Consider the following 115343-nt stretch of genomic DNA (forward strand, 5'->3'; position numbering starts at 1 on the left):
CGTCCGGCGGGCGCAGCGCGGCGCGGAACGCGCGGGCGGTTGCGGGACGCCCGCGCGGCGGGTCCGGGAGGCGGCCGGATCGCACATTTATCGACGACGCATGTGCGCCGCCTCCACACGCCGGCGTCAGTCAGTCGAGCAGCGTCAGGATCTCGTCGTAAAGCGCCTGCGGAATCCGCACGCCGTTCGCGATGCTGCGCGCGCGGGCGTCGAAGCGCCGTTGCGACGGCAGCCGCGCGCCCTGCGCGACGATCGACCCGAACATCCGCTCGCCGCGCGCGAGCCCCGCGTCGAGATCGTCGCCGAGGAACACCTTCGGATCGAACGCGATCACGAGCTCGCCGTGGCACGGCGTCGCGCCGACGCCTTCGTCGAAGTCCATCGATTCCCGGCTCGTCATGTCGCCGATCAGCGCGCCGCCGAGCAGTTCGACCATCGCCGCGAGCGCCGAGCCCTTGTGGCCGCCGAACGTACGCATCGCGCCCTGCAGCGCGGCCTTCGGATCGGTGGTCGGCTGGCCGTCGGCGTCGATCGCCCAGTGCGGCGGAATCGCCTTGCCTTGCTTCGCGTGCAGTTCGATGTCGCCGCGCGCGATCGCGCTCGTCGCGAAATCGAACACGAACGGCTCGCCGCCCGGGCGCGGCCATGCGAACGCGATCGGGTTCGTGCCGAACACCGGTTCGCGGCCGCCTTCCGGCGCGACCCAGCTGTGGCTCGGATTCATCGCGATGCCGACCAGTCCCTCGGCCGCGATCGCCTCGACCTCGGGCCACAGCGCGGAGAAGTGGTAGCAGTGGTTGATCGCCATCGCGGCGATCCCGTGCTGCTTCGCCATCTCGACGAGCACGGGCAGCCCGGTTTCGAAGCTCAGCAGCGAGAAGCCGCGATGCGCGTCGACCGCGACGATCGACGACGACAGCCGGCGCAGCGTCGGCACGGCTTGCGGATCGACCTTGCCCTTCTTCAGCGAACGCACGCAGACGAGCAGCCGGTACACGCCGTGCGAATGGCATTCGTCGCGCTGGCCCTGCGTGATGACCTTGGCGATCGCCCGCGCATGCGCATCGGACATCCCGTTGTGCGTCAGCACGCGCAGCGCGAGCGCATGGACTTCGTCGAGCGACAGGACGACTTCGGCGGTTTGCTCAGACATGGTTCACCTCGCGCGGCGCGGGCACGCCGTCGATACGCTGCGGCACGTTCAGCGGATTGCCGTTGCGGATCGCTTCCGGCAACAGCGCGTCCGGCAGGTCCTGGTACGACACGGGGCGCAGGAAGCGCTCGATCGCGCGTGCGCCGACGGACGTCGTGCGCGTGTCGGACGTCGCCGGGAACGGGCCGCCGTGCACCATCGCATGGCCGACCTCGACGCCGGTGCCGAAGCCGTTGACGAGAATGCGGCCGGCCTTGCGCTCGAGCGTCGGGCGCAGCGCGGCGAACAGCGCTGCGTCGCCGTCGGCGAGATGCGCGGCGATCGTCAACTGGCCTTCGAGCGACTTCAGCACGCGATGCAGCATGTCGGCATCCGGGCAGCGCACGATCAGCGAAGCGGGGCCGAACACTTCCTCGCGCAGTTCGGTGTGCGCGATGAACGCGTCGGCCGACGTCGCGAACAGCGCCGCGCGGGCCTGATGGCGGCCGCCTTCGGCGCCTTCCGCCAGCAGCTCGACCGCATCGTGTCCGCGCAGCGCCGCGACGCCTTGCGCATAGCTTGCGTGAATGTGCGGTGTCAGCATCGTCTGCGCTGCCGCCGCGCGCACGGCATCGGCCGCAGCGGCTTCGAACGCGCGCAGCGCGGGGCCGTCGACAGCGAGCACGAGGCCCGGGTTAGTGCAGAACTGGCCGGCGCCGAGCGTGAGCGACGCGACGAACTGCGGCGCGATCGCATCGTGACGCGCATCGAGCGCGGCGGGAAACAGCAGCACCGGATTGATCGAGCTCATTTCCGCATAGACGGGAATCGGTTCGGGGCGCGCGGCCGCGATATGCATCAGCGCGACGCCGCCGCGGCGCGAGCCGGTGAAGCCGACGGCCTTGATGCGCGGATCGGCGACGAGCGCCTGGCCGATCTCGCGCGACGCGTCGAACAGCAGCGAGAACACGCCGGCCGGCATCCCGCATTCGCGCGCGGCCTGCTGGATCGCGCGGCCGACGAGTTCCGACGTGCCAGGATGCGCGGAATGCGCCTTGACGATCACCGGGCAGCCGGCCGCGAGCGCCGAGGCCGTATCGCCGCCGGCGACCGAGAACGCGAGCGGGAAATTCGATGCGCCGAACACGGCGACGGGCCCGACCGCGACGTTGCGCAGGCGCAGGTCGACGCGCGGCAGCGGCTTGCGCTCGGGGCGCGCCGGATCGATCCGCGCATCCAGAAAACCGCCGTCGCGCACGAGCGACGCGAACAGCGCGAGCTGGCCGACCGTGCGGCCGCGTTCGCCTTCGACGCGTGCGCGCGGCAGGCCCGTTTCGGCGACGCAGCGCTCGATCAGGTCGTCGCCGAGCGCCATGATGTGGCGGCCGATCGCGTCGAGAAACGCGGCGCGTGCGTCGAGCGTCGTTTCGCGATACGTGTCGAACGCGTCGTCGGCGAGCGCGCAGGCCGTCTCCAGGTCGTGCAGGCTCGCGCCGCCGAAAGCGGGTTCGAGTGGCTCGCCGGTCGCGGCGGCGATCGCGTGGAGGGTGCCGTTCTGTCCGGCGACGGCGGACTGGCCGATCAGGAGCTGACCTGTGAGTTGCATGGTTTTCCTCGAAAAAAACAGGGGCCGGGTGTGGTGCACCCGGCCGGAGTGATGGTGAGAAAGCGGGCGGGTGCGTCAATCCTCGTCGTCGTCGAGCTGCAGCTTGTCGGAACGGACGCCCGTATTCGCGCCCCAGTAGTAGATGACGAGCGCGACGGCCGCGACGACGACCGTGTCGTACGGATGCGCGAGCCGGCCCGTGCCGCCGAAGCTGCCGAGATACGACAGCACGATCATCGCGGCATAAAACGCGATCAGCCACGCGGACGAGCGCACCTGTTCGGCGAGGCTCAGGTGCGCGGTCGGCACCCAGCGGCGGCACGCGAGATAGATGACGAACATCGCGATCTGCAGGCCGAGCAGCCAGGACACCGTGCTCCAGCCCGACCAGTAGACGATCAGCGCGGCGATCACGAACGACGCGGGGCCGGTGATGCCGAACGCGCTCGCGCGGAACGGCCGCGGCAGGTCGGGCGCGGTGCGGCGCAGCGCGGCGACCGATACCGGCGCGACCGCGTAGCTCAGCACCAGCGCGGCCGACACGATGTTGATCAGCGCTTCCCACGACGGGAACGGCATCGTCCAGAAGATCGCGAGGCCGAACGTGAGCCACAGGCCCGCGCGCGGGATGCCCGACGCTTCGTCGACGCGCGTGAACACCTTGAAGAAGGTGCCCGTCTTCGCCCAGCCGTAGACCACGCGCGGCGTCGCGTTCATGTAGATGTTGCCGCAGCCGCTCGGCGAGATCATCGCGTCGGCGACGACCATCACCGCGAGCCAGCCGACGCCGAGCGCGAGCGCGATGTCGCGGTACGGCAGCGTGAACGCCTTGCTGACGTCGTGCCAGCCGCCGGCGAGCATCGCGGTCGGGATGCTGCCGATGAACGCGAGCTGCAGCAGCACGTAGATCAGCGTCGACAGCAGGATCGACAGGATCAGCGCGATCGGGATCGTGCGCTGCGGATTGCGCACCTCGCTCGCGACCGACACGATCGGCGTGAGCCCGAGGTACGCGAAGATGATGCCGCCCGCGGACACGGCCATCTCGATGCCCGGCATGCCGAACGGCGCGAAGCCGTGCACGGTCAGGTTCGCGGGCTTGAAGAACGTGAACAGCACGCCGATCACCGCGAGCGGCACGATGAACTTGAAGATGCTGATGATATTGTTCGCCTTCGCGAACGTCTTCACGCTCGAATAGTTCAGGTAAAAGAAGAAGCAGAGCAGCGCGGCCTGCACGAGCCAGCCGATCGTCGTCGGGTCGCTCGATCCTTCTACGGTCAGGCCAGGAAACCACGCGGCCGCGTACTGGCGCGCGGCGACGACTTCGATCGCGATCAGGCTCGAGAACGCGATCAGCGTGATGAAGCCCATCAGGTAGCCGAGCAGCGGGCCGTGCGAGAACACCGGGTAGCGGACCACGCCGCCCGCGCGCGGCAGCGCGGCGCCGAGTTCGCAGTAGACGATGCCGAGCAGCAGCACCGCGAAGCCGCCGAGCAGCCACGAGAAGATGCCGGCCGGGCCCGCGATCGTCGACACGTGACTCGCGGCGAACAGCCACCCCGAACCGAAAATGGCGCCGAGACCGATGAACGTGAGATCGGTCAGCGACAACTGTTTCTTGAACTTGCCGTGACCCGCGTCGGGGTGCACGGCACGGGAAAGCGGGACGGACGGGTGAGCGTTGCCTTGGCCTGGCATGGGCTTGTCTCCTGGGGGAATGGCGGTGCAGGCGTCGAGTGCGCCGCGCTCCGACGGAGCCGCGCGCACGCCTGCCGGCCGGCGTCGCCCGGTTCGAACGACCGGGGCGGGCCGCGGGCCGTTCACAAGCGGCGCACGCTGGCGCCGGGGCGAACGGGCCCGCAGGCCATGCCGGACCGGAGACGGGGGCGCGCCCGGCGGGAGGCCCGCGCGCCCCCCCCCGGGACGTCGCTCAGAGACCGACGTCGGGCAGCGCCGGGCGCGTGTCGAGCGCCTTCGCGACGATTGCCTTCACTTCCGCGAGCGTGTCGCCCTGCAGCGCGAGGCGCGGCGGACGCGTGACTGCGCTGCCGCGGCCGACCAGCTCTTCGCACAGCTTGATGCACTGCACGAGGTCGGGGCGCGCGTCGAGGTGCAGCAGCGGCATGAACCAGCGGTACAGCGCGAGGGCTTCGTCGAAGCGCTTTTGCTTCGCGAGGCGGAACAGCGTCTCGCCTTCCTTCGGGAACGCGTTCGACATGCCCGACACCCAGCCTTCGGCGCCGACCGCGATGCTCTCGACCACGACGTCGTCGAGGCCCGCGAACAGCACGAAGCGATCGCCGACCGCGTTGCGCAGGTCGATGAAGCGGCGCGTGTCGCCCGACGAATCCTTGAAGCAGACGATGTTCTCGCAGTCCTGCAGCGCGATCAGCACGTCGGGCGTCACGTCGTTCTTGTAGATCGGCGGGTTGTTGTAGACCATCACCGGCAGGTCGGTGCTCGTCGCGACCGCGCGGAAGTGCGCGGCGGTTTCATGCGGCTTCGCCGAGTAGACCAGCGCGGGCATCACCATCACGCCGTCGACGCCGACGCGCTGCGCTTCGCGCACCGTGTTGCGCGCGAATTCGGTCGTGAATTCGGCGATGCCGGCGATCACCGGAATCTTGCCGCCGGCCGCGTCGCGCGCGGCCTCGATCACCTGCAGCTTCTCGCTCGTCGACAGCGACGTGTTTTCGCCGACCGTGCCGCAGACCACGAGGCCCGACACGCCGTCGTTCACCAGGTTCTTCACCACGCGGTGCGTGGCGTCGATGTCGAGGGAAAAGTCCGGCTTGAACTGGGTGCTGACGGCCGGGAAAACCCCGGTCCACTGAATGGCTTTGCGGCTCACTGAAATCTCCTACGTTCGTATCGGTCGGCCGACAGGTGTGTCGGTGTGGCAACCAGTATCGCCGCGCAAATGCCCATCACGCTTGAGTCGTATCGCGGAGCAAAATGACGAAATCGGCACAGCGGCCGCCCGGCGCGCGAAGGGCGCCTCGCACTATGCCGATTTCGTCGTCGTCCTCATCGAAAAGCCACAAGCGGACGGACGCGCGACAGAGGAAGCTATGCTCCTTTCCCCACTTCGGACGGCTCATGATGAAGCGCATCCAGATCATCGATTCGCACACGGGCGGCGAACCCACTCGGCTCGTCGTGTCCGGTTTCCCTTCGCTCGGCAGCGGCACGATGGCCGAGCGCCGCGACGTGCTCGCGCGCGAGCACGATTGTTATCGCACCGCGTGCATCCTCGAACCGCGCGGCAGCGACGTGCTGGTCGGCGCGCTGCTGTGCGAGCCGGTATCGCCCGACGCGGCGGCCGGCGTGATCTTCTTCAACAATAGCGGCTATCTCGGGATGTGCGGGCACGGCACGATCGGCGTCGTGCGCACACTGCATCACATGGGGCGCATCCGGCCCGGCGTGCATCGGATCGAAACGCCGGTCGGCACCGTCGAGGCGACGTTGCACGACGACCTGTCGGTCAGCGTGCGCAACGTGCCCGCGTATCGTCACGCGAAGGGTGTCGCGGTCGACGTGCCGGGTTACGGCCCCGTGAAGGGCGACATCGCATGGGGCGGCAACTGGTTCTTCCTGATCAGCGACCACGGGCAGCGCGTCGCCGGCGACAACGTCGCGGCGCTCACCGCGTATGCGTCGGCCGTGCGCGAAGGGCTCGAACGCGCGGGCATCACCGGTGCGAACGGCGGCGAGATCGACCATATCGAGCTGTTCGCCGACGATTCCGAGCACGACAGCCGCAGCTTCGTGCTGTGCCCGGGCCTCGCATACGACCGTTCGCCGTGCGGCACCGGCACGAGCGCGAAGCTCGCGTGCCTCGCGGCCGACGGCAAGCTCGCGCCGGGCGCCGTGTGGCGGCAGGCGAGCGTGATCGGCAGCGTGTTCCAGGCCAGCTACGAGCAGGCCGACGGCGGCATCGTGCCGACGATTCGCGGCAGCGCGCACTTGAGCGCGGAAGCGACGCTGCTGATCGAGGAAGACGATCCGTTCGGCTGGGGCATCGTGTCGTGAGCGACGCAAGTACCGACGTCGTCGTGATCGGCGCCGGCATCGTCGGCGCGGCGTGCGCGCACGAACTCGCGCAGCGCGGGCTGCGCGTACTCGTCGTCGACGACGCGAGCGGCGGTGCGACCGGCGCGGGGATGGGCCACCTCGTCGCGATGGACGACAACGCGGCCGAGCTCGCGTTGAGCCATTACTCGATCGAGCTGTGGCGCGCGTTGAGCGGCGAGATGCCGGAAGGCTGCGCGTACCGCAACTGCGGCACGCTGTGGCTCGCGGCCGACGCGCACGAAATGGATCTCGCGCGCGCGAAGCAGGCGACGCTTGCCGCGCACGGCGTGGCCGGCGAGCTGATCGACGCGGCGACGCTCGCGCAGCTGGAGCCGATGCTGCGCGCGGGGCTTGGCGGCGCGCTGAAGATTCCGGGCGACGCGATCCTCTATGCGCCCGTTACCGCGAACTGGCTGCTGCAGCGTGTCCCGCGCATCACGTTGCGCCGCGACCGGGCCGTTGCGGTCGATGGGCCAAGCGTGACGCTCGCGAGCGGCGACACATTGCGCGCGGAACGCGTGGTCGTCGCGAACGGCGTCGCGGCGCGCACGCTGCTGCCCGAGTTGCCGCTGCGCCCGAAAAAGGGCCACCTGCTGATCACCGACCGCTATCCGGGCCACGTGTCGCACCAGCTCGTCGAGCTTGGCTATGCGGCGAGCGCACATGCGAGCGACGGCACGTCGGTCGCGTTCAACGTGCAGCCGAGGCCGACCGGCCAGTTGCTGATCGGCTCGTCGCGCCAGTTCGACACCGAGGACGCGCGCGTCGAGCCGCCGGTGCTCGCGCGGATGCTGCGCCGCGCGGTCGGCTACCTGCCGGATCTGGCCGACCTGAACGGGATCCGCTCATGGACAGGGTTCCGTTCCGCGAGCCCCGACGGCCTGCCGCTGCTCGGCGAGCACCCGGCGCGGCCCGGCGTGTGGCTCGCGGTCGGGCACGAAGGGCTCGGCGTGACGACCGCGCCGGGCAGCGCGCGGCTCGTCGCCGCGCAGATGGCCGGCGAACGGCCGCCCATCGATATCGAACCGTATTTGCCGGGACGCTTCCTGACCGCGTCCCCCGTAGCCGGAGCGCTGACATGATCATTCATTTGGACGGCCGCGCGCTGACGGTGGCCGACGGCGCGACCGTCGCGGCCGCCGTCGCGGCGAGCGGCGACGACACGACGCGCGTGTCGTGCACGGGTGCGGCGCGTGCGCCGTTTTGCGGAATGGGCATTTGCCAGGAGTGCCGGATGACGATCGACGGCCGCCGCCGGCTGGCTTGCCAGACGCTGTGCCGCGACGGGATGCAGGTGGAGCGCATCAGATGAAACAGGAACGACTGAGTGTCGACGTCGCGATCGTCGGGGCGGGCCCGGCCGGGCTGTCGGCCGCGCGGGCCGCCGCGCAAAGCGGTGCAACGGTTGCGATCGTCGACGACAACCCGCGGGCGGGCGGGCAGATCTGGCGGCAAGGCGCAGCGGCCACGCCGGTTTCGGCCGCCGTCGAACGCCTTGCCGTACTGAGGCAGCCGAACGTCACGCACCTCGCAGCGACGCGCATCGTCGCCGAAACGCAGCCGGGCACGCTGCTGCTCGAGGACGACGAGCGCGGGCTGCTGCTCGATTTCCGGACGCTGATTCTGTGCTGCGGCGCACGCGAGCTGCTGCTGCCGTTCCCGGGCTGGACGCTGCCGGGCGTAACGGGTGCGGGCGGCTTGCAGGCGCTGATCAAGTATGGCCTCGACGTGCGCGGGCAGCGCACGGTGATCGCGGGCAGCGGGCCGCTGCTGCTGGCGAGCGCGGCGACGGCACGTCAGGCCGGCGCGCGGGTGTCGCACGTGCTGGAACAGGCCGCGTGGGGCGACGTGGCAGGCTTCGGTGCGGGACTGTGGCGCTGGCCGTCGAAGCTTGCGCAGGCCGCGAAGCTCGTCACGGCCGCCTATCGGCCGGACGCGCACGTCGTCGAAGCGTTCGGCGACACGCGGCTCGAACGCGTGCGGATTCGCCACGGCGATCGCGAGTTCGACGTCGACTGCGACCGGCTCGCGTGCGGCTTCGGACTCGTGCCGAACACCGTGCTGCCGAGCCATCTCGGCTGCCGGATAGAGAACGGCGCGGTGGCGGTCGACACGCACCAGCGTACGAGCCGCGACGGGTACTTCGCGGCCGGCGAGTGTACGGGCGTCGGCGGCAGCGAGCTGGCGATGGTCGAAGGCGCAATCGCCGGTTATGCGGCGACCGGGCAGACGGCGCCATTGGCCGCGCTCGTCGCGCGGCGCGCGCACTGGCAGGCTTTCGCAGATGCCGTACGCGAGCGTTTCGCGATCCGCGAGCCGATCCGCCGGCTTGCGCGGCCCGATACGCTGCTGTGCCGCTGCGAGGATGTGCGCTTCGATGCGGTTGCGCAGGAGCCGGGCTGGACGGCTGCGAAGCTGCAGTCGCGTTGCGGGATGGGCGCATGCCAGGGCCGTGTTTGCGGCGCGGCCGCACAGGTGCTGTTCGGCTGGACGCCGCCGGTGCCGCGCACACCGCTCGTGCCCGCGCGGGTCGGCACGCTGATGCTCGACGGCACGGCGTCCTGCGACGGCGCGTGACGCGCTACGGCGAAGCGGCCCGGTTGGCGCCGGGCCGCGTCATTCAATCCACCTTCACTTTCTCCCATCCCTCCACCTGAGGCGCCGCACAGGCACTCGATCGTCGCGGCCACGGCCGCGTGATTCGCGTTGTCGAGGTGCCAGTACATCGAAACCGCGCCCTGGCTCTCGAGTTCCATCGGCACGAGGCCGGCGCGAGGCATGGTTCGCGTCGATGCGATGCGATGCGTGCGTCGGCCACGAGTGTGATTGCGGGCGAGCAAGCTCGAGCGAAGAGGGCGCAAGGTTGCCGATGGGTAAATAGCAGAAAGCGATATTATATGAATTGATATACTATTCATTCTTTAATTGTCTTCCCGCCTCGATGAACAACGATCTTCCCGCCGGGCTGCCCGAGCCCGACCAGATGCGCGCAGCCGCCGAATCGGCCTGCGCGCTCCTCAAGGTGCTGTCGAATCCCGACCGGCTGCTGCTGCTATGCGAACTGTCGCAGGGCGAGCGCTGCGTGAGCGATCTCGAGACGACGCTGGACATCCGCCAGCCGACGCTGTCGCAGCAACTCGGCGTATTGCGGGACAACGCGCTGGTCCGCACGCGCCGCGAAGGCAAGAACATCCACTATTCGCTCGACAGTCCGGCCGCGATCGCGGTAATGGGCGTGCTGTACGAACAGTTCTGCGGCCCGGCCGCGAAGGGGACACGCGATGCAGCTTGATGCGCTTCATTTCACGCCTTGGCTGTCGCTGGCCGGCGGCGTGCTGATCGGGCTCGCGGCCGCATGGCTCGTCGCGTTCAACGGCCGGATTGCCGGCATCAGCGGCATCGTCGGCGGCCTGTTCACGGCGGGTTCCGGAGAGCGCGACTGGCGCGTCGCATTCGTCGCCGGTCTGATCGCCGCACCGCTCGCGATGCGCGTCGCAGAAGCCGGCCTGACGCCGCAGATCGACGCAAGCTGGCCCGAGTTGATGGCGGCCGGCCTGCTGGTCGGGATCGGCACGCGATATGCGGGCGGCTGCACGAGCGGCCACGGCGTGTGCGGGATGTCGCGCGGCGCGCTGCGTTCGGTGGTCGCGACCGTGACTTTCATGATCGCGGGCTTCGTGACCGTATTCGTGCGGCGGCACGTGCTGGGAGGCTGACATGCAGGCAGGATTCGCGTTTCTGGCGGGGCTGCTGTTCGGCGTCGGCCTCATCGTGTCGGGCATGGCCAATCCGCAGAAAGTGCTCGGCTTTCTTGATCTGGCGGGCCGCTGGGATCCGTCGCTCGCGTTCGTGATGGCCGGTGCGACGGGCGTTGCCGTGTTCGCGTTCGCATGGGCGAAGCGCCGGACGCGGTCGTGGCTCGGCTTGCCGATGCAGTTGCCGGCCTTGCGGGCGATCACCGTGCGCCTGGTCGCCGGAAGCGCCGTGTTCGGCATCGGCTGGGGGATGGCCGGGTTCTGCCCGGGGCCCGCGATCGTGTCGATCGGCTTCGGGTCGGCCAAGGGGATCGGGTTCGTCGTCGCGATGCTGGCCGGGATGGCGATATTCGAGTGGGTCGAGCGTCGCAGGAACTTGCGGTGATTCGATGGCCGTCGCGTGCCGGGCAGGCTGCGGCGGACGACGCGGTTTCTTCGGATGAGGATGGCTGGAGCGCAGTGCGTTCGCTCGTTGCCGCGATGATGCGGTGGCTGCGTGGCCGTCTCCGCGAGTGGGTGAATCGGCAAGTCGGCAAGTTGCGACGTCAGGAATGCTCTCGCACATGATGGCCGCCGCGCACCCGCCCGGACAGCCGGCGCAGGATCGCGCGCCACGCCGCGAGCATGCCTCGGCGGCCGGCAGGCTCCACGACCGCCGTGCTGACCGCGCCGGCGCCGCCGGCCGACAACGCCACGTGACCGGCCGTCTCGAGCATCAGGCATTCGCCTTCGTCGAGCACGCGGCGAATGTACTGCGGCGCGTCGGGCAGCCAGTCGAGCCCGCCGTGACGCAGCGTGACCGCGAGCGCACCGTCCAGCACGATCACCTGGCTGCCCTTGTCGAACCACGCAAAGTGGCTTTGCCCGGCGTCGAGCCGGATATGTTGCGTCCGCATGGCGATCCCTTTTCCCGGTTGCGCGGCCTCGCGACGGCGAGGCGACAGCGTGCAGTCAGGTTAGGGAAACAGGCGCGGGCACGACAGATTCAGGGGACGGGAATCTGTTGCGGTGCAGGCGCCGATTTTGCGTCGCTGTATCGGTGGTTTTTCCCGGAATCTGTATCTGGCGTGCACCCGGACGCGCGGGCACGATGGCCCGCATGACGCCTTTCGCCGACGCATCCCGCACGCCTTTGCCGATGGACGGCGAGCCACTTTACGAACGGCTCGCCGAACATTACCGCCGCATCATCGCGGCCGGCACGCTGTCGCCCGGCGACCGGATGCCGTCGGTGCGCGCATTCATGGCGCAGCACGGCGTCAGCCTGTCGACCGCGATCCAGGCATTCCGGCGGCTCGAGGATACGGGCTGGTGCGAGGCGAAGCCGCGCTCGGGCTACTTCGTGCGGCGCCGCGCGTCGGCCGTGCTCGAAACGCTGCCGGAAAGCGACGGGCCGCCGCTAAGCGTCGAGCCGCCGTTCGCGGGCCTGCACGAACGTGTGTCGCGCGTGATCGACCGCGCGAATACGGCAACCGATGCGTTGAATCTCGGCGGCGCGTCCGCGCTGGCCGCGCTGTATCCGACCGAGCGCCTGCAGGCGCTGGCGATCCGGCTGCTGCGGCGCAAGCCGACGCTGCTGACCGACGCGGGGCCTGTCGGCGGTTCGCCCGAATTCCGGCAGACGATGGCCAAACGCGCGCTGTCGTACGGCGTGACCGTGTCGCCGGACGACGTGATGTCGACGAGCGGCGGCGTCGATGCGGTGAATCTCGCGCTGCGTGCGGTGGCGCGTCCAGGCGACACGATTGCGATCGAATCGCCGGCCTTCTTCGGCTTGATCCAGTTGCTCGAAAGTCTCGGTTTGCGCGCGCTCGAAATCCCGGCCAGCCCGACGACCGGCCTGTCGATCGAGGCGCTCGAAGTGGCGCTGACCGCGTATCCGGACATTCGGGCCGTGGTCGTCGTACCGAACCTGCAGAACCCGCTCGGCTGCGTGATGCCCGACGAACGCAAGGCCGCGCTCGTCGCGCTGTGCTCGCGCCACGGCGTGGCCGTGATCGAGGACGAGCCGTATCGCGAGCTCGTCGAGGCGCCGCAGGCGGTCAAGCCGGCCAAGGCATGGGACCGCGACGGCACGGTGATCTACTGCCCGTCGTTCAACAAGGTGCTGGCCCCCGGGATGCGGCTCGGCTGGATGAGTGCGGGGCGCTGGCATGCGCGCGTGAAGATGCTGAAGTTCGCGCACAGCCGGCACAATGCCGCGTTGCTGCAGGCCGTTGCCGCCGAATTCGTCGGCTCGGGTGCGTTCGATCGCCATCTGCGCCGGTTTCGCGAACAGTTGCGCGTGCAGCGCGATGCGACGATCGACGCGATTGCACGGCATTTTCCGGCCGGAACCCGGATGAACCAGCCGCCGGGCGGGATGCTGCTGTGGATCGCGTTGCCGGAAGGCGTGCGTTCCGACGCGCTGTTCGATGCCGCGCTGGCGCATGGAGTAAAGATCGCGCCCGGTTCGATCTTCTCGAATTCCGACCGCTTCGACGCTTATATCCGGCTTGCGTGCACGCGCGTGTTCGATGCGGCGCACGAGGCGGCTTTTGAAACGCTCGGCCGCCTGATACGCGATGCCGCGGCGGCCGCATAAGCACGGCGGCTGCCGGCCGTGCTCGCGCACGCGGGATCGCTCCGGCAGGCCGCTGCCGTGTCAGCGGCCTGCCGAATGCGAAGCGAGGTGCTGGCGGATCAACGACAGGTAACGATCGCCGACCGAGAAATCGCGTGCGACGCGCGGCCGTTCGGCCTGGCGCAGCGTGGCCGGCGCGCTCATGCCCAGATACCGGCAGACGGCCGACGGAAACGGCTTGCGCGTATGCCCGAGCTGGCGCGCCGCGCGCTCGACGCGGGCGTCGCCGACCTGGGCACGAAGCCATGCCAGCACTTGGCGATCGGTGTCGTTGACGATACGGACCAGATGTTCCATCGCGCACCTCACTGTTCATAAATACAGTACTGTAAATATAACCAGTGTTTGCGGCGGCCGCAAGCGGGCGCGCTTGCGGCTGGCCGTTCGGCCAGGGTCAGCGCGCCGGCGGGGTGGTTCGGCGGTACGGCGATCCGGAGATCCTGGCAGCGGGGGCGGCAGGGGGAGCAGCCGCGACGATGCCCGTATAGCGCGCGTCGGTCAGCGTGCCGAGGAACGCGACGATGTCGTCGATTTCCGCGTCGGTCAGCGCGGGCGGCGTGCCGGGCCGGCGGTTCATCGGCGTCGAGTTGACGTTGATGTTGCCGCGATAGGCGGCCGGCACGTCGTCGAACGTCCCGGCGCCGTGATACCAGAAGCCGGGGTCGGTCGAGCGCGTGTTGTAGAACGCGACCGCGTCGCGCAGCGTCGTGAACACGCCGTTGTGCATGAAGGTCTGCTTGACCGCGACGTTGCGCAGCCCCGGCGTGCGCAGGTAGCCGCACCATTGCGTCGGCTCGGGCCAGCGCAGCCGCCGTGCGGTGTCGCACAGCCCGTTGTCGAAATGGCGCGGATCGCGGTTCGCAGGCAGCGCGCGGTTGCGCGGCACGGCGATCGCGTCATAACCGAAATCGGTGAACAGCGAGCGCTCCGGGCGGCTCGACGTGTCCGACAGCGTATGGCAGGTCATGCAGTTGCCCTTGTCCGGATTCCGGAACAGCGCGAGGCCGCGCATCTCGGCCGGTGCGAGCGGTTTGCGCGTGCGCAGGAACGCGTCGAAGCGCGACGTGAACGGTGCCATCTCGTCGCTTTGCAGATAGGCTTCGACAGCCGAACCCAGCGCGCGCACGAGTTGCTCGGGATCGCGTCGCACCGGCGCGCCGAAGCGCGCGGCGAGATCGGGCGCGAGTTCGGTCGCATTGACCTTGCGCAGCAGCGCGGCCGGCGATCGGTTGTTCATCTCGTTCGGATCGAACAGCGGCCCGCGGATCTGCTCGGCGAGCGTATCCGCGCGGCCATCGCTGAAGAGTCCGCCGAACGGCGACGGCGCGGGCGCATCGTCGTCCTGGTAGAAGTGGCGGCGCGGCACGTAGCGAACATAAAGCAGCGACGGCGCATTGCGCCGGCTGAAGCGCCCGGGCCGGCTGCCTTCCGGCACGCCGGGCCCCGCGAGCGAAGCCGCCGACAGCGTCGGTGCGAACGCACGGCCCGGATCGTGGCAGCCCGCGCACGACATGCCGCGCGGCTCGGACAGCCGCGGGTCGAAGAAGATCCGGCGGCCGAGCGCGACGAGCGACGGATCGGGCGCGAAGCGTGCGGTGGCCGCGTCGATCTTGCCCGTCACCTGCGGCGTGCCGTTGCCGATCGTGTCGACGACGCGCGACGGCGGCGCGCCGGGGAGCAGGACCGTTTCGGACGGAGCGGCGTGCGCCGCCAGCGCCAGGCCGGCGAGCACGGCCGCGGCAAGCGTGTGCAGCGTTTGCCGGCCGCGCGCAACGCGGCCGACATCTCGAACCTCTTCACTCACGGCGCAATGAACCCCGTCTTGTCGCAGGCGAGCGTCGTGCCCGACTGGTTGCACGACGCGAGCAGCTTGCCTGCCGCCGAATACGCACGGAACACCCAGCCCGTCGCGGGTGCCGCACGGCGTTCCATGATCAGGAAGCCGAAGCTGTTGTTGTGCGACAGCCGCTCGATCACGGCGCCCGGTGCCGGCGTCAGGCCGGCCGGGAACGGGTCGGGCAGTGCGACGTCGAGGTTGTCGCCGCCGTTGCCGGACACGATCGTCGCCGGGTGCCCGGACGAAAAGTTGATCGCCTGGAAGTCGTGCACGTGACCGTGCAGCGCGACGTGTACGCCCGGCGGGTAGTACGCCTGCGCGTTGAGGCTCGCCATCACCGACTGCAGTGCGAGGTTGCCCGGCGCGGGCGTGCTGCCGGCGATCGGCGCGAATGCGAGGATCGGGTGATGGTTCGTGAAGATCGTCGTCGTCATGCCGGCCTTCGACGCGAGCGCGGCCACCGTCTGGAACTGCTTCTGGTAGATGCCGAATTGCGCGTCGGTCGTCTTGAGCGGCGTGCGGCCGACCTTCGCGGTGTCGAACACGATCACCTGCGAGCCGCCGCCGAGCGACACCGCATAGGGTTCCGAATAGTTCGCGTTGGTGTCGTTGGCCGGATCGTCGCACGAACGGGCGGCCGAATACGGGCGCGGATCGAGGAAGCGGTACCAGCCCTGGCCTGCGCGCGCGCATTCCTCGTGGTTGCCGCGCACGACGACCCACGGCGCCTTCGCGAGCAGCGGTGCGGCCGGGCGGAACAGGTCGGCCTGCCACGTATCCCAGCCATAGCCCCACGGGCTGTCCTTGCAGCCGGCGATGTCCGGCGGGCATGCGTTCTCGCGATAGTGGTAGTCGCCGACGTGCAGCACCAGGTCGGGCGACAGCTTCGCGACGCTGGCCGCGATTGTGTCGAACGGCCAGACCGTCGCGTCGTTGCACGCCTGCCATGCGTTGTCGGCCTTCTTCATTCGGCAGCCGGTGTCGGCGATGATCGCGATGCGCTGCGGCTGCGCCTTCGGCAGCGGCAGCGTGCGGCCCGCGACGCTCGCCGCCTGTGCATCGGCCGGCAACGTCGTTTCGCAGACGGAGACCGGGAAGCTCGACGGCTTCGAATCGGCCGGGTCGCTGGCGGTCGGCCGCTGGGCCGGGGTCGCGGCGCCGGCGCGCAGCGTCATGCGCGACAGCTTGCCGTCGACGGTCAGTTGCGGACACAGCGGATCGCCGGCCGACGCGGGAGTGTAGTTCGTGATGACGCGCGCGATCGCCTGGTTCGCGTCGCCGATCTCGACCCACGCGGCCTGGACGTTGACCGACGCACTGGCCGGATCGGCCGGCGAATCGATGTGATTCGAGCACGCGGACAGCGCGGCGAGGGCAACAAGGGGGGCGCAGCGCGCGAGCAGGGCGCGCGGGAGGAGTCGTCGCATGGGAGGCACCGTAGGAAAGTCGTCAACGATACGCAGCACGAATGTAAGAAATGTGAAAAACGGGGCGCGGCGGGGTGCTCGTCTACGCGCAGGGTTTCGCGGCCGGGGCCTTGACCTCAAGCCGGCTTGAAGCAGCACAGTGCGCTTTATGATCAATGAACCAGAAGGGGAATCGACGATGGAAACCAACCGGCCCAACGGCGAACAATCGGCGCTGTGGAATGGCCCGTCGGGGCGTGCATGGGTCGATGCGCAGGCGCCGATCGACCGGATGTTCGAGCCGTTCGAGGCGCTGCTTGCCGATGCGGCGGCCGCGTCGTCGGCGCGCAACGTGCTCGACGTCGGCTGCGGCACGGGCGCGGTCACGCTTGCGATCGCGCGCCGGCTCGGCACGGACGCGCAATGCATGGGTATCGACATCTCGGCCCGGATGATCGATGCCGCGCAGGCGCGCGCCGAACGCAGCGGCATTCATGCCCGCTTCGTGTGCGCGGACGTGCAGACTCATGCGTTCGAGCCCGCGAGTGTCGACCTGATCGTGTCGCGCCTCGGCGTGATGTTCTTCGCCGACCCGGTCCGGGCCTTCGCGAATCTGCGGCTCGCGGCGCGGCCGGATGCACAAATGCGGTTCGTCGCATGGCGCAGCGCGGCCGACAACCCGTTCATGACGACGGCCGAGCGGGCCGCCGCGCCGTTGCTGCCGAACCTGCCCGCGCGCCGGCCCGGCGCGCCGGGGCAGTTCGCGTTCGGCGACCGGCAGCGGATCGCGTCGGTGCTGTCGGACAGCGGCTGGGCCGACATTGCGATCGAGCCGGTCGACAGGGCGTGCGTGCTGCCCGAGCCCGCGCTGGACGACTACATCGCGCGGCTGGGCCCGGTCGGACTCGCGCTGCTGGAGACGGACGACGCGACGCGGCGGCGCGTGGTCGAGAAGGTGCGTGTCGCGTTCGAGCGTTACGTGCACGGCACAGAGGTGCGTTTCGACGCGGCGTGCTGGCTCGTGACGGCGCGCGCGCCGTCTGCGTAACGCGTTGCGATAAAGCGGATCAGGGCAGGCGCGTCGGCCGCCTGTTGGCCCCGCGTGTTGCCGTTCGCGCCTGACTGACGAAGCCGCGCCGCGCGACATGCACGCGTCAGCGTTTCCGCGCGCGCAGCATCAGCCACGCGCAACCTCCGGCAACCAGCGCGAGGCCGAGCAGGACGGCTTCGACGCCGAGCGCGAAGCCGGGCGGCATTTCACCGCTGTTCGGCACGGGCGACAGGTTGCCGCCCATCGCGATGGCGCCGCCGGCCAGCAGCGCCATGCAGACGATCCAGTAGGCCTTGCCGCGCGGCGCCGCGGCCCGGATCCGCCACAGCGCGATGCCGGCTCCGCCGAGATAAAGCACGGCGAGCGTGCCGAGCGCGACGAGGTCGGCGGCGCGGCTTTGCAGGAGCCCGCTCATCGTGCGGCTCCGCCGAACGCGCCCGGCCGGCGGGGCGCAGCGAGGGCTGCGGCGTACGTGCTCATTCGGCCTCCGTCGCGTGTCCCGGCGCGCGGCTCAGCAGATGCGTACGCTTGTCGGCCGCGAGCGACACGTAGCGTTCGTACTGGCGCAGCACGTCGGCGATCACTTCGTCGCCGCGCAGGTATTCGACGTCGTAGCCGAGCCGCCCGTCCTCGAAGAACGTGACGATCCCGTACACGTGCGCACGGGCCGCTTCCGGCTCGGCCGCCTCGCGCACCAGGTACGCGGCCGCGGATTTCACCGTCACGCGAACGCCGTACACGAAATCGCGGTGCTCGGCGGTCGGCACGGTGAGCCGCACGGCGTCGTCGCTGTCGCGCTGCACGTGCGCATCGACGCCGCTCGCGCGCAGTTCGTCGGCGACCTTGCGCAGCGCGGGCTCGACCATCTCGGCGACGAACTGGCGCGCCTCGGCCTCGGTCGTCTGCCGCAGGATGTGCGTCAGCCGGTGGCGCCAGTGCTGGCCGGTCCAGTAGCTCGCCGCAGGCGCGATCTCCTGCGAATAGTGCGCGCGGTCGGCCGCGAGCCCGCGCCACAGCCCGTAGCAGAGCGCGAGCATGATGATGGCGACAGGCAGCGCGGCGATCAGCGTCATCGCCTGCAATGCGCCGAGCCCGCCGGCGACCAGCAGCACCGCGGCCGTCACGCCGAGCAGCGCGGCCCAGAACAGCCGTTGCCAGACGGGCGAATGCGCGTTGCCGCGCGTCGCGATCTGGTCGATCACGAACGCGCCCGAATCGGCGGACGTGACGAAGAACACCGCGATCAGCACGATCGCGGCGATCGACAGCAGTTGCGACAGCGGCAGGAAATCGAAGAAGCGGAACAGCAGCGCATCGACGTTGGTGGCCGTTTGCGCGAGTGCGCCGGCCGCGCCGTGCGTGTCGAGCCAGATCGCGCTGTTGCCGAACACGGTCATCCACACGAGATTGAACGCGGTCGGCACGAGCAGCACGCCGATCACGAACTGGCGGATCGTGCGGCCGCGCGAGATGCGCGCGATGAACATGCCGACGAACGGCGACCACGAGATCCACCACGCCCAGTAGAGGATCGTCCAGCCGCCGAACCAGCCTTCCTCGCGCGGCGACGCATACGCATAGGTGCGAAACGACAGGTCGACGAGATTCGACAGGTACTGGCCGATGTTGTCGCCGAGCGCGCGGAACAGGAATGCCGTCGGGCCCGCGACGACCACGAACGCGAGCAGCAGGAACGCGAGCAGCAGGTTCAGCTCGGACAGCCGGCGCACGCCCTTGTCGAGGCCGCTGGCGGCCGACAGGCCCGCGAGCAGCACCACGATCGCGACGAGCCCGATGCGAAACAGATTGCTGCCGGTGTCCCAGCCGACGACCGTATGCAGGCCCGCGCTCATCTGCATCACGCCATAGCCGAGCGTGGTCGCGATGCCGGCGACCGTGCCGACCAGCGCGAATGCATCCACGGTATGGCCGATCCAGCCGTTCACGCGTTCGCGCAGCACCGGATACAGGCCCGAGCGCAGCGTCAGCGGCAAGTTGTAGCGGAACCCGAAATATGCGAGCACGAGCCCCATCAGCCCGTAGATCGCCCACGCATGGAAGCCCCAGTGGAAGAAGGTCATCAGCATCGCCTCGCGCGCGGCGGCGGGCGTGCCGGGGTCGACGGTCGGCGGTTTCAGGAAGTGCTGCATCGGCTCGCCGACGCCGAAATACATGAGGCCGATGCCCATGCCGGCCGCGAACAGCATGGCCGTCCACGACACGAAGCTGAACTCGGGTTCGGCGTCGTCGGGGCCGAGCCGGATGTTGCCGAAATCGCTCGCGGCGATCAGCACGAGAAACACGAGGAACGTGGTGACGGCCAGGACGTAGAACCAGTCGAAGCGCATGACGACCCATTGCTGGCCGGCGGAGAACAGCGTGCCGGCTTCGCTCGGGAGCAGCGCACAGACGGCCAGCAGTGCACCGATGACCGCGAGCGCGGGCAGGACGACCTGCGGCTTGAATGTCGTGCGCGGGGAGGGACGGGAATCTGGCATGTCGGGCATCCAGTTGTGGGCGCAACGAGGCGCGACGCCGTCCGGCGCGCACGTTGCGCGGCGGACCCTGTTACGGCGTGCGTCGAGTGTACCGTGGTGTCAGGACTGCAAGAAGGGGTATGCAGAAGGGAAAAGACTGACGAATTGTAAGGTATTGCGGCGATCGAGAACATCCGCGCGATTTGCGCGCCGGTCGAACGGGACGTGGAAAGCCGGTGGGCGCCGGGCCTCGGGCGCCCGGACGGCGCGTGCAATGTGCATCGTCCGGGGTGCGGGCAGCGCGCTGAAGGCGCTGCGGTGCGGGTTCAGAACGTGACGGCGATCCCGGCCATGCCGACGAACTGGCCGTGCGTCGTCGACGGCGTGAGCTGCTGCGAATCGCCGACGATCGGCGCCGCATCGATGACGTGGCCGGCACTTTGCGCGCCGAGCGTCTGCCCGCTCGAATGCGTGTACGCCTGCAGCGCATAGAGTGTCGTGCGCTTCGACAGGCTGTACGACTCCTTCAGCGAATACTGCTGGTAGCGGGCCGCGCTCGCGACGCCGTTCGCCTTCGATGCCAACGTGTACGCGAACGCTCCGGCCACCGAGAACGCCGGCGTGAAGCGGTACGCGGCAAGCGCGCCGTAGGTGTTGAACACGGCCGTGTCGGTGAACGCGGAACCGTTGCCGGGCAGGTACTTCACGTTCGAATAGTTGATGCCCATCGTCAGGTCGCCGAGCGTGTAGTTGCCTGCCGCCGCGACCTGCTCGACGGCCTTCGCGGTCAGGTAGCCCTGGTTCAGCACGGACACCGCGAAGCTGCCCGACGACGCGGTGGCCGGGTTCAGGAAGCCCGCCGACGAGCCCGAGCTGTTGATGCGCAGGTAGCCGGCCGCGATCCCGATCGGCCCGTTCGCATAGCGCAGCGCGGCACTGAACGTGTTGCCCTTGCCGGTCGCACCGGCAATGCCGCCGAATGCGTACATCGCGCTCGCGCTCAGCCCGGCGAAGGTCGGCGACGTATAGGTAACCGAATTGTTCACGCGGATCGTCGTATCGAGGCCGTCGATGTCACCCGGATGCGCACCCGTCGCGCCGGTCAGCCAACTGCTCGACGCGTACGGGCCGACGAACAGGAAGTAGGGCGTGTACTGGCGGCCGGCCGTCAGCGTGCCGTAGCGAGCGTTGCGCAGGCCGACGAACGCCTGGCGATTGAATATCGTGCCGGCGGCGGCCTGCGCGCCGTTGTTCAGGTTGAAGCCGGACTGCAGGTCGAAGATCGCGTGCGTGCCGCCGCCGAGATCCTCGTCGCCGCGCAGCCCGAACTTCGACGCATAAAGGTTGCCGTCGCGCATGTAGATGTTCGAGTGGCCCTGCTGGTTGTTCACGTACGCAATCGAGTCGTCGACGACGCCGTACAGCGTCACGCTGCTCTGCGCGCGGACGGCGGTCGTGCCGAGCGATGCGGCCGATAAAATCAGGATTGCATATCGATTGACGGGTGCTTTCATCGTTGATCTCCAGACTCTTTCTTCAAAGGGGGCGGGAGGTTCGGAGACCTCCTCTGTGGCGGGGGGCGGGCCGCGCGAACGGCCCGCCCGATCGGTGCGGCGTGCGCGGTCAGTGATCGAACGCGACGACGATGCGGCGCCATGCGCCGTCCTGCGCGTCCTGCTCGACGCGCGCGCCGCGGACGGCGAGCGGGCCTTGCAGCGATGCAGGCAGCAGGATCTCGACGCGGTCGGCCGGGCGGGCCGGGCGGCCGTCCCAGCGGACCGATACGCCGAGCGAGCCCGACGCCTCGCGGCCGGTCTCGATTCGCCACAGTCCGTATTCGCCGTCGCGCCACGCTTCCGTCTCGCCGTCGTCCTCGACGCATTCGCCGTACGCGACGCCGTCCTCGATGCGCGGCGCGACGAGGAAGCCGCGCGTGTCGGCGCGCGCGCCGAAATGCTGGTCCGCGACGTTCAGCGGCAGCACGCGGCCTTCACGCAGCAGCATCACCGGCGTATCGAGCGGCGCGGGCAGCGTCACGTTCGCGCCGCCGTCGAACGACTGCGCGCTCGCGCAGCACATCCAGCGCGCACCCGACGGCAGGTAGACCGAGCGTTCCGTGCGGCCGGGATCGACGACCGGCGCGACCAGCAGCCCATCGCCGAGCATCATGTCGTCGCACTCGTCGTAGCAGCGCGCATCGCCGGGGAAATCGGCGAAGGTCGGCCGCAGCACGGGCTCGTAGTGCGTCGTCGACAGCCACAGCAGGTGATAGAGGTACGGCAGCAGCCGGTAGCGCTGCTTGATCAGCGACGCGACCTGCGCGGCGATCTCCGGATACATCCACGGTTCGTTGACGGTGCCGTCGTCGTTCCACGAATGGATGCTGAAGCGCGGCATGAAGATGCCGAACTGCACCCAGCGCAGCAGGAGTTCGGGCGACGGCGCCGGCCCGGAGAAGCCGCCGATATCGTGACCGATGTTCGACACGCCCGACAGCGCGAGCCCGAGGCCCATCTTCAGGTTGTAGCGCAGCGTTTCCCACGACGTGGTGTTGTCGCCGGACCAGGTCTGCACATAGCGCTGCATGCCGGCGCCGCCGGAGCGCGACACGAGGAACGGCCGCTGCGCCGGCGCATGCGCGCGCTGCGCGTCGCGCGACGCGCGCATCATCAGCATCGTCTGCAGCACCTTCGCCTCGCGCGCGGGGAACGGCTGGCCGAAGCCGTGCGCGATCGCGTCGGGCGACCAGATCTCGTATTCGTTGTTGTCGTTCCAGGTCGACTCGATCCCGTATTCGAGCAGCGCCGACGTGACCTGCTCGCGCCACCAGCGGTACGCGTCCGGCTGCGTGAAGTCGAGATACGCGCCGACCTCGTCCCAGAACTGCACCCACGCAGGCTCGCCGGACGCCGAGCGGATCAGCAGCCCGCGTTTTGCGGCATCGTCGAACGCCGGATGGTCGCGCAGCAGGCACGGCTTGATGTTCGCGCACAGGCGGATGCCGTGGTCGCGGTAGTGCTTCACGAAACCCTTCGCGTCGGGAAACTTGTCGCGGTTCCAGTTGAACACGTAGCGCTTCGCGCCGATCGACGTATAGCCCGACGACAGGTGGAACGAATCGCACAGGATGTCGTGCGCGTCGCACTGCTCGACGAACTGGTTCATCTGCTGCTGTGCGTCCGGCGCATCGGTGTAGCTCATCGTCGAGCCCGAATAGCCGAGGCCCCATTTCGGCGTGCGCGCGGGGCGCCCGGTGAGCCACGTGAAGCGCCGCGCGGCTGCGAGCGGCGTATCGGGCGATGCGATGAAGTAGTAGTCGAGGTCGCCGTGCTCGGCGACGAAATAGCGGTACGGGCCGTGATAGTTGTCGAGCTCGCGGCCCATGTCGAACGAGCAATCCGACAGCGTGTCGTAGAAGAGGCCGAACCCCTGGCACGCAGCGGGCGACCACGTGATGTAGAACGGGATGTGCTTGTACAGCGGGTCGGTGTGCTTCGCGCTGTAGCCCATCGCGTCGATGTTGCGCATCTCGAAGCGCGCGCCCGTGCGGTCGAGGTCGCCCGCGCGTTCGCCGAGGCCGAACACCTTGTCGCCGCGCTCGCGGGCGACGTAGTGATACGCGCGGTCGTCCCACCAGCCGAAGTTGTACGCCTGCGTCGCGCGGTCGGCGAGCGCGACGCGCCACGCGCCGTCCGCGCCGCGCATCGACCACGTGCAATGGCCGCCTTGCCAGCGCACCGCGAGCCGGATCTGCGCGGTTTCGATGCGCAGGCCGTCGTCGTCTTCGGCGAGGCTCCAGGCAGGCAGCGCGAAGCCGTCCAGGTCGAGACGGTCGCGTCCGTCGAGCGGCACGTCGTCGAGGCCCGGCGCGATCGACCACGTGCGCGGATTGCGTGCCGTCGCGTCCGGCAGCACGCGCACCCGCACGATGTCGTCCTCGAGCACAAAGATCTCGAGGGTCGCGCCCGCGTCGGACGCGAGCAGCAGGCGGTTCGCGTGCCGGCCGGCGATGCGGAACACGGGCGGATGAAGAAGCGAAGTCATGAATGCGATTCCTGGTGAGAGCGAATGTCAGGCGTGCCGTGCGAGCAGGCGTTCCTGCTTCGACTGCCCGCGGATCAGCACCGCGAGCAGCGTGACGCCGATGAGGTCGAACAGGCCGAGGCACGCGAACAGCGGCGCATAGCCGATCTTGTCGGCGAGCGCGCCGACCAGCAGCGAGAAGCCGAGCCCGCCGATCCACGCGGCCATCCCGGCGAAGCCGCTCGCGGTGCCGACTTCCTCGGAATCGAACACGTCGGCCGACAGCGTGTTGACGAGCGCGGAGATCATCTGGTGCGCGAAGCCGCCGACGCAGAACAGCGCGATGGCCGTGTACGGCGACGATACAAGACCGATCATCGCGGGCCCGAGCATCAGCACCGCGCCGAGCGCGACGCCGGCGACGCGCGACCACACGAGCGGCAGTTTGAATCGGTTGGCGAGATAGGGCGACAGGTAGCCGCCCGCGATGCCGCCGGCGTCGGCCGCGAGAAACGGCATCCACGCGAAGATCGCGATCTGCGTGAGCGGCATGTGGCGCTCGGTCGCGAGGTACAGCGGAATCCAGAAGCTGAAGGTCTGCCACGCGGGTTCGGCGAAGAAGCGCGGCAGCGCGATGGCCCAGAAGCGCCGCGCGGTGACGACGTCGCGGATGCGGCGCTTCGACACCGGCGGCATCGTGGCCTGGCCGTCGCGGATCAGCGCGCGCTCCTGCGGCGTGATGCGCGGATGATCGGCGGGCGACCGGTACTGCGTGTACCAGAGCGCGGCCCACACGAAGCCGAGCGCGCCGGTGACCATGAACGCCGATTGCCAGCCGAACCGCATCGAGATGAACACGACGAGCGGCGGCGCGATCGCGGCGCCGAGCGACGTGCCCGCGTTGAAGTAGCCGACCGCGACGGATTTCTCGCGATTGGGAAACCATTCGGCGACGGCCTTCATCCCCGACGGAATCGCGGCGGCCTCGAACAGCCCGAGAAAGCCGCGCAGGATGCCGAGCGACAGCCAGCCCGACGCGAAGCCGTGCGCGACGCCGACCACCGACCACAGCATCGCGAACAGCGCGAACCCGAGCCGCAGCCCGATCAGGTCGACGATGAACCCGCACACGGGCTGCATGATCGTGTAGCCGATCTGGAACGCGCCGACGATGTACGAATACTGTTGCGTCGAGATCGCGAATACCTGCTTCAGCTCTGGGGCGAGCACCGCGAGGGAGTTCCGTGCGAGGTAGTTGAGGATCGTGCCGAGACACACGAGCACGATGATCCACCAGCGCAACGCCTTGACTGTTTTCACTGCTGTCTCCTGTTGGGCAGGGCGGGCATGCGGCACCTGCCTGATCCATGCAAGCCGTCCGGTCGGGAAGGCTTTTTCAGCTTATTTGTACGATGTCTGATCTTGATAGGCGCCGATTTTGCCGGTTTTCATCGAAATGACGCTGTTCGAGCGAACATTTTGTCGCCGCTGGATACGGATGTTATCTGACGACTGATCATTTTCGAACATCCTATGTTCGAATGCGAATCCGGTCAACGTGAATTTGCATTCGAATGAACTTGCTCGGGGTTTTCCCGATGAGAAGGGGGCGGCGTGAGAGGGAGAGCATGGCGATTGCGTGCCAAAGCCCGTGCGGCGGGGCTGTGCGATGGTCTGGCGATCGGCGGGCGCAGGACAGGGCGTGACAACCCTGATGAAAATTTATTTTTTTCTCGGCTGCGGATTGTGTAAATTGATTTTCACCTTCCTTGCAACAACCATTCGCATGACGCCTCTCGTTTCGCACGACGCCAGTCACGACGAACCCGCGATCGCCGAGCGGATCGCGTCGGCGATGCCGTTGATGACACCGATCCACCGGCGCATGGGCGAATTCGTGCTCGCGAATCCGTTTCGCGCGGCGACGATGCGGATCGACGAACTCGCACAGGCCGTGAATGCGTCGATCGCGACCGCGAACCGCTTCGCGAAGGCGCTCGGCTTCGACGGCTATCCGGCGATGCGCGCGGCCCTCGTGCGCGGCTTCGAAGCGACGCTCGGGCCGGTCGAGCGGTTGCGCTCGGCGCAGGAGCAGGAATCCGGCGTGCGCGGCGCGGCATGGATCGACGCGGTGTTCGACCAGGCCGTCGCGAACATCGAGAACACGCGTGCGCAACTGGACGCGGCCGATGTCGAGGCTGCGGTCGAGGCGATCGTCGGCGCGCGGCGCGTGCTGATCCTCGGCGCGGGGTCGAGCGCGTTTCTCACCGGGCTGATGGAGCACGGGCTGTCCGTGTGTCACGACAGCGTGCAGTCGCTCGCGCTGCTCGGCGGCCCGTCGCACGCGGCGCGGCGACTGTATACGGTCGACTCGCGCGATCTCGTGATCGCGCTCGCGTTTCCGCGCTACGTGAAGGACACGATCGAGCTGGCCCGCCGCGCGGCGGCGCGCGGCGCGCGCGTGCTGGGCATCTCCGACGGCCCGGAATCGCCGCTCGCGCCGATCGCGTCGCTGAACCTGTACGTCAAGGCCGAACGGCGCTTCGCGGCCACGTCGGAAGCGGCCGTGCTCACGATGATCGAGGCGCTGATCGACGCGGTCGCGCTGCGCACGCACCGGTCCGCGAAGTCCGCGGCCGAGATGACCGAATTCCTGCTGCCGTGGCTCGTGCAGCCGCAAGCGGCGCTGTCGGCCGCCAACCCTTCTTCCCCCCGTCCGAAAAAATCATGACTTCTCCCGCGATCGTCGCGATTCACGGTGGCGCAGGCACGATCCTGCGCGATGCGATGGATACCGAAACCGAACGCCGGTACCGTGCCGAACTGACCGCGATCCTGCAGGCCGCGCAGCAGGTGCTGGCCGACGGCGGCAGCGCGCTCGACGCCGTCACCGTCGCGGTGCGGATGCTCGAGGACTGCCCGCTGTTCAACGCCGGGCGCGGCGCCGTATATACGGCCGAAGGCAAGCACGAGCTCGACGCGGCGGTCATGGACGGCGCGACGCTCGGCGCCGGTGCGATCTGCTGCGCGACGCGCGTGCGCAATCCCGTGCTGGCCGCGCGGCGCGTGATGGAGGCGAGCGAGCATGTGCTGTTCGCCGGCGCGGGCGCCGATGCGTTCGCGGCCGCGCAGGGGCTCGAACTCGCGGAACCCGGCTATTTCGACACCGAAGCGCGGCACGCGCAGTGGCTCAAGGCGCGCGCGGCGGCCGGCATGATGCTCGATCACGACGCGGCGACGTTCGCGTTCGGCAAATCGCAATCGCAGCCGCAGCCGCAGCCGGCCGAACCGCTCGATCCGGACCGCAAGCACGGCACGGTCGGCGCGGTCGCGTGCGACCTGCACGGCCACATCGCGGCGGCGACGTCGACGGGCGGCATCACGAACAAGCAGCCGGGGCGTGTCGGCGATTCTCCGATCATCGGCGCGGGCTGCTATGCGGACGATGCAACCTGCGCGGTGTCGTCGACGGGCACCGGCGAGACGTTCATCCGGCTCGCGACCGCGCACGACGTTGCCGCGCAGATCGCGTATCGCGGCGCGTCGCTGGCCGACGCCGCGCACGACGTCGTGATGAACAAGCTGCCGCGCCTGGCGGGCCGCGGCGGGATCATCGCGGTCGACGCGCACGGCAACGTCGCGATGCCGTTCAACACCGAAGGGATGTATCGCGGCTACGCGCGCGTCGGCGAAGCGCCTGTCGTCGGCATCTACCGCGACGACGCAGCCTGATTCCGGATCGCACGAGGAGAGACGCATGACTTCGAGCCGTAACCCGTCCGGCCTGGTGCTGCCCGAGCAGCGCGTGGTTGCCGTGGACGACCTGTCGGTCACGTTCCGCCGCGAAAGCGCGACGTTCGACGCGGTGCGCAACGTGTCGTTTCACGTCGATCGCGGCGAGACGCTCGCGATCGTCGGCGAATCGGGTTCCGGCAAGTCGGTCACGTCGCTCGCGCTGATGCGGCTTGTCGAGCACGGCGGCGGCGAGATCACGAGCGGGCGCATCGCGTTCCGGCGCCGCGGCGGCGCGCTGGTCGATCTGGCGCAGGCGAGCGCCGCGACGATGCGCGGCATCCGCGGCTCGGACATCGCGATGATCTTCCAGGAGCCGATGACGTCGCTGAACCCGGTGTTTACGGTCGGCGACCAGATCAGCGAGGCGATCGCGCTGCACCAGTCGAAAAGCGCGGCCGAAGCGCGCGCGGAAGCGCTGCGGCTGCTCGATCTCGTGCGCATCCCGGAAGCGCGCCGGGTGTTCGTGCGTTATCCGCACCAGTTGTCGGGCGGGATGCGGCAGCGCGTGATGATCGCGATGGCGCTGTCGTGCCGGCCGGCGCTGCTGATCGCCGACGAGCCGACGACCGCGCTCGACGTGACGATCCAGGCGCAGATCCTGCAACTGATTCGCGGGCTGCAGGACGAGATGAACATGGGCGTGATCTTCATCACGCACGACATGGGCGTGGTGGCCGAAGTGGCCGACCGCGTGCTCGTGATGTATCGCGGCGAGAAGGTCGAGGAGGGCGAATCGGAGCGTATCTTCGCGACGCCCGCGCATCGCTACACGCGTGCGCTGCTCGCGGCCGTGCCGCGGCTCGGCTCGATGCAGGGCACCGACATACCCGAGAAATTCCCGCTGCTGAAGGTGGACGGCACAAGCGCCGCGCCTGCGGCGAACGACGATGTGCAGCCGCCCGTCGACCCGGCTTCGACGCCGATCCTGCGCGTACGCGATCTCGTCACGCGCTTTCCGGTGAAGAGCGGCGTGTTCGGCCGCGTGTCGCAGTACGTGCATGCGGTCGAGCGCGTGAGCTTCGAGCTGCGCGCGGGCGAGACGCTCGCGCTGGTCGGCGAGTCGGGCTGCGGCAAGTCGACCACCGGCCGCTCGCTGCTGCGCCTCGTCGAATCGCAGAGCGGCTCGATCGAATTCGACGGCCGCGACATCAGCGCGCTGAAGGGCCCGGACCTGCAGGCGCTGCGCCGGAACATCCAGTTCATCTTCCAGGATCCGTTCGCGTCGCTGAATCCGCGCCTCACGGTCGGTTTCTCGATCATGGAGCCGCTGCTCGTGCACGGCGTCGCGAGCGGCCGCGAAGCGCAGGCGCGCGTCGACTGGCTGCTCGACAAGGTCGGCCTGCCGCCCGAGGCCGCGCGTCGTTATCCGCACGAGTTCTCGGGCGGCCAGCGCCAGCGGATCGCGATCGCGCGTGCGCTCGCGCTGAACCCGAAGGTCGTGATCGCCGACGAATCGGTGTCGGCGCTCGACGTGTCGGTGCAGGCGCAGATCGTCAACCTGATGCTCGACCTGCAGCGCGAGCTCGGCGTCGCCTACCTGTTCATCTCGCACGACATGGCTGTCGTCGAGCGCGTCAGCCATCGCGTCGCGGTGATGTATCTCGGCCAGATCGTCGAGATCGGCCCGCGCCGCGCGGTGTTCGAAGCGCCGCAGCATCCGTACACGAAGAAGCTGATGAGTGCGGTGCCCGTGGCCGACCCCGCGCGCCGGCATGCGCCGCGCCAGCTCGCGGCGGACGAAATTCCGAGCCCGATCCGCGCGGTCGGCGACGAGCCGGTGGTTGCGCCGCTCGTCGCGGTCGGTCCCGATCATTACGTCGCGACGCATCGCGTCGGCGGCGCGTACTGAACGCGCGGCAGGCTGCATATGGACCGCAGCTGCGCACGAGCAAGGCAACGGCGTCTTTTTCCCGAGCGGGTGCAGTCACGCCGCGATTTCCACCACGCGTTACCGAATCATCCACAGGAGCCAAACAAGATGAACAAGCCGCATTCGTTCCCGATGTTCCGTCCGCGCGCGCTGATCGTCGCGGGCGCCAGCGCGTTCGCGCTGTCGGCCGCGCTGCCCGCATTCGCGCAGCAAACCGCGGTGATCGCGGTCGGCGAGACGTTCACGACGATGGATCCGTACGATTCGAACGACACGGTGTCGCAGGCCGCCGCGAAGTCGTTCTACGAGGGATTGTTCGGCTTCGACAAGGACATGAAGCTCGTCAACGTGCTCGCGACGAGTTATACGGCGTCGCCGGACGCGAAGGTCTATACCGTCAAGCTGCGCCAGGGCGTGAAGTTCCAGGACGGCACCGATTTCAACGCGGAGGCCGTGAAGGTGGTGTTCGACCGCGTGACCGATCCGGCGAACAAGCTCAAGCGCTACAACCTGTTCCGCGTGATCGAGAAGACCGAGGTCGTCGATCCCTATACGGTGCGGTTCACGCTGCGCGAGCCGTTCTCGGCGTTCGTCAACACGCTTGCGCATCCGTCCGCGGTGATGATCTCGCCGACGGCGCTGAAGAAATGGGGCCGCGAGATCGGCCTGCATCCGGTCGGCACCGGGCCCTTCGAGTTCGTCGAGTGGAAGCAGACCGACGACATGAAAGTGAAGAAATACGCCGGCTACTGGAAGAAGGGCTATCCGAAGATCGACATGATCGACTGGAAGCCCGTGATCGACAACAACACGCGCGCGGCGCTGATGAAGGCCGGCCAGGCGGACCTCGCGTTCCGGATTCCGTATGAGCAGGTCGCGGACCTGAGGAGCAATCCTAAGCTCGACGTGGTCGAGCGGCCGTCGATCGTCGTGCGCTACATCTCGCTGAACACGCTGCAGAAGCCGTTCGACAATCCGAAGGTGCGCCAGGCGCTCAACTACGCGATCAACAAGGATGCGCTCGCGAAGGTGGCGTTCTCGGGCTTCGCGACGCCGTCGCCCGGCGTCGTGCCGCCGGGCGTCGAGTATGCGACGAAGACCGGCCCCTGGCCGTACGACCCGGCGAAGGCGCGCACGCTGCTGAAGGAGGCCGGCTATCCGAACGGCTTCGAATCGACGCTCTGGTCCGGCTACAACAACACGACGTCGCAGAAGGTGATCCAGTTCGTCCAGCAGCAGCTCGCGCAGGTCGGCGTGAAGGTGCAGGTGCAGGCGCTCGAATCGGGCGAGCGCGTCGCGAAGGTCGAGAGCGCGCAGGACCCGGCGAGCGCACCGGTGCGGATGTTCTACATCGGCTGGTCGTCGTCGACCGGCGAGGCGAACTGGGCGCTGACGCCGCTGCTCGCGTCGGCGTCGAAGCCGCCGAAGCTGTTCAATACCGCGTACTACCAGAACGGCATCTTCGACGACGCGCTGGAGAAGGCGCTGGCAACCACCGACCGCGCGAAGAAGGCCGAGTACTACGCCACCGCGCAGAAGCAGATCTGGGCCGATGCGCCGTGGATCTTCCTCGTGCAGGAGAAGATCGTCTACGCGCGCAGCAAGCGCCTGCAGGGCATGTACGTGATGCCGGACGGTTCGTTCAACTTCGACGAAATCTCGCTGAAATAAGCGCGTTCGCGCGCGTCACGGCGCGCCGGCTCCGCGATGCCGGCGCGCCGCACTGGTTCGGTGCCCTATGCTGAATTTCATCATCAAACGCCTGTTCGGCCTGCTGCCCACGCTCGCGATCGTCGCGGTGCTGGTGTTCCTGTTCGTGCACCTGCTGCCGGGCGATCCCGCGCGGCTCGCGGCCGGCGCCGAAGCCGACGACGCGACGGTCGCGCTCGTGCGCGCCGATCTCGGGCTCGACAAGCCGATGCCCACCCAGTTCGCGAACTTCTTCGTGAAGATCGCGCACGGCGACTTCGGTGTGTCGACGCGCAGCAAGCGGCCGGTATCGACCGAGATCGGCGAGCGCTTCATGCCGACGCTGCTGCTGACGCTCGTCAGCATGGCGTGGGCGACGCTGTTCGGGATGGCGATCGGGATCGCGTCGGCGGTGTGGCGCAATCGCTGGCCCGACCGCATCGGCATGACGATCGCGGTGTCGGGCATCTCGTTTCCCGCGTTCGCGCTCGGCATGCTGCTGATGGAGATCTTCTCGGTGAAGCTCGGCTGGCTGCCGGTCGTGCCGGACGGCACGTGGAAGAGCTACGTGCTGCCGTCGCTGACGCTCGGCGCCGCGGTCGCGGCCGTGATGGCGCGCTTCACGCGCGCGTCGTTCGTCGAGGTGCTCAACGAGGATTTCGTGCGCACCGCGCGCGCGAAGGGCGTGCACGAGCCGATGGTCGTGCTCAAGCACTGCCTGCGCAACGCGATGATCCCGGTCGTCACGATGATGGGGCTGCAGTTCGGCTTCCTGCTCGGCGGCTCGATCGTCGTCGAGGCCGTGTTCAACTGGCCGGGGCTCGGGCGCCTGCTCGTCGATTCGGTGACGATGCGCGACTACCCGGTGATCCAGGCGATCGTGCTGCTGTTCTCGCTCGAATTCATTCTGATCAACCTGACCGTCGACGTGCTGTACGCGGTCATCAACCCGACCATCCGGTTCAAGTGAGGCGCACATGAACGCGACTGTCCAGACCGCGGCGCCGGCCGCATCGACCGCGATTCGCACGCCGTGGCGCGAATTCTGGCGCAAGTTTCGCAAGCAGACCGTCGCGCTCGTCGCGGGCGGCTTCGTGCTGGCGCTCGTCGTGCTGGCATTCGTCGGCCCGCACATCGTGCCGTTCGATCCGGAGAACTATTTCGACTACGATGCGCTGAACGCGGGGCCGTCGGCCGTGCACTGGTTCGGCGTCGATTCGCTCGGCCGCGACATCTTCAGCCGGATCGTCACCGGCACGCGCATCTCGCTCGCGGCCGGCTTCTTCTCGGTCGCGCTCGGCGCGCTGATCGGCACGGTCTTCGGGCTGCTCGCCGGTTACTACGAAGGCTGGTGGGATCGCATCACGATGCGCATCGCCGACGTGCTGTTCGCGTTCCCGGGCATCCTGCTCGCGATCGGCGTGGTCGCGATCCTCGGCAACGGGATGGTCAACGTGATCTGCGCGGTCGCGATCTTCAGCATTCCGGCGTTCGCGCGGCTCGTGCGCGGCAACACGCTGATGCTCAAGCACATGACCTACGTCGAAGCCGCGCGCAGCATCGGCGCGTCGGACTGGACGATCATCATGCGGCACATCCTGCCGGGCACCGTGTCGTCGGTCGTCGTCTACTTCACGATGCGGATCGGCACGTCGATCATCACGGCCGCGAGCCTGTCGTTCCTCGGGCTCGGCGCGCAGCCGCCGACGCCGGAGTGGGGCGCGATGCTCAATGAGGCGCGCGCGGACATGGTGACGGCGCCGCACGTCGCGATCTTCCCCAGCCTCGCGATCTTCCTGACCGTGCTCGCGTTCAACCTGCTCGGCGACGGGCTGCGCGACGCGCTCGATCCGAAGCTGGAGCGCCGCTGATGCGTGCTGCACCGATGTGGGCCGCGACGCTGCCGGCCGGGCCGCGCGGCACGATCGCCGACGTGCCGGGCGTGACGGTCGGCCATTGCACGCTCGATGCCGGCAACGTGCAGACCGGCGTGACCGTCGTGAAGCCGCATCCGGGCGACGTGTACCGCAGCAAGGTGCCGGCCGGCGCGGCCGTGATCAACGGTTTCGGCAAGAGCGTCGGGCTCGTGCAGGTCGACGAACTCGGTACGCTCGATACGCCGATCGCGCTGACCAACACGTTCGGCGTCGGCGCGGTCGCGCAGGCGCAGATCCGCGCGGCGATCGCCGCGAATCCGCAGATCGGCCGCGACTGGCCGACCGTCAATCCGCTCGTGTTCGAGTGCAATGACGGTTATCTGAACGATATCCAGGCGTTCGCGGTCACGGCCGCGCATTACGACGACGCATGCCGCGCCGCGTCGCGCGACGTCGCACGCGGCGCGGTGGGCGTCGGGCGCGGGATGTCGTGTTTCGACCTGAAGGGCGGGATCGGTTCGGCGTCGCGCGTCGCCGTCGCGGCCGGCCGGTCCTATACGGTCGGCGCGCTCGTGCTCGCGAATTTCGGCAGGCTGCCGATGCTGACGCTCGGCGGCGTGCCGCTCGGGCGCATCGTCGCGCAACGGCGTGCGGCCGGGGCCGCGCACGCGGCGCCGCCCGAACAGGGCTCGATCATCCTGTTGCTCGCGACCGATGCGCCGCTCGACGCGCGGCAACTGTCGCGGCTTGCACGCCGCGCGGCCGCGGGGCTGGCCCGCACGGGTTCCGTCTACGGGCATGGCAGCGGCGACATCGCGCTCGCATTCTCGACCGCGTACACGATCGCGCACGACGCGTCGACCATCGCGCTGCCGGCCCTCGTGGCCGATGCGGCGCTCGATCCGCTGTTCATGGCCGCGGCCGAAAGCGTCGAGCATGCGATCGCCGACGCATTGCTGCAGGCCGTGACGGTCGCCGGGCGCGACGGCCACGTGCGGCAATCGCTGCGCGATGCGGTGCCCGATCTCGATCATCTGTTCAACGAACGCAACGAAGGGCGTCTTACCCAGTCATGAAGATCCTGATCTCGACCGACATCGAGGGCGTCGCCGGCGTATTCGCCACCGAGCAGACGCGCGCCGGCAATCCGGAATACGAACGCGCGCGCCGCTGGATGACCGCCGAGGCGAACGCCGCGATCGAAGGCGCGTTCGCGGGCGGTGCGCAGGCCGTCTGGGTCAACGATTCGCATGGCGGCTTTCGCAACCTTCTGCCGGACGGGCTCGATGCACGCTCACGCGTCGTGCTCGGCAAGCCGCGCACGCTCGGGATGATGGCGGGCCTCGAACAGCGGCCGGACCTCGTATTCATGATCGGCTATCACGCGAAATCGCAGACGCGCGGCGTGCTCGCGCACACGATCAACGGTTTCGCGTTCACGCAGGTGTGGCTGAACGGCGTCGAGCTCGGCGAAGCCGGGCTGTACGGCGCGCTGGCGCGCGAATATGGCGCGCACGTCGCACTGGCAACCGGCGACGACGTGTTCGCCGAGGAAACGCAGCCGCTGTTTCCGGACGCACGTTTCGAGACGGTCAAGACGGCCGGCGGCGCATCGAGCGGCGACACGCTCACGCCTGCCGCGTCGTGTGCGCGAATCGCGACCGCCGCGCGCGAAACGGTCGCGCACGCGCTGTCGGCGGGCTTGCGCGCCGGCGCCCATCGGCCCGCGCCGGCCGCTTGCACGCTGCGCGTGCAGACGGCCGCGCTTGCCGACCTGTTCTGCGTGCTGCCGTCGCTCGAGCGCGTCGATGCGGTGACGCTGCGCTTCGACGGGCCGTCGGTCGAGCACGTGGTGCGCACGCTGAACAGCCTGTCGGCGATGTCGTTCATGCTGCGGTGATGCGCGCCGCAACGATGCCGCTTGCGTGCGGCGGGTCAGTCGATGGCGGCGGGGCGTGCCGTCGCGGCCAGCAGGAACGCTTCCATCGCCGCGACCAGCGCGAGCGGCGTCTCGTTCATCGGATAGTGGCCCGCGTTGCGCAGCACGTCGACGGTGGCGCGCGGATAGCGCCGCAGGTAGGTGCGCGCCATCAGCGTCGCGTCGAACGCCGGGTCGTGCTCGCCGATCCGCACTTTCACCGGATGCACGCCCGCGATCCCGTCGCTGAAATCCGTATCGGCCCACGCGCGGAAGTACGCGCCGAATGCATGCGGCGACGAACAGGCTGCCGAATACGCGGCTTTCCACTCGACCCAGGCGGCGGGCAGCCGGCCGCCCGTGCTGCGATCGATGATGGTCCTGCGATCGGCAAGATTGTCGGCGGCGCGCTCGAATAGCGCGCGCCGCTCGGCGTCGAACGGCAGGCCGCCGCACGGCACGGGCGCGATCGGCACGGGCGCGATCGGCACCAGCGCGCGCACGCGGTCGGGCGCGACGGCGGCGACCTTCTCGATCGCCATGCCGCCCATCGAATGGCCGACGAGGCTGAAGGTCGGGAAGCCGAGCGCGTCGGCGAGCGCGAGGGCATCGGCGGCAATCTCGTCGATCGTGTAGTCGCCGCGTGCGGCGCGCATGCGGCCGTAGCCGCGGTAGTCCATGAACACATAGCTGAAGTGCTCGCGCGACAGCCACGCTTCGACGGGTTCGAACGCGCGGGCGTCGCCGAACCAGCCGTGCAGCACGAGAACAGGGTGGGGGCCGTCCCCCACGCGATGAAACGTATTCGGCATGTCCGCTCCGATGAGGTTGCAATCCGGCCGATCAGGCCGACGGGTCTTGCGGCCGTCAGGTCGCGCAAGCGTGGAGCGGATCGTAGATGGATCGAAGGAGACCCGCCTTCGATATCGGGTCATTGATGATGGAATTCGGGCCGTGAGAAATACGCTGCTAGATCCCTACGAACACATTCCCCGGAGCGTGGTCGTGACCGCCAACGACTATGCGGCGGGCACGACGTTTCCGGAACACGCGCACGGGCGCGGGCAATTCGCGTTCGCGTCGCGCGGCACGATCAGCGTGTCGACGCCGCACGGCCGCTGGCTGGTGCCGCTGCAGCGCGCGTGCTGGGTGCCGGCCGGCGTGCGGCACGAAATGACGATGACCGGGCCGGTCACGATGCTCAACGCGTTCGTGTCCGGCGACGCCGCGCAGGAGGCGGGCCTGCCCGGGCAGTGCGGCGTGTATGGCGTGTCCGCGCTGCTGCGGCAGCTGATCGACGATGCGATCGACCTGCCGGCCATGTACGACGTAGACGGCCGTGCGGGCAAGCTGATGGCGCTGCTGATCGCGGAAATCGCGACGATGCCGCGCCTGTCGCTGCATGCGCCGCTGCCGGCCGACGCACGGCTCGCGAAGGTGTGCCGGCACCTGTTCGCGTCGCCGTCGATCGCGGCCGATCTCGACCGGGTGGCCGCCGACGCGGGCGTGAGCCGGCGCACGTTCACGCGGCAGTTCCGCGCGCAGACGGGCGTGAGTTTTGCGGCATGGCGTCAGCAGGTGTGCATGCTCGCGGCGATTTCCCGCCTGAGCGATGGGCAGCCGGTGACGCGCGTCGCGCTCGATCTCGGGTATGCGAGCGCGAGCGCGTTCACGTCGGCGTTTCGCCGCATTCTGGGCGACACGCCGAGCCGGTATCTGGAGATTCGGCGCTAGGGGAAAGGAAGCGGCGACCGACGCGCGCCACGCCCCTACGCAGGTCGCAGCCGCAAAAAATACGCGCCTGCCCGATTCGGTCAGACGCGTTTAAAGGCACTCGGTCAGAAAAAAACGCGCACGGCCAGCAGGGCGGTGTCGCGCATTGCTTGCGGGATTATTTCCATTTTGGATTTAATCCTGCTGGCTCGTTGTGGATACCAAAGAATACGCCGCATAACGCGCAAACGATATCCTGTTGGCCCGACGATTCATGTGCTGTCGCAGCATGCGTTTCAATCGCGCGTTTGATGTGGGGGCAGAAGCCCCGACCAATGGACATCGGGAACCGCGGCCCGGCGCGTTGCGGCGCAGCATCGAAAGATTGCGACGAAACACGAAAAAGCGCCGCGTGGCGCGATCCCTGTCGGTATCGTGCCACGCGGCGGTGCGTCTGCATCCGAAAACCGGCCGGCGCCGGCGCGTGCGTCAAACGTCGAAAAACACCGTCTCGTCCGGCCCCTGCATGCGGATATCGAAGCGGTAGATGATCGGGCGGCCCGGCTGCGCGTCGCGTTTCGCGACGAGCGTTGCGCGGCGTTCGGCCGGCACCGCGTTCAGCACGGGGTCGGCCGCGTTCGCCGCGGCTTCGTCGTCGAAGTACACGCGCGTGAACGCATGGCTGAGGATCCCGCGCATCATCACGGTCACGTTGATGTGCGGCGCGTCATCGGCGGCGGTGCGGCCCGGCTTCACCGTCTCGACGACGAAGCGGTGCTGCGCATCGGTGCCCGTGCCGACTCGCGCGAAACCGGTGAAGCCGGATTTCGCGATGTCGTCGCGCGATGCGGGGTAGCGGCCCGCGCTGTCCACTTGCGTGAATTCGAGCACCGCGTCGCTGACGACGTTGCCGTCGCCGTCGAACACCTGGCCGACCAGCAGCACGTGCTCGCCGTCGGCGTGCGTCGCGGCGATCGTCGGCGTGAACAGGCTCTTCAGGTCGTAGTCGTATTGCTGCGGGCACAGGCCGTACGCGAAGTACGGGCCGACCGTCTGTGAAGGGGTTTGCTTCAGCGTCGTCATGGTTCAGCGCTCCATCGGGGTAGCGTCGCGGCCGCGCAGCACGATGTCGAATTCGTAGCCGAGCGCGTAGCCTTCTTCGGTGATGTCCATCGAGAAGCGCGAGATCAGGCGATCGCGCGCGGCCTCGGGCGTGCCCTGGAAGATCGGGTCGTACGCGAGCAGCGGGTCGCCGGGGAAGTACATCTGCGTGACGAGACGCGAGCCGAAGTAATCGCCGAACAGCGAGAAGTGGATGTGATTCGGACGCCATGCGTTCGGATGGTTGCCCCACGGATACGCGCCGGGCTTGATCGTCAGGAAGCGGTAGCGGCCTTCGTTGTCGGTCAGGCAGCGGCCCGCGCCGAGAAAGTTCGGGTCGAGCGGCGCATCGTGCTGGTCGACCTTGTGCACGTAGCGGCCGGCCGCGTTTGCCTGCCACACCTCGACGAGCGTGTTGCGCACGGGCTTGCCGCCTTCGTCGAGCACGCGGCCCGTGACGACCATGCGCTCGCCGAGCGGCTCGCCGTTCTTCACGGCGTTCTTCGTCAGGTCGTGGTCGAGTGCGCCGAGATCTTCGGCGCCGTAGACGGGCGCGTACTGGTCGCGCAGCTTGTCCTTCAGCGGGATCAGCGGGCGGGTCGGGCCGCGCTTCACCGACGAGCGGTATTCGGGGTGGACATAGGCCGGATGCGACGGCCAGTCGCGCGGCGTGAGGATCGTGGGGGAATCCATCGGGCGTCTCCTGATAGGTATTTCGCGAAGTGGATGGCAGGACTTTAGCCAATCCGGGAAGTTATGCAAAATGACCTTTTTTCGCGAGAAGCATAACCGTTCGTTATGTTCGATGCGCCAATGAAAAATCCGCCGGACAGGACGCCTGTCCGGCGGATGAAAGCGATCGGGCTTCGCGTCGTCGGTGACGACCCCGTGCACGGCCCTCCAGCCAGCCCGTCGCTATTTTTTGTCTTTTGTTCTTGTTGTTATCCGGCCTCCCCGAGCCTGCCCGTCGTTATTGGCGACCGGGATCGAACACGATCCCGTCGAATTCGAGCGACAGCGTGCCGCTGCGCAGCAGTGCGGCCGGCGTCGCGGTCCGGTCGGCGCCGAGCACATCGCTCACGTACTGCGCGCAGAACCCGCGCCGCACCCGCAGGTTGAAGCGGTTGCCGAGCAATGCGTCGATCCGCTGTTCGGCCGTCGCGTGCAACCGGCGCTGCTCGTCGGCGGTCGATGCCGCGACGCGGCGCGCCAGCGCGATGCGTCCGCCGTCGGCATGGGCGACGAAGCGCGACAGCGGTGTGAGCTTCGTCCACGCAAACGCGGGCTCGGCGATCACGGGTTCGTCGCCCGACGTATCGACGACGATGCCGAAACGATTGGCCCATGCGCCCGTCGTGCCTGCCGCGTTGCGCGGCGAGCCGGCCGGCACACGGATGAACACGAGATCGCCGACATGCGCGCCGGCGGCCAGCGTGCGGACGGTAGCGAGCGGCATCGTGCGATCCGTGTCGCGTGCATCGCGCGGTGCGGTGTGCTGCGGTTCGTAAGCGGCGGTTTCGGTTCGGGTGGCCATTTCGGCTCCGTCGTTGAGTGACAGGACGGAGCGGATTATGCAGACAAGTATCCAAAAGTGTTCGTCTGCATGCGCAGGTAGCCTAATATCCGACCTTGAGCATCGTTTTTCGATACCAAAATGACCGAAACCACCCAACTTATCGAAACGCTGAAGCGCCAGTTGAAGGCGCAGGGAATGACCTATCGCGACGTCGCGCGTGCGCTCGACGTTTCCGAGACGAGCGTGAAGCGGCTGTTCGCGAGCGGCCGCTTCACGCTGGAGCGCGTCGCGGAGATCGCGCAGTTGCTCGGCTATACGCTGGCCGAGCTCGTGCAGGAGGCATCGGCGTCGGCGCCGAGGCTGCACGTGCTGACCGAGCAGCAGGAGGCGCTGCTCGTGTCGGACGAGAAGCTGCTGCTCGTCGCCGTCTGCGCGATCAACTACTGGACCGTGCAGGACATCGTGACGGCCTATCGCGTGACGAAGGCCGAGTGCGTGAAATACCTGTTGATGCTCGACCGGATGAACGTCGTCGCGCTGCTGCCGGGCGACCGGATTCGCGTGCGCGTCGCGCGCGATTTCGACTGGCTGCCGGGCGGGCCGATCCGCCGGTATTTCCATGCGCACGCGCTCGGGGATTTCCTCGACAGCCGCTTCGACGGCGCGGGCGAGACGATGACGTTCTCGCAAGGGATGCTGACGGAAGCGGCCGCCGCGGAACTCGAACTGGAGTTGCGCCGGCTGCGCAGCAAGGCGGCCGCGCTGCATGCGGAATCGTCGTCCGCACCGCTCGGGCAGAAGCACGGGACGGGCTTGCTGATCGCGAAGCGGGTCTGGGAGCCGACCGGTTTCCACGCGCTGCGGCGTAGCGCGTGACGTTTCACCGAATGCTTGGGCTTATCCGGAAAGTTATGCAAAATGGCATTTCATCGTCATTCGCATAACCACTCGTTATGAATAACCGTATCGCCGACGGCCGCGTCAAGTTTCGGCACCTGCAGTGCTTTCTCGCGGTCGCGCAGCTGGGCGGCGTGCAGAAGGCGGCCGAAAGCCTGTCGATCACGCAGCCGGCAGTGTCGAAGACGATCGCCGAACTGGAGGCGATCCTCGGCGTGAAGCTGTTCGAGCGCGGCCGGCAGGGCGCGCAGCCGACCCGCGAAGCGCAGTTGTTCATGCCGCACGCGAACGCGTGCATGCTGGCGCTGCGGCAGGGCGTCGGGCTGCTCGCGCGCGAGGGCGGGGCCGCCGCCGCGACGCTGGAAATCGGCATGCTGCCGACTGTCGCGGCATCGCTCGCGCCCGCGTTGATGAAGGCGCTGGCCGAGCGCTGGCCGCGCGTCGTCGTGCGGATCGCGACGGCCGCGAACGCCGATCTGCTCGAGCGCCTGAAGTCCGGTGCGATCGAATGCGCGATCGGGCGACTGTCGGAGCCGGAGCGGATGATCGGGCTTGCGTTCGAGCAGTTGTACAACGAGCCGCTCGTCGCGGTCGTGCGCGCAGGGCACCCGCTGCTGTCGAGCACGGCGCCGGCCACCGAGCTCGCGCGCTATCCGGTCGTGCTGCCGCTGTACGGCACGCTGATCCGGCAGTCTGCCGAGCAACTGCTCGGCGCATGCGGCGCGCCGCCGCTGGATTCGTTCATCGAGGTGCTGTCGGTATCGGTCGCGCGCGCGCTGGCGCTCGAGAACGACGCGGTGTGGTTCGTGCCGCTCTATGCGGCCGAATACGATCTGTCGGCCGGTGCGCTCGCGCGCCTGCCGCTGCCGTCCGCGGGTACCGACGAGCCGGTCGGGCTCATTCTGCGCACCGATGCGCAGCCGTCGCCGGTCGCACGGACGCTGATCGATGCCGTGCGCGACATCGCGCGGTCGCGGTTCGGCGACAAGCGCCCGCACCGGACGCCGCGTGCCGCACGCAAGCCGGTTCGCGGCGATCGCTGATCCTTCGGGCCGCGCGACAAGCCCGGCTCAATCCCTTTCCCCGCTTCCGGATCGGCCATCCGGCCAGTAGCCGCCCTCGTGGTGCTTGGCATATCGTATCGTTTTTGGTACGATCGGTGACAAGACGATGGCGAGACAGCAAATCCAGGTCACGCTCGGCGTGCGGTTCTTTCGCGCGGCCCGGGGCAACGAGCCGGTGCGCGAATGGCTCAAGGCGCTCGGGCAAGTGGAGCGAAGGGTGATCGGCGAAGAGATCAAAACCGTTCAATTCGGCTGGCCGCTCGGCATGCCGCTGGTTCGGAAGATGGCAAAGGATCTCTGGGAGATCAGGATCGTGCTGCCCACGCGCAGCGCTCGCATCCTGTTCACGGTCGTCGGCGACACGATGGTCCTGCTGCACGGGTTCATCAAGAAGTCGCCGGCTACGCCGCCCGACGATCTCGACGTTACCGTCGCGCGCCTGAAAGCGCTGACGCACGCCATCTGAATTTCCCGGTTGCGCCGGAATGCACCGTCGTCGACGGTCGGGCAGCCGGCAACGCCATGCACTGGAGTACGACATGACGACCACGAACAACCCGCATATCGGCAGCGACTTCGATACCTTCCTCGAAGAGGACGGCCATCTCGAAGCGGCCACCGCCACCGCGATCAAGCGCGTGATCGCGTGGCAGATCGGGCAGGAAATGAAGGCGCAGCACATCACGAAAACCGCGATGGCCGCGCGGATGAAAACCAGCCGTGCCGCGCTCAACCGGCTGCTCGACGAAACCGACACCAGCCTCACGCTGGCGACGCTCGCGAGCGCGGCCGCCGCACTCGGCAAACGGCTCAGTTTCGAGCTGGTGCCGGCCTGACCGGCGTGACGAAACGGCGCGCGGTCGGTTTGCGGCGGCTGTTCGCGTGATGTGCGCAGCGAATTGGCCGGTGATCCGGCCTGCGATTCACCGGCGCGTCGCCGTGAGCTGGCAGGCGCATACGGCGGGTCATTTGCGCGGCCCGGTCACCTGCAGATAAAGCAGCGCGCCGCCCGCGAGCAGCAGCGGGCACAGCAAATACCAGCCCGTCGTCAGGAACAGCCCGGCAACCGCGACCAGCGAAATCCACGCGCAGCGGTAAGCGATGCCGCCGCGCGGCAGCAACTTCAGCGCGGCGGCCGCACCGAGCCCATACACCATCACGAAACACCCGGACGTCACGAGCACGAGCGGTTTCGGCCCGACGTCCGAGATCGTCGTCGCGGCCAGCGCGACGGCCGCGAGCACGGCGATCACGCCGAGGCTGCGGCGCGGCACGCCGCCGACCTGGCTGCCTTGCGCGAGCCACGCGGGCAATGCGCCGTCGCGCCCGAGCGCCGCGCCGAGCTTGGCCGCGCCCGCGAAATACGCGTTCATCGTGCCGAGCGTGAGCAGCAGCGCGGCCGCGGCCGCGAGCACCTGTGCGTGACCGCCGATGCCGCCCGCGATCAGTTCGGCGAGCGGAGCACCCGATGCGCCTGCAGACGGCCCGAGCACCGTCACGCTCGCGGCGGCGACCGACAGATACAGGAACCCGACGACCACGACCGCGATGCCGGCCGAGCGCGGCATGTCGTGTGCGGGCCGGCGGAATTCGGCCGCGAGATGCGTGATCGCTTCCCAGCCGGCGAAGCTCCACACGAGCAGCGCGGCAGCCTGGCCGACCGCGAGCCAGCCGTGCGGCGCGAACGGCTGCAGGTTCGCGGTACGCGCATGCGGCGCGGACGCCAGCACCGCGGCGAGCAGCAGCGTGACGAGCAGTGCCGACAACACGAGCTGCATGCGGCCCGATACGGTGACGCCGAATGCATTCGCGGCCGACACGGTCGCGATCAGCGCGGCAGCCGTGACGATGACCGTCGTGTGCCCGCCGCCCGTGACGGCCGCGACGTACGCGCCGCCGAACATCGCGGCGGCCGGTGCGCCGGCCGGCACCGCGAAATAGAAGCACCAGCCGACGATCGCCGCCGCCTTCGGCCCGAATGCGCGCCGTGCGTAGGTCGACACGCCGCCTGCGTCGGGATAGCGTGCGCCGAGTGCGGCGAAGGTGGCCGCGAGCGGCCCGGAGAGCACGACGAGCGCAGCCCACGCAAGCAGCGACGCCGGGCCGGCGACCTCGGCGGCCAGCGCAGGCAACGCGATCACGCCGGTGCCGAGCACCGCGCCGATATACAGCGCGGCACCCTGGAAAATGGTCAGCGAGCCCGCGTGATGAGCGGCGGGCGAGTCGGCATGCGCAGGCATGAGCGGCAGTCTCCGGAAGTCTTGTTGTGTGTGGGCGCGGGAGCCCGCGCGGTCAATCGCACGATGCTACCCGAACGATGGCGGCAGCGCGGCCCGGCGATCAGTAGTCGGTGCTGCGCCGTCTGTCAGCCGATGTCAGCAGTGGCGCGCGAGCCGCAGGCGCGCATCCTCGCGCGCAGCGGGCGACAGTTCGGGCGCGTAGTGGAATGAACCCGACACGAGCGATGCGACGGGCACGCCGTCGCGGAACAGCACGCGATTGCCGGCCAGCGCCGGCACCTTGTCGCCGGGCAGCAGCGTGCCTGCGAGATTCAACGGGTCGGCGCCCGTCACGCATATGTACTGCCCGTCACCGGGTTGCCGCCGCAGTTCGCGCAGAATCGGAATCGCCTCGGGCAGCGCGAACTGCTCGCCCGCGAGCCCGGCGACGAAACGTCCGCCGCGAACCTCGCCGCGTGCTTCGAGGCGCTGCAGCACGCGCACGAGTTCGCGCCAGCTCGGCAGCCAATCGGCCTCGCGTTCGAGCAGCCGCCAGAACACGACGCCGTAGCGGCGCAGCAGCGTCCACGCGATGTGTTCGAGCGCGTCGGGATCGGTCGCGGTCGGGCCGCGTTTCGGCGCCGGTGTATCGTCCGGCGGCGCGTGACGCTGCACGAGCGCCCAGCGGCCCGCATCGTCCATCCCGCCTATCAGCGCACCGCCGCGCCGCGTGCGCGGCGCATAGGTCGCGCTGCGCTTGACGGCCGGCTTCAGCAGCGCGCGCAGGCCCGCGTAGCTGTCCGCATTCACGAGGCCGGCCGACACGAGCTCGCCGAGTGCCTGTTCGAGTTCGACGGGCAGCATGTGCAGGTCGTCGAGCAGCGCGTCGAAGAACATCGCGCCGTGTGCGGCGAGCGCGTCGCGTACGTGCGTGGCCCGCGCGGACAGCGCCGGTTGCGCGTCGGGGTCGCGCAGTGCCTGCCATGCGGCGAGGTGGCGGCGCGGCAGCAGCACGATCGGCGTCGTCTTCACGGGCGTGCCGGCCGTGCGCGCCGGTGCGCTGATGCGGGTCCACACGAGCTTGCCCGAGCGGCACAGCTCGTCGAGGCCGCCCGCCATGTAGTCGGTGAGCCGCGCGGGCAGCAGTGCGTCTTCCCACGCGCTTGCCGCGGCTTCGTAGCCTTCGAGTTGTTCGACCACGGCCGCGAGTGCGTCGCGGCCAGTGCCGCGCGTGTCCGGCGTCAGGTGTTGCCAATGGAACAGGAAGCGCATGAAGTCTGCGCGCTCGACCGGTTCGATCTCGTGGCGCAGCCGCTTCACCGTATAGCGATGAATGCGCGCGAGCAGGTGGCGTTCGCACCATTCGTCCGTCGTTGCGCCCGGCGTGAACCGGCCGCGCATCACATAGCCTTCGCGCTCCAGCGCCGCGAGCGCCGTCGCGATCGACGCCGGCGGCAGGCCGAGCGGTGTCGCGATCGCGTCGAGCGCAAGCGGCCCGAAGCCGGTGAGCCGTGCACGGATCACGTCGACGAGTGCGGCATCGGCTTCCCACGGTTGCGCGCAGGCGGCCGGCACCTTGAGCGCCGGTGTCACGCGTGCATCGGGATGCAGTGCGCGCAGGCATACGAGCCGTTCGACCGGCACCCACAGCGCGGCGCCGCCCGGCGCGACGAGTTTTGTCGCGCGGCGGCGTTCCGCGAGTTCCGCGAGCCGGTCGGCCCAGCCTTCGTGTGCCTGTGCTTCGCTGTCGGCGACGCATGCGAGCGTGAGCAGCGCATCGTGCATTTCGTCGGCGTCGCGCACGAGCGGCCATGCTTCGTCGCGTACCGCATCGATCGCGTCGGCGTCGAGCGCGCCGAGATCGTCGGCCGATTCGGGATCGCTCCAGCGGCGCGACTGCACGGCCTGCGTGCGGCGCTCCTCGAGCGGCGCATCGTCGAGGAATGCGTAGGGTTTCGCGTTCAGGATCTCGGCCGCGAGCGGCGACGGCGCGGGCAGGTCGCGCGCGACGAGCTCGATCGCGCCGCTTTCGATCCGGCGCAGCAGCGCGAGCCAGCCGTCGGTGTCCATCGCGTCGTGCAGGCAATCGTCGAGCGTCTGGTCGACGAGCGGGTGATGCGGTATCTCGCGTTCGCCGACGATGTTCTCGAGGCACGCGACCTGATCCGGGAACACGGTCGCTAGCAGATCCTCGCTCTTCATCCGCTGCAATTGCGGAGCGGTGCGCCGGCCGCCCGTGAAGCGCGGCAGCGCGAGCGCGGTCGTCGCGTTCCAGCGCCAGCGCACGCCGAACATCGGCGCGTCGAGCAGCGCCTGGACCAGCACGTGCTCGGCGCTGGCCGAACGCAGGTAGCGCCACACCTCGTCGAGCGCGAAGCTGTGCGCGAGCGACAGCGACAGGATGATCGCGTCGTCGGTCGCGGCAGCCTGCAGCTCGAAGTTGAAACTGCGGCAGAAGCGCTTGCGCAGCGCGAGCCCCCACGCGCGGTTGATGCGGCTGCCGAACGGCGAATGGATCACGAGCTGCGTGCCGCCCGATTCGTCGAAGAAACGCTCCATCACGAGCGTGTCCTGCGTCGGCAGCGCGCCGAGCGCGGCGCGCGTGCGGGCGAGGTAGTCGGCGATCTGGTGCGCGGCGTCGGGCGACAGGTGGAGATCGTCGACGAGCCAGCGCAACGCCGGCGCGAGGCGGCTTTCGGCGGGGGCGATCACGGTGCCTGTTTCGGTTTCCGAGTTGGCTTTCGCGTCGCTCGCGGCTTTACCACCCGCGCGTTTGCGCTCGCCGGCGTCCGCTTGCCGGTCGCCGTCGGCGAACAGCCCGTCGAGCCGTGCACGCAGCCGGCCGACCGCCGCCGACAGCTCGTCGCTGCGCCCCGGCGCCTCGCCGAGCCAGAACGGAATGTTCGGCGACTGGCCCTGCGCGTCCTCGACGCGCACGCGGCCCGTTTCCACGCGAATGATCCGGTACGACTGGTTGCCCAGCTGGAACACGTCGCCGGCCAGGCTCTCGATCGCGAAATCCTCGTTGACGGTGCCGACCTGGATGCCCTGCGGTTCGAGCAGCACCGCGTAGTCGGCCATGTCGGGGATCGTGCCGCCCGACGTGGTCGCGGTCATCATCGCGTTGCGGCGCCCGCGCACCGTGCCGCCGACCACGTCGCGATGCAGGTATGCGCCGCGCACGCCGCGGCGGCTCGTGAAGCCTTCGGCGAGCATCTTCATCACTTCGTCGAAGGGTTCGCGCGTCAGCCGCGCATACGGCGCCGCGCGCGTGAAGCTCGCATATAGCGCGTCCTCCTGCCATTCCGCGCACGCGACTTCGGCGACGATCTGCTGCGCGAGCACGTCGAGCGGCGCTTCGGGAATTCGCAATGCGTCGAGTTCGCCGCGCTGCACGCAATCGAGCAGCGCCGCGCATTCGACGAGTTCGTCGCGCGACAGCGGGAACAGCCGGCCCTTCGGCACGCCGCCGACGTGGTGCCCCGAGCGGCCGACGCGCTGCAGGAACGGCGCGATGCCGCGCGGCGAGCCGACCTGGCAGACGAGATCGACATCGCCGATGTCGATGCCGAGTTCGAGCGATGCGGTGGCGACGAGCAGTTTCAGTTCGCCGCGCTTCAGGCGCTGCTCGGCATCGAAGCGGTGCTCCTTCGCGAGACTGCCGTGATGCGCGGCGATCGCTTCCTTGCCGAGCCGGTCGGCGAGATGGCGCGCCATGCGCTCGGCGGTGCGCCGCGTGTTGACGAACACCAGCGTCGTGCGATGCGCGGCCGCGAGCCCCGCGATCCGGTCGTATACCTGTTCCCACACGTCGGTCGCCATCACGGGTTCGAGCGGCACGTTCGGCAGTTCGAGCGCGAGGTCGCGCTCGCGCGTGTGGCCCGTGTCGACGATCGTGCAGTCGCGCGGCGCATCGGCCGGGCCGCCGACCAGGAAGCGCGCGACCGCGTCGATCGGCTTTTGCGTCGCCGACAGCCCGATGCGCGGCAGCGCATGGCCGGCCAGCGCATCGAGACGTTCGAGCGACAGCGCGAGATGGCTGCCGCGCTTGGACGATGCGAGCGCGTGGATTTCGTCGACGATGACCGAGCGCACGTTCGACAGCATCTGCCGTCCCGACGCGGACGACAGCAGTACGTACAGCGACTCGGGCGTCGTGACGAGGATGTGCGGCGCGCGCTTGCGCAGCGCGGCGCGTTCGGCCTGCGTCGTGTCGCCGGTGCGCACGGCGGTGCGGATCGCCGGCACCGGCAGGCCGAGTTGCGCGAGCGATTCCGCGATGCCGGCGAGCGGCGCGTCGAGGTTCACGTGGATGTCGTTCGACAGCGCCTTCAGCGGCGACACGTAGACGACGAGTGTCGCATCCGGAAGCGTGCCGTCGTGCGACAGCGCATCGCGCACCAGATCGTCGAGCGCGCACAGGAACGCGGTGAGCGTCTTGCCGGAGCCGGTCGGCGCGGCGACGAGCGTCGACCGGCCGGCCTTGATGTGCGGCCATGCGAGCGCCTGCGCGCCGGTCGGCGCGGCGAACGTGCGCCGGAACCACGCGGCGACGGCCGGGTGGAACACGTCGAGCGCACTGGCGGCAGGGCGGGTAGCGGTGACGTCCATCGGAGCGTTGAAATGGGGTGCGAGCGCGCGGACGGATCGTGCGCGCATCGAATCGTCAGTGTGCCAGACGTCGCGCGTGCGTGCCGGGCCTCGCGTGCCGCTCGGGCTAGCGTGCCGACGATTCAGATCGAGATGGGGGCCTGCGCCGCACTTTCAATGGACGTAAAGTTGCGTGTGTGCCGGCACGCCGATATCGCGCCGAAGCGACACTTCAAGCGACTACACGCGATGCAGCCAGCCGAGCCAGTGTTCGAGCAGCGGTGCGCGCGTCCACAGCGATTGCGCGAGCCACAGCGTGCCGCCCCATGCGGCGGCCACCACGATCAGGTCGCAATGTCCGCTGTTCCACAGGTTGAGCGAATGGCGCCGCCAGATCCACGGCACGCCGAGCGGGTTCGGCCAGTCGGCGAGCAGGTGCATCACGCCGCCGCACGCGAAGCCGAACAGCGGCGCGGCCCACAGCGGATGCGGATGATGGGTGAGCCCGTGCCACCCGAGCGCGAGCAGCGCGATCCAGCCGATGCCCCAGTGCGTGACGGTGCGGTGCGTGATCCACAGCCGCCGCCTGCGGGTCCACCATGCGACTTCGAGCCAGTCAGGCGCGGTGCCGCCCGCGACGCCCATGGCGAACGCGGCGAGCATGCCCGCGTGCCACGGGCCCGTTGTGCCGGTCTGCGCGACGAGGACGGCGGCGACGACGCCGGCCGCGAAGCCGGATGCATGATGCGCATTGTGTGATGCCATAGGGAATGAGACGAAGAAACGTGAAGCGGCGCGTGAACGAAAGAAAATGATGCGACGAAAGCGGGGCGCTATCTTCTCAAATCGGGCTGGGCAACGGGCGGCTCGTCCGCGGATTTTTTTGTATGCATGTGTTGCATGCAGCGCAGTTCGCAACTTTCCGTTTTGTGCATTGCGTGATGACGCGTGCCGCATGCAATTCCGACCGGTGCGTATGCATGCTGCTGCTCTGCTGCGTGACAGGACGCACCCGATCGATGGGCTTTCGCGCCGCGTCGCGCGTTCGACCCTTTTTGTCCCCCTATACTACGAAACCGGCATATGGCCGTCGGCGCGCCAGCGGCTATAAACGGACAGGTGCTTTTCCTGCCTGAAGGAGATCCACATGGGGGACATGCAATGACTACGCTGAATCGCTTCAAATCATCCGCGGTCGTGCTCGCGACGGTGGCCGGCATCGGTTTCCTGCCGAACGCGCCCGTCTATGCGAAAGGTCCGCAACCGGCGGTGCTGACGAGCTCGGCGGTCGCGGTGGCCGACAAGTACAGCGCGGATGCCGCGGAGCGGATCTTCAAGGAAGGCGGCAACGCGATCGACGCGGCCGTCGCGATCGCATTCACGCTCGCCGTCACGTACCCCGAGGCCGGCAACATCGGCGGCGGCGGCTTCATGACGATCTACAAGGACGGCAAGCCGTACTTCATCGACTACCGCGAGCGCGCGCCGCTCGCCGCGACGAAGGACATGTACCTCGACAAGGACGGCAACGTCGTCAAGGGCATGAGCCTGTACGGCCCGCGCGCGGTCGGCGTGCCGGGCACGGTCGCGGGCATGTGGGAAGCGCAGAAGCGCTTCGGCAAGCTGAAGTGGAAGCAGGTGCTCGCGCCGGCGATCCACTATGCGCGCGACGGCTTCGTCGTCGACGAGCAGCTCGCGCAGCGCGGCGTCGACGCGTCGAAGGAGTTCGGCGGCAAGACCAACTTCGACAAGTACTTCTCCGGGTTGAAGGCCGGCGTGAACTTCAAGCAGCCCGACCTCGCCGACGTGCTTACGCGAATCTCGAACGACGGCGCGGAAGGTTTCTACAAGGGCAAGACGGCCGAGCTGATCGCGGCTTCGATGAAGACCGGCGACGGCAACGGGCTGATCACCACCGAGGATCTCGCGCAATACCGCGCGGTGTGGCGCCAGCCGGTGCAGGCGAAGTGGAACGGCTATGACGTGATCACCGCGCCGCCCCCGAGTTCGGGCGGCATCGGCCTCGTGCAGCTGCTGAAGATGAAGGCCGACCGCAAGCAGGATTTCGAGGGCGTGAAGCTCAACTCGCCGCAGTACATTCACCTCGTCGCGGAAATCGAGAAGCGCGTGTTCGCCGATCGCGCGCAGTATCTCGGCGATCCCGACTTCTACAAGGTACCGATCGCGCAGCTGACCGACGACGCGTACATCGCGAAGCGCGCGGGCGAGGTCAACCCGAAGGAGCCGTCGGACACGAAGAGCGTGCAGCCGGGCCTCGGCACGACGATGCCGGAGAAGGCCGAAACGACGCACTTCTCGGTCGTCGACAAGTGGGGCAACGCGGTGTCGAACACGTACACGATCAACGGCTATTTCGGCTCGGGCGTGATCGCCGACGGCACGGGCATCGTGCTGAACGACGAGATGGACGACTTCTCCGCGAAGCCGGGCGTCGCGAACATGTTCGGCGTGGTCGGCAGCGACGCGAACGCGATCGAACCGAAGAAGCGCCCGCTGTCGTCGATGTCGCCGACGATCATGACCAGGAACGGCAAGGTGTCGCTCGTGATCGGCACGCCGGGTGGCTCGCGTATCTTCACGTCGATCTTCCAGGTGATCAACAACATCTACGACTTCAAGATGCCGTTGAAGGAAGCCGTCGGCGCGATGCGCTTCCATCACCAGCTGCTGCCGCCGAACACGATCTTCTGGGAGCCGTACCACCCGATCGAAGGCGAACTCGCGAAGCAGATCGAGGCGCGTGGCTACACGTTGAAGGGGCAGGACTTCAGCGGCGACATCCAGGTGATCAAGATCGACGGCAAGACGCCGGAGGCGATGGCCGACCCGCGCGGGCGCGGGGTGACGCGGGTGATTCACTGACGTGATGCGATGCGTGCGCGTTCGCGACAGCGGGTGCGCACGCCGTTGCGCGGCCGGGTGTCGGGCCCGGTCGCGCAACGCACTCAGCCGGTGGTCCGGATGAATCCGGAGATTTGCGCCGCGATGGCTGCGGGCGCATCCTCGAAACAGGATCCGGTCGGGGGATACGGTCGTGCCGCCGTCGCCCGGCTGACGCGCGGTGATCGCGCCTGCGTTACCGCATCGCGCCAGATCCGACGGGCACGGCCGGCGTTTTTTCATCAAATTGACGCGCGACACTGAGATAATGGCCGAGTTAGGCTGCGTCAATGATGGAAGGAGGCCCCATGGGCGATAACGATACCCGCACCGAGACCGACAACCTCACCGATATGGAATCGATCGAGACGCGTCGGCGCCGCTTCGAGGAAGACCTCGTCGATGCTTACGACGAAGAGCTCGAGATGGAGCTCGACGACCGCCGCTTCGACAACGGCGAGGACCTGCTGTTCTCGCTGGAGCGTCGCGAGGCGCGCAAGGAGTATTTCCGCGAGCTGTTCCGGCTGCAGGGCGAACTCGTGAAGCTGCAGGACTGGGTCATGACCACCGGGCACCGGCTCATCGTCATTTTCGAAGGGCGCGACGCGGCGGGCAAGGGCGGCGTGATCAAGCGCATCACGCAGCGCCTGAACCCGCGCGTCTGCCGGGTCGCCGCGTTGCCCGCGCCGAACAACCGCGAGCGCACGCAATGGTACTTCCAGCGCTACGTCGCGCATCTGCCGGCCGGCGGCGAGATCGTGCTGTTCGACCGCAGCTGGTACAACCGGGCGGGCGTCGAGCGCGTGATGAATTTCTGTACCGACGACGAGTACGAGGAGTTTTTCCGGTCGGTGCCCGAGTTCGAGAAGATGCTCGTGCGCAGCGGGATCCAGATCGTCAAGTACTGGTTCTCGATCACGGATCACGAGCAGGAGGTGCGCTTCCAGGCCCGGATCCAGGATCCGCTGAAGCAGTGGAAGCTGAGCCCGATGGACCTCGAAAGCCGCCGCCGCTGGGAGGCCTATACGGCTGCGAAGGAAGAGATGCTGCAGCGCACGCATATTCCCGAGGCGCCGTGGTGGGTCGTGCAGGCGGTCGACAAGAAGCGCGCGCGGCTGAACTGCATCCACCACCTGCTGGGCCAGGTGCCGTATCACGACGTGCCGCGCCCGACGATCGACCTGCCGCAGCGCGAGCATCACGAGGATTACATCCGCCGGCCGGTGCCGGACAACATGATCGTGCCGGATATTTACTGAGCGGCTGGGCGGGTTTGGGCGGCGGCGAGGGGCGAGCCGCGCAAGGCGGCGCGCGTTACTCCCGGATCAGGAAGGCGGCCCGGTCGCGCCCGGCAATCCATGCGGGTGCGCGGCCGCGCCCGCTCCACGTTGCGCCCGTCACCGGGTCGCGATACTTCATGCCGACGGTGAACAGCTTCGCACGGCCGCTGTAACCGTGACCGAAGATTTCACGTGCGGTCAGCGCGTAGCTCGTGACGAGTTCGCGCACCTGCTCCAGCACCGCATTGCGTTCGCGGCACCGTGCCGCCTTGATGCGCTGATCAAGTTCCGCAAGCTGGGCTTGCAGTTTTTGGATTTGCTGCATGCGTCCGTTATCCCGTGGCTGATTTGATTATTGGCGACGCGTGATGAACTGCATGGCAGCACGCCCGGCCATGGCGTGCTGCCTTGGCCGGAGGCGCATCTCACGCAGCGTGCTCCGGCCTGCCGGCAGCGCATTTGCGGAGCGTGTCGCCGGGAACCCGGTGAGATTAGGACTCGGCGCGCCGTTTTTCTATCGGACGTATCTGAATTTTCGGCTGAATTTGCATGAGGCCGTGATGGCGAGGCGGGAGGAGGCGCGTCAGTTCGTTATAGCTCCGGAAACCCCGACCGCCCCTGCGTCAGGTCGAACAACTCGGTTCTCGCATCGGCCTCGGCGGTCTCCGGCAGCTTGATCACGAGCTTCACCGTCATCCCGTACGCGCTGTCCACCAGTTCATACCCGGCCTGTTCGATCCAGCGGCGCACACGCGCTTCCTCGGGATAGCCGATCTCGATCGCGAGTCGCGTCTGGCGGATGCGTTCGATGCGCTCGGCATCGAGCAGCGCCGATGCGATCGCATCCGTGTACGCGCGCACCAGACCGCCCGCGCCGAGCTTCACGCCGCCGTAGTAGCGCACGACCGCGCCGAGCACGCCGTCGAGATCGTGATGGCGAAGCACTTCGAGGATCGGCCGGCCCGCGGTGCCCGACGGCTCGCCGTCATCCGACATGCCCGACTGGCCACCCGCCAGCAACGCCCAGCAAACGTGGGTGGCGGTCGGATGCTCGTTGCGCAGGCGCTGCAGCACCTGCATCGCGGCGTCGCGGTCGTCGACGGGAATCGCGTGCGCGATGAAGCGGCTCTTGCGGATCTCGAGCTCGGTCGTGCGGGAAGCGGATAGGGTGTAAGTCACGTTGATCGTCATGGGCAAGCACGATCGATGTGATCGCTTGCCCGTATTCCGGGTGTTGTCTGTATCGGCCGCGGCGGATGCGCGGCGTGTGTCGAAGCATACCGCGTGCGAGGCAGGAGGGCGGCGAAACGTCTCGCGAACGGGCTTCCGTTCAGCCTCCGACATTCACGCCGATCCGTCGATACCGCGGTCGTCGCTCACCGTACGCCGACCGACGACCGCAGCGCCGCGCCCAGCGTGCGAAGCGCCTGCCGGGCCCGCGCGTCGGTGAGGTTCGAGTAGAGCACGACATCGCGCGCCGGCAATGGCGGCAGCCCGTATCGCACGCCTACATCGACCGTACCGGCGAGCGCCACGCGATGCCCGAGCGCCGCGACGGCCAGCCCCGCGGACACCGCCGCGCCGATCGTCGCGACTCCGCCGCCGACAAAGACTTCCGTCCACGCGATACCGGCTTCGTCCAGCGCACCGACGGCCATGCGGCGCACGCTGCAGGGCTCGGCCTGCGTCGCGAGCCGCAGCGGTTGCGGCGGATGGTACTCGAAATCGGCCGCGGCCATCCAGCCGAACGACTCCGACAGGATGGTTTCGCCGTCCAGCCGCCGGCTGTCGAGCTGCAGCGCGACGGCCGCGTCGAGCTGGCCGCGGTCGAACGCATCGAGCACGTCGCGCGACGCGGCGACGCGAATCTCCAGCACGAGCCCCGGCTCGGCCTCGCCCATGCGCCGAAGCAGCATCGGGAGATCGGCGCCGACGACATGGTGGCTGACGCCGATCACCAGCCGCCGCTGGCCGCTGCCGAACGCGCCGACCGCACCCTGGTGAGCTGCCACCAGTTCGCGCGCGGGCTCCAGGAACGCGGTGCCGTCGGCCGACAGGCGGACCTGCCGCGGCGTGCGTTCCAGCAGGCGGCGCCCGAGCCCGTCTTCGAGCCGCTTGATCTTCAGGCTCACCGCGGACTGCGTCGTGTCCATCGCCTCGGCGGCCCGCGTGAAGCTCTTGAGGTCGGCGGTCAGCACGAACGCCTGCACGGCTTCGATGTCGAGTGTTTTCATCGCCCGCCTATCCATTAAGAAAACGAATCATTGAAATATTTTGCCATCGTATTTCAAAATGATTCAAGGTCTTCTACGCTGTTCCCAGGCCATCCGGAATTGCCGCGTTACTTTCGCCAGGAGTCGATCATGCTGACCGCGTACTACGTGCACCGCCTGCCGGCGGACTACGACCTCAACATCATCCGCGACCGCGTCCGCGAACGCGGCCGGCTCTGGGACGACACACCGGAACTGGTGTTCAAGGGGTTCCTGTTGCGCGAGGCCGGTCGCTACGGCGCGACGGAAAACGGTTATGCGTCGTTTTATCTGTGGCGCAACGACCAGGCGTTCGCTGAATTCGTGACGGACGGCCGTTATCGGGTCGTGACGGACAGCTTCGGGCGCGCGCCGATCGACGTCCGGGTCGCGCTCGATGCGCGCAACGGGCGCGCGTCGACGGCACGTTTCGCTCGTGTGGAGGACATCGACATTCCGGCGGATGCCGGTCTCGATGCGACGCTTGCGCACGAGATCGCGCGCAACCGCGAAGTCGCGGCACAGCCGGGTGTCGTCGCTGCTGCCGTCAGCGTCGATCCGCTGCGCTGGCGACTGACTCGGGTACGCGTATCGGAACACGAGCCGGACGACGGCGGTGCTGGCACGGTGTACCAGGTCTTGCATCTGGCCAAACCGTTGCTCGACACGCTGGAAGGGAGCGGTGCGTGATGGCCGGCGTTGTGTCGCGATCCCCGGCCCGGCCGGCGGCCCGCGGCCGATCGCCCGGCAGGGCGGGCGATGCGCCATCGATGCGACTGCCCGCGGGCCTCGCGGTCGCGGCTCATCTGGTGGGCGTGGCGGCGGCGATAGCTGTCATCGCCGTGCTGACGACGTTGCTGGCGCTGATGGTCCGGTAAAGATCGTCGGTTGGCGGGCAAGCCCGGGGACGCCTCGGAACAAGCAGACAAGACGAGACGCGATGCAATCCTCGCGCCGTCGCATGACCGGAAGCGCCGCACGCGATACACGCGGCGCTTCCGGCTGCTTCACATCGCCGCTCAGTTGCCCTGCAGCCGGATATCGCGCGACGACGCGCCGACATACACCGTCCCGCCCGGCACGACGCGCCAGCCGTTGCGCGACGTATCCCACACGCTCTGCATCCGCGGCGACACGGTGACGCGAACATGCCGCGCCTCGCCCGGATTCAGCCGGATCTTCTCCCAGCCGACCAGCCGCTTCGGCGGTTCGTCCTTGTACGGCACGCCGAGATAGACCTGCGGCGTTTCCGCACCGGCGACGCGCCCGTCGTTGCGCACGGTGAACGCGACGCTCAGCGAGCCGTCCCATTGCCGCGACACCGACAGCCCCGAATACGCGAAGTGCGTATACGACAGCCCGTAGCCGAACTCGAACATCGGCTTGATGTTGCGCGCGTCATACCAGCGATAGCCCATGTTCAGCTTCTCCGCGTAGACGGGATCGTTGTCGAACGCGCCGTTTTGTCCCCACGTCGGCGAATCCTGGTCGCGCGCCGGGAACGTGACGGGCAGCTTGCCGGACGGATTGACGGCGCCGAACAGCACGTTCGCGATCGCCTTGCCGCCGGCTTCGCCCGGATACCACGCCTCGACGATCGCGGACACCCGGTCCTTCCACGGCATCAGCACCGGGTTGCCGCTCTGGACGACGACGATCGTATGCGGATTCGCGCGCGCGACGGCTTCGACGAGCGCATCCTGGTTCGACGGGTTCGCGAGACTAAGGCTTTGCAGTTCGCCGAAATCCTCGCCGGCCGGCTGCGCGACCACGACGATCGCGACGTCCGAGCGGCCCGCGAGCGCGGCGGCCTGGTCGACCTCCTGCTGCGTGTACGCGCGGAACGGCGACTGCTGGTCGCTGTTGCCCGCATACGTGACCTGCGCGGCCGGCGCGAGCGCGCGGATCGCCGCGACGATCGGTACGTCGACCTTCAGCCACGGATTGCGCCACCAGCTGCACCCCGTCGACGATCCGAACGTCAAGCCGCCGCAACCCGCGAACGAACCCGTCACCGGGTCGCGCGTGTTGCCCGAGCCGCCGCCCGACAGCACGGCCGCATCGGCATGGCCGCCGATCACGGCGATATGCGACAGCGCAGACGCGGCAAGCGGCAACTGGTTGCCGTCGTTCTTCAGCAGTACGATCGACTGCTCGGAGGCGGCTTGCGCGAACCGGTTCGCGGCCGCGAAATCGATCGTGCCGCCGCCCTTGGCCGGATCGTCCATCACGCCGACGCGGATCATCACGGCGAGCTTGCGGCGCACCATGTCGTCGAGGCGCGCGGTCGACACCGAGCCGTTCGCAATCGCCTGCTTGACTGCCGCCGGCGTCAGGTACACGCTCGGCCCGACGTCTTCTTCCTCGTCGAGCCCGGCGTTGATCGCGGCGGCGGTGCTGTGCGTCGCGCCCCAGTCGGACTGCACCTGGCCCTGGAAGCCCCATTCGTTCTTCAGCACGTCGTTCAGCAGGTGATTGTTCTCGCACGCATACGTGCCGTTCAGGCGGTTGTAGCTGCACATCACGCTGCCTGGCCGCCCGCGCTTCGCGGCGATCTCGAACGGCAGCAGGTACAGCTCGCGCAGCGTGCGTTCGTCGATCTGCGTGTTGCCGCCCATCCGGCCGTGCTCCTGTTCGTTGCCGGCGTAGTGCTTGATGGTCGCGATGACTTTCTGCCGCTGCGTCGCGAGCGTGCGTTCGGCGAGCAGGTCGCCGGCGAGCAGCGGATCCTCGCCGAGATACTCGAACAGGCGGCCGCCTCGCGGTTCGCGCGCGAGATTGGTGCCGCCGGCGAGGCCCATGCCGAACCCTTGCGCGCGCAACTGGATCGCGACCTGCTTGCCGAAGTCGTACGACAGGCGGCGATCCCAGCTCGCGGCGACGGCGATCGTCGCGGGGAACGTCGTGCTGGCCTGCGACGTGCTGCCGGAACCGGTCGCCGAGTCGACCATGTTGAGATCGGGAATGCCGAGCCGCGGCACGCCCTGGATGTAGCCGGCGCCGCCGCCCGGCACCTTGGACATTTCGTATTGCGAATGAATGAACTGAATTTTTTCGTCGAGCGTCATCTTGCGCACGAGCAGGTCGGCGCGCCGTTGCGCGGCGGACGACGCGAACGCATCGGTGGCGTCGCCCTGCGAGTTGAAATCGGCGTTGCCCGCGTAGGCGGTGGTGCAGAGGGTCGCTGCCAGCACGACGGCCGGCCAGAGTTTGTCCCGCATGTTGCTCTCCATGATCGTATTGCTCGTTGTTCGGATGATGTCTGGAGCTGCGCACGTCCGGTGGATTCGCACCGGACGCATTCGGCTGGCGATGCAGTGTGGTTGTGCGTCGGCATGCCAGGCCAGGCGGGGAATCGTTACGGCCGGTTGGGCTCGACCGGTCAACGCGGGCGGCGACGCACAGGCCGCTCGACGCTGTCGAATCGGATGTAGCGACTCTCAGCAGCGACTAATGGTATGAATGTAGTCCGACTACAGCATCGGTGTTTCTACCGATACGTACGATCTTTATTCGGCACGGTCGCGCGACGTGGCAAAAAGACGGTCATCGTTCCCGATTGCGGCTGTGCGGCGGGGTAAGAAGTACCTGCGTACAGGCGTTTGCGCTGGGGAACATGGAGATGAAGGAGATTCGTCTCGTTGCGTGCGCATCGAATCGGGCGGGCCCGTCGTTATCCGGCGGCGCGGGATCCCGGATCGCGTGCGGTGAGTGGATCGGACGGTTTGCGGGCGCGTGCGAGTGGATTGGCGATGTAGCGGATCGCGCGGTCGCTGAGCGTCGACGATGGCAGCAGGCACGCGAGCGACAGCCCGGCGACGGCCAGTTTCTTGAACGGACGCCAGAACGGATTGCGCAGCACCGTATGCCAGTAACGGTCCGAATCGGACAGGAACCAGCGCCAGCGGCGCGCGAGCGGCGCACGGTACAGCGTGCTCGCGAAGCGGGCCTTTTCGATCGAGAAATCGAACGGTTCGCTCGGCAGCGCTTCGTGAAGCCGCGAGCGGGCAATCGTGCGCAGCGTCGACCATCGGCGTTCAGCCTTCGACGCCCCCGTGGCTGCGTCTTCCGCGTTGGCGAACGCGAGATCGGCGGTATCGCGGTTCGCGTCGCCGGCGGCGTGTGCGGCCGCCTGGTGAATGCGATAACCGCCGAGCGACGCGTCGATCATGTGGACGGCGCCGAGCAGCGCGATTCCGTAGATCGCATAAAAATCGGCGCCGTGCAGGTTGTCGGCCGTGACGGGCACCGGGAAGATGCGCCGGAGCGCGTCGCTCAGATACGCGTTGCCCGACGCGGGCGGCGACGGATACAGCCAGCCCGCGCGCAGCAGACGCCCGCAATCCGCGTCGACGCCCGACTGCGGGACGGCGACGCCGGTTGCGGCGCCGCCGCGCGTGATCACGTCGAGCCGGAAATGTACCTTCACGAAGTCGCCGGCCGCGAACGCGGCCAGCACGCGGGCGGCGGCGTCGGGATAGAGCAGGTCGTCCGCGTCGAGCAGGATGACGTATCGGGTCGCGACATGCTCGAGCGCGCGGTTGTACGCGGCGACCTGGCCGCGATTCTCCTGAAAGACCGACGCGATGCGCTCGCCGTACGAGCGGATGATGTCGCGGGAATCGTCGGTCGATCCGTCGTCGATCACCAGCACGCGGATGCCGTGCGCGGTCTGTGCGAGCGCGGAGTCGATCGCGGCACGCAGATAGGCGCCGTGGTTGTAGTTGCAGATTGCAATGGTCAGGTCTGCCATGAGCAGCTCCCCGGTGAAGCGGGTTCGAGTCTTCCGGCGCGGGAGGCCCGCGCAGCGCCGTCATGCGGCCACATGCTAGCGGCGCGCAACAGCGTTGCCGAGCAGCGGAATGCCGGCGCGATAGACCACGGCCGCGAGCGCGGCGGCAACAGCAGCCTCCGCGAGCAGCACGGCGGCGGCGGCGCCCAGTTCGGCGAAATACTTCGCGAGCACCGGAAGCAGCACGATGTTAAGGATGCCGGACGACATCAGGATGCGCGTGAAGGCCGTTTTCATGCCGAGCGGCAGCATGGTCTGCACACCGAACAGGTCGGTCATGCCGGCCATGAACGGGATGAACGCCATCCAGCGCAGCACGTGAACCGTCGGTTCGTACGACGGGCCGTACAGGATGCGCACCGCCAGCGGCGCACCGAAGAAAATCACCAGCGAGATGCCGAGCACCATCACGACCTGCACGACGAACAGCTTGCGCAGGAACGTGAACGCGTCGTTGCGCGCATGCCGCATCAGGTAGCTGATGCGCGGATAGGTGGCGGCCTTCAGCGGCTGGAGCATGCTGAGCGCCGCGCGGATCAGCTTGTCGCCGGCGGCGAAGTAGCCGGCCGCGACGTTGCCCGACACGAAGCCGAGCAGCACGGTGTTGGTCGATGCGTAGAACGCGATCGACGTGGATGCGAGAAACACCTGCCAGCCGCCTTTCAGCGATTCGGCAATGTCGGCAACGCCGACGCGGACGAAGTCGATTTCGCGATGGAGATACAGGTAGACGGCCAGCGCGATCGCCGACAGCACCGGCACGGCGGCGTTGACGATCATCGCGCGATCGATGTCCGCCGGGTTGTGCACGACGGCGAACATCGCGGGAAGGCTCAGTACGCGGCCGACGAACAGGATCAGGCTGAGCGCGCGCAGCTTCTCCATGCCCTGGAAATACCAGCCGGGCGTGAATGCCACGCCGGCGACCATGCCGAACCCGATCAGCAACAGGTCGCGGTCCTCGCCGAAGCGCCCGATCACGAGCGTCAGCACCACCAGCACGACGAAGCAGACGGCCGCGATCCCGATCTGCGCGTACAGCGTCGCCCAGAAGATGCGCGAGCGTTCGGCGCGGTCGTCGCGGGCGAGCGCGATGCGTGGTGTCGCGGTCAGGTCGAAGCTGTAGCTCGTGCAGTTGGTGAGATACGCGATGACCGCGAGCGAGAACGCGAGCTGGCCATAGCCTTCCGGGCCCAGTGCGTGCGTCAGCAGCGGCGCGATCAGCAGCGGCACCGCATACATCGAAATCTGCAGCGTCAGCAGCAGCAGGAAGTTCTTCTTGAGGTTTGACATTCGCTCGGTCGGCGCCGTTGGGTATCGCATGGCGGCGGGTTGCGTGCTGCCGTGCGGATGCGCGGCCGGTCGGCGCTGACCCGGCTGCGAGGATTCGCGACCCGTTCCGGCGATGCCGGCACGGCTGCATCACATCGTATGGCGGCCATGATACGGGCCGCGCGGCGACGCATTGTTCGCGAGCCTACCGTTCGCGGATTCCATTCGCACGGGCGGAACGAATCGCGACAGGGCGCGCCGTGTTGTATCGCCGCGGTGATGAATGCATTTGTAAGCTGGCGCACCGAAGGCCGATCGGGCCGAATGATCTAATCAGACGCACTGTTTCGTCCGCGGCGGAAATGATGCAGGCGAAGCCTGCAACCGGCAGCACGACCGGCCCGCGAGCGGATGAAGCCGGTGCAACGCGGCGAATGTCACGCATGCCGGCCGGCGCGCGCTTGCGCGAGGCCGGCTCGCGCGTGCGGCAGTGCGGCGCATGGAACACGGCGAGCGGGCCGCGCAGGGGCGCGGCGGAAGACCGCAGCCGGTCTTCCTGCCGTCGCCGGCCCGCCGCGGGAATCGCGCAGCCGCGCATGCCGGTGGAGCCGCCGGCGCGCATGCGCATGGAATAACAAATACCGATCCGAGGAGTACCGAGTGAAACCGATAACGTTCGGCAGCTGTGTGGGGTGGCTGCACGAAGGACAGACGGGACAGGGCGTGATCCTGTGCGAATCGCTGGGCCACGAGGCCGCGTGGACGCACAAGCTCATGCGAGCGATCGCGGAGCGTCTCGCCCGCGCGGGCGTCACGGTGTTGCGGTTCAACTATCCGTGCGCCGGCGATTCCGCGGGCGACGATCTCGACGCCGGACGGCATGCCGCCAGCATCGACAGCATTCATCGCGCGATCGAGCTGCTGCGCGACGAAGCGGGCGTGACCGCGCTGACGCTCGTCGGCCTCCGCGCGGGTGCGCTGTTCGCGATGCTGGCCGCCGCGGGCGCGGGCCGGCACACGTCGCCGCGCATCGCGGGCCGGCACACGTCGCCGCGCATCGATGCGATGGTGGCGCTGTCGCCGGTCGTGCGCGGCCGTGCATACCTGCGCGAGCTGTCGTTCGTGCATCGTCAGTGGCTCGATACGACGCCGCCCGCGATTCGTGACGCGCATCGCGACGAGCCGTGCATGAACGTGCTCGGGCATCGCTACCCGGCCGATTTCGTCGATGCGCTGAAGGCAACCGATCTGTGCGACGTGGTGCGCGACGCGCCGGCGCTGCCCGGCGCGATGCTGCTGATCCAGCCGGAGCAGGGCGACGGGCCCGCGTTGCGCGACGCGTTGCTGGCGCGCGGCGTGGACGTGACGTGCGATCCGTTCCGCGAATGGCCGACGACGATGCTGGACGGCACGCGCTCGCGCCTGCCGCACGCGGCGATCGACGCGCTGGTGAACTGGATCGTCGGGTGCGCACCGGATACGGCCGTCGCCCGCGTTTCACCGCACACGGTCGGTACGTGGAGCGGCGAGTCGGCCGTCGCGCTCGACATGGGCGACATGACGGAGCAGGTCGTCGCGGTCGGCCCGGGCCGGCTGGTCGGCGTGCTGTGCCGTCCGGCGGGGACGCGGCCGGCAACGCCGGTCGGCCCGGCGCTCGTGATCGCGAACACGTCGACGAATCTGCGCAGCGGCGAGGGGCGCTTCGGCGTGCGCATCGCCCGCGCACTGGCGCGGGCCGGCGTGACGACGTTGCGGATCGACGTGACCGGCGTCGGTGACAGCGGGTTCGGTGCGCCGGACGACCAGTCGGGCGTCGTGTATTCGCCGCAGGCGATCGACGACGTCGCGGCGGCGGCGGACTGGCTGCGTGCGATCGGCCATCCGGACGTGATCGCGGCCGGCATCTGTTCCGGCGCGTACGCGGCGTTGCATGCGGCGGTGAAAACGGCGTCGCTCGGCGGCGTGATCGCGATCAATCTCGCGCGCTTCGTGTGGCCGGCCGGGCTCACGCTCGAAGCGGCGCAGAAGCAGCGGATCAACTCGGTGCGCGGCTACTGGCTGTCGGTGCGCGACTGGCGGCGCTGGAAGCGGCTCGTCGCCGAGCGGCGCGACCTGCGTCCGATCCTGCGCGCGGTGGCGGCGAACGGTATCGCGCGCATCAGCGTGCCGGTGAAGGCGGCGGCCGCGCGCGTCGGCTGGAAGCCGCGCGCGGGTACGCCGCGCGGCATGATGCGCGAGCTCGCGCAGCGCAACGTGTGGACGATGCTCGTATACGGCGCGCTCGATCCCGGCATCGACGACGTCCGGCGCCACTTCGGCTCGGTCGAGTGCGCGTTTCGGCGCTCGCGCCATGTGCGCCTGCACCTGATGCCGCAGGTCGACCACGCGCTGTACGGCGCGGCGGGAACGGCCGCCGTGATCGATCTCTGCATGCAGGCGCTGGGCGGCGCCCCGGGCTGGCCGGCCGCACGCGTCGCCGATCCGTCCGTACCCGACGCAGCCGGGCGGCCGTACGCGAACGTATCGGTCGGAAGTTCGTGACGCGCATCGCGGTTGCGCGGATTACGGGGTGCGATCCCCGCTTCGTATGAAGATCGGCGTTCGGTGGGCTCGCTCACAGACGCGCCAGTCGCGGCGGTGTCCAATCGTGTATCGGTGCAGGCGCCGTCACGCCCGTGCATGACCGGCCGGATCGCATCAGTCCGGATCGCCTGGCTGCGCATAGGGCGACGTCGTGTACGGCGATGCGTACAGCGTGTCGTTGCGCCACGCGTCGTCTGTGGGCGCGCTGGCCGCTTTCGGGCGGCTCGGACGGCCCGGCACGAGCGGCCGCCGCAGCGTGCTGCGGGCGCGCGATGCCGGTTCCGCGGTGGTGCGAATGCCGGGAAGCGCAAGGTCCGGTGCCGCGGCATCGGATGCCGCGGTTGCGATGCCGGCGGTCGCGGTTTGCGCCGAACGCTGCAGCGGGGCCGGCGCAATCAGCGCCGACGATGCGAAGGCTGGCGCGTCGGCCGGGTCGGACCGCACGGATTGCGCATCGGCGGCGCACGCGAAACCGGCCGACAGGATGCAGACGAGCGACGAAAGTGACGAAGAGCAGTTCATGACGAATCGTACGGAATGACGTGCGGTGACGAGGGAGGCGCGGCGCCGCATGGCGAGCCGCGCTGGCAAGCGTAATGCCGGAGCCCGCCGCGTTTGGCGGGTTACCGCACAGTTTCGGAAGGACACCATGTCAACGACGACGCAAAAGGAATCGACGGCCGGCAGGCTGCTGTCACGCACGCCCTGGCTGTCGCGCGTGGCGCTGGCGGCCGCCGTGTGCGCGCTGAGCGCGTGCGCGCTGGCGCCGGGCATGACGTATCGCGCGCCTGCCGAACGCGACGCGAATGCGCGCGTGGGTGCCGACGCATCGGGTTCGGGCGGCCTCGACGGCGTTCAGAACGTATCGGGCGAGGATCTGATCGAGATCACGCCGGCGTTCGTCGAGCAGCAGCATGCGGCACAGTCGGCCAGTGTCGACGCGGAAATCCGCCAGCTGTTCGGCACGCCGAAGCCGTACGTGATCGGCCCCGGCGACGTGCTGAGCATCGTCGTGTGGGATCACCCGGAACTGAACCTGCCGACGACCCAGACGACGGGCGGCGGCGACGGCGTCGGCGCCAGCTCGGTCGCGACCGGTTATACGGTGGACGCGAGCGGCAGCGTGCAGTTCGCCTATGCGGGCCTCGTGCACGTGGCAGGGCTGACCGAGGCGCAGGCGCGCGCGGTGCTGACGAAGCGGCTCGGCGAATACGTGCGCAAGCCGCAGATCGCGGTGCGCGTCCAGGCATACCGCAGCAAGCGCGTCTATCTCGACGGCGAAGTGCGCACGCCGGGGCTGCAGATCGTCAACGACATGCCGATGACGCTGCCCGAGGCGATCGACCGCGCGGGCGGCTTCACCGCGACGGCCGACCGCTCCCGGGTGTCGGTGACGCGCGGCGACAAGACCGTGACGGTGAGCCTGCCGGCCATGCTGGCCGCGGGCATCAACCCGACCAGCATCCTGTTGCACGACGGCGATCTCGTGCGCGTGCGCGCGGCGAGCGACAGCAAGGTGTTCGTGCTCGGCGAAGTGTCGCGTCCGGCGACGCTGACGCTGACCGACGGCCGGATGAGCCTCGGCGAAGCGCTCGGCGACACGGGCGGCGTCAGCCAGTACACGGCGGACGCGCGGCAGGTATACGTGGTGCGGCGCGGGCCCGGCAACCGGCCGCAGGTCTATCACCTCGACGGGAGTTCGCCGGCCTCGTTCGCGCTGGCCGACCGGTTCCCGCTCGAGCGTCGCGACGTGGTGTTCGTCGATGCGTCGTCGCTGGTGCGCTGGAGCCGTGTCGTCAACCTGCTGATTCCGTCGTCCGCGCAGGGTGCGCTGACGGCCAAGGCCATTTCGCCGTGAACTTCGTGACCGATTTCGCGATCGCGATTCGTCGCGCCTACGGGACTGATCCTGCATGAACTCCCTGACCCTGCCTGACCCGCACGACGGGCCCACGTTGCGGCCGTCCTATCCGTACCGCCGCTACTGGACCATGCTGGTCGGCGGCCGGCGGCTGATCCTGTGCACGGCGCTCGCGGGCGCGCTTGCCGGGGCCGTCTATGCGCTTTGCGCGCGCCCCGTCTACCGGACCGACATCCTGTTCCAGGTCGAGCAGAGCCCGACCGAGTCGAAGCCGAACTCGCCGCCGGGCGATCCGTCGTCGGTGTTCGACCTGAAGACCGATGCGTCGACCGAGATCGAGGTGCTGAAATCGCGCGCGGTGATGGCGCGCGCGGTCGACGATACCAACCTGGCCGTCGACGCGCGGCCGCATTACCTGCCGATCGTCGGCTGGCGGTTCGTGAACGCGGCCGACGGGCTGTCGTCGCCGCTGCCGGGCGGTTACGTGTACGGCACGGAGCGCATCGACGTACCGACCTTCGACGTGCCGAAGCGTTTCCTCGGCAAGCGTTTCGCGCTGACCGTCGGCAACGACGGCGCCTATACGCTGCAGCGCACGGGCTTGCTCGGCAGGACGGGCCCGGTATGGCAGGGCAGGGTCGGCCAGCCGCTGCACGTCGAGACGCCGCAGGGGCCGCTCGACGTGTTCGTGCGCGGCGTCGCGGGCGAGCCCGGCGCGCGCTTCGACCTGACGCGCTACGCCGACGAAGAAGCGACGGCGTGGCTGCAGAAGAACGCGCTGATCTCGGAGCGCGGCAAGCAGTCGAACATGATCGGCGTGACGCTCGACGGTACCGATCCCGTGCACGACAGCCGCGTGCTGAACGCGGTCGGCGACGCGTATCTGGCGCAGAACACGCAGCGCAAGTCCGCGGCGGCCGACAAGCTGATCCGTTTCATGGACGCGCAGTTGCCGCAACTGAAGGCGCAGCTCGAACAGGCGGAAAGCCGCTTCAACGCGTTCCGCGCGGCGCACGGCACCGTCAACACGAGCGACGAAGGGCTGGCGCTGCGGCAGCAGTCGGTCGACATCGAGACGCGCGTGCAGACGCTGCAGCAACGCCGTGAAGAGCTGCTGACCCGGTTCATGCCGAAGCATCCGGCCGTCGTCGCGGTCGACGCGCAGCTCGCCGACGCCCAGCATTCGCTCGATACGGTGCGCAAGCAGATCCAGCAGTTGCCGACCGTCGAGCAGGGCGTGCTGCAACTGCAGCGCGACGTGGCCGTCGATACCGCGCTCTACACGAACCTGCTCAACACGCGCCAGCAGATGATCCTCGCGCGGGCCAGCAAGACCGGTACCGTGCGGATCGTCGATGCCGCGAAGGTCGCCGAGACGCCCACCGGGCCGCATCGCGGGATGGCCGTGATCGCGTCGCTGATCCTCGGCCTGCTGGCGGGTGCCGCGGTCGTGATCGTGCGGCAGCGTGTCGCCGGCACGGTCGGCGACGCCGAGGAAATCGAATGGTCGACAGGCCTGCCGGTGTTCGCGGCGGTGCCGCACAGCCCGGTGTCCGGGCAAGCCGTGCCGCCGTCGAAGGGAGCACGGCGGCGCGCCGCGCGCAAGCCGGAGCCGCCGGGCGCCCCGGAGGGCGCGGCGCTCGAAAGCCTGCGCAATTTCCGCACGGCGCTGCAATTATCGATGCCCGACGCACCGAACCGCGTCGTGCTGATCTCGGGGCCGACAACGGGCGTCGGCAAGTCGTTCGTCGCCGCGAATCTCGCGTCGCTGGTGGGTGCCGCGAAGCGGCGCGTGCTGCTGATCGACGCGGACCTGCGCAAGGGCTCGCTGCACGAGCGGTTTCGCTACAGCCGCGCGCCGGGCCTGGCGGATGTGGTGGCGGGTACGCACGCGCTCGACCAGGCGATCAGGCGCGACGCGATGCCCGGCCTCGATTTCATGCCGATGGGCAACGTCGTGCCCGATCCGGGCGAACTGCTGCTGCAGCCCGCGCTCGCGGAACTGATCGAGCGCGTCGCGTCGCGCTACGACATGGTCGTGATCGACGCGCCGCCGCTGCTGCCGGTGGCCGACGCGCTGGTGCTCGGACGCCTGGCCGGGACCGTGTTCCTCGTCGCGCGCAGCGGCGTGACGACGCTGACGGAACTCGACGAAAGCGCACGGCGGCTCGAGCACGCGCATATCGACGTACGCGGCGTGATCCTGAACGATTTCAAGGGCGCGCCGGGACGGTACGACTACGGATACACGGAGGCGAACACCCATCAGGCCGCGTCCGGCTATGCCGGCGCGATGGCGGCGCGGCGGCCGGCGCGCTGAGCGGCGAATACGCGGCACCGGGTTTCGCGCGGTGCGCGCACGGGAAGCGATGGAACGGACATCATGAACAAACGAGTGGCGGCCGGCGTGCGCGTGCGGCAGCGACAGCCGGCGACGTTGCGCCGGGCGGCGCGCGCCGGCCGGGCTGCCGGTTACGCGGGTTACTGGTGGGAGGATCCGGCGCGGCTCGTGCTGATCTTCATCCTGCCGTTGTACGCGATGCTGTCGATCGGCCTGCTCGGCGATCAGAAGTCGATCGCGCGCATCTATTTCGACGGCTACGCCGCGTTCGCGGGCGGCCTGTTCCTGCTGGTGCTGACCGCGTCCGCGTGGTTCGCGGCGACCGACGCGCAGTTCCGGCGCGTGCCGGACGACGGGCCGGTCGAGCTGTCGCCGCGCGTGCTCGATTTCGTGTTCGCGCTCGCGCTGTTCGGCTATCTCGTGATGATGAGCGGCATCCTCGCGCATCCGGCCGTGCTGTTGTCGTTCCTGTCCGGCACGGCGAACACGTTCGAGCTGATCGAGCTGAAAGGGCGCGTCACCGGCCTGAGCACCTTCACGCAGGCGACGGCGCCGTTCGTCGCGCTGTATTTCTACGTGTTCCGGACGCCGGTCAAGGGGTTCAACCGCTACAAGGCGTACCTGGCCGTGCTCACCGTGCTGACGCTGCTGCGCAGCTTCATCTTCGCGGAACGGCTTGCGATCATCGAGATGGTATTGCCGTTCGCGCTGATGGTCGTGCGGTTCCGGTTCGGCCGCAAGCGTTCGCGGCTCCTGGCGCTCGGGCCGTATGCGGCGATTCCGCTGCTGCTCGGCCTGTTCATCGTGAACGAATACAACCGTTCGTGGGAGACCTACTACATCAACATCTACGACAACATCTTCGATTTCGCGCTCGAACGCCTGGGCCTGTACTACTCGACGTCGCTGAACAACGGCGCCGGGATCCTCAACGTGCTCGGCTGGGGCAGCGGGCATCCGATGTTCACGTTCGACTGGCTGCTGCGCTTCCCGGTGGTCGGCGCGACGCTGCAGCCGTGGCTCGATTCGGGCGACAGTCTAGACCTGTTCCTGAACAGCTACGCCGACCCCGAGTTCAACAATCCGTCGGGCATCTTCGTCCACTTCTACGAATGGGGCTGGTTCGGGTTGCTGAACGCGGCGTTTGCCGGCTGGGTGTTCGGTCGCGGCTACGCGGGGTGGCGGAGCGGGAACGGCTTCTGGTGCTGCGCGCACGCGGTGCTTTATGTGTCGCTGATGGAAATCCTGCGGATTCCGAACCTGTTCAGCGGCCGCAACTTCGTACCTGTCGTGCTGTTGATCGTCGTGTTCCGGTGGTTCGCAAAGCAGCCGCAACGGGCGTCGCCCGCAGCCGCGCGCGTCGCGGCGATCCGGCACGCGCCCGATATCGGCTAACTGTCGCCCAGCCCACAGTCTTTCGCCGCCGGCATGCATAGAGTGGAACGTCTCATGACCACTCGCAACGCGCGCGCCCTGACGGCGCCGCCGCATCGACCGCTCACATGACTACGACCGCACGCGAAACCAGCCTCGACGTCGCCCGTGGCGCGGGGATCATTCTTGTCGTCTACGGACACGTGTTGCGCGGAGTCGCCTCGTCGGGCCTCGTGCCGGCCGGCCTGCCCGATACCGTGTTCGCATGGATCGACTACGTGATCTACACGTTCCACATGCCGCTGTTCTTCTTCCTGTCCGGGCTGCACGTCTGCGGCTCGTTGCGCAGCGCGCCGCACCGCTTCATGGGGTCGAAGGTGCGGACGATCGTCTATCCATACCTGCTGTGGTCGGTCCTGCAAGGCGGGGTGCAGATCGCGATGGCGTCGCACGGCACCAATCATCCATTCACGCTCGCCGACCTGCTGGCGATCGGCTGGCGGCCGTTCGCGCAGTTCTGGTTCCTGTATGCGCTGATGCTTTGCATGATCGGCGTCTGGCTGCTTGCGCGGCGGGTGCCTGCATTTGCGCAGGTACCGATGCCGCCGCGCATCCGCGGCGCGCTCATGGCAAGCGCGGTGCTCGGGCTGGCCGTCGGCGCGGCGACGCAATGGGGCATCCTGTCGACGACGCTGATGAACTGGCCGTTCTTCGTGGCCGGCGTCGTTGCATCGCGCGCGTTGCCGGGATGGCTCGAACGCCACAGCCATCCCGTGGCATGCGCGGTGACGGCGGCGGTCTTCGTCGCGGCGGTCGTTTTGGCGCACGGCCTGGGTGGTGCAACGAGCGTCTGGGCCGTGCCCGCCGCGTTCGCCGGCATCGCGCTGATGCTGCAGTTCGCGTACCGGTATGCGTCGTCCCCCGCGCGGGCCGGGTGGCTGGCGGCGGTCGGGTGGGCGTCGATGCCGATCTACCTGATGCATATCGTGGTGATGGGCGGCGTGCGCATCGTGCTGATGCGCGCGGGCGTCGGCAGTCTCGCGGCTCACCTCGCGCTCGGCACGCTCGCCGGCGTGGCGGTTCCGATGGCGGTCTACCTGATCGCGTTGCGCACGGGGACTGCTCGGGTGGCCGGATTTCCGTCGTGGCCGGGGCGCGGGGCGGTTGTGCGCCCGCAGGCCGCATGACACGCGTGGAAGCGTCCGGCATGCGTAGACGCCGATGCCTTTCCCGTCTCTGCTGCGCGATGCTCGGCGTATGGGCGATGGGTAGTCCCGCGCTGGCTGCGCACGCCGCGGCGGCGGCCGCATCCGCGGCGCAGGGCGCGATCCGCGCGACGGTGCCGGATGCGCATGTCGACCCCGCACGCGACGGCGCGGACCAGGCCGACGCGCTGCAACGCGCGCTGGACGCGCTGCATCCCGGCCAGCGGCTCGTGTTCGCGCCGGGGCGCTACATCGTCGGCCGTTCGCTCGTCGTTCGGCAAGCGCAGGTCGTGCTGTCGGGTTACGGCGCGACGCTGATCGCGACCGAGCCGGACGACCAGACGATCGAGATGCGCGGCGACGGCACGACGATCGTCGGATTCTGGCTGGCAGGAACCGGCTCGACGCGGATGGAAACGCCGAAATCGACCAAGATCGAAGTGACCGGGCGCGGCGTGCAGGTGCTCGACAACGCGATCGACGGCGGAGGCGGCGGCATTTTCGTGTTCGGCGGAGCGGATGTCGCGATCGTCGGCAACGAGGTGCTGGCGACGCTGGCGGACGGCATCCACATCACGCACGGCGCGCGCAACGTGCTCGTGCAGGGTAACGTCGTGCGCGGCACCGGCGACGACATGATTGCCGTGGTGAGCTACCAGGGCGACGGCGTGCTCAGCCGCAACGTGCTGATTACCGGCAACTCGCTCGAGGGCAATGCGTGGGGGCGCGGCATCACGGTGGTCGGCGGCGCGGACGTGACGATCGCGAACAACATCGTGCGCAACGTGCAGGTGAGCGCGGGCATTCTCGTCGCGCAGGAAGACAGCTTCCGGACCTACGGCGCGTCCGGCGTGCTGGTCGAGAACAACGAGATCTCGGATATCCAGACCGCGACCGCGCGCACCGATCCGCGCCCGCTGACGCAGCAGGCCGCGATCGACGTCAGTACGTGGTCGGGCTCGGTGACGCGCGTGGCCGTGATCGGCAACCGCGTGTCGCGCGCGCGGTTCGCCGGCATTCGCGTATGGGGAAACGTGTCGCAATACCGGATCGCGGATAACCGGTTGTCCGCGATCGGCGGGATGCCGGTACAGGTGGGCGGTGGCGGAGGAGGCTGCGCCGCGGGCCACCCGAATGCAGGAGGATCGAAGGTGGGGCAGTGCGGGGCGGCGGCCGTACAGCCGCTCGCGACAGGCGTGACGGTGGGCGCGGACACGTCGCAGTTGCCGCGCGTGCGCGAATCGCTGAGGCAGGCACGCTGGTCGCAGCGCGGCATCGATTGACGACACGATGCGCGCGCCGGCGTGCACGGCCTGCGCTTACCGCGCTTACCGCACGACGTCTCCTTCGACGGCCCGCTCATGCGGTTCCCGCGAAGCGGGCGGCACCGCACGCGTTTCCGGCAGCGCGTCGACGACCGCGCGTCCGTACTGGTCGTCGAAGCGCACGATATCGTCTTCGCCGAGATAGTTTCCCGATTGCACCTCGATGATCTCGAGCGGAATCCGGCCGGGATTCTCGAGGCGATGCACCTCGCCGACGGCGATGTACGTCGATTCGTTCTCGCTGAGCAGGAACGTCTCGGTGCCGCGCGTCACCTTCGCGGTGCCGCGCACGACGATCCAGTGTTCGGCGCGGTGATAGTGCATCTGCAGCGACAGCCGCTTGCCCGGTTCGACGACGATCCGCTTCACCTGGAACCGTTCGCCGAGATCGATCGAATCGTAATGCCCCCACGGACGCTGCACCTTGCGGTGCTCGCTCGCCTGCGGACGCCGGTCGCTCTTCAGGCGCGCGACGATGTTCTTCACGCGCTGAACGTCGTGCTTGTTCGCGACCAGCACCGCATCGGGCGTTTCGATCACGACGACGTCCTTCATCCCGACGCATGCGATGAGCCGCCCCTCCGAACGCACGAAGCTGTCCTGCGTGTCCTCGAACACGATCGGGCCGCGCGCGACGTTGCCGTGATCGTCCTTCGGCATGATTTCCCAGATCGCATCCCATGTGCCGACGTCCGACCAGCCGGCCGCGAGCGGCACCACGATCCCTTCGATGCCGAGCTCGCTGCTTTCGGCGAGGCGCTCCATGACCGCGTAGTCGATCGAGTCGGACGGGCAGGCGTCGAACGCCGCCGCGTCGATCCGGAAGAACGGATCCTCGGCGACGCCCGCGCGCCACGCCGCTTCGCAGGCTGCATGAATCGCGGGCGCCAGTGTGCGGATCGCCTTTAGCCAGACCGACGCGCGCGTGACGAAAATCCCGCTGTTCCACCAGTAGTCGCCCGACTGCAGGTAGCGTTCGGCGAGCGTCGCGTCGGGTTTCTCGACGAAGCGCCCGATGGAATAGCCGCCTTGTCCGCCGTGGCGGCCGGTGCGCGGCTCGCCGACCTGGATATAGCCGTAGCCCGTTTCCGCGCGGCGCGGCAGCACGCCGAGCGTGACGATCGCGCCTTCCTGCGCGTAACGCGCCGCGCGCGCGATGGTGTCCTGGAATGCGCCGACATCGGCGATCACGTGATCGGCCGGCATCACCGCGAGCACGGGATCGTCCGCGAGCGCGCTCGCGTCGAGCGCGGCGAGCGTGAGCGCCGGTGCCGTGTTGCGAGCGGCCGGCTCGAGCAGGATGCGCGCCGGCGCCGCACGGCCGACCACTTGCGCGGCACTCATGATGCGGTGCTGTTCGCCGCACACCAGCAGCAGCGTGTCGCCGAGCGATGCGTTCGCGATGCCGTTCAGGCGGCGTGCCGTCGCCGACAGCGGCGATTCGTTCGAGGTCAGCTCGATCAGTTGCTTCGGATACTGCTCGCGCGACAGCGGCCAGAGGCGCGTGCCCGAGCCGCCGGCAAGGATGACCGGCAGGATGCGCGGAAGGTCGGGTTCGGGAACCGGGTGAAGGGTGCGGGTCATCGATTGGCTCCGGTATCGGCGGGCAGCCGGTTGCGCGCGCGACCGTCGACGAGCACGTCTTCGTTTCGGGGCCGGGGCGTCGAAACGGCCCGGGACAGCAGTTGACGCAGCGCACCGGCGGCGCGATCGGCCGGCCGGATCATGCCGACGAACGGCGCGCCCTGTTCGAGATACGGGCCGTACGCCTTGCGGAATCCGAAGCGTTTGTAGAAGGCCTGGCGCGGCGCGGGAACGTGCGTGCGGAGCGCGGCGTCCGGCCACGCGGCCAGCGCGGCGGTCAGCGCGCGTTCGATCAGGCGTTCGAGCGTATCGCCGTCGCGACACGCCTCGCTTGTCAGTACCTTGTCGATCACGACATCCGGATCGATGTCGTCGCCGGGCAGGATGCGCGCGTAGGCCGCGACTTCCGCCGTGTCGCCGTTGCGCACGCTTGCATACACGTGCAGCGCGCCGGCGTCCTTGCCGTCGATGTCGAGATGCGTGTGTGCGTCCTCGACCACCAGCACGGCGTTGCGCGCGCGCAGGATTGCATAGAGATCGACGGCGCTCAGATGTTCGAATTCACAACAATGCCATTCCATGATGCGGTCCTCGCGTGAAGCCTTCAGCACGCTGTACCCCACGGACGCGTTCGTTCCGTGCGATGCGGCAATGGTCATGATGCGGATGCCGCGCGCGCCGGTCTGTTCGAAAGCGCACTCACGCCGCGGTTTCGCGCGGCCGGCGTGCTGCACGGCAATGCGCGCGCCGACAGCGGCGCAATGTGCGGTAGCACACATCGGCCGTGCCGGGGCTTTCCGATAATTGGCACGTCACGGCGGCCGCACTGCGCGGTCTGCCGACATCGAACGTGAATGAAGAACCGGGGGCAGTACTTGAAGATTGCGATCGTTCACGACTGGCTGGTCGTGCCTGGCGGCGCCGAACGCGTGCTGGCGCACATGATCGACTGCTTTCCGCAGGCCGATATCTACAGCCTCGTCGATTTCCTCGAGGATCGGGACTGCCTGCGCGGCCGCGCGGTGCGCACGTCCTTCATCCAGAAGCTGCCGTTCGCGCGCAAGCGCTACCGCGGTTATCTGCCGTTGTTTCCGCTCGCGATCGAGCAGTTCGACCTGTCGGAATACGACATCGTGCTGTCGAGCTCGTACGCGGTCGCGAAGGGCGTGCTGAGCGGCCCGGACCAGTTCCACGCCAGCTACGTGCATTCGCCGGTGCGCTACGCGTGGGATCTGCAGCACCAGTACCTGAACGAGGCGGGGCTCGCGCGCGGGCCGAAATCGGCGATCGCACGGGCGCTGCTGCATTACATCCGCAACTGGGATGCGCGCTCGGCGAACGGCGTCGATCGCGTGGCCGCGAATTCGCACTTCATCGCGCGCCGCATCCGCAAGACCTACCGGCGCGAGGCGACGGTGATCTATCCGCCGGTCGACGTCGACCATCTGTCGCTGCGCACGGACAAGGACGCGTTCTACCTGACCGCGTCGCGGCTCGTGCCGTACAAGCGGATCGACCTGATCGTCGACGCGTTTTCGCGTACGCCGGAGCGCCGTCTCGTCGTGATCGGCGACGGCCCTGAAATGGCGAAGATCCGCGCGCTTGCCGGGCCGAACGTTACGCTGCTCGGCTACCAGCCGTTCGATGTGCTGCACGACCACCTGCAGCGCGCACGCGCATTCGTGTTCGCGGCGGAAGAGGATTTCGGCATTTCGCCGGTCGAGGCGCAGGCGTGCGGCACGCCCGTGATCGCTTACGGGAAGGGCGGCGTGCGCGAGTCGGTGCGTGCGTGGCCGTGCGCCGGTGCAACGGGCCTGTTCTACCGCGCGCAGACGGTCGACGCGCTGGTCGACGCGCTAGCCCGCTTCGAAGCACTGCCGCGGGGTTCGTTCGATCCGCACGCGTGCCGTGCAAATGCCGAATGCTTCGGCTCGGCGCGTTTCCGGGGCGAGCTCACGCGCTTCGTGATGGATGGTTATGCTGCATTGCAGGAGGAGATGGCCGGCACCGCCGGTTTCACGCCGGGCGACGGCGTTTCGGCCCGTGGCAACCTGCACGATCGGCAGGCCCGGCAACGCGAGGCGGCACTGCGGACCTGACCGGCGGCGCTGGCGTTTGGTTACGACGCTGTAACGAACGACCCGGGCGCGTGCGTTCTCCGCGCGGTGCCGGTGGGGCACGCGCGCGGCGATTATCGACTCGCAGAGCGGGACGTCCGGATTTATTCCGGGATTTCGGAGAAAATCGCGGGCAATGGACGCAGCGATCTTGCCGAAAAGTGGGATTTGCCACTGATTGACGGGAATAGTCATAGATAATCAAATTTCAGTGGTCAAAGGTGTGTTATGCGGGCCGACCGGTGGCGTAATGGGCTGAATCATGTTTATCTTTTGGTAACACGGCCATCTCGAAACGGGGTGTAGATTCACGAACGGATGAAATGCGGCGGTCATTCCGGGAGCGGGTTGGCGGCCATCCGGTTCGGCATCGGGCGCGACTGTCGTGTACGACGCAACGCACCTGCGGACGGATTTCCCGTTTGCCGACGTGCTCCGCCTGACGGCGCGTCGCATCAAAGCCGGAACGTCGTGGCTCCCGCGGCCGCGCGTTCCCTTCGAGTTCGATGACAACGAGGCCGGATGACATCCGGCTCGACCTCCGGGGGCTCTCGCCGTGTGCAGTTTCGATCTTCGCCAAAGCTGCGGAAACGCAGCGCGGACAGGCAGCCATGTGCCGCCGGCCGCAGCGCACGCGAACGGTTCGCGGAGTGGAGAAAGTGATGGTTCGTTATGAATATGCCAATAACGCGCGATAAGAGCGCCGGCGGGGGAAGCGGTAACGGGCAGCGTCCGCTGATTTACTGGACGCAGTCGCCGTCCGTCATGCTGCGAAAGGAACTGGCCCGACGCGACTGGAAGGTGTCGATCGTCGAGCATGCGAACGAGCTGCGCAATACGCCCGGCGAAATCACCTGCGGCATTCTCGACCTGAGCGGCGGCCATGCCGATGCGATCGGCAGCATCGCGTCGACCTGTGCGTCGATGCGCGACGTCGTGTGGGTCGCGCTCGTCGACGTCGGCCAGACCGCTTCCCCGAACGTGCGCGCGCTGTTGCGCGACTATTGCTTCGACTACGTCACGTTGCCCGCGTCGCACCAGCGGATCGCCGATACGGTCGGCCATGCATACGGCATGGAATGCCTGTTCGCGCGCGACCGCGAGCAGCTCGAATCGGACGAGAAAGGCATCGTCGGCACCTGCAGCGCGATGCTGCGGCTGTTCGACACGGTGCGGCGCTTCGCGCGCACCGACGCACCGGTGTTCGTGTTCGGCGAAACGGGTACCGGCAAGGAGCTGACGGCCGTCGCGATCCATCGTCATTCGGAGCGGCGCAACGGCCCGTTCGTCGCGGTCAACTGCGGCGCGATTCCGCCGCATCTGCTGCAATCGGAGCTGTTCGGTTATGAGCGCGGCGCGTTTACCGGCGCGAACGCGCGCAAGATCGGCTATGTCGAGGCCGCGAACGGCGGCACGCTGCTGCTCGACGAGATCGGCGACCTGCCGCACGAGAGCCAGGCGAGCCTGCTGCGTTTTCTGCAGGAGCGCTCGATCCATCGCCTCGGCGGCAGCGATCCGGTGCCGGTCGATGTCAGGATCGTATCGGCGACGCACGTCGACCTGCGCGGCGCGATGGAGGAAGGGCGTTTTCGCGCGGACCTGTTCCACCGCCTGTGCGTGATGCGCATCGACCAGCCGCCGCTGCGCGCGCGCGGCAAGGACATCGAACTGCTCGCGCACCACATGCTCGAACGCTTCCGCGGCGATGCGCGTCATCGCGTGCGCGGCTTCTCGACGGACGCGATCACCGCACTCTACAAGCACGACTGGCCCGGCAATGTCCGCGAACTGATCAACCGCGTGCGCCGCGCGGTCGTGATGACCGAAGGGCGCCTGATCACCGCGCGGGATCTCGAGCTCGAATACTGTCTCGATGCGGCGTCGCCGTCCGTGGCCGACATCCGCAAGTCGATCGAGCGCGAGGCGATCGAAACCGCGTTGCTGCGCACGCGCGGGCGCGTCGCGGCTTCGGCGCGCGAGCTTGGCGTGTCGCGCGCGACGCTGTATCGCTGGATGGAAGCGTACGGGATCGAGCGGCCGCGCGGCACGGGTTCGTCCGACTGACGTTCGAATTGCGGCGCTCGCGGCGCATGGCGCCTGCGAGCGTCGCGTCAACCGGCCTGCGTGGCGCGTACCGTTCGCGCGGCGTTTACCGCGCGGATTTCCACGGCAGGCGGTCCGCCGTCCGCGTCCCGAATCTTCCCGGCGGTTTCCAGCGGAACGAGCGCGACGCGCGCCGGCGTGCCGGGCGCGAGATGAAACCAGTCGTCGCGCGGCATGAAACCCGGCGCGTCGATCTGCACGTGGCGCGCGACGTGCCGCGTGTCGATGTCGACGTGCCACGTATCGCCGGTGCGCGACACGCACGCTTCGATCCCGAGTTCGCGGCGCGCCAGCACGGCCGGATGCGTGCGGGACGGGAAATGGAACGCCTGCGACAGCAGCGTGCCGTCGTCGGTGCGTAGCGTCGCGACGACGGTGTCGTGTTCGCAGGGCCCGAAACGGTACGCATAGGTCCAGTCGAAGAACCGGCCGAGCAGCTCGGCCGAGCCGATCCGTATCGTGTCGTGCGCGGCGATCCGTACCGGGCAGCCGGCCCGCGCGACCGGTGTGCGGCCGTCGCGCAGCGCGACCAGTTCGACGGCCGCCGACAGCGGCGCCGGGCGCTCGTTGACCACATGCACGTCGAGCCCGTTCAAGCCTTCGTCGACGAGCAGCACCTGCACGGGCTGCAGCACCTGGCGCAGCGCATACCACGCCGATTTCGGCCGGCGCGTGGCGTCGATCACACCCCATCCGGCACCAGGCATCACGTCCTGGAACTGCCATACGAGCGCGCCGGCGCAGCGTGAACCGGCGCGCCGCCATTCGGAGAACGTCTCGCGCATCACGTCCGCGATCGCGGCCCTCGACAGTTCGAAGTAGCGTGCCGGATCCTCGCGGCGCAGCTGGTCGGGCGCGACGTCGTACAGCGTCTGCAGATAGTGGTCGCGAATGTCCTCGAAATCCCACGACGTGCCGGGGTCGCGCGGCACGGCCGCCTTCCAGCGCGGCTCGTGCACGCCGGGCCAGCCGAGGCTGGCGAGCGTCGCATCGCACGGCACGTTCGCGAACGCGAGGCATTCGCTCGCGAAGCGCACGTCCGCGCGGCGCGCATCGTCGAGCGGGCGCAGGTACGCGCCGACGCCGTAGTAGTGCGATACGCGCTCGCGCGGCGCGAACGGCAGCACGCCGCCGTCGGGCGAATCGGGCACATACGGGACGTCGGGCCGGCGCGCGGCCGCGTGGCCGGCCAGCCGCTCGGCGGTCAGCTCGAGGAAGCGCTGCTTCGGCCCGAGCCCCGACATCGCCGCCTGTTGCGCGATCTCGCTGCCGCCGCACAGCACCGCGAGCGACGGCGACGCCCCGTGGCGCGCGAGGAATTGATCGGCTTCACGGTCGACGTTGTCCGCGAACGCGGGATCGTCGAGCGCATGATCGAAGTTCGCGAACATGAAGTCCTGCCAGACCAGCAGCCCGAGCCGGTTGCACCACGCGTGGAATGCGTCGGCTTCGTAGGTCATCGTGCCGCCGACGCGGATCATGTTGAAGCCTGCGTCGCGTGCGAGCCCGAGCAGGCGGCCGTAGGTGGCGTCGTCCGCGTGCAGCGCAAGCGGTGCGGCGCTGCTCCAGCATGCGCCGCGCGCGAACACGGGCACGCCGTTGATGCGCAGCCCGAATCCCTTGCCGTCGGCGCCGGCATCGATCTCGATCGTGCGGAAGCCGGTCGAGCCGAGCGGCCGCCGTTCGTCGCCGATATGCAGCGCGATTTCGTAGAGTGCCGGCTCGCCATGCGTATGCGGCCACCAGCGGCGCACGTTGGGCACCGCGACGCTCGCGCGTAGCCGGTCGGTGCCGGCGCGTTCGAGCGTCGCTTGGTGTTCGCCGCACGACAGTCTTGCCGCGAGCGCGTCGGGCAACGGCGCGGCAAATGTCAGTTCGGCATCGAGCCAGCCCGTGTCGCCTTCGACGCGCGCACGCAGGTCGCAGTCGACCGGAACGAAGCCGTCGGCCGGATCGAGTACGTCGACGGGGCGCCACGGGCCGGTCGGCACGTATGGCGGAAACCAGCCGGGCATGTGTCCGAACAGCGACGTGCGGACCGTGCGCAGCGCCGCCGGCTCGGCGAGCCGCGTGCGCCAGCGCGCACGGCGCGGCGCGCGCGCGTCGCGCAGGTGCGGCGCGAGCGCACCGAAGCAGAGCGTCAGCCGGTGCGTGCCGTCGAGCGATACGGGAACGTCGTGCGCGACGAACATGCTGTCGGAGCGGAGGATCGGCGTGTCATCGAGCCACGCCTGCGTGAGCGTCGCGAGGCCGTGAAAGCGCAGCACGCGCGGCCCGCGCCCGCGCAGTTCGATCCGGTACCAGTGATCGCGTTCGTCGAGCGACGCCGCTTCGTCGAGCCGGCCGGCCAGCGCGAGCGCCTGCGCGACCGTGCCGGGCACCGGCGCCGCGATCCAGCCGTCGCCGTCGGCCGGAAGATCGCGCGGTTCCCGCGCGGCGCCTGCGGCCGTCGCCAGCATCGACCACGCGGGCAGGGCACGCGCGCGCGTCACCGCATGGCCGGCACGGGCGCCGCGTCGCTGCGCGCAGGCGTCGCGGGCGCCACATGCCGCGACGGCGAGCCGATCTGCCGCGCGCAGGCGATGAGATCGACGTAGGCGGCCGCGATCGCCTCGAGCGTCGAATCGCCGCGTTCTTCCTTGCCGCGTGCGCAGGCGCGCGCGAGCCGGAACTCCAGCACCATCGCTTCGGACGCGATGCGGTCGCATGCGGCGCGGATCTCGGCGAACGGCCCGACGCAGCCGCTGGCCTGCAGCCAGCGCGCGTAATGGCCGAACAGTTCGAAATTCGCGCCGAGCTGCCGCACCGAATTGAACGAGTACGCATGAAAGTGTTCGAGCGGCGCATCGGCGAGCGTCTTCGCATCGGTCTGCAACTGTCGCCGGAATGCCGCGATCGGATCGACGACCGGCAGGCGCCTCAGGTGGCGCTGCAGCGCGGCGAGCGACGCTTCGCATAGCGCGCGCTCGTCGAGCGGCGCAAAGCGCCGCTTCGCGATTTCGACGTACGGCGGCAGCGTCATCGGCGAACTGCCGCCGACGAGCCCGTTGTAGTCGAAATCCTCGGCCACGTAATAGCCGCTGTTGTGGAAATAGCCGATCTGGCGCTTCGCGTGGTCGATCGCGTCGATGCCGATCGTCGTCTTCGTGTGCTGCGTGCGATAGCTGCTGCCGCGCGTGTCGGGCAGGAACCACGCGTCGACCTCGACGATCATCAGGTGCCCGCGCGCGACCTGCGTTTCGATGTGCCGGTCGAGCGGCTCGTAGATCGAGTGCTCCTGCACGACGATGCCGTAGAGCCGCTCCAGTTCGTCGTGCGGAAACTTGAAGAACGTGAACTGGTCGCCCTCGAAATCGAGCGCGATCGTAAACGGCAGCGCCGCGTACGGATTGAAACCCCACCACCGGAGCACCTCGAGCCACATGTCGACGTAGCAATTGGTCTGCTTCCAGACCATCTCCTGACTGTGCAGCGGGTGCGGCCGGTAGTGGCGCGCACGGTGGCGCACGTCGTCGAACGACGCGTCTTCGCCGTCGCGGGAAACGAACCTCATCGCGTGCCCCACAGCACGTCGCGGACCTCGCGCGGCCACGCGTCGATGTCGAAGCCGTGGTGGCGGAACAGCGCGAGCGTGAGCCGTTCGAGACCGAAGCCGACGCAGCCCGTATGCGCGACGTCGCCCGTCTCGGTGCGGATGTCCCACAGCAGCCCGAAATGGTCCATGTGGTAGTTGAAGCTCAGGCATGCGGTCTGGCGGTCGTCGTGCTCGATCGGGATCAGCAGCTCGAACTTCAGGTTCTGCTCGCGCTGGCTGTTCGCGACGATCTTGCCGCCGCGCCCGAAGAACGGGTCGTTCGCGAGATCGATCGCGTTCGGCAGGCGCAGCGCGTCGATCATCCGCGTGCCGCGCTCGATCCACGTCTCGCGGAACGCGACGATCTGTTCGGGCGTGCCGATCCGCACGTATTCGCGCATCCGGAACAACTGCATGCGGGTCGGATCGAGCGACGGCTCGTGGCGGAAGCAGTACGAGAACACGTCGACGATCCGGCCGTCGCCGGGCAGCGCACCCGCGCGTGCGACGACCGGATAGACCGGGTAGCATGCGGCCGGCGTCATCACGACGTAGGTCGGCTTCTGGTTTTCCGTCCAGTCGTCGCCGCGATCGAGACACTGCAACAGGCGCTGGTGCTGCTGCTCGTCGCCGCAGAACGCATGCACGCTGCCCGCGAGCTGCGGGAAGCTCTTCATGTATTCGCTGCGCTCGAATTCGGTGCGGCTCATCGCCGGCGGGAAGCGCAGCACTTCGGCCTGCTGGTCGGCGCCGAGGCGCGTGACGAATGCGTCGAGCGCTTCGACGACGCGCTCGAACCGTTCGCTGCGGCCGAACAGGCCCTGGATGCCGGTCGAGATCAGCAGGCCCGCGTCGATCAGCGCATCGCGCAGCGGATTGACGCCCGCGCGGTCGAGCGGCGCGTCGGCGGGAGAGGAGGCGGCGGAGGGCACGGCGAGGCGATCGTTCACGAATGTTTCTCCAGCGTCGCAGGACGCAGCGCGAGCAGCAGGCTCGAGGTGTTGGCGGCAATGCGGTCGTTGCTGATCATCAGCGGCGCCGCGTGCAGGTCGCGAATGTGGCGGCCGATGCTGAACGGCGTGCCTTGCTTGTAGCCGGCCATCCCGCAGATCATCATCGCCTGTTGCGCGACTTCCAGCGCGGTCGACGATACGTAGGTCTTCAGCGTGTTGATCTCGGCGGCCCAGGCCATGCCGGCGGACCACGAGCGGGCCGGCGTATTCGCATGAAGCCGCAGCACGTTGTCGACGCGGGCCTGCATCGCCTGCATCAGCTCGAGCGATTCGGCGATGCGCCGCGACGCGGGCGACGGCGCGCCGTCGGTCTGGCGTGCCTGCGCGCGGAAGAACTGGTGCGCGCGATGGAACGCGTCGCCGGCCACGCCGATCCAGACCGCGGCCCACAGGATGTGCGAGACCGGCACCATCGTTTCCTCGGCGATCTTCGCGAACGGCACCGGCAGGCACTGAACGGCGGCACCCTGTGCGTCGAGCACGAAGCCGTTGCTGCAGGTGCCGCGCATCCCGAGCGTGTCCCATTCGCCGCGGCGCGTGAGCGTATAGCCGTCGCGCAGCAGCGTGACGAGCACCTGTTCGGAAGCCGGCGCGTCCGCGTCGCGTCGCGCGGTCGCGAGGATGCCGTCCGCATAGTCGCCGTACGAGATCGTCGGCGCGGATTTGCGCAGCCGGAATTCGCTGCCGTCGGTTTCGAGCGCGCACTGGCTCGCGCGCAGGTTGCCGCCGACGCCGTCTTCCGACGTGGCCGACGCGAGCAGCCACTGGTGGCGCACGAGCTGCTGCAGGAACAACTTGTGCCAGCCCTGGTCGACGGCGTGGTTGACGATGCAGGCAACCTGGATCTGATGCATCGCGAACACCATCGCCGACGATGCGCAGGCCTGGCCGAGGATCGAGCAGGCCGAAGCGATGTCTTGCAGCGACGCGCCAGCGCCGCCGAGATGAGTCGGCACCATCGCGCCCAGCAGCCGGCGCGCGCGCATCGCCTCGATCGCCTCGACGGGGCAGCGCGCGTCGCGGTCGACCGCATCCGCGTGCTGCGCGGCGATCTGCGCGACGGCGTGCGCGGCCTCGTCGAGCCGATGCGATTCGCTGTCGGCCGCGAGTTCGGGAAGCAGCGCGCTCATGCGGAATGCTCGGTGCGTTGCAGCGTGGCGATCGTGTCCGCGAGTGCGTCGATGCTGCGGAACAGGTTGCGGTTCAGCATCTCGTCGGGAATCTCGATGTTGAACTGCTTCTCGATCGCGAGCATCAACTGGATCGTGTCGAGCGAGGAGAGGCCCGCTTCGTAGAGGTCGTCCCCGTCGCCGATCGAATCGATCGCGGCTTCGAGGTGGGCGACGTGCTTGAGGATGGTTCTGATTTCGTTTTTCACGTGCTGCTCCGGCGTGCGTGGTGTCGTCCGCTCGGGCAGACGCGCGCATCGCGCTGACATCCCCCCGGCAGTCCGGCATCAGTAGACCATTCGCACGCACGGCGTTCTGTTCGCCACCCTACAAACCGCTAACCCCGCATGCTGGCGCCGCACGAATCGGCGCGGCAATCAGGCACGCGATGCGGCCGGCACGCCCGAATCGGCCGACAGGATGCGTTTCATCTCGTCGCGCACGATCGCGCGGCAGCCGCACGACATCTTCTCGAGGCCGTCGAGGTCGGCCAGCTCGATCGAGCTCCGGTATTGCCGGATCAGGCCGAGCTTCTGGATTTCGCCGGCGGCATCGGTGACCGTTTCCCGCCGCACGCCGAGCATCTGCGCCAGCATGCTGTGCGTCACCTGGATCTCGATGCTGCGCGTACGGTCGTACGCCAGCAGGAACCATCTGCATAACTGATGTTTGAGCACATGATGACGGCTGCAGAACGTGATCTGCGATACCTGCGCCATCAAGAGCCGCACGCAGACGAACACGAGATGGCGGATCACCGGCGATGCGTCGAACGCGGCCGCGAACACGCGACGGTCGAGCCGGTAGACGAAGCCGCCGCGGCAAGCGACGGCACGGCACGGCATCCGGCCGCTGCCGCCGATCACGTCGTCGCAGACCACGCTTTCGCTGCCGATTTCCGCGACTTCCAGCGTCATGCCGCCGGACGACACGTACTGCAGCGAGATCGCCGTCGTGACGGGCAGGTAGACGGCTGCGAGCATTTCGCCGGGTTCGCACAGCACCTGCCCCGATTCCAGGTGAACGAGTTGAAGGTGGGGGACCAGCGTGGCGAGCTCGTCGCGGTCGACGGCCGCGAGAAACCGGTTCGCATCGAAACTGTGGGAAAGCTCGATCATGCCGTTCGCGTGCGCGACGACGTCGGGGGCCTGGTGAGTCACGGCGCATCCTCGTAGGGTGGCGTTCGCGCGCTGTCGCGGCGATACTCCCGAAAAGGGAATTTCGCACGCTCGTGCGGACTTGTGTTTCATCGAAATTCGAATGACGATGCTGCGCAAAGGCTAGCACGCAATTGAATTCAACCAATTTCACATTGCGTCATTTCACAAAGTTTGACGGTTTTGATTGGGTGCAAACGTTATCCGGATTTAATGATTCATTTGCCATGAAATTAATCATCCGCGATTGGAATGACAGGCTGGTCGACCATTCAATGTCGATCGTGAAGCAATCGACCGACGCCGCGCATCGTACGGGGAAATTGCCGCACGAGCATTGAACATTATTTGACAAATAAACCAGGGTTGCACGAATTCATCTAAGAATCAATCGCTTGCATGCGATATGTGCGATACCAGACATAGCCTGGAATTAGTGTGCCGATTCAAATTTGAGACAGTTTCAAACGACCGTGTGAAGCGTGGCGGCGCTTGCGCATGCTGTTCGGCACATCACGGAAACAATTGAAAATCGGCTGTAAGTATATGACCGGTAAGCCTCGTGGCACCGCCGCGGCGGCTCCGGTCCGGTGCGCAAATTGATCAGCAGAATGCGAAATGGTGTCCGTCGCGCCGAAGAGTGTCCGGAAATGAGACGCTTTTTTTGGTTTTGGGTGGGTTATTCGGTCGATCTAAATCGGATGTGATTCATATATTAAGGATGGGCGGGTATTGGCACGTAAATCGCTTATTCGGGCTGGCGTGTCGAAACGGTACGGTCGACTCAATCCGGAAGTGACAAGCCGATGGGCAGCCGGATTCAGGGTTGTGGGCCGCAACCGCTGTGAGCGTCCGGGCACGCATCGCGATAACGAGTTCCGTGCATGCGGCTGCACGCGGCGCGGACATAAAAGGGATACAGACATGCTTCATCTTCACTCGAGCTACTCGGCGAATGCCATCCTCGATGCCCTCCCGGAGGACAGCATCCGCACCATCGCACCGCACCTCGAACTGGTCCGGATCAAGGCCGGCATGCTCGACCGGGTCGGCGAGCCGATGCGCCATCTGCATTTCCCGACGACCGCAATGATGTCGGTGCAGCACCTGATGGAGGACGGTGCGATGGTCGAGGTGGCGGTGGTCGGCCGCGAGGGCGCGGTCGGGCTTGGCACGCTGGTTGGGGGTATCGCCGCGTCGAACCGGGTCGAGGTGCGCATCGGCGGCACGGCCTATCGCGTGCCCACCTGCGTGATGCGCGCCGAATTCGAGCGTTCGCCCGAGACTTACCGGCTGCTGCTCAACTACTGCCAGGCGACGATGGCGCAGATCTCGCGCAGCGCGCTGTGCAACCGGCATCACTCGGTCAGCGAGCAGCTCAGCCGCTGGCTGCTGCTGGCGCACGACCGGATCGACGGCGACGAGCTGGCCGTCACGCAGCAGACGATCGCGAACATGCTCGGCGTGCGGCGCGAAGGCGTGACGGAAGCGGCCGGCAACCTGCAGGAAGCCGGGCTGATCCGGCAGCGCCGCGGCCGCATCACGGTGCTCGACCGCGACGGCCTCGAACATCACGCGTGCGAATGCTACGACCTGATTCGTGCCGACTATCGCCGCTTGCTCGGCACGCGCGGAAATGCGCGGTCGACGCCGGTGCGCCCCCGCATCCAGGAGGTACGTTGCGGATTCCCGGCACACGGTGCGTGACGATGCAGTCGAGGTCCGGTGGAACGAATACGATGCGGCGTGCCGCGATCGCGGCGGCCGATGTCGTGCTCCTGCTGGCGGGGGCACTCGCTGCGCAGGCGGCGTCGGGCCTTGCGTGGCCCGAGCTGTCCGATGCGCAGCGCGGTGCGATCGCGCTGCTGTGCGTGTTGACCGTGGCGCTGCTGCCGCGCCACCTGCGCGGCGGCGTGGCGCCGCATGGCGGCACACACGTGCCGACGCAGACGATGGTGGCCGTGGTTTGCGCGAGCGTGCTGACGGTGGCGGCCACGATGTGGATCATGAACCGCGGCGGCACGGTCACGACACGCTGGATCGTGCGCACGGTGCTGTCCGGCGACGCGTCGCTGCTGCTCGGCCGCGCCGCGCTGCTGGCGCTCGCGCTGACGCGTGACGACCCGCGCGCGCGGCAGCGCCGCGTCGCCGTCGTCGGCGCAACCGCATACGGGCGCGTCGCGATCGAGCGGATGCAGCTTGCATCGAATGGCCCGTTCGTCGCGGCCTGCGTATTCGACGACGATGCGCCGGCCGCCGCGGGCGGCATCGGCGGCGTGCCGGTGATCGACGACTGGAATGCGTTGCGCGACATGATTCGCGGCGGTGCGATCGACGAGGTGTGGCTCACGCTGCCGATGTCGCACGAGTGGCGGATCCAGCGCATCGTGCGCGAGCTGCGCGACGAATTCGTCGAGCTGCGGCTGTTGCCCGACGTGCGGCAGATGGCCGTCGTCGATCGCTCTGCGACCGACGTGCTCGGCATGCCGGCGATCAATCTCGCGACCACGCCGCGCTCCGCGCCGGAGCTGTGGGCGAAGTTCGCGTTCGATCGGCTGTTCGCGTTCGGCGTGCTGATTCCGTTGCTGCCGCTGCTGTCGATGCTGGCGATCGCGGTCAAGCTGTCTTCGCCGGGGCCCGTGCTGTTCAGGCAGCGCCGCAAGGGTGTCGACGGTCGCGAGTTCGACATCCTGAAGTTCAGGACGATGCGCGTGCATCGCGTACAGCCGGGCGTACTGCGGCAGGCGTCGCGTAACGATTCGCGCATTACGCGCGTCGGCGCATTCCTGCGGCGCACGTCGCTCGACGAGCTGCCGCAGTTCTTCAACGTACTGTTCGGGCAGATGTCGGTCGTCGGGCCGCGTCCGCATGCGATCGAGCACGACGACTTCTATCGGCAGTTGATCGACTGCTACATGTACCGCTACCGCGTGCGGCCCGGCATCACCGGATGGGCACAGGTGAACGGCTATCGCGGCGAGACGCGCAAGGTCGAGGCGATGGCCGCGCGCGTGAAGTTCGATCTGTTCTACATGCAGAACTGGAGCTTCTGGTTCGACATGAAGATCATCCTGTTGACGGTCGTGCGCGGCTTCATCGGGCGCAACGCTTTCTGAGGATCGCGAATCGTCCGGAAAGCGGTGCGTTGTGCGGTCGAACGTACCGACCGGATAGCAGGCGGCGGACACACTGACGGCACAGCAGCATCCCGCGCAACGGGGTGTCCGGCGGCGCGCAATCGCGCCGCAGCCATCGGAACAGTCACGATCATGTCAACGTCGATTCGGGAGCGAGGCGCACCTGTATTGCAGGAAGCGCGCGTGAAACGGGGCGTCGGAGCAGCCGCGCACACCGCGCGGTTGCGCGGCCTCGTAATCAACGGAAAATTCACTGCGCAGCGCATGACGGGCGTTCAGCGGGTGGCATACGAACTGACGGCCGAACTCGCGCGCATCGCGAACGCCGACGATGCGCCGGCGCTGGTCGTGCCGTCCGATCACGATCCGGCGGCATTGCCGGCCGGTGCGCGGTCGCAGACCTCCGGTCGCCGCCACGGCGCGCTCTGGGAACAATGGACGCTGCCGCGCACGACGCGCGGCCGGACCTTGCTGAGCCTATGCAACATCGGGCCGCTGGCGAAGCGCGATCAACTGCTGATGATTCACGATGCGGCGATTTTCGATCTGCCGGCCGGTTATTCGCTCGCGTTCCGTCTGTGGTATCGCTTTGCGTTCTCGATCCTGAAGCGGCGCGCGCGCCATATCGTGACGGTCTCGCATTTTTCGCGGGCGCGGCTGGCCGCGCGGCTTGGCGTGCCGCCCGCACGCCTGTCGGTCGTGCCGGGCGCAGTCGATCATATCGACCGGATCGACGCCGACCCCGGCGTGCTGTCGCGGCTGAATCTGCAGACGGACCGCTATGTGCTGTTCGTCGGGTCGCTCGCGCCCGGCAAGAATCTCGGGCGCGCGCTTGCGGCGATCGCGCTGATGCGCGAGTCGCATCCGACGCTGCGCTTCGTGATCGCGGGCGGCGCCAATGCGAAGATCTTCGGCGCACGGGCAGCCGGCTTGCGCGAAGACGACCCGTACATCACGTGGGCCGGCTACGTGACCGACGGCGAACTGAAGGCGCTGTACGAGCATGCCGGCTGCTTCGTCTTTCCATCGTTGTACGAAGGGTTCGGGCTGCCGCCGCTCGAGGCGATGCGGTGCGGCTGCCCCGTCGTCGTGTCGCACGAGGGCGCACTCCCGGAAGTCTGCAGCGGAGCGGCATTGTTCTGCGATGCGTATTCGCCGCCGGATATCGCGGCGTCGATCGCGCGCGTGATGGACGATCCCGAACTGCGTGCGCGGCTGCGCACGATGGGCCGCGAGCATGCGCGGCGTTACAGTTGGCAGCGCTCGGCGCGCGCATTGCTCGACATCGTTCGTGCCGATGCCTGACGCGCGATGACGTCATGTTGCGCTGCGGATCGAGCGATCCTTCGCGGCGTTTGTATCAGACGAATCCGGCGATGGCGCGTTTTTGCGTCCGTCCCCAGTTTCCGCGAGCATGCGGCGAGCGCCGCGCTGATTCCGGTCAACACACGCGTGTTCAATGGGTTTATCCTGCGTCGAATGCATCCGGCGCTGCATGCGTCCGGGCGCATATCCGGGCGCGGCGGCGCCGGTCGTGTCTATCCGCCGCGCACCGGCGCGACACCGCGCGCCACACTTTCCGCGCGGAACCCGGAACAGGAGAGACGGCCATGGCGCTCGACCAACAACAACGGCAGATGCTGCAACAGCGGCTGAAGGAGAGCGAGCAGACGCTGCGTGCGGAGATCCGCACGAGCGAAGACCAGCGCGCGTCGGAATCCTATGCGGACCTTGCCGGCGCGTCGCCGGACGAGGGCGACGAGGCGAACGCGGATCTGTTCGTCGACGTCGATCATGCGTTGATCGGCATGAAGCTGACCGAACTGCGTGCGATCGGACGCGCACAACTGCGAATGCGCGACGGCAGCTACGGCGAATGCATCGATTGCGACGCGCCGGTCGACTATGAGCGCCTGCTCGCGCGCCCGACCGCCGAGCGCTGCACGCACTGTCAGTCGGTCTACGAGCGACGCTACGCGACGACACCGCGTGCATCGCTCTGACGTCGCGCTCGCGATCCCGCTTTCGCGCTGCACGCGATGCGCGGCCGGCGTAGGATGACGAACGGGCGCCCGGCGGCGTCGACATGCGGCGCCGGGCGGGCAGACGCCGTCGCGCACGCGTGCGGCGCCATCCACGTGGAAGGGAGCCACGCCGATCATGCCGATCCACAATGCCGAGTGCGCGGCCGTGTTCGCCGAGATCGCGGACATGCTCGAAATCCAGGGCGCCAATCCGTTCCGCGTGCGTGCCTACCGCAACGCCGCGCGTACGATCGCCGACTACGGGCGCGACATCCCGACGATGATCGCGAGCGGCGACGATCTCGGAAAGATTCCGTCGATCGGGGCCGATCTCGCGTCGAAGCTGCGCGAGATCGCCGCGACCGGCACCTGCGAACTGCAGCAATCGCTGCGCCACGCGCTGCCGGGCGCGATCGTCGAGCTGCTCGACGTACCGGGGCTCGGCGCGAAACGCGTGAAGGCGCTGCATGACGCACTGCACGTCGATTCGCTCGAACAGCTTCGCGTCGAAGCGAAGAGCGGGCACGTGCGCGAGTTGCCGGGCTTCGGCGCGAAAACCGAAGCGCATCTGCTCGAAGCGATCGACGATCGCCTGCAGCGCGAACCGCAGCGTTTCCTGCTGCCGGCTGCCGAGCAAGCGCTGACGCCGTTGCTCGAATGCCTGCGCGCGGTGGCCGGCGTCGGCAAGGTCGTGCCGGCCGGCAGTTTTCGCCGCCGCCGCGAGACGGTCGGCGATCTCGACATTCTCGCCACTGCACGCGATCCGGTGGCCGTCGCCGACGCGTTCGTCGGTTACGACAAGGTGGCGCGCGTGCTCGCGCACGGCAAGACGAAGTCGAGCGTCGTGCTCGACGGCGGGTTGCAGGTCGACCTGCGCGTCGTCGACGCCGATGCGTTCGGCGCGGCGCTCGTCTACTTCACCGGATCGAAGGCGCACAACATCGCGCTGCGCAGGATCGCGCAGGCCGGCGGGCTGAAGATCAACGAATATGGCGTGTTTCGCGGCGACGAGCGGATTGCCGGCACGACGGAGGCGTCGGTCTACGATGCAATCGGGCTGCACGTCGTGCCGCCCGAACTGCGCGAGAATCGCGGCGAGATCGACGCGTCGCGCGCGGGCACGCTGCCGGCGCTGGTCGAGCGCAAGCATATCCACGGCGACCTGCATGCGCATACGAACGCATCGGCCGGCCGCGACGGCCTGCGTGCGATGGCCGACGCGGCGCGCGCACGCGGGCTCGCGTACCTGGCCATCACCGACCGGGCACCGCCTGCCGACGGCGGCCGCAACAGCTTCGAATGGCTCGCGCGGCAGCTCGACGAGATCGATCGCGTCAATGCGTCGTTCGACGATTTCGTGCTGCTCAAGGGCGTGGAAGCCGGCATTCTCGAAGACGGCAGTCTCGACATACCCGACGCGATGCTCGGCCGGCTCGATCTCGTCGTCGGCGCGGTACGCGACGGCTTCGACCTGTCGCGCGCCGCGCAGACCGACCGCATGCTGCGCGCGATGGACCATCCGCATTTCACGATACTCGCGCACCCGACCGGCCGCATGCTCGGCGAGCGCGACGCATGCGAGCTCGACGTGCCGCGCGTGATCGCGCAGGCCGCGGCGCGCGGCTGCTTCGTCGAACTCGATGCGCAGCCGCGGCGGTTCGACCTGCCGGACATCTGGTGCCGCGAGGCCGCGAAGGCCGGCGTGCCGGTCGCGATCGGCTCGGATGCGTGCAGTGCGGACGAACTCGACAACCTCGCGTACGGCGTCGATCAGGCGCGACGCGGCTGGCTCACGCGGCCGGACGTGCTCAACACGCGCACGCTCGCGCAACTGCGGCCGCTGCTCGCGCGCACGATGGGTGGGGGCGGCGGGTCGAAGCGGAGCCGGTCGAAGGGTGAGTGAAGACGGCCGGCAACGCGTGCTGCCAGCCGTGCGTTCATGTCATGCCAGCACGCCGGCGGCCGGCACATAAGGCAGGCCGAGCGCCAGCGCGACCGCTTCGTACGTGATGTGCCCGTCGCAGACGTTCAGGCCTGCGCGCAGGTGCGGATCGTCGGTCATCGCCTGCTTCCAGCCCTTGTCGGCGAGCGCGAGCGCATGCCCGAGCGTCGCGTTGTTCAGCGCGAAGGTCGACGTGCGCGCGACCGCGCCGGGCATGTTCGCGACGCAGTAGTGCACGACGCCGTCGACGACGAAGGTCGGGTCCGCATGCGTTGTCGCACGCGAGGTCTCGAAGCATCCGCCCTGGTCGATCGCGACATCGACGACGACCGCGCCCGTGCGCATCGTCGCGATCATGTCGCGCGTGACGAGCCGCGGCGCCGATGCGCCGGGCACGAGCACCGCGCCGATCACGACGTCGGCTTCGCGCACGGCTTCGTCGATCGTATGCGCATTCGAGCAGACGGTCGTGATCCGGTTGGCGAAGACGAGGTCGAGCTGACGCAAGCGGTTCACGTTGTTGTCGAGCACGGTGACGCGCGCGCCGAGGCCGACCGCCATCTGCAGCGCGCCGGTACCCACCACACCCGCGCCGAGCACAACCACGTGCGCGGCCGGCACGCCGGGCACGCCGGCCATCAGCACGCCGCGGCCGCCGCGCGGGCTTTCGAGGTGGGTCGCCGCGACCTGGATCGACATGCGTCCCGCCACCTCACTCATCGGCGCGAGCAGCGGCAGGCCGCCGCCGGGCGCCGTCACGGTTTCATACGCGATGCAGACGGCGCCGGACTTCACGAGCGCGGCCGCCTGTTCGGGATCGGGTGCGAGATGCAGGTAGGTATAGAGAATCTGGCCGCGCCGCAGCATCGCGCATTCGGCCGGCTGCGGCTCCTTGACCTTGATGATCATGTCGGCGCGCGCGAAGATTTCGTCGGCGCCGTCGCACAGCGATGCGCCCGCGGCCGTGTAGTCGTTGTCGAGCAGGCCGATCGCCGTGCCCGCGCCGCGCTGGACGAGCACGGTATGGCCGTGCCGCGTGAGTTCGCGCGCGCCGGCCGGCGTGAGGCCGACGCGGTATTCGTGGTTCTTGATCTCCTTCGGCACACCGATCAGCATGAGTCGCCGCCATGGCCTTCGTTATCGTTGTCGTGCATGTGCGCCGCGCGGCGAACGATGCGCGTGCGGCCGGTTGCGCAGGGGCATGCCGACCGCAGTACTGGAATACCAGCGTAGTAGTGCGTTGAGGGAAGTCAAGCGGACGGCCGGCACCACGATGTCTGCGCATTGCACCGCAGCACGCACTGCGGCGGGTTGCGACCGGACGCCGCAATGCACGCGATGCCGGGTTTCGGTATCGTCTTGCGTGTCGCGGGCCGGGGCCGCGTGCCGGAATCCTCCGGCAAAACGACGAGACAACGAGACGAGGACATTTACCGACATGACCGGCGCGTATTTCAGCGTGCCGACGCTTTGCGCGATCGCGCTCGTTCACGTCTACTGGGCGTTTGGCGGGCGGCTCGGCAAGCGTGCGGCCATTCCGGAACAGGACGGCATGCCGCTGCTGCGGCCGACCGCCGTCGGTACGTTTGCCGTCGCGGCGGCGCTGCTGGCCGGCGCATGCGTGGTCGCCGCGCGTGCCGGCTGGTTGGGGCGGAACGCGTATCCCGGCACGATCGCATTCGCGGTCGTCGCGCTCGCATTGATCTTCGCGGTGCGGGCCGTCGGCGATTTCCGCTATGTCGGCTTCTTCAAGCGGGTTCGCGGGTCGCGTTTCGCGCGGATGGACACGCTGTATTACTCCCCGCTTTGCGCGGCGCTTGCGCTGTCGCTTGCGTCGATGTTCTGGCCGCGGTGAGCGGCGTGCGGCTCACCGCGCCGGCGTGTCGATCTGCGTGAGATATTCGGCCGGCACGGTGTCGGTCAGCCATACGCCGTTTTCGGCGACGAAGAACGTGCGGCCTTGCCGGTGCATGCGCTGCGCATCGACTTCGAGAATCGCGGGCACGCCGTAGCGTGTGCCGACGGCCAATGCAGTCCGGATGTCCGGCGACAGATGCACGTGATGACGGACGCCGGGTTTCAGCCCTTGCGCCAGAATCGACTCCAGGAAGCGCGTCGCGGTGCCGTGCTAGAGGCGCTCGGGCGGCTGCGCGGCTCGGCCGGCGAGCGCGCCATCCTTGCGCATTCCCGCTTCCGGATTTTTCAATTGTTGCAATTTTCGACGCATTGAATTGCATCGAACCGCCTAGCAATGGAACCGGTTCCATATATAATTCGCGGCACTCGTCGCCGGACCCGAAAGAGGGCCGTGCGCGTCGCGCCTGCTGTGGCAAACGCGGCGTCCAGGTTGAACACGGTTATGGCGGTGGCGGGCAGATCCAGGCCGACAGGCCGGTATTTGTCCGACGATAAGGCCCGCGAAGAGGTCGATCCGCGCCGCCGGAACCTGCACGCACGCGGCTGCATGACCGCGCCGTCGCGCATCGTGCGGCCGGTGTCTGCATCGAGGTTGTTCGCAACACACGAATGAACAGGACGGCCAGCCGCATGCGGCATGGCTGCCGTGCCGGACCCGCTGCATACGGAATGCGCGCGTCCGGCCCCCGATCCCCAACGATCAACATCCGACCATGTCCACGCCACCTGACAAACCCAACTCGCGCCGCCGTTTCCTGCGCACGTCGGTCGCGCTCGTGCCGATCGCGTCGGTCGCCGGCTGCGACCTGCGCGCGTCGTCGCCATCCGCGACGACGGCCGGCAACGCGCCCGCCGCCTCGGCCAGCGCCGAACGCGCCCCGTACAAGCCGACCTTCTTCGATGCGAAGGAGTGGGCGTTCGTCCAGGCTGCCGTCGACCGGCTGATTCCGGCCGACGCCGAAGGCCCTGGCGCGCTCGAATCGGGCGTGCCCGAATTCATCGACCGCCAGATGGAGACGCCGTACGCGCACGGCGCGACGTGGTACATGCAGGGGCCGTTCCAGCAGGGCGTGCCCGAGCTCGGTTACCAGTTGAAGCTCGTGCCGCGCGACATCTACCGGCTCGGCATCGCGGCCGTCAACCGCTATTGCGAAAAGGCCCACGGCAACGCGTTCGCGGATCTCGACGCGCCGACGCGCGACACCGTGCTCGGCGCGCTGGAGAAGGGCGGCGCGCAGATCGACGACGTGCCGCCCGGCGTGTTCTTCGGCCAGTTGCTGCAGAACACGCGCGAAGGCTACTTCTGCGATCCGGTGCACGGCGGCAATCACGACATGGCCGCGTGGAAGATGATCGGCTTTCCGGGCGCGCGCGCGGACTTCATGGATTTCGTCAACCAGAACGGCAAGCCCTATCCGTACGGCCCCGTCTCGATCAACGGGGAGCGCACCTGATGGCCGCAGAGAAAAAGCCGCATGTCGATGCGGTCATCGTCGGCTTCGGCTGGACCGGCGCGATTCTCGCCAAGGAACTGACCGAAGCGGGCTTGAAGGTCGTCGCGCTCGAGCGCGGCGAGTATCGCGACACCTATCCGGACGGCGCGTATCCGAACACGATCGACGAGCTGACCTACAACGTCCGCAAGAAGCTGTTCGTCGACCTGTCGAAGACGACCGTCTCGATCCGCCACGGCGTGCAGGACACCGCGCTGCCGTACCGGCAGCTCGCCGCGTTCCTGCCGGGCGAGGGCGTCGGCGGCGCGGGGCTGCACTGGTCGGGCGTGCACTTCCGGATCACGCCGGAAGAGCTGCGCCTGCGCAGCCACTATGAAGAGCGCTACGGCAAGAAGTTCATCCCCGCCGGGATGACGATCCAGGACACCGGCGTCAGCTACGACGAGCTCGAGCCGCATTTCGATTTCGCCGAGAAGGTGTTCGGCACGTCGGGGCAGGCGTACAAGGTCGGCGGCAAGGTGGTCGGCGACGGCAACGTGTTCGAAGCGAACCGCAGCAACGACTTCCCGTTGCCCGCGCAGCTCAATACCTATTCGGCGCAGCGCTTCTTCGATGCGGCGCAGTCGCTCGGCCTGCATCCGTACCGGCTGCCGTCGGCGAACACGTCGGGCCCGTACACGAACCCGTACGGCGTGCAGATGGGCCCGTGCAACTTCTGCGGCTACTGCAGCGGCTACGCGTGCTACATGTACTCGAAGGCGTCGCCGAACCTGAACATCCTGCCCGCGCTGAAGCAGGCGCCGAACTTCGAGCTGCGCTCGAAGTGCCACGTGCTGCGCGTCGACCTCGACGACACGAAGAAACGCGCGACGGGCGTCACCTACGTCGACCCGGCCGGGCGCGAAGTGCACCAGCCGGCCGATCTCGTGATCGTGGCCGCGTTCCAGTACCACAACGTGCACCTGCTGCTGCTGTCGGGCATCGGCAAGCCGTACGACCCGATCTCGGGCGAAGGCGTCGTGGGCCGCAATTTCGCGTACCAGAACCTGTCGACGATCAAGGCGTTCTTCGACAAGGACACCTACACGAACCCGTTCATCGGTGCGGGCGGCAACGGCGTCGCGGTGGACGATTTCAACGCGGACAACTTCGACCACGGCCCGCTCGGCTTCGTCGGCGGCTCGCCGCTGTGGGTGAACCAGGCCGGCGCGAAGCCGATCAGCGGCATCGCGACGCCGCCCGGCACGCCGCAGTGGGGCTCGGCGTGGAAGAAGTCCGTGAAGGACTACTACGCGCACACGATCTCGATGGACGCGCACGGCACGAACATGTCGTACCGCGACGTGTATCTCGACCTTGATCCGACCTATCGCGATTCGTACGGCCAGCCGCTCTTGCGGATGACCTTCGACTGGAAGGACAACGACATCAGGATGGCGCAGTACGTGACCGGGCAGATGAAGAAGATCGCGGAGGCGATGGGGCCGAAGGCGATCGGCGTGTCGACGCGCGAGTTCGGCAAGCACTTCGATTCGCGCGCGTACCAGACGACCCACCTCGTCGGCGGCGCGATCATGGGCACCGACCCGAAGACGAGCGTGCTGAACCGCTACCTGCAGTGCTGGGACGTGCACAACGTGTTCGTGATGGGCGCGTCGGCGCTGCCGCAGGGCATCGGCTACAACCCGACCGGGATCATCGCGGCGCTGGCCTACTGGTCGGCACGCGCGATCCGCGAGCAATACCTAAAGAATCCCGCCCCGCTGGTGACCGCATGAAGAGGACGATGAACCACAACGCCGCGCGCCACCTTTCCCCGGTGCGGCGCGCGCTGGCGGCCGGCGCGGCCTGGGCCGCGTTCGGCCTTGCGGGCACCGCGGCTTTCGCGCAACCGGCGGTTGCGCCCGCGGCGGCTTCGGGCCCCGCGGCCGCGCCCGCGGCTCGATCCGCCGACGCGAACCTCGTCAAGCGCGGCGAATACCTGGCCCGCGCGGGCGACTGCATCGCATGCCACACGGCGAGCGGCGGCAAGCCGTTCGCGGGCGGGCTGAAGTTCGACACGCCGATCGGCGGAATCTATTCGACGAACATCACGCCGGACCCGAAAACGGGCCTGGGCGGCTGGACGTTCGACGACTTCACCCGCGCGGTGCGCGAGGGCGTGCGCAAGAACGGCGACACGATGTATCCTGCCATGCCGTTCCCGTCCTATGCGCGCCTCACCGACGACGACATGAAGGCGTTGTACGCGTACTTCATGCACGGCGTCGCGCCCGTCGAGCACGAGAACCGCGCGGTCGACATCGTGTGGCCGCTGTCGATGCGCTGGCCGCTCGGGATCTGGCGCAAGATGTTCGCGCCGTCGCCGAAGCCGTTCGACGCGGCGCCGTACACCGACCCGGCGGTCGCGCGCGGCGCGTATCTCGTGCAGGGTCTCGGCCACTGCGGCGCGTGCCACACGCCGCGCGCGCCGACGATGCAGGAGCGCGGGCTGACCGACGCGGACGGCCCGGACTTCCTGGCCGGCGGCGCGGCGATCGACGGCTGGGTGCCGACCAGCCTGCGCGGCGAGCCGCGCACCGGGCTCGGCACGTGGACGGAAACCGAGATCGTGCAGTTCCTGAAGACCGGCCGCACGCTGCGCACGGCCGCGTTCGGCGGGATGACGGACGTGGTCGGCCACAGCATGCAGCACATGACCGACGACGACCTGAATGCGATCGCGCGCTACCTGAAGACGTTGTCGCCGCGCGTGCAGGGCGAGCAGCCGCACGTGTACGACGCGGCCGCCGCGAAGGCCTTGCAGACCGGCGACGCGAGCAAGCCGGGCGCGGCCGTCTATCGCGACAACTGCATGGCGTGCCACCGCAGCGACGGCCACGGCTACACGCGCGTGTTCCCGGCGCTCGCCGGCAACCCGGTCGTGCAGGGCGGCGATCCGACGTCGCTGATCCACGTCGTGCTGGAGGGCAGCGCGCTGCAGGGCACGCACACCGCGCCGTCGACCTTCACGATGCCGCCGTTCGGCTGGCGCCTGTCGGACCAGGAAGTCGCGGACGTGTCGAACTTCGTGCGCACGAGCTGGGGCAACACGGGCGCGCCGGTGACGGCCGCGCAGGTCGCGAAGGTGCGCAAGAGCGTGCCGTCGACCCGACCGGAACCGCCGCCGGGCGCGCGGTTCCCGCAAGCGTCGCGCTGACGGGGCGGCGGAGCGCAGGCCCCGCCTGTCCGAGCCGCTTCAAGGCGCCGCCGAGCCCGCGCGGCGCCTGCCATTCCACCGGGGTTGCACCCCGCAAAGGCGCGCCACCGCGTGAAATTTTCACGGCGGCGCGCCATTGTTCCGCCTCATCCCTTATCCTTTCACTCTTGAACCTTACTAAATAGTTACAAGAACTCGGGAGGGGGGATGCCCCATGACGTCAGCCTGATTGCGTTGCTCGCGGCCGGTTTCGGTCTCGCGATGATCTTCGGTTACCTCGCGTCGCTGCTGAAAATGCCGCCGCTCGTCGGCTATCTGCTCGCCGGGATCGTGATCGGCCCCGGCACGCCCGGTTTCGTGGGCGACCTGTCGCTCGCACAGCAGCTCGCCGAAGTGGGCGTGATGCTGCTGATGTTCGGCGTCGGCCTGCATTTCTCGCTCGGTGACCTGCTCGCGGTGCGCAAGATCGCGCTGCCGGGCGCCGTCGTGCAGATTACCGTCGCGACGCTGCTCGGCGGCGGGCTCGCGCTCACGTGGGGCTGGAGCCTCGGCGCGGCGCTCGTGTTCGGGCTTGCGCTGTCGGTCGCGAGTACCGTCGTGCTGCTGCGCGCGCTCGAGGGGCGCGGGCTCGTCGAGACGGTCAACGGGCGCATCGCGGTCGGCTGGCTCGTCGTCGAGGATCTCGTGATGGTGCTGGTGCTCGTGCTGCTGCCACCCGTCGCGGGGCTGCTCGGCGGCACGCCGCCCGGCGACGTGCAGGCGGCCGGCGGCAGCGTGTGGGGCACGCTCGGCGTGACGATGCTGAAGGTCGCGGCGTTCATCGCGCTGATGCTCGTGGTCGGCAAGCGCGTATTCCCGCGCATTTTGTGGCTCGTCGCGCGCACGGGCTCGCGCGAGCTGTTCACGCTGTGCATGATCGCGGCCGCGGTCGGCATCGCGTTCGGCGCGGCGAAGCTGTTCGACGTGTCGTTCGCGCTCGGCGCGTTCTTCGCCGGGATGATGATGCGCGAGTCGGAATTCAGCCGGCGCGCGGCCGACGAGACGTTGCCGCTGCGCGACGCGTTCTCGGTGCTGTTCTTCATCTCGGTCGGGATGCTGTTCGACCCGAAGGTGCTGATCGAAGAGCCGCTGCACGTGATCGAGGTCGCGGCGATCGTGCTGGTCGGCAAGACGCTCGCGGCGGTCGCGCTCGTGATCGCGTTCCGCTATCCGTTGAATACCGCGTTGACGGTCGGCGCGGGCCTCGCGCAGATCGGCGAATTCTCGTTCATCCTCGCGGGGCTCGGCCGTGCGCTCGGGCTGCTGTCGGCCGAGGGGCAGAGCCTGATTCTGGCGGTCGCGCTGATCTCGATCGCGATGAACACGCTGCTGTTCGCGATGATCGATCCGGCGCTCGCGTGGATCCGCAAGCATTCGGCGTTCGCGCGCAAGCTCGAGGCGCGCGACGATCCGCTCGCCGCGCTGCCGATGTCGACGCCGCAGACGCACCTGACCGGGCAGGTCGTGATCGTCGGTTACGGCAAGGTCGGCACGCGGATCGCGCATGCGCTGGACGAGCGCGGGATCGCGTATGTCGTCGTCGAGCAGAACCGCGAGCTCGTCGAGAAGCTGCGAGCCGACGGCATCGCGGCCGTGTCCGGCGACGCGATCGAGCCGATCGTGCTCGTGCAGGCGCATATCGCGCGCGCCGGGATGCTGGTCGTCACGCTGCCGGACGTGTTCGACGTGCGGCAGATCGTCGAGATCTCGCGCACGCTCAACCCGACGCTCGAGGTCGTGCTGTGCACGAACAGCGGCGACGAGGCCGCGCTGCTGTCGAGCGAGGGCATCGGCACCGTGTTCATGGGCGAGACCGAACTCGCGCGCGGGATGACCGAGCATGTGCTCGGCAGGATGGTGAAGCCGGTAGCAGCGGCAGCGCATTGACGGCGCGCGGGCAAGACCGCCCGCAGCGCGAAAGAATTGTAGGAGGGCGCAGCCGGAACGCTTAGATAATGCGGGGCGTTTCTGCAAAGTGGGATGAAAGCGGGGGGCGGAGATGGAGCGCGGGCGGTGCGGCATGCCGCATCGCCCGCCTGGCGGCTTCAGCTTGCCGCCGCCTTCGTCGGCACGGCCGTGCCGGGCTGCGCGGCCGTCTTCAACGGTGCGGTGGTTTTCTGCGCGGCCGCCGTTTTCGGTTGAGCCGCCGCCTTCGGCGCCTCGACCGTCTTCTGCGGTGCAACCGCCTTGGCCGGCTGCGGCTTCTCCGGTTCGACCGGCGCATCGGGCGGCACGCCGAGCAACTGCAGCGAGCCGCTCGTGACCGACGCGAACACCGGGCCGGCCACCGTGCCGCCGTAGTAGCCCTTGCCGCGCGGCTCGTCGATCATCACCGCGACGATCAGGCGCGGGTTGCTCATCGGCGCCATCCCCGCGAACAGCGCGCGGTACTTGCCCTTCGCATAGGTCGCGCCGACCTGCTTGCGCGCGGTACCCGTCTTGCCGCCGATCCGGTAGCCGTCGACGCGCGCGCGGCGCCCCGTGCCGCCTTCGCCGACCGCCATCTCGAGCATCGAGCGGATCGACGCGGCCGTTTGCGGCGACGTCACGCGGTGGCCGCGATGCGCGTCGATCGTCTGCTGGTCGGTGCCGTTCTTCAGCAGCGACACCGGGTGCAGCGTGCCGTCGCCCGCATAGGCCGTATACGTCTGCGCGATCTGCAGCAGCGACATCGACAGCCCGTAGCCGTACGCCATCGTTGCCTGCTCGATCGGCCGCCAGCGCTTGTAGCCGCGCAGCCGGCCCGACGCGACGCCCGGGAACGTCAGCTCCGGCGCGCGGCCGATCCCGTATTCCTGATACTTGTTCCAGATCGTTTCGGCGGGCAGGTTCAGCGCGAGCTTCGCGAGCGCGACGTTGCTCGATTTCTGCAGTGCCTGCGAGACCGTCAGCGACCCGTGGTTCGACGTGTCGTGGATCACGGCCGGGCCGATCTTGTAGGTGCCCGGCGATGTGTTGATGATCGTGTTCGGCGTGACCTTGCGCTCGTCGATCGACAGCGCGACGACGAGCGGCTTGATCGTCGAGCCGGGTTCGAACGTGTCGATCACCGCGCGATTGCGCAACTGCTGGCCCGTGAGGCGCGCGCGGTCGTTCGGGTCGAAGGTCGGGTAGTTCGCGAGCGCGAGGATTTCGCCGTTCTGTGCATCGAGCACGACGACGCTGCCTGCGATCGCGTTGTTCTCGATCACGGCCGCCTTGAGCTGGCTGAACGCGAGCTGCTGGATCCGGCGGTCGATCGTCAGCTCGATCGTCGCGCCGTGCTGCGCGGGAACGAGCGGGCGCGTGTCCGACACGATGCGGCCGAGCCGGTCGCGGATCACCTCGCGCTGCCCGGACGTGCCCGACAGGCGCGCATTCGCCGCGAGTTCGACGCCTTCCTGGCCCTTGTCTTCGACGTTCGTGAAGCCGACCACGTGCGCGGCCGATTCGCCTTCCGGGTAGAAGCGCTTCGAATCGGCGATCTGCGTGATGCCGTCGATCGCGAGCTTGTCGAGCCGCCCCGCGGTGTCCGCGTCGACCTGCCGCTTGAGCAGCACGAACGTCTTGTCGTTGCCGAGGCGCCGCTTGACCTCGCCGAGCGGCAGGTCGAGCAGCTTCGCGATCTGCGGATAGTCGGTATCGGCGACCTGTTTCGGGTTCGCCCAGATTTCATAGGTCGACAGGCTGACCGCGAGCATCGCGCCGTTGCGATCGACGATGCGCCCGCGCATCGCGTCGAGCTCGATCGTGCGCTGGTAGCGCTTCTGGCCCTGGCCGACGTAGAAATCCTGGTTCGCGACCTGCACCCAGAAGGCGCGCGCGAGCAGCGCGGCGAACGCGAGGAACACGACGATCACGACCAGCTTCGAGCGCCACATCGGCAGGCGCGACGCGAGCATCGGATTCTTCGTCGCGGCCGAGTACGGATCGGCGGGGTGGGTCTTCTTTTTCACGCTCATGCAATGGCCGGGTCGGGCCGCCGGACGGCGGCAGGTCAGTCTGAATAATGCGATTGTAATAAATGAGTAAACGCCGTGTGGGGAAAGTATGTTCCGGCCCCGTGAAAAGGCGGGCGGTGTCATCCGGCAAGCGCTGAAAGGTGATGCCGGAAAGGTGGGGCGCGAGCGGATTTCCGCCGCCGCAGCAGACGATGATCGACGGGCGCTCGGCGGTGTCTCGATCCGGGCGTGCGGTGTCCGCTGGCGGTCAATCGCGGCCGTCGCCGGTATGCGATCAATTGCCCGGCCCTCGGTTATTTCTTTAATAGCGGAAAATAAAAAACGCCCCAGAATGAGGCGCTGTTAATACTGAATATCGAAATGACTATCTCTGAAAACTGGAATAAACCCGAAAACCGCAGACGTTTTCCGTAAAAAATTTTCTATCGGGCGACGGAAATGAATTCCCGGTATTCCGGCTGGGTCGTGCAGCGATCGACGGCCTGCAGCCGCCACGCGCCGGGGTGATTGCCGGCGAGCACGGCGGGGCCCTGTTCGCGCTGCGTCGCACCGAACGACAGCCCCTTCAACTGGCATACGGCTTTTCCGCCGTCGGCCGCGCAGAGCGCCATTGCGCCCTCGACGTCGCGGACCTTGCCCCAGGTCGGAAGATCGATGCCCTGATGTGCCTCACGCGACCACAGTCCCTCGTCGGTATCCACCCACAGTACCGCGAAGGATTGCCTGGTTGCCGATTCGCTGCCATTAATTCGAATGGTGAGGCGCATTGGATCGTCTCCTGAAAGAAAGGACGAATTTGACCGTTTGGACTTGAACAGTCTAGATAGACTGGTGTGAAACGCAAGGGATAATCCGCAATAAACCCATATCGAGTCCATTGCGGTTTCAGATGAAACGACGTCTGACGATTCACGAACATTTCGGCTGCGCGAGCAAACGTCCGTGGCATCGGCGATTGCGGTGTCGACGCGCGCATCGGTGACGTTCGAGACATGGGATGACATGGCCGGGGGGCGCGTCGATCTGTCGCGCGCGGGCCGCCGCCGAAACCGGGCCGATCGACGCAATCCGGCACCGCCGGAATGCGGTCCGCCCCGATGTTTCAGCGTTTTGACGGCACGGCCGGGAACGACACACTCCAACAATCGCGCACAAATCGGCACACTTTCACGAAACTTTCGGGACAGACTTGCACGCGATCGGGCCCCACACTGGGAACTTCCCGATCCTGTGCCGCGGACGCCCGTCCTCGGCGGCTGCCGCCGCCTCGTGCCAGAGGTGCGATCGACGCGATCGCGGGCCGCACGCCCGATCGGGACTGCCGGGGCGCGCGTCGGCCCCGGCCCGGCCGGTGAGCCGTGCGCAGCCCGCAACCGCAGGCGCTGCGCCGCCCGGCCGACTCTTCGAAGGAGACTATCGTGCTGATCTGGAAAACCGCGTTGTCGCTGAACTGGCGGACGAGCCTCGTGTCGCCGGCCAGCGCACCGGTCGCGGCGGCGAACGTCGGGCGGCTGGTGTTGACCGGCGCGACCGGCTTCATCGGCAGTACCGTGCTGACTGCGCTCGTCAATGCAGGGCTGCTCGAACGCATCGTGTGCGTCGTGCGCGCGCAGGACCGCGGCCACGCCGTCGCGCGGCTGCGCGAAGCGGCGCTGCGCGCGGGGCTCGCGCCGTACTGGGCATCGCGCCTGACCGACGCGAACGTAATCGTCGGCGCGCTCGGCGATGTGTGGCAGGGCGCCGACGCGCCTCGCCTCGCCGGCGCGACGCACGTGATCCACTGCGCCGGCCATGCGTCGCCGGCCGACGGCGCGCACCTGCAGGCGGACATCGCCGATTTGGTGCGCTTCGCCGAACGCTTCGCACGGGCGCCGCGTCTGCAGCGCTTCGTCTACGTCGGCACGGCCTATGCGCATGCGGGGCGCGGCGGCATCGTGCACGAAGCAGTCGTGGCGGACGACGCGGCGAACGATGTCGCGCAACACGGCGAAGGCCTGCCGGGCGCGGTGCTCGCGGCGGACTACCTGCATGCGAAGGCGGAAACGGAGCAGCGCCTGCGCGCGCTCGGGCTGCCGCTCGTCGTCGTGCGGCCGTCGCACGTCGTCGGCCATACGGTGCTCGGCACGCGGCCCGCGCCGAATTCGTTCTGGATGTTCCGGCTTGCGCATGCCGCGCGCCGCTTCACCGCGCGGCCGATGACGCGCATCGACATCGTGTCGGTGGACGACGTGGCGCGCGCGACGATGCTGCTGGCCGTCAAGCCGACGCTCGCGCACGATCTCTATCACGTGTCGGCCGGCGACGAGGCGCCGCAGGTCGCGCAGATCGTGCGCGCGATGGACGAGGCGGCGGGGATGACCGGGGCGCCGCGCTACGCTGCGTGCGCGCCGGCCGAGCTGCCGCTGGTGGTGCGTGAGGTGCTCGGGCGGCCCGATCCGGCACTCGAGCGCGTGATCGGCCGGGCGCTGCAGCGCTGCGCGGAATTCGCGACGGTCGATCGCGTGTTCGACAACAGCCGCGTGCGCGACGAAATCGATTTCGAGCCGTTGCCGTTCATCGATTACGTCGAGGAATGCATGCGCACGTCGCGCGGCGTCGCCGTGACCGAGCTGATGCGCGGCGCGCTGCACTGACCGCCCGCGCTGTACCGGCGCCCGTTCCCGCGGCTGGCGGGAACGGGCGCCATCATCACGCGTTGCCGCCGAGTTCGATGAGCCGGTCGAGCGCGCGGTAGATGTCTTCCAGGCCGTCCTGGCCGAAGCGCGACTCGAGCTGCCGGTATTGCTCGTCGATGCGCGGACCGATTTCCGTGACGAGTTTCCTGCTTTGCGGCGTCAGGCTGACCAGCAGCCGGCGCTGATCCTCCTGCGCGCGCGTGCGCGTGATCAGCCCGTCGCGCTCCATCCGTTCCAGCACGCCCGTGAGGCTCGGGCTCAGGATGCAGCAGCGCCGCGCGATCTGTCCCGCTTCGAGTGCATGCGCCGGTTCGCCGTCGAGCACGCGGATGATCCGCCATTGCTGTTCGGTCAGCGCGAATTCCTTGAGAATGGGGCGGAACAGGCCCATCAGCGTTTCGCGGGCTTCGAGCAGCAGCATGGCCAGGTTGCGATGGTCGAGCGTACGGTTCATCGGGGTGGACAGTGGACGGGGACGCATCAATCTTAACAGCCGAAGGTGGTGAATTTCGCGTATCAGGGTAATCGAGGTTGCCAGCACCCGATTGTTTACTTAAGATGTTAAGTATTGACGATGCGCCGCGACGCGCGGCAGGGGAATGACGCATGGAGCTGTCTTGCACGACCGCCGCGGCGCCGCCGTTGCCGGTCGCCATCGGTACCGTCTACGGTGCGCTGCTGAACGAGCGCGCGGCGCTCGACGCGCTCGGCGATGCGGTGAACGCACCGCCTTACGGTCGCCCTCCGCAGGCACCGATCCTTTACATCAAGCCGGCCAACACGCATGCGGCCGACGGCGCGGCCGTCGTCGTGCCGGCCGGTGTCGATGCGCTGGAGATCGGCGCGTCGGTGGCCGTCGTGTTCGCCCGGCGCGCCACGCGTGTGCCGGCTGCACAGGCGCTCGACTACGTGCACGGCTTCACGCTCGCGAGCGACGTGTCGGTGCCGCATCCCGATTACTACCGCCCGGCCGTGCGCTTCAAGTGTCGCGACGGTTTCTGCCCGCTGGGCCCGGCGATCGTGCCGGCCGCCGCGCTGGCCGAGGTCGACGCGCTCGCACTGACCGTGCGGATCGACGGCGAGGTGGCCGCATCGGCGTCGACCGCGACGCTGATTCGCCCGGTGCGCGAACTGATCGCCGACGTGACGGCGTTCATGTCGTTCGACGCCGGCGATGTGCTGCTGCTCGGCGTCGCCGGCGGCGCGCCGCGCGCCCGCGCGGGCAGCACGATCGAGATCGCCGCGGCCGGCATCGGCACGCTGCGGCATACGCTGATTGCGGAGGAGACACGATGAAGACGGCGCGCGTGATCTACAACGGCGCACTGCATGCGGCCGAGCCGGCCGGCGACGGCGCGATCCGCCTCGACACGGGGCGCGTGGTTGCCGAGGAGACGGTCGCATGGCTGCCGCCCGTCGCGCCGCGCACGACGTTCGCGCTCGGCCTCAACTACGCCGACCACGCGAAGGAACTCGCGTTCAACGCGCCGAGCGAGCCGCTGATCTTCCTGAAGGGGCCGAACACGTTCATCGGCCACCGGTCGCGCACCGTGCGCCCGGCGGATGCCACCCACATGCACTACGAGTGCGAACTGGCCGTCGTGATCGGCCGGCCCGCGCGCAACGTGAGCCGCGCGCATGCGATCGACTATGTGGCCGGCTATACGGTCGCGAACGACTACGCGATCCGCGACTATCTGGAGAACTACTACCGCCCGAACCTGCGCGTGAAGAACCGCGACACCTGCACGCCGCTCGGGCCGTGGTTCGTCAGCCGCGACGAGATCGGCGACGCGGGCGACCTGAACCTGCGCACGACCGTGAATGGCCGGGAGACGCAGCGCGGCAGCACGCGCGACATGATCTTCGACGTGCCGGCGCTGATCGAGCACATCAGCAGCTTCATGACGCTCTCGCCGGGCGACCTGATCCTGACCGGCACGCCCGAGGGGTTGGCGGACACGCGGCCGGGCGACGAGGTCGTGACCGAAATCGAAGGGATCGGCAGGCTCGTGAACACGATCGTCGCCGAAGCGGACTACTATCGCGCCGGCTGAGCCCGTCGCCCAAGGAGAACCCATGACCATCAAGCACTGGATCGACGGCCGCGAAGTCGAGAGCCGCGAGACCTTCACGACGCTGAACCCCGCGACTGGCGACGTGATCACCGACGTCGCGTCGGCCGGCGAGACCGAAGTCGACGCGGCCGTGCGCGCGGCGAAGGAAGCATTCCCGAAATGGGCGAACACGCCCGCGAAGGAGCGCGCGAAGCTGATGCGCAAGCTCGGCGAGCTGATCGAGAAGAACGTGCCGATGCTCGCGGCGCTGGAGACGCAGGACACCGGCCTGCCGATCGCGCAGACGAGCAAGCAGCTGATTCCGCGCGCGTCCGAGAACTTCAATTTCTTCGCGGAAGTCTGCGTGCAGATGAACGGCCGCACCTATCCGGTCGACGACCAGATGCTGAACTACACGCTGTACCAGCCGGTCGGCGTGTGCGCGCTGGTGTCGCCGTGGAACGTGCCGTTCATGACGGCTACGTGGAAGACGGCGCCGTGCCTCGCGCTCGGCAACACGGCCGTGCTGAAGATGTCGGAGCTGTCGCCGCTGACGGCCGACCAGCTTGGCCGGCTCGCGCTCGAAGCCGGCATTCCGCCCGGAGTGCTGAACGTCGTGCAGGGCTATGGCGCGAGCGCCGGCGACGCGCTCGTGCGGCATCCGGACGTGCGTGCGGTGTCGTTTACCGGCGGCACGGTCACGGGCAAGCGGATCATGGAGCGCGCGGGCCTCAAGAAGTATTCGATGGAGCTCGGCGGCAAGTCGCCGGTGCTGATTTTCGACGACGCGGATTTCGATCGTGCGCTCGATGCGTCGCTGTTCACGATCTTCTCGATCAACGGCGAACGCTGCACCGCGGGCTCGCGGATCTTCGTGCAGCGCACGATCTACGACCGCTTCGTGCAGGAATTTTCGCGCCGTGCGAACAACCTGGTGGTCGGCGATCCGTCCGATCCAGCCACGCAGCTCGGCGCGATGATCACGCGCCAGCACTGGGAGAAGGTGACGGGCTATATCCGCATCGGCGAGCAGGAAGGCGCGCGCGTGGTCGCGGGCGGTGCGGATAAGCCGGCGGGCCTGCCCGACCATCTGCGCAACGGCAACTTCGTGCGGCCGACCGTGTTCGCCGACGTCGACAACCGGATGCGCATCGCGCAGGAAGAGATCTTCGGCCCGGTCGCGTGCCTGATCCCGTTCGAGGACGAGGAAGAAGGGCTGCGGCTCGCGAACGACACGTCGTACGGCCTCGCGTCGTACATCTGGACGCAGGACGTCGGCAAGGTGCATCGCCTCGCGCGCGGCATCGAGGCCGGGATGGTGTTCGTGAACAGCCAGAACGTGCGCGACCTGCGTCAGCCGTTCGGCGGCGTGAAGGAGTCGGGCACCGGGCGCGAGGGCGGCGAGTACAGTTTCGAGGTGTTCGCGGAGATCAAGAACGTGTGCATCTCGATGGGTTCGCATCACATTCCGCGCTGGGGCGTGTAACGGGCGCGGGTCGTTTCGCCGGGAGCACGAACGATATGGAGACTTGAACGATGGGCAAATTGTCCCTCGCCGCGAAAATCACGCACGTGCCGTCGATGTACCTGTCGGAAATGCCCGGCAGGCATCACGGCTGCCGCGAAGCGGCGATCCGCGGCCATCAACTGATCGGCGAGCGCTGCCGTGCGCTCGGCGTCGACACGATCGTCGTGTCGGACGTGCACTGGCTCGTCAACGCGGGTTATCACGTGAACTGCAATGCGCGGTTCTCGGGCACGTACACGAGCAACGAGCTGCCGCATTTCATCCGCGACATGCAGTACGCGTATCCGGGCAATCCGGCGCTCGGCCGGCTGATCGCCGAGACGGCCAGCGCACGCGGGATCGCGACGCGCGCACACGAGATCGACAGCCTCGAACTCGAATACGGCACGCTCGTGCCGATGCGCTACATGAATGGCGACCAGCACTTCAAGGTCGTGTCGATCGCCGGCTGGTGCATGTGGCACACGCTCGACGAAAGCCGGCGCTTCGGCGAGGCGTTGCTCGAAGCGATCGGGAAAAGCGATTCGAACGTCGCGTTCCTCGCGAGCGGTTCGCTGTCGCATCGCTTCAACGATAACGGCAGCCCCGAGGAATCGATCCACCAGATCAGCCGCGAATTCTTCCGGCAGGTCGACCTGCGCGTGGTCGAGCTGTGGAAGCAGGGCGATTTCAAGACGTTCTGCGCGATGCTGCCCGAGTACAACACGCATTGCCACGGCGAAGGCGGCATGCACGACACGGCGATGCTGCTCGGCCTGCTCGGCTGGGATCGTTACGACAAGCCCGTCGAGATCGTCACCGACTATTTCGCGAGTTCGGGCACGGGGCAGATCAACGCGATCTTCCCGTTGCCCTGAACGCCGCGCCCTGCATCGAACATCCGACTGGAGACTTGCCATGCCTCACATCGTCGTCGAATACACCGCGAACATCCGTGACGACGCGCGCATTCCCGCGCTGCTGCGCACGATCAATGCAACACTGATCGCGCAGGGCGGCGTGTTCCCGACCGGCGGCATCCGGTCGCGCGCGATCGAACTGCAGGACTATTGCGTCGCCGACGGCACGGAGGACGACGCGTTCGTCCACGTGACGCTGAAGATCGGCTCGGGCCGTAGCGACGACACGAAGAAAGCCGCGTGCGATGCGCTGTTCGACGCGATCAAGGCCCATTTCGCCGAGCTGTACGCGGAACGCTATCTCGCGCTGTCGATGGAGCTGACCGAGTTCAGCGAAAGCGGCTCGTACAAGCACAACAACATCCACGGCCGCTACAAGCGAGCCGGCTGACCCCATTCCCGATCCGACCATGCTCGAAACCGCCATCATCGACCAGCTCGCGCAACGTCTGCACGACGCCGAGCGCGAGCGCAAGCAGATCCGCCAGATCTCGCTCGACCATCCCGACATCACGATCGACGACGCATACGCGATCCAGCGCGCGTGGGTGACCCTCAAGCTCGTGGAAGGCCGCATGCTGAAGGGGCACAAGATCGGCCTCACGTCGAAGGCGATGCAGAACACGTCGCAGATCGACGAACCCGACTACGGCGCGCTGCTCGACGACATGTTCTTCGCGGACGGCGGCACGATCCCGACCGGTCGTTTCATCGTGCCGCGCGTCGAGGTCGAACTCGCGTTCGTGCTCGGCAAGCGGCTCACGGGCCCGAACTGCACGATCTTCGACGTGTACGACGCGGTCGATTACGTCGTGCCCGCGCTCGAGATCATCGACGCGCGCAGCCAGTCGATCGACCCCGATACGAAACGGCCGCGTAAGGTGTTCGACACGATCGCCGACAACGCGGCGAACGCGGGCGTCGTGATCGGCGGGCGGCCGGTGAAGCCGCACGACGTCGACCTGCGCTGGGTCGCGGCGATCATGTCGCGCAACGGCGTGGTCGAGGAAACGGGCGTCGCGGCCGGCGTGCTGAATCATCCGGCGAACGGCGTCGCGTGGCTCGCGAATCGTCTGTCGCGTTTCGACGTCGCGCTGGAACCCGGGCAGATCGTGCTCGGCGGCTCGTTCACGCGGCCGTGCGCGGCGCGGCCGGGCGACACGTTCAGCGTCGACTACGGCCCGCTCGGGACGATCCAGTGCTACTTCGAGTGAGCAAGCGATGCGGATTCCTTCGAATGTCTTCAAGGCCGCGCTCGCGCGCGGCGACGCGCAGGTCGGGCTGTGGCTCGGCCTCGCGAACCCGTACAGCGCCGAAGTTGTCGCGGGTGCCGGTTTCGACTGGCTGCTGATCGACGGCGAGCATGCGCCGAACACGGTGCCGACGATCCTCGCGCAACTGCAGGCGATCGCGCCGTATCCGTCGCATCCGGTCGTGCGCGTGCCGTGGAACGATCCGGTGATCGTCAAGCAGGTGCTCGACCTCGGCGCGCAGACGCTGCTGGTGCCGATGGTGCAGAGCGCCGACGAAGCGCGCGCGGCCGTTGCCGCGACGCGTTATCCGCCGCACGGGATGCGCGGGGTCGGCAGCGCGCTGGCGCGTGCGTCGCGGTGGAATCGCGTCGGCGACTACCTGCACGGCGCGAACGACGAGATGGCCGTGCTCGTGCAGGTCGAGACGCGCGCGGGGCTCGATGCGATCGACGCGATTGCGCGGGTCGAAGGTGTCGACGGCGTGTTCATCGGGCCGGCCGATCTTGCGGCCGATCTCGGGCATCTCGGCAATCCGGGGCACCCGGACGTGCAGGCCGCGATCGACTGCGCGATCCGGACGATCAAGGCGGCGGGCAAGGCGCCCGGTATTCTGAGTGCGGATGAAGCGGCGGTACGACGGTATCTCGAAGCGGGTGCGCTGTTCGTCGCGGTTGGGGTCGATACGACGCTGCTGGCGAGGAGTGCGGAGCGGCTCGCGGCGCAGTTCAGGGGTGAATCTCGACCGACGGAAAAGAACGGTGACACGACGTATTGAGCGAGAGGCAGTGGCAGATATGCCAAGTAACGCAGACGCACTCCCTGACGAATCGGGGAATTGGCACAAGGTTTCGCAAAGGGACCGGATGACATCGCTTGAATCGAATGCGATCCCATATCGCGGTGCGGCGGCTCGTCGATGTGTCCGCGCCGTTGCCCTGACGCGTTGCGGGGCAGAATGCGATCAAGCGATCGTGGATGCGATGGCGGAATTGAGTGCGCAGGCGCAAGCCCTGGGGATGGGTTACGACTGACTTCCCATTGTTCCGACTGCTGATCTTGCTACGTCCATATACCGCCCCGGCGTCGTCCCCAGTGCCCGCCGGAACATGTCGATGAACGCGCTCACGTTGTCGTACCCGAGATCGAGCGCGATCGTCGTCACCGGCACGCCGTCGGCGATTCTCTCCAGCGCCCGCAGCAGCCTTGCCTGCTGACGCCACTGCGCGAACGTCAGCCCCGTCTCGGCGACGAAGCGGCGGCTCATCGTTCGTGTGCTGATGCCTGCCCAATCGGCCCATTCCTCCAGCCGCCGGTTGTCCGCGAGGTTCGTGGCGAGCGCGTCGGTGATGCGCACGAGCCGCGCGTCGCGCGGCCGCGCGAGGCTTAGCGACTCGACTTCCGAAGCAGCGATTTCATCGAGGATCACGTCGGCGATACGCGTTTGCGCGTCATTCAGTTCCGAACCGTCCCAGCTCGCGGCGCGCTGTACCGCTTCGCGCAGCAGCGGCGACGCACGGATCGCGCGCGGCGTATCCGGCAACTCCGCGCAGCGCGCTTCGGCGACGAACGCCGACCAGCCGGAAATCGGTCCGAACGAACGCAGCGAATGCCGGCAATGCGGCGGAATCCAGATCGCATGGACCGCCGGCACGACCCAGTCGCGGTCGTCGAGGCCGATCGACACCAGCCCGCTCAGCGCGCCGACGAGCTGGCCGCGCGCATGCGCGTGAGGCGCGGTCACGCGCGGGTCGCGCTGCGACAGGACGGCGGCGACGACGAACGGGCCGTCGTCGGACGTGGTGAATCGGGTGGGCAGGAGTGGATCGGGCATGGCCGGATAACGGTATCGAATGACTGTTATACCGGAGATCGGCCGGCTTCGCACGCCTACACTGCGTTCTTCGATGACAACCGGAGTACGACGCGATGCGAGCCGAACAGATGCTTCCCGACCATGCCGACCGGATCGATGCCGGCGGAACGACGATCCGCAAGGGCACCGTCGGCGCGTTCCTGGTCAACGCGCGCGTGCTGACCGATCCCGGCGCCACGCCCGCCGACCGGGCACGCGCGGAAGCCGACGCGATCGATGCGTTGCCCGCGCTGCGCGCGCTCGGCCTGTTCGACGTGATGGAGGTGCGCGATCCGGCGCTGCGCGCGTGGCTCGACGCACGCTGACGTCCGCCGCAACCGTCGATCGAGATCCCCCGAATCAAGGAGCCACCATGAAAGCCGCAGTCGTGAAGGGCGCCGGCGAGCGCCCCGTTTATATGGAATTCGAGGAGCCGCGCGCGACGCCGGGCCACCGGCTGGTCGACGTGACGGCATCCGCGTTGAGCCGGCTGGCGCAGGGGCGCGCCTCGGGCACGCATTATTCGTCCGGCGGGCAATACCCGTTCGTCGTGGGCGTCGATGGCGTCGGCCGTCTCGACGACGGGCAGCGCATCTATTTCTTCGGTGCGCCGGCGCCGTTCGGCGCAATGGCCGAACGCACGCTCGTGCCCGACACGCAGTGCGTGCCGCTGCCGGCCGCGCTCGACGACGTGACGGCCGCGGCGATCGCGATTCCCGGGATGTCGTCGTGGGCCGCGCTGACCGAACGCGCGCGGCTGGTGGCAGGCGAGACGGTGCTCGTCAACGGCGCAACGGGCACGTCGGGCCGGCTGGCGGTGCGGATCGCGAAGCATCTCGGCGCCGCGAAGGTGATCGCGACAGGCCGCAACGCGGCCGCGCTGGACGCTTTGCTGAACGCCGGCGCGGACGCCGTCGTGTCGCTGCAGCAGGACGATACGCATCTGGCGCGCGCGCTCGAACCGCATTTCCGCGAGGGCGTGGATGTCGTGCTCGACTATCTGTGGGGTGCCAGCGCGCAGACGCTGCTGGTTGCCGCGGCGAAGGCGGCGCCCGATGGCCGCCGGCTGCGTTTCGTGCAGATCGGCTCGATGGGCGGCGCGGACATGCTGCTGCCGGGCGCGGTGCTGCGCGCAACCGCAATCGAACTGATGGGCAGCGGCCTCGGCAGCGTGCCGCTGCCGCGTTTGCTGGACTCCGTGCGCGGCGTGTTCGACGCGGCCGGCCCGGCGCGGCTGACGATCGAGACGCGCGCCGTGCCGCTGTCGGATGTAGGCGAACACTGGGGCGATGCAAACAGTCTCGTGCGTCCGGTGTTCATGATGCACGGCGCGTGAGCGGCGACCGAACCGCAGCGGGCCGGACGCAGCGCGATGAACGAGCCGCGCGGCGACGACCGGCCATCCGTCGTGATGCCGCCGCGCGTGGGGGGAAAGCAGGGTGGCCGCGTCGGGCTCAGAACCGCTGCTGAATCCCCGCCGTCACGCCGACCTGCGTCGTGCCGTATCCCGCGAAATCGCGCGACACGCCGACCTTCTGGTCGTGCTTCGCAATCGCGAACGCGCCGGCCGCGTACAGCACCGTGCGCTTCGACAGCGCGTAGTTCGCGCGCAGCGACACGAGCGTCGGATCGGCGTCGGTGCCGCCCTTGATGTTCTGGTGATAGACGGCCGCGATCAGCGAGAACGTCGGCGTGAACTGGTACGACCCGCCGACCCAGACCATGTCGCTCAACTGGTTCGCCGCCGTCGTGCGGAACGTGCGTTTGTAATTGCGATAACCGGCCATCGTCTTCAGGTTGCCGAAGTCGTAGCTCAGGCCCGCGTGGATGCCCTGGATGTAGTTGACCGTATCGGCCGGCGTGACGCTGTCGGCCGCGCCGTTCTGCCGGTCGAACGTGACCACGGCCGCGAACGGGCCGGTCTCGTAGCCGAGCGCGAAATCGTATTTCGAGCTGGTTTTCACGCTGCCCGGCACGTTGCCGAAGCCGTACAGCGCGCCGAACTTGAAGCCGCTGAATTCGCCGTCGTAGCGCACCGCGTTCGACGAGCGCGTGAACAGGCCGTCCTTGCGGCCGCCCGTCGCCATCGACGAGGTCGCCCACGAGTAGTTCTGCGCGTAACCCATCGGGTCGAACGGCAGCATGTAGTCGTACGTGACGGTGAAGTTGCGGCCGAGCGACAGCTCGCCCCATTTGCCTTTCAGGCCGACCGTCGCGCGGCGCGCGAAGATCGAGTCGGGGCCGTCGTCGAAGGCGCCGTTCGCGAGATCGATCCCGCTTTCGAGGCGGAAGATCGCCTTCAGCCCGCCGCCGAGATCCTCGACGCCGCGCAAGCCCCAGCGCGACGTGTTCTTGTTGCCGGACTTCAGCTTGAACGAGTTGCCGCCCTGCGGCGCCGCGTGGTTCGTGTATTCGATGCCGGCATCCATGATCCCGTACATCGTGACGGACGACTGCGCGTGCGCGGCGTGCGCGGCGATGCAGGCCGCGGCGGCCGAGCTCGTGAGGACTACTGTGCGAAACGAACGTTCTGCGCGTGACTTCATTGACGGTGTCTCCTTGGTTCTTGTGGGTTGGGTGAAACAGGCGCGGCGGCGCGCGGGCCGCCGCGATCGGGTCAGCCCGCTTTCGCGAACGCCCAGCAGTCGTTGGTCGGGAATTCGAGCCAGTGCTTGCCGGCCGCGCGCGGCACGTGGCCGAACGCGCGCAGGCGCATGTCGCCGCAATGGAACAGGTATTCCCAGCGGTCGCCGAGATACATCGACGTGACGAGGTCGGCCTGCAGCCGGTTCGCGCCCGGGCCGTCGGCGACCTGCACGCGTTCGAGGCGGATCACGGCCTGCGCGTCCTGGCCCGGCGCGAACGTGTCGCGCGCCATCGCGCGGATTTCCCAGCCGTCGCCGGCAAGCGTCACGCATTCGCCGTCGATCGCGGCGACGCGCGCGTCGATCCGGTTGTTGCTGCCCATGAACTCGGCCGTGTACAGCGAGCGCGGCGCGCCGTACAGCTCGGCCGGCGTGCCTTCCTGCTCGATGCGGCCGTTGCGCAGCAGCAGGATGCGGTCGGACATCGCCATCGCCTCGGTCTGGTCGTGCGTCACGCACAGTGCCGATAGCCCGAGCGACACGATCAGCTCACGCAGCCACGCACGCGCTTCCTCGCGCAGCTTCGCGTCGAGGTTCGACAGCGGCTCGTCGAGCAGGATCACCGGCGGGTTGTAGACGAGCGCGCGCGCGATCGCGACGCGCTGCTGCTGGCCGCCCGACAACTGATGCGGAAAGCGT

The 115343-nt window shown here is 68.3% G+C and carries 99 protein-coding genes (1 of these 99 running past the window's edge); 55 read left to right on the top strand and 44 right to left on the bottom strand.

The annotated features are described in order from the left end of the window. Positions 1-130: 130 nt before the first annotated feature. From ACNQQL_RS01595 to ACNQQL_RS01610, 4 genes are all read right to left on the bottom strand, one after another. Positions 131-1153 carry an Ldh family oxidoreductase gene (locus tag ACNQQL_RS01595; RefSeq protein WP_204422742.1) on the bottom strand — a complete coding sequence of 341 codons (1023 nt, stop codon included), beginning with the start codon at positions 1151-1153 and terminating at the stop codon, positions 131-133. Continuing rightward, on the bottom strand, positions 1146-2738 hold the full coding sequence (locus ACNQQL_RS01600; RefSeq protein ID WP_347062971.1) for an aldehyde dehydrogenase (NADP(+)): 1593 nt from the start codon (positions 2736-2738) through the stop codon (positions 1146-1148). Before ACNQQL_RS01600 ends, ACNQQL_RS01595 begins: the two co-directional genes overlap by 8 nt. A 75-nt stretch (positions 2739-2813) precedes the next feature. Continuing rightward, positions 2814-4439, bottom strand: coding sequence for an APC family permease (locus ACNQQL_RS01605; RefSeq protein ID WP_347062972.1), 1626 nt, complete (start codon positions 4437-4439; stop codon positions 2814-2816). Positions 4440-4671: 232 nt separating this feature from the next. Further along, positions 4672-5592 (bottom strand): dihydrodipicolinate synthase family protein, encoded by a 921-nt coding sequence (locus tag ACNQQL_RS01610; RefSeq protein ID WP_034205027.1) that lies wholly within the window; start codon positions 5590-5592, stop codon positions 4672-4674. 251 nt (positions 5593-5843) lie between these two features. On the opposite strand from ACNQQL_RS01610, the gene ACNQQL_RS01615 reads away from it, so the two are divergent. The 7 genes from ACNQQL_RS01615 (at position 5844) to ACNQQL_RS01645 (ending at position 10958) form a co-directional block, all read left to right on the top strand. Continuing rightward, a complete protein-coding gene (locus ACNQQL_RS01615) occupies positions 5844-6776 on the top strand; it encodes a 4-hydroxyproline epimerase (protein ID WP_347063150.1) in 933 nt (310 codons plus the stop codon). After that, positions 6773-7900 carry an FAD-dependent oxidoreductase gene (locus tag ACNQQL_RS01620; RefSeq protein ID WP_347062973.1) on the top strand — a complete coding sequence of 376 codons (1128 nt, stop codon included), beginning with the start codon at positions 6773-6775 and terminating at the stop codon, positions 7898-7900. The genes ACNQQL_RS01615 and ACNQQL_RS01620 overlap by 4 nt, the downstream gene beginning before the upstream one ends. Then, complete coding sequence (locus ACNQQL_RS01625; RefSeq protein ID WP_175958899.1) at positions 7897-8130, top strand: 2Fe-2S iron-sulfur cluster-binding protein; 234 nt, start codon at positions 7897-7899, stop codon at positions 8128-8130. The genes ACNQQL_RS01620 and ACNQQL_RS01625 overlap by 4 nt, the downstream gene beginning before the upstream one ends. Next, positions 8127-9395 (top strand): FAD/NAD(P)-binding oxidoreductase, encoded by a 1269-nt coding sequence (locus ACNQQL_RS01630; protein WP_347062974.1) that lies wholly within the window; start codon positions 8127-8129, stop codon positions 9393-9395. The genes ACNQQL_RS01625 and ACNQQL_RS01630 overlap by 4 nt, the downstream gene beginning before the upstream one ends. 364 nt (positions 9396-9759) lie before the next feature. Then, positions 9760-10110: an ArsR/SmtB family transcription factor gene (locus tag ACNQQL_RS01635; protein WP_072436580.1), complete on the top strand. Its 351-nt coding sequence runs from the start codon at positions 9760-9762 to the stop codon at positions 10108-10110. Continuing rightward, a complete protein-coding gene (locus tag ACNQQL_RS01640) occupies positions 10100-10534 on the top strand; it encodes a YeeE/YedE family protein (protein ID WP_347062975.1) in 435 nt (144 codons plus the stop codon). Before ACNQQL_RS01635 ends, ACNQQL_RS01640 begins: the two co-directional genes overlap by 11 nt. Before the next feature lies 1 nt (position 10535). Beyond that, entirely contained in the window at positions 10536-10958 is a 423-nt protein-coding gene (locus ACNQQL_RS01645; RefSeq protein WP_072436582.1) for a DUF6691 family protein, read from the top strand. 160 nt (positions 10959-11118) lie between these two features. On the opposite strand, the gene ACNQQL_RS01650 is transcribed toward ACNQQL_RS01645, so the two are convergent. After that, on the bottom strand, positions 11119-11469 hold the full coding sequence (locus ACNQQL_RS01650; protein ID WP_072436583.1) for a hypothetical protein: 351 nt from the start codon (positions 11467-11469) through the stop codon (positions 11119-11121). A gap of 194 nt (positions 11470-11663) precedes the next feature. Here ACNQQL_RS01650 and ACNQQL_RS01655 point away from each other — a divergent pair, with 194 nt between their 5' ends. Next, the gene (locus tag ACNQQL_RS01655; protein WP_072436584.1) at positions 11664-13157 is read left to right on the top strand and encodes a PLP-dependent aminotransferase family protein; all 1494 of its coding nucleotides are present in this window, start codon (positions 11664-11666) and stop codon (positions 13155-13157) included. A 60-nt stretch (positions 13158-13217) separates the two neighbouring features. On the opposite strand, the gene ACNQQL_RS01660 is transcribed toward ACNQQL_RS01655, so the two are convergent. From ACNQQL_RS01660 to ACNQQL_RS01670, 3 genes are all read right to left on the bottom strand, one after another. Further along, positions 13218-13493, bottom strand: coding sequence for a hypothetical protein (locus tag ACNQQL_RS01660; protein ID WP_034179770.1), 276 nt, complete (start codon positions 13491-13493; stop codon positions 13218-13220). A gap of 97 nt (positions 13494-13590) precedes the next feature. Then, positions 13591-15000 (bottom strand): cytochrome-c peroxidase, encoded by a 1410-nt coding sequence (locus ACNQQL_RS01665; protein ID WP_347062976.1) that lies wholly within the window; start codon positions 14998-15000, stop codon positions 13591-13593. Beyond that, a complete protein-coding gene (locus ACNQQL_RS01670) occupies positions 14997-16460 on the bottom strand; it encodes a metallophosphoesterase (protein WP_204422751.1) in 1464 nt (487 codons plus the stop codon). The genes ACNQQL_RS01665 and ACNQQL_RS01670 overlap by 4 nt, the downstream gene beginning before the upstream one ends. A 178-nt stretch (positions 16461-16638) precedes the next feature. Here ACNQQL_RS01670 and ACNQQL_RS01675 point away from each other — a divergent pair, with 178 nt between their 5' ends. Next, the gene (locus ACNQQL_RS01675; RefSeq protein WP_347062977.1) at positions 16639-17487 is read left to right on the top strand and encodes a class I SAM-dependent methyltransferase; all 849 of its coding nucleotides are present in this window, start codon (positions 16639-16641) and stop codon (positions 17485-17487) included. Between the two features lie 106 nt (positions 17488-17593). Here the strand turns inward: ACNQQL_RS01675 and ACNQQL_RS01680 are convergent, their stop codons facing one another. The 5 genes from ACNQQL_RS01680 to ACNQQL_RS01700 form a co-directional block, all read right to left on the bottom strand. Beyond that, positions 17594-17905 (bottom strand): hypothetical protein, encoded by a 312-nt coding sequence (locus tag ACNQQL_RS01680; RefSeq protein WP_175958916.1) that lies wholly within the window; start codon positions 17903-17905, stop codon positions 17594-17596. Positions 17906-17966: 61 nt separating this feature from the next. Further along, entirely contained in the window at positions 17967-19988 is a 2022-nt protein-coding gene (locus tag ACNQQL_RS01685) for a BCCT family transporter (RefSeq protein WP_347062978.1), read from the bottom strand. Between the two features lie 305 nt (positions 19989-20293). Next, complete coding sequence (locus ACNQQL_RS01690) at positions 20294-21481, bottom strand: porin (protein ID WP_347062979.1); 1188 nt, start codon at positions 21479-21481, stop codon at positions 20294-20296. A 109-nt stretch (positions 21482-21590) separates the two neighbouring features. Beyond that, positions 21591-24011, bottom strand: a complete 2421-nt coding sequence (locus ACNQQL_RS01695) for a glycoside hydrolase family 31 protein (protein ID WP_347062980.1) — start codon at positions 24009-24011, stop codon at positions 21591-21593. Positions 24012-24038: 27 nt separating this feature from the next. Continuing rightward, complete coding sequence (locus ACNQQL_RS01700) at positions 24039-25310, bottom strand: MFS transporter (protein WP_347062981.1); 1272 nt, start codon at positions 25308-25310, stop codon at positions 24039-24041. 466 nt (positions 25311-25776) lie between these two features. On the opposite strand from ACNQQL_RS01700, the gene ACNQQL_RS01705 reads away from it, so the two are divergent. From ACNQQL_RS01705 to ACNQQL_RS01740, 8 genes are all read left to right on the top strand, one after another. After that, a complete protein-coding gene (locus ACNQQL_RS01705; protein WP_347062982.1) occupies positions 25777-26721 on the top strand; it encodes a MurR/RpiR family transcriptional regulator in 945 nt (314 codons plus the stop codon). Further along, a complete protein-coding gene (locus tag ACNQQL_RS01710) occupies positions 26718-27722 on the top strand; it encodes an isoaspartyl peptidase/L-asparaginase family protein (RefSeq protein WP_217586785.1) in 1005 nt (334 codons plus the stop codon). Before ACNQQL_RS01705 ends, ACNQQL_RS01710 begins: the two co-directional genes overlap by 4 nt. Positions 27723-27747: 25 nt before the next feature. Beyond that, positions 27748-29634, top strand: coding sequence for a dipeptide ABC transporter ATP-binding protein (locus tag ACNQQL_RS01715; protein WP_347062983.1), 1887 nt, complete (start codon positions 27748-27750; stop codon positions 29632-29634). 129 nt (positions 29635-29763) lie between these two features. Continuing rightward, positions 29764-31326 carry a glutathione ABC transporter substrate-binding protein GsiB gene (gene gsiB / locus ACNQQL_RS01720; RefSeq protein WP_072436594.1) on the top strand — a complete coding sequence of 521 codons (1563 nt, stop codon included), beginning with the start codon at positions 29764-29766 and terminating at the stop codon, positions 31324-31326. A 67-nt stretch (positions 31327-31393) separates the two neighbouring features. Further along, complete coding sequence (gsiC, locus tag ACNQQL_RS01725; protein ID WP_072436595.1) at positions 31394-32314, top strand: glutathione ABC transporter permease GsiC; 921 nt, start codon at positions 31394-31396, stop codon at positions 32312-32314. A 7-nt stretch (positions 32315-32321) separates the two neighbouring features. Beyond that, positions 32322-33215 carry a glutathione ABC transporter permease GsiD gene (gsiD, locus tag ACNQQL_RS01730; protein ID WP_347062984.1) on the top strand — a complete coding sequence of 298 codons (894 nt, stop codon included), beginning with the start codon at positions 32322-32324 and terminating at the stop codon, positions 33213-33215. Beyond that, the gene (locus ACNQQL_RS01735) at positions 33215-34297 is read left to right on the top strand and encodes a P1 family peptidase (protein ID WP_347062985.1); all 1083 of its coding nucleotides are present in this window, start codon (positions 33215-33217) and stop codon (positions 34295-34297) included. The genes gsiD and ACNQQL_RS01735 overlap by 1 nt, the downstream gene beginning before the upstream one ends. Next, complete coding sequence (locus ACNQQL_RS01740; protein ID WP_072436598.1) at positions 34294-35121, top strand: M55 family metallopeptidase; 828 nt, start codon at positions 34294-34296, stop codon at positions 35119-35121. The genes ACNQQL_RS01735 and ACNQQL_RS01740 overlap by 4 nt, the downstream gene beginning before the upstream one ends. A 35-nt stretch (positions 35122-35156) precedes the next feature. Here ACNQQL_RS01740 and ACNQQL_RS01745 read toward each other — a convergent pair whose 3' ends face one another. Next, entirely contained in the window at positions 35157-35951 is a 795-nt protein-coding gene (locus ACNQQL_RS01745; protein ID WP_347062986.1) for an alpha/beta hydrolase, read from the bottom strand. Between the two features lie 142 nt (positions 35952-36093). Between ACNQQL_RS01745 and ACNQQL_RS01750 the strand changes: the two genes are divergently transcribed. Then, complete coding sequence (locus ACNQQL_RS01750) at positions 36094-36873, top strand: helix-turn-helix transcriptional regulator (protein ID WP_347062987.1); 780 nt, start codon at positions 36094-36096, stop codon at positions 36871-36873. Between the two features lie 468 nt (positions 36874-37341). On the opposite strand, the gene pcaG is transcribed toward ACNQQL_RS01750, so the two are convergent. The 3 genes from pcaG to ACNQQL_RS01765 all read right to left on the bottom strand — a co-directional run bounded on the left by pcaG (position 37342) and on the right by ACNQQL_RS01765 (position 39487). Next, complete coding sequence (pcaG, locus tag ACNQQL_RS01755; protein ID WP_072436601.1) at positions 37342-37935, bottom strand: protocatechuate 3,4-dioxygenase subunit alpha; 594 nt, start codon at positions 37933-37935, stop codon at positions 37342-37344. A gap of 3 nt (positions 37936-37938) precedes the next feature. Then, positions 37939-38646, bottom strand: a complete 708-nt coding sequence (pcaH, locus tag ACNQQL_RS01760) for a protocatechuate 3,4-dioxygenase subunit beta (protein ID WP_072436602.1) — start codon at positions 38644-38646, stop codon at positions 37939-37941. Positions 38647-38923: 277 nt separating this feature from the next. Beyond that, positions 38924-39487, bottom strand: coding sequence for a YiiX/YebB-like N1pC/P60 family cysteine hydrolase (locus ACNQQL_RS01765; RefSeq protein WP_204422763.1), 564 nt, complete (start codon positions 39485-39487; stop codon positions 38924-38926). Positions 39488-39607: 120 nt separating this feature from the next. Here ACNQQL_RS01765 and ACNQQL_RS01770 point away from each other — a divergent pair, with 120 nt between their 5' ends. The 4 genes from ACNQQL_RS01770 (at position 39608) to ACNQQL_RS01785 (ending at position 42266) form a co-directional block, all read left to right on the top strand. Continuing rightward, positions 39608-40345, top strand: coding sequence for a helix-turn-helix transcriptional regulator (locus ACNQQL_RS01770; RefSeq protein WP_347062988.1), 738 nt, complete (start codon positions 39608-39610; stop codon positions 40343-40345). Between the two features lie 77 nt (positions 40346-40422). Next, a complete protein-coding gene (gene pcaQ, locus ACNQQL_RS01775) occupies positions 40423-41409 on the top strand; it encodes a pca operon transcription factor PcaQ (RefSeq protein ID WP_347062989.1) in 987 nt (328 codons plus the stop codon). 127 nt (positions 41410-41536) lie between these two features. Beyond that, entirely contained in the window at positions 41537-41896 is a 360-nt protein-coding gene (locus tag ACNQQL_RS01780; RefSeq protein ID WP_347063151.1) for a type II toxin-antitoxin system RelE/ParE family toxin, read from the top strand. 73 nt (positions 41897-41969) lie between these two features. Beyond that, positions 41970-42266, top strand: coding sequence for an XRE family transcriptional regulator (locus tag ACNQQL_RS01785; RefSeq protein WP_072436606.1), 297 nt, complete (start codon positions 41970-41972; stop codon positions 42264-42266). A 129-nt stretch (positions 42267-42395) separates the two neighbouring features. Here the strand turns inward: ACNQQL_RS01785 and ACNQQL_RS01790 are convergent, their stop codons facing one another. The 3 genes from ACNQQL_RS01790 to ACNQQL_RS01800 form a co-directional block, all read right to left on the bottom strand. Beyond that, positions 42396-43670, bottom strand: coding sequence for an APC family permease (locus tag ACNQQL_RS01790; RefSeq protein ID WP_347062990.1), 1275 nt, complete (start codon positions 43668-43670; stop codon positions 42396-42398). Between the two features lie 135 nt (positions 43671-43805). Further along, entirely contained in the window at positions 43806-48260 is a 4455-nt protein-coding gene (locus ACNQQL_RS01795) for a DEAD/DEAH box helicase (RefSeq protein ID WP_347063152.1), read from the bottom strand. A 219-nt stretch (positions 48261-48479) separates the two neighbouring features. Continuing rightward, complete coding sequence (locus tag ACNQQL_RS01800) at positions 48480-49004, bottom strand: metal-dependent hydrolase (RefSeq protein WP_347062991.1); 525 nt, start codon at positions 49002-49004, stop codon at positions 48480-48482. Between the two features lie 396 nt (positions 49005-49400). Here ACNQQL_RS01800 and ggt point away from each other — a divergent pair, with 396 nt between their 5' ends. Both ggt and ppk2 read left to right on the top strand, forming a co-directional pair. After that, positions 49401-51122 carry a gamma-glutamyltransferase gene (gene ggt / locus ACNQQL_RS01805; RefSeq protein ID WP_204422766.1) on the top strand — a complete coding sequence of 574 codons (1722 nt, stop codon included), beginning with the start codon at positions 49401-49403 and terminating at the stop codon, positions 51120-51122. A 326-nt stretch (positions 51123-51448) separates the two neighbouring features. Then, positions 51449-52399: a polyphosphate kinase 2 gene (gene ppk2 / locus ACNQQL_RS01810; RefSeq protein ID WP_072436611.1), complete on the top strand. Its 951-nt coding sequence runs from the start codon at positions 51449-51451 to the stop codon at positions 52397-52399. A gap of 55 nt (positions 52400-52454) precedes the next feature. On the opposite strand, the gene ACNQQL_RS01815 is transcribed toward ppk2, so the two are convergent. The 3 genes from ACNQQL_RS01815 to ACNQQL_RS01825 form a co-directional block, all read right to left on the bottom strand. Further along, positions 52455-52745, bottom strand: a complete 291-nt coding sequence (locus tag ACNQQL_RS01815) for an H-NS histone family protein (RefSeq protein WP_204422767.1) — start codon at positions 52743-52745, stop codon at positions 52455-52457. A gap of 266 nt (positions 52746-53011) precedes the next feature. Continuing rightward, positions 53012-53611 (bottom strand): IMPACT family protein, encoded by a 600-nt coding sequence (locus ACNQQL_RS01820; protein WP_416392493.1) that lies wholly within the window; start codon positions 53609-53611, stop codon positions 53012-53014. A gap of 185 nt (positions 53612-53796) precedes the next feature. Further along, entirely contained in the window at positions 53797-54654 is an 858-nt protein-coding gene (locus ACNQQL_RS01825; RefSeq protein ID WP_347062992.1) for a LysR family transcriptional regulator, read from the bottom strand. A gap of 129 nt (positions 54655-54783) precedes the next feature. Here ACNQQL_RS01825 and ACNQQL_RS01830 point away from each other — a divergent pair, with 129 nt between their 5' ends. Further along, entirely contained in the window at positions 54784-55362 is a 579-nt protein-coding gene (locus ACNQQL_RS01830; protein ID WP_347062993.1) for a DUF4865 family protein, read from the top strand. A 329-nt stretch (positions 55363-55691) separates the two neighbouring features. Here the strand turns inward: ACNQQL_RS01830 and ACNQQL_RS01835 are convergent, their stop codons facing one another. The 4 genes from ACNQQL_RS01835 to ACNQQL_RS01850 all read right to left on the bottom strand — a co-directional run bounded on the left by ACNQQL_RS01835 (position 55692) and on the right by ACNQQL_RS01850 (position 61364). Continuing rightward, positions 55692-57893: a glycoside hydrolase family 3 C-terminal domain-containing protein gene (locus ACNQQL_RS01835; RefSeq protein WP_347062994.1), complete on the bottom strand. Its 2202-nt coding sequence runs from the start codon at positions 57891-57893 to the stop codon at positions 55692-55694. 452 nt (positions 57894-58345) lie between these two features. Beyond that, complete coding sequence (locus ACNQQL_RS01840; RefSeq protein WP_347062995.1) at positions 58346-59425, bottom strand: glycosyltransferase family A protein; 1080 nt, start codon at positions 59423-59425, stop codon at positions 58346-58348. A gap of 75 nt (positions 59426-59500) precedes the next feature. After that, positions 59501-60757: an oligosaccharide flippase family protein gene (locus tag ACNQQL_RS01845; RefSeq protein WP_347062996.1), complete on the bottom strand. Its 1257-nt coding sequence runs from the start codon at positions 60755-60757 to the stop codon at positions 59501-59503. A 184-nt stretch (positions 60758-60941) separates the two neighbouring features. Then, a complete protein-coding gene (locus tag ACNQQL_RS01850; RefSeq protein ID WP_347062997.1) occupies positions 60942-61364 on the bottom strand; it encodes a hypothetical protein in 423 nt (140 codons plus the stop codon). Between the two features lie 32 nt (positions 61365-61396). Here ACNQQL_RS01850 and ACNQQL_RS01855 point away from each other — a divergent pair, with 32 nt between their 5' ends. Beyond that, positions 61397-63277 carry an alpha/beta hydrolase gene (locus tag ACNQQL_RS01855; RefSeq protein ID WP_347062998.1) on the top strand — a complete coding sequence of 627 codons (1881 nt, stop codon included), beginning with the start codon at positions 61397-61399 and terminating at the stop codon, positions 63275-63277. A gap of 156 nt (positions 63278-63433) precedes the next feature. On the opposite strand, the gene ACNQQL_RS01860 is transcribed toward ACNQQL_RS01855, so the two are convergent. Beyond that, positions 63434-63841 carry a hypothetical protein gene (locus ACNQQL_RS01860; RefSeq protein WP_347062999.1) on the bottom strand — a complete coding sequence of 136 codons (408 nt, stop codon included), beginning with the start codon at positions 63839-63841 and terminating at the stop codon, positions 63434-63436. A 127-nt stretch (positions 63842-63968) separates the two neighbouring features. Between ACNQQL_RS01860 and ACNQQL_RS01865 the strand changes: the two genes are divergently transcribed. The 5 genes from ACNQQL_RS01865 to ACNQQL_RS01885 all read left to right on the top strand — a co-directional run bounded on the left by ACNQQL_RS01865 (position 63969) and on the right by ACNQQL_RS01885 (position 71383). Further along, positions 63969-65177, top strand: coding sequence for a polysaccharide biosynthesis/export family protein (locus ACNQQL_RS01865; protein WP_347063000.1), 1209 nt, complete (start codon positions 63969-63971; stop codon positions 65175-65177). Positions 65178-65232: 55 nt separating this feature from the next. Continuing rightward, positions 65233-67500 (top strand): polysaccharide biosynthesis tyrosine autokinase, encoded by a 2268-nt coding sequence (locus ACNQQL_RS01870; RefSeq protein WP_347063001.1) that lies wholly within the window; start codon positions 65233-65235, stop codon positions 67498-67500. Positions 67501-67563: 63 nt separating this feature from the next. Beyond that, positions 67564-68916 carry an oligosaccharide repeat unit polymerase gene (locus ACNQQL_RS01875; protein WP_347063002.1) on the top strand — a complete coding sequence of 451 codons (1353 nt, stop codon included), beginning with the start codon at positions 67564-67566 and terminating at the stop codon, positions 68914-68916. Between the two features lie 107 nt (positions 68917-69023). Continuing rightward, positions 69024-70082, top strand: coding sequence for an acyltransferase (locus tag ACNQQL_RS01880; protein ID WP_347063003.1), 1059 nt, complete (start codon positions 69024-69026; stop codon positions 70080-70082). Between the two features lie 20 nt (positions 70083-70102). Continuing rightward, positions 70103-71383, top strand: a complete 1281-nt coding sequence (locus ACNQQL_RS01885) for a right-handed parallel beta-helix repeat-containing protein (RefSeq protein ID WP_347063004.1) — start codon at positions 70103-70105, stop codon at positions 71381-71383. 45 nt (positions 71384-71428) lie between these two features. Here ACNQQL_RS01885 and ACNQQL_RS01890 read toward each other — a convergent pair whose 3' ends face one another. Both ACNQQL_RS01890 and ACNQQL_RS01895 read right to left on the bottom strand, forming a co-directional pair. Continuing rightward, positions 71429-73009, bottom strand: a complete 1581-nt coding sequence (locus tag ACNQQL_RS01890; RefSeq protein ID WP_347063005.1) for a mannose-1-phosphate guanylyltransferase/mannose-6-phosphate isomerase — start codon at positions 73007-73009, stop codon at positions 71429-71431. Continuing rightward, a complete protein-coding gene (locus ACNQQL_RS01895; RefSeq protein ID WP_347063006.1) occupies positions 73006-73668 on the bottom strand; it encodes a drug:proton antiporter in 663 nt (220 codons plus the stop codon). Before ACNQQL_RS01895 ends, ACNQQL_RS01890 begins: the two co-directional genes overlap by 4 nt. Before the next feature lie 216 nt (positions 73669-73884). Here ACNQQL_RS01895 and ACNQQL_RS01900 point away from each other — a divergent pair, with 216 nt between their 5' ends. Together ACNQQL_RS01900 and ACNQQL_RS01905 are read left to right on the top strand one after the other, a co-directional pair. Beyond that, a complete protein-coding gene (locus ACNQQL_RS01900; RefSeq protein WP_347063154.1) occupies positions 73885-75108 on the top strand; it encodes a glycosyltransferase family 4 protein in 1224 nt (407 codons plus the stop codon). Between the two features lie 690 nt (positions 75109-75798). Continuing rightward, the gene (locus ACNQQL_RS01905) at positions 75799-77190 is read left to right on the top strand and encodes a sigma-54 dependent transcriptional regulator (protein ID WP_034179702.1); all 1392 of its coding nucleotides are present in this window, start codon (positions 75799-75801) and stop codon (positions 77188-77190) included. A 47-nt stretch (positions 77191-77237) separates the two neighbouring features. Here the strand turns inward: ACNQQL_RS01905 and ACNQQL_RS01910 are convergent, their stop codons facing one another. The 6 genes from ACNQQL_RS01910 to ACNQQL_RS01935 all read right to left on the bottom strand — a co-directional run bounded on the left by ACNQQL_RS01910 (position 77238) and on the right by ACNQQL_RS01935 (position 84145). Continuing rightward, on the bottom strand, positions 77238-79721 hold the full coding sequence (locus ACNQQL_RS01910; protein WP_347063007.1) for a glycoside hydrolase family 2 protein: 2484 nt from the start codon (positions 79719-79721) through the stop codon (positions 77238-77240). After that, positions 79718-80782: a DUF1839 family protein gene (locus ACNQQL_RS01915; protein WP_347063008.1), complete on the bottom strand. Its 1065-nt coding sequence runs from the start codon at positions 80780-80782 to the stop codon at positions 79718-79720. Before ACNQQL_RS01915 ends, ACNQQL_RS01910 begins: the two co-directional genes overlap by 4 nt. Continuing rightward, on the bottom strand, positions 80779-81753 hold the full coding sequence (locus ACNQQL_RS01920; protein ID WP_347063009.1) for an amino acid--[acyl-carrier-protein] ligase: 975 nt from the start codon (positions 81751-81753) through the stop codon (positions 80779-80781). Before ACNQQL_RS01920 ends, ACNQQL_RS01915 begins: the two co-directional genes overlap by 4 nt. Further along, positions 81750-82946, bottom strand: a complete 1197-nt coding sequence (locus ACNQQL_RS01925; protein ID WP_347063010.1) for an acyl-CoA dehydrogenase family protein — start codon at positions 82944-82946, stop codon at positions 81750-81752. Before ACNQQL_RS01925 ends, ACNQQL_RS01920 begins: the two co-directional genes overlap by 4 nt. Beyond that, positions 82943-83194 carry an acyl carrier protein gene (locus tag ACNQQL_RS01930; RefSeq protein WP_006490451.1) on the bottom strand — a complete coding sequence of 84 codons (252 nt, stop codon included), beginning with the start codon at positions 83192-83194 and terminating at the stop codon, positions 82943-82945. Before ACNQQL_RS01930 ends, ACNQQL_RS01925 begins: the two co-directional genes overlap by 4 nt. A 168-nt stretch (positions 83195-83362) precedes the next feature. Further along, positions 83363-84145, bottom strand: coding sequence for a Crp/Fnr family transcriptional regulator (locus ACNQQL_RS01935; protein ID WP_347063011.1), 783 nt, complete (start codon positions 84143-84145; stop codon positions 83363-83365). A 131-nt stretch (positions 84146-84276) separates the two neighbouring features. Between ACNQQL_RS01935 and ACNQQL_RS01940 the strand changes: the two genes are divergently transcribed. From ACNQQL_RS01940 to polX, 6 genes are all read left to right on the top strand, one after another. Continuing rightward, a complete protein-coding gene (locus tag ACNQQL_RS01940) occupies positions 84277-84483 on the top strand; it encodes a hypothetical protein (protein ID WP_347063012.1) in 207 nt (68 codons plus the stop codon). Positions 84484-85066: 583 nt separating this feature from the next. Then, the gene (locus tag ACNQQL_RS01945) at positions 85067-85849 is read left to right on the top strand and encodes a Crp/Fnr family transcriptional regulator (RefSeq protein WP_347063013.1); all 783 of its coding nucleotides are present in this window, start codon (positions 85067-85069) and stop codon (positions 85847-85849) included. 32 nt (positions 85850-85881) lie between these two features. Beyond that, complete coding sequence (locus ACNQQL_RS01950) at positions 85882-87258, top strand: undecaprenyl-phosphate glucose phosphotransferase (RefSeq protein WP_347063014.1); 1377 nt, start codon at positions 85882-85884, stop codon at positions 87256-87258. A gap of 153 nt (positions 87259-87411) precedes the next feature. After that, entirely contained in the window at positions 87412-88584 is a 1173-nt protein-coding gene (locus tag ACNQQL_RS01955) for a glycosyltransferase family 4 protein (protein WP_416392496.1), read from the top strand. A gap of 305 nt (positions 88585-88889) precedes the next feature. Further along, positions 88890-89282 (top strand): TraR/DksA family transcriptional regulator, encoded by a 393-nt coding sequence (locus ACNQQL_RS01960; RefSeq protein WP_034179693.1) that lies wholly within the window; start codon positions 88890-88892, stop codon positions 89280-89282. Positions 89283-89439: 157 nt separating this feature from the next. Further along, positions 89440-91206 (top strand): DNA polymerase/3'-5' exonuclease PolX, encoded by a 1767-nt coding sequence (gene polX, locus ACNQQL_RS01965; RefSeq protein ID WP_347063015.1) that lies wholly within the window; start codon positions 89440-89442, stop codon positions 91204-91206. Positions 91207-91245: 39 nt separating this feature from the next. On the opposite strand, the gene ald is transcribed toward polX, so the two are convergent. Next, on the bottom strand, positions 91246-92361 hold the full coding sequence (gene ald / locus ACNQQL_RS01970) for an alanine dehydrogenase (RefSeq protein ID WP_204422800.1): 1116 nt from the start codon (positions 92359-92361) through the stop codon (positions 91246-91248). A gap of 322 nt (positions 92362-92683) precedes the next feature. Here ald and ACNQQL_RS01975 point away from each other — a divergent pair, with 322 nt between their 5' ends. Continuing rightward, positions 92684-93100 (top strand): DUF3995 domain-containing protein, encoded by a 417-nt coding sequence (locus tag ACNQQL_RS01975; protein WP_204422801.1) that lies wholly within the window; start codon positions 92684-92686, stop codon positions 93098-93100. A gap of 12 nt (positions 93101-93112) precedes the next feature. Here the strand turns inward: ACNQQL_RS01975 and ACNQQL_RS01980 are convergent, their stop codons facing one another. Beyond that, entirely contained in the window at positions 93113-93352 is a 240-nt protein-coding gene (locus ACNQQL_RS01980; RefSeq protein WP_347063156.1) for an RNA 2'-phosphotransferase, read from the bottom strand. Here ACNQQL_RS01980 and ACNQQL_RS01985 point away from each other — a divergent pair. From ACNQQL_RS01985 to ACNQQL_RS02005, 5 genes are all read left to right on the top strand, one after another. Beyond that, positions 93299-93475 (top strand): hypothetical protein, encoded by a 177-nt coding sequence (locus ACNQQL_RS01985; RefSeq protein WP_347063016.1) that lies wholly within the window; start codon positions 93299-93301, stop codon positions 93473-93475. The two genes, ACNQQL_RS01980 and ACNQQL_RS01985, sit on opposite strands and share 54 nt — an antisense overlap. Positions 93476-93875: 400 nt before the next feature. Continuing rightward, on the top strand, positions 93876-94616 hold the full coding sequence (locus ACNQQL_RS01990) for a gluconate 2-dehydrogenase subunit 3 family protein (protein ID WP_105389907.1): 741 nt from the start codon (positions 93876-93878) through the stop codon (positions 94614-94616). After that, a complete protein-coding gene (locus ACNQQL_RS01995; protein WP_072436655.1) occupies positions 94616-96394 on the top strand; it encodes a GMC family oxidoreductase in 1779 nt (592 codons plus the stop codon). The genes ACNQQL_RS01990 and ACNQQL_RS01995 overlap by 1 nt, the downstream gene beginning before the upstream one ends. Continuing rightward, positions 96391-97815, top strand: a complete 1425-nt coding sequence (locus ACNQQL_RS02000) for a cytochrome c (protein ID WP_347063017.1) — start codon at positions 96391-96393, stop codon at positions 97813-97815. Before ACNQQL_RS01995 ends, ACNQQL_RS02000 begins: the two co-directional genes overlap by 4 nt. 207 nt (positions 97816-98022) lie before the next feature. Beyond that, a complete protein-coding gene (locus ACNQQL_RS02005; protein WP_034179686.1) occupies positions 98023-99741 on the top strand; it encodes a cation:proton antiporter in 1719 nt (572 codons plus the stop codon). A 158-nt stretch (positions 99742-99899) separates the two neighbouring features. Here the strand turns inward: ACNQQL_RS02005 and ACNQQL_RS02010 are convergent, their stop codons facing one another. Together ACNQQL_RS02010 and ACNQQL_RS02015 are read right to left on the bottom strand one after the other, a co-directional pair. Continuing rightward, positions 99900-101795 (bottom strand): penicillin-binding protein 2, encoded by a 1896-nt coding sequence (locus ACNQQL_RS02010; protein ID WP_347063018.1) that lies wholly within the window; start codon positions 101793-101795, stop codon positions 99900-99902. Between the two features lie 422 nt (positions 101796-102217). Continuing rightward, complete coding sequence (locus ACNQQL_RS02015) at positions 102218-102562, bottom strand: DUF3564 family protein (RefSeq protein WP_072436660.1); 345 nt, start codon at positions 102560-102562, stop codon at positions 102218-102220. A gap of 651 nt (positions 102563-103213) precedes the next feature. On the opposite strand from ACNQQL_RS02015, the gene ACNQQL_RS02020 reads away from it, so the two are divergent. Then, the gene (locus tag ACNQQL_RS02020; protein WP_347063019.1) at positions 103214-104428 is read left to right on the top strand and encodes an SDR family oxidoreductase; all 1215 of its coding nucleotides are present in this window, start codon (positions 103214-103216) and stop codon (positions 104426-104428) included. A gap of 55 nt (positions 104429-104483) precedes the next feature. Here the strand turns inward: ACNQQL_RS02020 and hpaR are convergent, their stop codons facing one another. Next, positions 104484-104924 carry a homoprotocatechuate degradation operon regulator HpaR gene (gene hpaR, locus ACNQQL_RS02025; RefSeq protein WP_034179682.1) on the bottom strand — a complete coding sequence of 147 codons (441 nt, stop codon included), beginning with the start codon at positions 104922-104924 and terminating at the stop codon, positions 104484-104486. Positions 104925-105076: 152 nt separating this feature from the next. On the opposite strand from hpaR, the gene ACNQQL_RS02030 reads away from it, so the two are divergent. The 7 genes from ACNQQL_RS02030 to hpaI are packed head-to-tail and all read left to right on the top strand — an operon-like array spanning position 105077 to position 110982. After that, positions 105077-105766, top strand: a complete 690-nt coding sequence (locus tag ACNQQL_RS02030) for a fumarylacetoacetate hydrolase family protein (RefSeq protein WP_347063020.1) — start codon at positions 105077-105079, stop codon at positions 105764-105766. Beyond that, positions 105763-106527: a fumarylacetoacetate hydrolase family protein gene (locus tag ACNQQL_RS02035; RefSeq protein WP_347063021.1), complete on the top strand. Its 765-nt coding sequence runs from the start codon at positions 105763-105765 to the stop codon at positions 106525-106527. The genes ACNQQL_RS02030 and ACNQQL_RS02035 overlap by 4 nt, the downstream gene beginning before the upstream one ends. A gap of 22 nt (positions 106528-106549) precedes the next feature. Next, positions 106550-108013: a 5-carboxymethyl-2-hydroxymuconate semialdehyde dehydrogenase gene (hpaE, locus tag ACNQQL_RS02040; RefSeq protein ID WP_347063022.1), complete on the top strand. Its 1464-nt coding sequence runs from the start codon at positions 106550-106552 to the stop codon at positions 108011-108013. Positions 108014-108063: 50 nt separating this feature from the next. Next, complete coding sequence (gene hpaD, locus ACNQQL_RS02045; RefSeq protein ID WP_175958990.1) at positions 108064-108912, top strand: 3,4-dihydroxyphenylacetate 2,3-dioxygenase; 849 nt, start codon at positions 108064-108066, stop codon at positions 108910-108912. A 40-nt stretch (positions 108913-108952) separates the two neighbouring features. After that, the gene (locus ACNQQL_RS02050; RefSeq protein ID WP_347063023.1) at positions 108953-109345 is read left to right on the top strand and encodes a 5-carboxymethyl-2-hydroxymuconate Delta-isomerase; all 393 of its coding nucleotides are present in this window, start codon (positions 108953-108955) and stop codon (positions 109343-109345) included. Between the two features lie 19 nt (positions 109346-109364). Then, a complete protein-coding gene (gene hpaH / locus ACNQQL_RS02055; RefSeq protein WP_347063024.1) occupies positions 109365-110168 on the top strand; it encodes a 2-oxo-hept-4-ene-1,7-dioate hydratase in 804 nt (267 codons plus the stop codon). A gap of 7 nt (positions 110169-110175) precedes the next feature. Further along, on the top strand, positions 110176-110982 hold the full coding sequence (gene hpaI, locus ACNQQL_RS02060) for a 4-hydroxy-2-oxoheptanedioate aldolase (protein ID WP_347063025.1): 807 nt from the start codon (positions 110176-110178) through the stop codon (positions 110980-110982). A 246-nt stretch (positions 110983-111228) separates the two neighbouring features. On the opposite strand, the gene ACNQQL_RS02065 is transcribed toward hpaI, so the two are convergent. Beyond that, complete coding sequence (locus ACNQQL_RS02065) at positions 111229-112038, bottom strand: helix-turn-helix transcriptional regulator (RefSeq protein ID WP_347063026.1); 810 nt, start codon at positions 112036-112038, stop codon at positions 111229-111231. Positions 112039-112133: 95 nt separating this feature from the next. Between ACNQQL_RS02065 and ACNQQL_RS02070 the strand changes: the two genes are divergently transcribed. Together ACNQQL_RS02070 and ACNQQL_RS02075 are read left to right on the top strand one after the other, a co-directional pair. Beyond that, positions 112134-112385 (top strand): hypothetical protein, encoded by a 252-nt coding sequence (locus tag ACNQQL_RS02070; RefSeq protein ID WP_034179673.1) that lies wholly within the window; start codon positions 112134-112136, stop codon positions 112383-112385. Positions 112386-112432: 47 nt separating this feature from the next. Then, complete coding sequence (locus ACNQQL_RS02075; RefSeq protein ID WP_347063027.1) at positions 112433-113395, top strand: zinc-binding alcohol dehydrogenase family protein; 963 nt, start codon at positions 112433-112435, stop codon at positions 113393-113395. 118 nt (positions 113396-113513) lie between these two features. Here the strand turns inward: ACNQQL_RS02075 and ACNQQL_RS02080 are convergent, their stop codons facing one another. Next, positions 113514-114605: a porin gene (locus ACNQQL_RS02080; RefSeq protein ID WP_347063028.1), complete on the bottom strand. Its 1092-nt coding sequence runs from the start codon at positions 114603-114605 to the stop codon at positions 113514-113516. Between the two features lie 71 nt (positions 114606-114676). Continuing rightward, positions 114677-115343 carry the 3' portion of an ABC transporter ATP-binding protein gene (locus ACNQQL_RS02085; RefSeq protein WP_105389920.1) on the bottom strand. 401 nt of this gene lie beyond the right edge of the window, so only the last 667 of its 1068 coding nucleotides appear in the window; the start codon falls outside the window, past its right edge; it ends in the stop codon at positions 114677-114679.

It is taken from the genome of Burkholderia sp. LFS061 (genome assembly GCF_047978125.1).
GTDB classification, from domain to species: Bacteria; Pseudomonadota; Gammaproteobacteria; order Burkholderiales; family Burkholderiaceae; genus Burkholderia; species Burkholderia pyrrocinia_C.

Bases quoted from the DNA above. Each gene is read 5' to 3' on its own strand.
- pcaH (WP_072436602.1), bottom strand. From the start codon at position 38,646: ATGGATTCCCCCACGATCCTCACGCCGCGCGACTGGCCGTCGCATCCG.
- ACNQQL_RS01925 (WP_347063010.1), bottom strand. From the start codon at position 82,946: ATGAGCGCGCTGCTTCCCGAACTCGCGGCCGACAGCGAATCGCATCGG.
- ACNQQL_RS01850 (WP_347062997.1), bottom strand. From the start codon at position 61,364: ATGCGCATGCGCGCCGGCGGCTCCACCGGCATGCGCGGCTGCGCGATT.
- ACNQQL_RS01915 (WP_347063008.1), bottom strand. From the start codon at position 80,782: ATGAGGTTCGTTTCCCGCGACGGCGAAGACGCGTCGTTCGACGACGTG.
- ACNQQL_RS01625 (WP_175958899.1), top strand. From the start codon at position 7,897: ATGATCATTCATTTGGACGGCCGCGCGCTGACGGTGGCCGACGGCGCG.
- ACNQQL_RS01975 (WP_204422801.1), top strand. From the start codon at position 92,684: ATGACCGGCGCGTATTTCAGCGTGCCGACGCTTTGCGCGATCGCGCTC.
- ACNQQL_RS01670 (WP_204422751.1), bottom strand. From the start codon at position 16,460: ATGCGACGACTCCTCCCGCGCGCCCTGCTCGCGCGCTGCGCCCCCCTT.
- ald (WP_204422800.1), bottom strand. From the start codon at position 92,361: ATGCTGATCGGTGTGCCGAAGGAGATCAAGAACCACGAATACCGCGTC.
- ACNQQL_RS02080 (WP_347063028.1), bottom strand. From the start codon at position 114,605: ATGAAGTCACGCGCAGAACGTTCGTTTCGCACAGTAGTCCTCACGAGC.
- ACNQQL_RS01640 (WP_347062975.1), top strand. From the start codon at position 10,100: ATGCAGCTTGATGCGCTTCATTTCACGCCTTGGCTGTCGCTGGCCGGC.
- ACNQQL_RS01745 (WP_347062986.1), bottom strand. From the start codon at position 35,951: ATGCCGAATACGTTTCATCGCGTGGGGGACGGCCCCCACCCTGTTCTC.
- ACNQQL_RS01990 (WP_105389907.1), top strand. From the start codon at position 93,876: ATGTCCACGCCACCTGACAAACCCAACTCGCGCCGCCGTTTCCTGCGC.
- ACNQQL_RS01655 (WP_072436584.1), top strand. From the start codon at position 11,664: ATGGCCCGCATGACGCCTTTCGCCGACGCATCCCGCACGCCTTTGCCG.
- ACNQQL_RS01780 (WP_347063151.1), top strand. From the start codon at position 41,537: ATGGCGAGACAGCAAATCCAGGTCACGCTCGGCGTGCGGTTCTTTCGC.
- ACNQQL_RS02035 (WP_347063021.1), top strand. From the start codon at position 105,763: ATGAAGACGGCGCGCGTGATCTACAACGGCGCACTGCATGCGGCCGAG.
- ACNQQL_RS01795 (WP_347063152.1), bottom strand. From the start codon at position 48,260: ATGGACGTCACCGCTACCCGCCCTGCCGCCAGTGCGCTCGACGTGTTC.
- ACNQQL_RS01995 (WP_072436655.1), top strand. From the start codon at position 94,616: ATGGCCGCAGAGAAAAAGCCGCATGTCGATGCGGTCATCGTCGGCTTC.
- ACNQQL_RS01680 (WP_175958916.1), bottom strand. From the start codon at position 17,905: ATGAGCGGGCTCCTGCAAAGCCGCGCCGCCGACCTCGTCGCGCTCGGC.
- ACNQQL_RS01825 (WP_347062992.1), bottom strand. From the start codon at position 54,654: ATGAAAACACTCGACATCGAAGCCGTGCAGGCGTTCGTGCTGACCGCC.
- ACNQQL_RS01635 (WP_072436580.1), top strand. From the start codon at position 9,760: ATGAACAACGATCTTCCCGCCGGGCTGCCCGAGCCCGACCAGATGCGC.
- hpaR (WP_034179682.1), bottom strand. From the start codon at position 104,924: ATGAACCGTACGCTCGACCATCGCAACCTGGCCATGCTGCTGCTCGAA.
- ACNQQL_RS01595 (WP_204422742.1), bottom strand. From the start codon at position 1,153: ATGTCTGAGCAAACCGCCGAAGTCGTCCTGTCGCTCGACGAAGTCCAT.
- ppk2 (WP_072436611.1), top strand. From the start codon at position 51,449: ATGGGCGATAACGATACCCGCACCGAGACCGACAACCTCACCGATATG.
- ACNQQL_RS01765 (WP_204422763.1), bottom strand. From the start codon at position 39,487: ATGGCCACCCGAACCGAAACCGCCGCTTACGAACCGCAGCACACCGCA.
- ACNQQL_RS01870 (WP_347063001.1), top strand. From the start codon at position 65,233: ATGAACTCCCTGACCCTGCCTGACCCGCACGACGGGCCCACGTTGCGG.
- ACNQQL_RS01845 (WP_347062996.1), bottom strand. From the start codon at position 60,757: ATGTCAAACCTCAAGAAGAACTTCCTGCTGCTGCTGACGCTGCAGATT.
- ACNQQL_RS01735 (WP_347062985.1), top strand. From the start codon at position 33,215: ATGCGTGCTGCACCGATGTGGGCCGCGACGCTGCCGGCCGGGCCGCGC.
- hpaI (WP_347063025.1), top strand. From the start codon at position 110,176: ATGCGGATTCCTTCGAATGTCTTCAAGGCCGCGCTCGCGCGCGGCGAC.
- ACNQQL_RS01945 (WP_347063013.1), top strand. From the start codon at position 85,067: ATGCTTCATCTTCACTCGAGCTACTCGGCGAATGCCATCCTCGATGCC.
- ACNQQL_RS01630 (WP_347062974.1), top strand. From the start codon at position 8,127: ATGAAACAGGAACGACTGAGTGTCGACGTCGCGATCGTCGGGGCGGGC.
- gsiC (WP_072436595.1), top strand. From the start codon at position 31,394: ATGCTGAATTTCATCATCAAACGCCTGTTCGGCCTGCTGCCCACGCTC.
- ACNQQL_RS02075 (WP_347063027.1), top strand. From the start codon at position 112,433: ATGAAAGCCGCAGTCGTGAAGGGCGCCGGCGAGCGCCCCGTTTATATG.
- ACNQQL_RS01895 (WP_347063006.1), bottom strand. From the start codon at position 73,668: ATGACCATTGCCGCATCGCACGGAACGAACGCGTCCGTGGGGTACAGC.
- ACNQQL_RS01615 (WP_347063150.1), top strand. From the start codon at position 5,844: ATGAAGCGCATCCAGATCATCGATTCGCACACGGGCGGCGAACCCACT.
- ACNQQL_RS01840 (WP_347062995.1), bottom strand. From the start codon at position 59,425: ATGGCAGACCTGACCATTGCAATCTGCAACTACAACCACGGCGCCTAT.
- ACNQQL_RS01705 (WP_347062982.1), top strand. From the start codon at position 25,777: ATGACGCCTCTCGTTTCGCACGACGCCAGTCACGACGAACCCGCGATC.
- ACNQQL_RS01770 (WP_347062988.1), top strand. From the start codon at position 39,608: ATGACCGAAACCACCCAACTTATCGAAACGCTGAAGCGCCAGTTGAAG.
- hpaD (WP_175958990.1), top strand. From the start codon at position 108,064: ATGGGCAAATTGTCCCTCGCCGCGAAAATCACGCACGTGCCGTCGATG.
- ACNQQL_RS01695 (WP_347062980.1), bottom strand. From the start codon at position 24,011: ATGACTTCGCTTCTTCATCCGCCCGTGTTCCGCATCGCCGGCCGGCAC.
- ACNQQL_RS01785 (WP_072436606.1), top strand. From the start codon at position 41,970: ATGACGACCACGAACAACCCGCATATCGGCAGCGACTTCGATACCTTC.
- ACNQQL_RS01835 (WP_347062994.1), bottom strand. From the start codon at position 57,893: ATGCGGGACAAACTCTGGCCGGCCGTCGTGCTGGCAGCGACCCTCTGC.
- ACNQQL_RS01890 (WP_347063005.1), bottom strand. From the start codon at position 73,009: ATGACCCGCACCCTTCACCCGGTTCCCGAACCCGACCTTCCGCGCATC.
- ACNQQL_RS01645 (WP_072436582.1), top strand. From the start codon at position 10,536: ATGCAGGCAGGATTCGCGTTTCTGGCGGGGCTGCTGTTCGGCGTCGGC.
- ACNQQL_RS01690 (WP_347062979.1), bottom strand. From the start codon at position 21,481: ATGAAAGCACCCGTCAATCGATATGCAATCCTGATTTTATCGGCCGCA.
- ACNQQL_RS02005 (WP_034179686.1), top strand. From the start codon at position 98,023: ATGCCCCATGACGTCAGCCTGATTGCGTTGCTCGCGGCCGGTTTCGGT.
- ACNQQL_RS01605 (WP_347062972.1), bottom strand. From the start codon at position 4,439: ATGCCAGGCCAAGGCAACGCTCACCCGTCCGTCCCGCTTTCCCGTGCC.
- ACNQQL_RS02000 (WP_347063017.1), top strand. From the start codon at position 96,391: ATGAAGAGGACGATGAACCACAACGCCGCGCGCCACCTTTCCCCGGTG.
- ACNQQL_RS01830 (WP_347062993.1), top strand. From the start codon at position 54,784: ATGCTGACCGCGTACTACGTGCACCGCCTGCCGGCGGACTACGACCTC.
- ACNQQL_RS01865 (WP_347063000.1), top strand. From the start codon at position 63,969: ATGTCAACGACGACGCAAAAGGAATCGACGGCCGGCAGGCTGCTGTCA.
- ACNQQL_RS01820 (WP_416392493.1), bottom strand. From the start codon at position 53,611: ATGACGATCAACGTGACTTACACCCTATCCGCTTCCCGCACGACCGAG.
- ACNQQL_RS01600 (WP_347062971.1), bottom strand. From the start codon at position 2,738: ATGCAACTCACAGGTCAGCTCCTGATCGGCCAGTCCGCCGTCGCCGGA.
- pcaQ (WP_347062989.1), top strand. From the start codon at position 40,423: ATGAATAACCGTATCGCCGACGGCCGCGTCAAGTTTCGGCACCTGCAG.
- gsiD (WP_347062984.1), top strand. From the start codon at position 32,322: ATGAACGCGACTGTCCAGACCGCGGCGCCGGCCGCATCGACCGCGATT.
- ACNQQL_RS01815 (WP_204422767.1), bottom strand. From the start codon at position 52,745: ATGCAGCAAATCCAAAAACTGCAAGCCCAGCTTGCGGAACTTGATCAG.
- ACNQQL_RS01715 (WP_347062983.1), top strand. From the start codon at position 27,748: ATGACTTCGAGCCGTAACCCGTCCGGCCTGGTGCTGCCCGAGCAGCGC.
- ACNQQL_RS01880 (WP_347063003.1), top strand. From the start codon at position 69,024: ATGACTACGACCGCACGCGAAACCAGCCTCGACGTCGCCCGTGGCGCG.
- ACNQQL_RS01875 (WP_347063002.1), top strand. From the start codon at position 67,564: ATGAACAAACGAGTGGCGGCCGGCGTGCGCGTGCGGCAGCGACAGCCG.
- ACNQQL_RS02010 (WP_347063018.1), bottom strand. From the start codon at position 101,795: ATGAGCGTGAAAAAGAAGACCCACCCCGCCGATCCGTACTCGGCCGCG.
- ACNQQL_RS02050 (WP_347063023.1), top strand. From the start codon at position 108,953: ATGCCTCACATCGTCGTCGAATACACCGCGAACATCCGTGACGACGCG.
- gsiB (WP_072436594.1), top strand. From the start codon at position 29,764: ATGAACAAGCCGCATTCGTTCCCGATGTTCCGTCCGCGCGCGCTGATC.
- ACNQQL_RS02030 (WP_347063020.1), top strand. From the start codon at position 105,077: ATGGAGCTGTCTTGCACGACCGCCGCGGCGCCGCCGTTGCCGGTCGCC.
- ACNQQL_RS01960 (WP_034179693.1), top strand. From the start codon at position 88,890: ATGGCGCTCGACCAACAACAACGGCAGATGCTGCAACAGCGGCTGAAG.
- ACNQQL_RS01905 (WP_034179702.1), top strand. From the start codon at position 75,799: ATGAATATGCCAATAACGCGCGATAAGAGCGCCGGCGGGGGAAGCGGT.
- ACNQQL_RS01740 (WP_072436598.1), top strand. From the start codon at position 34,294: ATGAAGATCCTGATCTCGACCGACATCGAGGGCGTCGCCGGCGTATTC.
- ACNQQL_RS01985 (WP_347063016.1), top strand. From the start codon at position 93,299: ATGCACGTGATGACGGACGCCGGGTTTCAGCCCTTGCGCCAGAATCGA.
- polX (WP_347063015.1), top strand. From the start codon at position 89,440: ATGCCGATCCACAATGCCGAGTGCGCGGCCGTGTTCGCCGAGATCGCG.
- ACNQQL_RS01950 (WP_347063014.1), top strand. From the start codon at position 85,882: ATGCGGCGTGCCGCGATCGCGGCGGCCGATGTCGTGCTCCTGCTGGCG.
- ACNQQL_RS01860 (WP_347062999.1), bottom strand. From the start codon at position 63,841: ATGAACTGCTCTTCGTCACTTTCGTCGCTCGTCTGCATCCTGTCGGCC.
- ACNQQL_RS01790 (WP_347062990.1), bottom strand. From the start codon at position 43,670: ATGCCTGCGCATGCCGACTCGCCCGCCGCTCATCACGCGGGCTCGCTG.
- ACNQQL_RS02065 (WP_347063026.1), bottom strand. From the start codon at position 112,038: ATGCCCGATCCACTCCTGCCCACCCGATTCACCACGTCCGACGACGGC.
- ACNQQL_RS01955 (WP_416392496.1), top strand. From the start codon at position 87,412: ATGTCAACGTCGATTCGGGAGCGAGGCGCACCTGTATTGCAGGAAGCG.
- ACNQQL_RS01685 (WP_347062978.1), bottom strand. From the start codon at position 19,988: ATGCCAGATTCCCGTCCCTCCCCGCGCACGACATTCAAGCCGCAGGTC.
- ACNQQL_RS01710 (WP_217586785.1), top strand. From the start codon at position 26,718: ATGACTTCTCCCGCGATCGTCGCGATTCACGGTGGCGCAGGCACGATC.
- hpaH (WP_347063024.1), top strand. From the start codon at position 109,365: ATGCTCGAAACCGCCATCATCGACCAGCTCGCGCAACGTCTGCACGAC.
- ACNQQL_RS02015 (WP_072436660.1), bottom strand. From the start codon at position 102,562: ATGCGCCTCACCATTCGAATTAATGGCAGCGAATCGGCAACCAGGCAA.
- ACNQQL_RS01650 (WP_072436583.1), bottom strand. From the start codon at position 11,469: ATGCGGACGCAACATATCCGGCTCGACGCCGGGCAAAGCCACTTTGCG.
- ACNQQL_RS01660 (WP_034179770.1), bottom strand. From the start codon at position 13,493: ATGGAACATCTGGTCCGTATCGTCAACGACACCGATCGCCAAGTGCTG.
- ACNQQL_RS01675 (WP_347062977.1), top strand. From the start codon at position 16,639: ATGGAAACCAACCGGCCCAACGGCGAACAATCGGCGCTGTGGAATGGC.
- ggt (WP_204422766.1), top strand. From the start codon at position 49,401: ATGACTACGCTGAATCGCTTCAAATCATCCGCGGTCGTGCTCGCGACG.
- ACNQQL_RS01885 (WP_347063004.1), top strand. From the start codon at position 70,103: ATGCGTAGACGCCGATGCCTTTCCCGTCTCTGCTGCGCGATGCTCGGC.
- pcaG (WP_072436601.1), bottom strand. From the start codon at position 37,935: ATGACGACGCTGAAGCAAACCCCTTCACAGACGGTCGGCCCGTACTTC.
- ACNQQL_RS02070 (WP_034179673.1), top strand. From the start codon at position 112,134: ATGCGAGCCGAACAGATGCTTCCCGACCATGCCGACCGGATCGATGCC.
- hpaE (WP_347063022.1), top strand. From the start codon at position 106,550: ATGACCATCAAGCACTGGATCGACGGCCGCGAAGTCGAGAGCCGCGAG.
- ACNQQL_RS01800 (WP_347062991.1), bottom strand. From the start codon at position 49,004: ATGGCATCACACAATGCGCATCATGCATCCGGCTTCGCGGCCGGCGTC.